The sequence below is a fragment of the Paramesorhizobium salinisoli genome (assembly GCF_003335045.1).
Taxonomy (GTDB): Bacteria; Pseudomonadota; Alphaproteobacteria; order Rhizobiales; family Rhizobiaceae; genus Paramesorhizobium; species Paramesorhizobium salinisoli.
This window is the reverse complement of sequence record NZ_QOZG01000002.1, coordinates 454624-567280: the sequence shown is the minus strand read 5'-3', so window position 1 is coordinate 567280 and position 112657 is coordinate 454624. Positions and strand designations below refer to the sequence as shown.

The following is a 112657-nucleotide window of genomic DNA, read 5'->3' as shown; positions in this document are numbered from 1 at the left end:
CGGACCTGCCGAAATCGCGTTGACGCGGATCCCCTGCGGCCCGTAATCGGCGGCGAGATAGCGCACCATCGCCTCCAGCGCCGCCTTGGCCACGCCCATGACATTGTAATTGGGGATGACGCGGGTTGAGCCGCCATAGGTCAGCGTCAGGATCGAGCCGCCGTTTTTCATCAGCTTCTCGGCGCGCTGCGCCACTTCCGTGAAGGAGAAGGCCGAGATGACCATCGTGCGGCTGTAATTCTCGCGGGTCGTCACGTCGGCATAGCGGCCCTTGAGCTGCGACTTGTCGGAGAAGCCTATGGCGTGGACCACGAAATCGAGCGAGCCCCATTCCTTTTCCAGTGTTTCGAAAACACTGTCTACCGTCGCGATATCCTCGACATCGCAGGACAGGAGCAGCTTCGAGCCAAGCTGCGCCGCCAGCGGCGCAACGCGCTTGCCGAAGGCGTCGCCCTGATAGGTGAAGGCGAGCTCCGCCCCTTGCTCCGCAAGCTGCTTGGCGATCCCCCAGGCAATCGAGTGGTTGTTCGCGACGCCCATGATGAGGCCGCGTTTGCCCTTCATCAGATTTTCCATGATATTCCCTCTCCGTCAGCCCTGATAGCGCTGGAACACCAGCGTCGCATTCGTTCCCCCGAATCCGAAGGAATTCGACAGGACTGTGTTCAGACGAGCATTGTCGATGCGCTTGCGGACTATCGGCATGTCGGCAAAGGCCGGGTCCAGTTCTTCGATATGGGCGCTCTCGCAGATGAAGTCGTTCTGCATCATGAGGAGCGAATAGATCGCTTCCTGTACGCCCGTCGCGCCGAGCGAATGGCCGGTCAGCGACTTCGTCGCCGAAATCGGCGGGCAGGAATCGCCCGAGCCGAACACGCGGCGGATCGCCTCGATCTCCGGTGCGTCGCCCGCGGGCGTAGAGGTCGCGTGCGGGTTGATGTAGTCGATCTTTTCCTTGACGGTGGAAAGCGCCATCTTCATGCAGCGTTCAGCGCCTTCGCCCGACGGGGCAACCATGTCGTAGCCATCGGATGTGGCGCCATAGCCGACGATCTCGCCATAGATCTTGGCGCCGCGCGCCTTGGCGACCTCCAGTTCCTCCAGCACCAGCACGCCTGCGCCGCCGGCGATGACGAAACCGTCACGGTTCTTGTCATACGCGCGGGAAGCGGTCGATGGGCGGTCGTTATATTTCGTCGACATCGCGCCCATGGCGTCGAACAGAGCCGACAGCGTCCAGTCGAGATCCTCGCAGCCGCCGGCGAACATGCGGTCCTGCTTGCCATACTGGATCATCTCATAGGCATTGCCGATGCAATGGTTGGATGTCGCGCAGGCAGACGAGATGGAATAGTTGATGCCTTTGATCTTGAAGAAGGTGGCAAGCGTCGCCGATGCAGTCGAACTCATCGCTTTCGGCACCGCGAACGGGCCGATCCGCTTGGGACCTTTTTCACGCGTGATGTCGGCGGCTTCGACGATGGTGCGGGTCGAGGGTCCGCCCGACCCCATGATGATACCGGTGCGTTCGTTGGAAATCTCGCTTTCGTCGAGTCCCGCATCGAGGATCGCCTGATCCATGGCGATGTGGTTCCATGCCGTCCCGCGCCCGTGAAAGCGCATTGCGCGGCGATCGACGAGGGCCTCGGCATCAATCTCGGGTGCGCCATGCACCTGGCAACGGAAACCGAGCGCGGCGTAATCTTCCGCCCGCCCAATGCCGGACTTGGCTTCATGCAGCGAGGCGAGCACCTCCTGCGTGTTGTTTCCAATTGAGGATACGATCCCCATTCCGGTGACGACCACACGCCGCATCACTCTCTCCTTTGTACCGGTCTTTTCCAGGTTTTCCCTGGAAACGAAGATAGGTACGTCTCGCACGAGTTTTGAGCAGAGCCTTCAAAAATTCCCCGCCTCAGGGGTGCCATGCTCATCGAACCATAGGGAAGGCCTCTTGATCAGGCCAGACCCTTGTCAGGTTTGCATCCGGTCTTCAGGCTGCCTTTTCCTTGGAAAGGCCGACCCGCAGGTCTGTCGCCCAATAGATAGTCTCGCCATCGGCCTTCAGCCAGCCATCGGCGGTGCCGAGCACCAGACGTCCACGCATCACGCGTTTGAAATCGATGCCATATTCGACGAGCTTGGTCTTCGGCGTGACCATTCCCTTGAATTTCACTTCACCGGTGGAGAGCGCCATGCCTCTGCCCGGTTCCCCGAGCCAGCCGAGGAAGAACCCGGTCAACTGCCACATGGCGTCGAGACCGAGGCAACCGGGCATGATCGGATTGCCGATGAAGTGGCACGGGAAGAACCACAAATCGGGCTTTATATCGAACTCTGCCCGTATATAGCCTTTGCCATGTTCACCGCCGGTTTCCGAAATATCGGTAATCCGATCGAACATCAGCATCGGCGGCGCCGGCAATTGCGCATTGCCCGGACCGAACATTTCGCCGCGCGCACAGGAAAGGAGTTCCTCAAACCCGTAGCTCGATTTCTGCTCTGCCATCATGTCTCCCATCGATATGTCCAGGTCGCTGACCAGCGCCCCGGTGTCTGCACATCCCTAACACGGAGTGTTTCCAACAGTAAAACCGTGCCAATAGCTTTTTCCCGGCATTTATGGCATAGGAAACGCCTATTGATCGTTGTCTTGCGACGGCATATATCAATGGAGATGCATCATGGGCAACTGCCTGCGACGCTTTTGAGCAAATTTGACACCAAGCTGACGGAACGACAGTGCACATACATTCTTCGCATGTAGCCGATATTGAGGACCGTTTGCGTCTTGCCGGACTGCGTCCGACACGGCAGCGCATTGCGCTCGCGAGCCTTATCTTTGCCCAGGGCGACCGCCATCTTTCCGCCGAGGAACTGCACGAGGAAGCGGTGGTTGCCGACGTGCCGGTCTCGCTTGCGACCGTCTATAACACGCTGCACCAGTTCACCGAGGCCGGAATGCTGCGCATTCTCGCGATCGAGGGTGCGAAGACCTATTTCGACACCAACATATCCGATCACCAGCATTTCTTCGTCGAAGGCGACAATACGGTCATCGACATCCCCAACGGACCGAAGGGGCAGCCGGTCGTCGGCAACCTGCCCGAACCGCCCGAAGGGATGGAGATCGTCAATGTCGATATCATAGTGCGCCTGCGCCGCAAGGACCACTAATCCGGGTTCTCATTGGTAGGCAATGAACAGGCGGCCCTTGGGCCGCTTTTATTTTGTCCGCTTTTGGGATGCGCAAGCGGTTCGTTTGGGTGAACCTGGAACCATGCTGTTGCTTTAATCGAATTTCTCGCCGGGATATGCGCCCCAGAGTTCAGACTGTTTCATCCAGCCGCGGACCTTGTTGATGTCGAAGCGGCACCATTCGCCGGTGCATTCCTCCACCGTCCCGATGACGCCGGGCTGTACGCGTGCGACGATGCCTGCCGTTTCGCCGGGGCTTCCATAGAGCTCCAGGAGCGCTTTGGGATCGTCTTTCTTCCACGGCGCGGCAATCGCGGTGCGCTTGCCGGAAAGCAGCGACTGGTAGACCCAGCCCTCTGTGCCGTCGGCATCGCGGATGCGGCGCCAATTGTCATATTCCTGGATGATCTCGACCGGCAGCCCGGACTTCTGGAACATCCATGAAACGGCATATTGCCGACCCGGCCCGATCCGCAGATTGACGCGGCTGGGTTTCAGGCTGACGAAGCGCGGTAGAGGCAATCCACTCGGGCCAAGCACAGTTCCGGCGGGTTCTGCGGCGGTAGCATGTTGCTGAGGAGGGACGCCAAGTGGTGCACCCATGAGAAAAAGGGAAACAACCCCGACCAGGAGAATGGGGAAACGCAGTCGAAAATCCTTGTACAAAATGCCCTCGCCGGTTCTGCCGTCACGTCTTTTGGGTGATAACCCCTGACACAATGCCAGCCCGTGTTTTTCTTTGTCTTTGGCGCGCTGCCTTGATAGACAGTCAACAGGTCCAGACAGGATTGCAGTCTGCACCCTCTTGGTTAAAGAGGTCTCAACGCGAGGCGCAAAGGGGTGGATATGTCGAGCAGAAAGAAGCCTTTGGTCTTCATTACACGGAAGCTTCCGGACCCGGTCGAAACGCGCATGCGCGAGCTTTTCGACGCCAGGCTCAATATCGACGACCGTCCAATGACCCAGCCTGAGATCGTCGCGGCCATGAAGCAAGCCGACGTTCTCGTCCCCACCATCAGCGATATCATCGACGCGGCGGTCATAGAGCAGGCTGGGCCCAACATGAAGCTCATCGCCAATTTCGGCAATGGCGTCGACAACATCGATGTCACGGCCGCCGCCAGGCGCGGCATCACCGTCACCAACACGCCGAACGTCCTGACGGAGGACACCGCGGACATGACCATGGCGCTGATCCTGTCCGCGCCTCGCCGCTTGGTGGAAGGCGCCAACGTGCTCGGCGATTCCGGCAAATGGCCGGGCTGGTCTCCGACATGGATGCTGGGCCGCCGAATCTGGGGCAAGCGTCTCGGCATCGTCGGCATGGGCCGCATCGGCACTGCCGTCGCGCGCCGCGCCAAGGCTTTTGGCCTGTCGATCCATTATCATAACCGGCATCATGTCAGTCCCCGCATCGAGGAGGAACTGGAAGCCACCTATTGGGACAGCCTCGACCAGATGCTGGCGCGCATGGACATCATCTCGGTCAACTGCCCATCGACACCGGCAACCTTCCACCTGCTTTCGGCGCGCCGGATCGCGCTGATGCAGCCGACCGCCTATCTCGTCAACACGGCGCGCGGTCAGATCATCGACGAAAGCGCGCTGATCGAGCAGATCGAACAGGGCAAGCTTGCCGGTGCAGGACTCGATGTCTTCGAGCACGAGCCCGCCGTCAACCCCAGGCTCGTCAGGCTCGCCGCGGAGGGCAAGGTGGTCATCCTGCCCCATATGGGCTCCGCCACCATCGAGGGGCGGACCGACATGGGCGATCGGGTCATCATCAATATCCGCGCCTTCGTCGATGGCCACCGTCCACCGGATCGGGTATTGCCGGATAAGATTTAGGCGGCCCCTGAATTACGGTCGTCTGATAACCGTCGGATACCCATACAGATAGGCAATGCGCTCGATGGCATCGCGCAGCGGCTCGAATGTGGTGCTCATCGTGTGGCCATTGGAATGGATCAACGTCTTTGCATCGTCCATGATCGCAACATGGCCCTTCCAGAAGACGAGATCGCCGCGCTTCAGATTGCCGTAATCGCCATCCGGTTCGACGACTGTGCCGATCGTCGCCGCCTGCATGTCGGTGTCGCGCAGCACATTTCGTCCCGCCATCAGCATGGACAGTTGCACCAATCCCGAGCAGTCGATACCGAAGCCAGACGACCCGCCCCACAGATAAGGCGTATGGAGCAATGTCTCGGCCACCGCGACGAAATCATCGCCATGCTCGCCGATCGGCCGCATGTGTCCGGCGATAACAGCCTCGCCGCTTTCGAGCGTGAGATATCGCGTGCCGCGGGTTTCCGCCTCGCCGGTGATGGCTATGCGCGAACCGAGCGATAGCGCGCGCGTGTGCGGGAAGCGCAGATCCGCCCCGGGATAGACGAAGGTGCGGGGAACGCAGACCACATGGGTCGGCTCGCCGCGCGGCCGCTCCAGCGAGAAATCGCTGACATAGCCGACATAGCCGTCGCGCAACGACCGAATCCAGCACCAGCCATCGGCCTCCTCGAAAACCTCTACGTCATCGCCGAGCAGAAGCTGTGTCTGCGGTCCGCTATCGGGGCGCGGTTCGCTGCGCACATCAACCACCGGCAGGGCGACCCGCATCGGCGTTCCCTCGGTGAAGCGTCCGGCGTCCACCTTGCCGCGCAACCGTATGTCGGCAAGATCGGGCCGGAAGGCATGAAGGCGACGGTCTAGAGCAGGATTTTGCTCTGGCATGGTCATAGCGGCAGTTCCCTCGATTTTGCGATCACCAGATCACCCAGCCTTTCGACATAAAGCGCCCCGCTTACGGTTCTCTTTATGAGTACATTGCGGCGGTCTTTCTCATCACGATGCCGTGAGACAAGCTCCATGGCGCCCATAGTGTCAAGCGCGCGGGTGATCACGGGCTTGGTCACGTCGAGCTTGGCAGCGAGCCCCCGCACCGTATGCGGCGGCGGCTCCAGATAAATGGTCAGCAGGATCGCCATCTGACGCCAGGTCAGATCGGGCATCTCATCGCGGACTTCAGCGAGAGCCACGGTCTTCAAGAGCGTCAGCGCCTGCAGCGGTTTCAGTTCGATTGGCATACGGATCCATATCGTTTCGGCTCCGTATCATTCAATCGGCTTTGACCCGCTTGCGCAAGCGGGATCAGGCGACTGGGAAGCGCTGCTTCATGAGATGGTAAAGGGCGCGTATCGCCTGCGCCTCGCCGCCCACAGGGGCTGCCGGCTTTTCCACCGGCGTCCAGCCGAAGATATCGAAATGGCTCCAGATGCGCGCCTTCTCGACAAAGCGCTTCAGGAAGAGCGCCGCCGTCACCGATCCGGCGAAGCCGTCGGACGTGACATTGTTGATGTCGGCGATGCGCGAGGAAAGCTTCGTGTCGTATGGCGCCCAGAGAGGCATGCGCCAGATCGGGTCTGCCACGGTGTGGGAAGCTTTCGCCATTTCGTCGGCAAAACCGTCGTCATCGGTATAGAAGGGCGGCAGGTCGGGGCCGAGCGCCACGCGCGCCGCGCCCGTCAGTGTCGCCATGTCGATCAAAAGGTCTGGCGCCTCCTCGTCGGCCAGCGCCAGCGCATCGGCCAGCACCAGCCGGCCCTCGGCGTCCGTATTGCCGATTTCCACACTGATGCCCTTGCGGCTCACCAGTATATCGCCGGGGCGGAAGGCATTGCCCGCGATGGCGTTCTCAACCGCCGGGATCAGCACCCTGAGCCGCACCGGCAGTTTGGCATCCATGACCATGTGGGCGAGGCCCAGCACATTGGCCGCGCCGCCCATATCCTTCTTCATCAGGAGCATGCCGCTCGACGGCTTGATGTCGAGGCCGCCGGTGTCGAAGCACACACCCTTGCCGACCAGCGTGACCTTCGGATGGCTCTGGTCCCCCCATGAGATGTCGATGAGGCGCGGCGCTTGCGAACCGGCGCGGCCGACCGCATGGATCATCGGAAAGTTCCCTTCCAGGAGTTCGGACCCTGTTATCACTGCGATTTCAGCATCATGCGTTTTTGCCAGAAGCCGCGCCTGTTCCTCCAGCGCATCCGGCCCCATATCGTTGGCGGGTGTATTGATGAGATCGCGGGCGAACCTCACACCGGCGAAAACGCGCCTTGTCTCGGCTTCATCGACGCCGACGGGCAGGACAAGAACCGCCCTCTTAGCGTCCTCTGCCTTGCGGTACCGGTCGAAACTGTAGCCTCCCATGAGAAAGGCCAGCGCCAGAAGCTCCGCATCCCCGGCATCGCCTTCGATGTGCCAGGCTCCCTCAGGCAGACCACGCGCCAGCTTTCCCGCGAGAAGCCGCGATTGACCGTCCTTGCCGGGCCTTTCCGTTCCAAACAGCGCACCCGCTATGCCGCCTGCGCCGTCGGGCACGATAACAATGCGTCCCGACTGTCCGGTGAAGCCATTCGCCTGCGCCCAGGCGGCGGCATTTTCTGGCAGCGGCAGTTTACCAAAGTCATCCTTCGTCACCAGCCAGACCGGCCGGCTTTCGGGTGTCTTGCGGGCGATAATATCGACGGGCATGCGGCGGACCTTCTTCGGCAATTGACGGGTGGAAGCACTCAAACATGGCAATTCTTAACCATCCGTTAGGGTTAACAGAATATTTCTTTCGGTAGAAATCATGTGGGGCAGCGGCTGTGGGGCCGGTTTCCGGAGGGGCGAAATATGGCGGCGATGCGGGGCGTCGGCAAACGAGGCCGTTTCATTTTGTCGGCGGCAATGATTGTGCTTGCGGCAGGCGCGGCAGGTTGCACCACGACGGACCGGACCACGACGGGATCCGTCTCCCGCGCCTCTGCTCGTCCCATCGAGCAGATGAACAGTCTGGAATTGGCGCAGGCCGTGCAGACCTATGGCTTGAGATATCAGAAGAACCCGAAAGATAAGCCTTTGGCGCTCGCCTACGCCAACGTACTCGGAATGACAGGGCGCAACGATCAGGCGCTTGCCGTGATGCGCGCGCTCGCCATCAGCTATCCGCAGGACCGCCAGGTGCTCGCCGCCTACGGAAAGTCGCTCGCCAGCGCCGGACAGTTCGAAGCAGCGCTTGATGCCGTGCGCCGTGCGCAGACGCCGGCCTATCCCGACTGGCGGCTGGTCTCGGCGGAAGGGGCCATCCTCGACCAGATGGGCGACCAGACGACAGCGCGCACGCTTTATCGCCGTGCACTCGACATCCAGCCCAACGAGCCATCGATCCTGTCCAACCTCGGCATGTCCTATATGCTCTCCGGCGATCTGAAAACCGCCGAAACCTATATGCGCAATGCTGTCGCGGCACCGGGCGCCGACAGCCGCGTCCGCCAGAACCTGGCTCTGGCCATCGGCTTGCAGGGCCGTTTCCAGGAGGCGGAAACGATCGCCCGCCGCGAGCTCTCGCCTCAGCAGGCAGAGGCTAATATCCAGTATCTTCGAGCCATGCTCGCCCAGCAGAACTCCTGGAACATGCTTAAGGACAAGCCGAAGAGCTGATCGATCGCCCGGCTCTCGCCCGAGCGGCAGGAGCCTTCACTGTCCGAAGAGGCCGCCCTGCGCGCTGATCTGGATGAAGGCGGGGCCGAGGATCACCATGAAAAGCACCGGCAGGAAGAACAGGATCATCGGCACAGTCAGCTTCGGCGGCAGCGCGGCCGCCTTCTTCTCCGCCTCCATCAGCCGCATGTCGCGGCTTTCCTGCGAAAGCGTCCTGAGCGCCTGAGCGACCGGCGTACCGTAGCGTTCGGCCTGGATCAGCGCCTGCATCACCGACTTCACCGAATCGAGGCCCGTGCGGTTGGCGAGATTCTCATAGGCCTGCCGGCGTTCCGGCAGGAACGACAATTCCGCATTGGTCAGCACAAACTCCTCGGCCAGTTCGACGGACTGTGCGCCGATCTCCTCCGCCACCTTTCGGAAAGCCGCTTCCGTCGACATGCCGGATTCCACGCAGATCAGCATCAGGTCGAGGGCGTCCGGCCAGGCGAGCTGGATGGACTGCTTGCGCTTGGAGGCACGGTTGGAAACGTAGAGATTGGGCGCATAGAATCCGGCATAGCCGCCGAAGATGCAGGCAATGATGCGGATGAACAGCGGCTGGTCGGGAAGCAGCCCGAACCCGAAGATGTAGAACGCCGTTAAAATCAGGCTGACAAAGGGAAGGACGAAGCGCAGGAACAGGAAGATGTTGAGCGGATTCTGCCCGCGAAGACCAGCATTGCGCAGCGCCGCGATGGTCTTCTCGTCGGCGAGCGCCCGCTTGAGATCGAGCCTTTCGACGAAATCGCGGATGCCCGGCTTCTGCATATGACGCAGGCCGCGCCGCCGATCGCCTTCGGCTGAGAGCCGCGCGCGCTCGCGAATGCGGATGGCGTCGCGCTCCAGCGCCACGGTCTTCATGCGCGACTTGAGCTCGCTGCCGCTGAAAAACGGCATCAACAGGGTCAGGAGCGTAGCGAAAACGGCGACGCCGACGAGCGTGGCGATCAGGAATTGCGGATTGGTCAGTTGCGTGATGAGCGAGGCCATGTCGCTATTCCCGTCTACATGGTGAAATTGATCATTTTTCTCATGATCAGGATGCCGATCGTCATGAGCACGGCGGAGATGCCGAGAAGCAAATGGCCCGTCTGGCTGGTGAAAAGCACGAGGATGTATTGGGGGCTCGAAAGATAGACGAGTAGCGTGACGATGAATGGCAAAGCGCCGATGATGGCTGCGGAAGCTTTGGCTTCCATCGACAGGGCATTGACCTTCGCCTTCATCTTCTTGCGGTCGCGCAACACACGGGAGAGATTGCTAAGCGCTTCTGACAGATTGCCGCCGGCTTGTGATTGAATCTGGATGACGATGGCAAAGAAATTAGCCTCGGGGCAAGGCATGGAGTCAGGCATCTTTGCCGTGGCCTCCGGAATGGAGAGACCCATCTGCTGCGATTCGACGATGCGGCGGAATTCAGCTCGCACCGGCTCGCGCGCTTCGCTGGCGATCAACCGGAGCCCGTCATTGAGCGGCAGGCCCGAGCGCACCGAGCGGACGATCACGTCGAGCGCGTTGGGGAACTCGTTCAGGAATGCCTTGATGCGGCGGCTGCGCATATAACCGACAAACCACCGGGGCAAGCCGAACGCGCCCGCAAGGAATATGCCTGGCGCAAGGAGCATCGGCACGCCGAGAAAGATTGCGATGACGGTAAACGTCACCGCGGCGATCACGGAATAGATATAGAACTGCCGCACGGTGATATTCAGCCCAGCCTGCGCTAGGAACATGCGCAAAGGCGGTGATTTCTGGCTCTTTTCCCGCTGCTTTTGCCTGCTTTCCATATCGTTCAGATTGTCCTGAAGGGTTTTGCGTCGGCGCTGCACCTCGGCGACGCGGTCGCGGTCGGCCTTTTTCCGGGAGACGGTGGTTGCCGATTGCTTGACACTGTGGAGCCGGCGGTCCCTGGCTTTGTCTTCGGCGATCCTGTCGTAAAGTATGACATAGACGAGCGCCGCCGCAGCGATGGCCGCAAGAAGCGCGAAGGCAACCGCCGATCCACTGAAACCGAACATCAGCGCCTCTCGTTTTTCATGATGCCTGCTTTTCCATGGCATCGAGAGCAGCGGCAAGGCGCTGCTCTTCGTTGTAATAACGGGCGCGGTCCCAGAAGGCGGGCCTGCCGATGCCGGTCGAGACGTGCTCGCCGATGATCTTCCCCTGAGCGTCCTCGCCCTTGATGTCGTAGAGAAGCAGATCCTGCGTGATGATCACGTCGCCTTCCATGCCGACCACTTCGGTTATGTGCGTGATCCGCCGCGAGCCGTCGCGCAGGCGGGCCGCCTGGATGATAATGTCGACCGAACCGACGATGATCTCGCGCACGGTCTTCGGCGGCAGGGTGAAGCCGCCCATGGCGATCATTGCCTCGATGCGGTTCAGGCACTCGCGCGGGCTATTGGAGTGGATGGTGCCCATCGAGCCGTCATGGCCTGTATTCATCGCCTGCAACAGATCAAACACCTCCGGTCCGCGCACTTCGCCGACGATGATGCGCTCGGGCCGCATGCGCAGGCAGTTCTTGACCAGATCGCGCATGGTCACCTCACCCTCGCCTTCCAGATTGGGCGGGCGGGTTTCGAGCCGCACCACATGCGGCTGCTGCAATTGCAGCTCCGCCGAATCTTCACAGGTGATGATGCGCTCGTTCGCGTCGATATAGCGGGTCAGGCAGTTGAGAAGCGTCGTCTTGCCCGAACCGGTGCCGCCTGAGATGACCACATTGCAGCGCACCCGCCCGATGATCTGCAGGATCTCCGCGCCATGCGGCGAGATCGCGCCGAAACGCACGAGCTGGTCGAGCGTCAGCTTGTCCTTCTTGAACTTGCGGATGGTCAGCACCGCGCCGTCGATGGCGAGCGGCGGAGCGATGACGTTGACGCGCGATCCGTCGGGCAGGCGCGCATCGCAGATCGGGCTCGATTCGTCGACGCGGCGGCCCACCTGACTGACGATGCGCTGGCAGATATTCAAAAGCTGCTGATTGTCGCGGAAGCGAATGCCGGTTTCCTGCACCTTGCCATCCACTTCGATATAGGTCTTGCGCGCACCATTGACCATGATATCGGCGATGTCATCGCGCGCCAGCAGCGGCTCCAGCGGACCGTAACCCAGAACGTCGTTACAGATGTCGTCGAGCAGTTCCTCCTGCTCGGAAATCGACATGGCGAAATTCTTGATGGCAATGATGTCATTGACGATATCGCGGATTTCCTCGCGCGCAGCGTCGGCCTCCATCCTGGAAAGCTGCGAGAGGTCGATTGTGTCGATCAGCGCCGAAAAAACCTGGCTTTTCGTCGTGTAATAGCTGTCGCTCTTTTCGCGCATCTGTGCGCCCGACGCCGGCGGATGAACCAGACGGGGTGCTGCAGCCATGCCGCCCGGCTCGACCACAATTGCCGCGCTGGCGAGGCTCGGCATCATGCCCTGTACCGCCCCTGGCATGGCCGCCGGTGCTGGTGCAGGTGCGCCAAGCGGGCGGAAATTTGCTTCCACGCGCTTTCCGCCGTCATTGCCTCTCTTGCCAAACATCGTTTATTCCACCGTCCTATTCGTCATTTCTTGCGCGAAAGCCTGTCGAAAAGGCTCGTCAGCCCGCTTTTCCTGCGGCTTTTCACCTCGCTGCGCCCGGTCAGGATATGGGCGATCTCGGAGATGCTCTGCACGGCGACGTTTGCGGAATCGGTTTCGCCCAGCATGCGGCCATTGTTGGCGGCATTGCCGAAAAGCTGCGGATCGAAGCCGATCAGCGCAATGGGTTCGATGCCCAGCGGCTCGGCAAAGTCCTCAGGTGAAATCTCGGGCCGCTTCGGCACACCGATCTGGTTGAGGACGAGACGCGGCGGCGCGTCGTTGGGCCGTAACTGGTTCAGCGTGTCGATCAGGTTCTTGGCATTGCGCAGGCTGGCGAGCTCCGGCGCAGCCACGATCACCACCTCGTCGGCACGGGCAAGAGTCATGCGCGTCCAGCCGTTCCAGCCATGCGGCACGTCGAGGATGACATGCGGAGCCGAACGCTGCGCCACGTCGATCAGATTGGCGAAGGCGTCTTCGCCGAAATCGAATGTCCGGTCCAGCATGGAGGGTGCGGCGAGCAGCGACAGATGATCCGTGCACTGCGCCAGCAGGCGGTCGAGATAGACCTCGTCGATCCGCTCCGGGGAAAACACCGCATCCGCGATACCCTGTGCCGGGTCCTGGTCGAAATTGATGTTGGCGGTGCCGTAGGGGAGATCCATGTCAGCGATGACGACATCGTTTTCGAACTGGGTGGAGATCGCCCATCCGACATTGTGGGCGATGGTCGATGATCCGACACCGCCCTTGGCGCCGATGAAGGCCAGTGACCGGCCGAGCGGAGCCGCTTCCGGAGCGATGAAGATGCCTGAGATGATGGCGATGATGTCGGCGAGCGAGACAGGCGCCACGATATATTCGGAAATCCCGCGGCGGATCAGTTCGCGATAAAGCCAGACATCGTTGGAATGGCCGATGACCAGTACCTTCGAGCCTGGATCGCACACTTCCGAAAGCCGCGCCAACTGGTCGAGCAGCGCGCGCGGTGCGGCGGAGGATTCGATGATCATCAGGTTGGGCGTTGGCGCAGTCTGGTAGAATTCCACCGCTGTCTGGACGCCGCCCATGTGGACCTTCAGATGGGTCTTGGCCATGCGGCGGTCATCGCCCGCCCTTTCGATCGGCTTGGCGACACCGTCCGTCTCGCAGAATGCCTGGATGGAAATGCGGGGAACCGGCCGCAGCGACTGCATGATTTCGATATTTTCCTGCCGGAGAGGATCCGGTGTTTCGTCGTTTTCATGGGCCAGGCTGTTCATCGTTCGATTCCGTCGCTTGATCAGTACTCGGCTTGCCGGCTGCGCGGTTCCCGCCAGACGTCGCTTACGCTCTGTGAATTGTCCTGATAGTCGCCGATCACATGGCCGCGTCGCGTGGCGTCGATCTCGCCGGGCGCGCGTGGTCCGAGCAGGTCCGCCGGATTGGCGATCTGGGCCGCCAGATTGTTCTGGTTGGCGCAGCCGAAATTGGCATAGTGCCTATTCTCGGCCGTGTTGAGCAGATCGTCCGGCCATCTGCCGCAAGGGCCGGTCGCGGCGGTCATAGCGTAATAGCTGAGGCGTATGGGAGCGGCCGCATCGGGCGGCTGCACCGCATAGGTCTCCGTCGCGATATTGCCTGGGCGCACTCCGCCTCTGCGCAGCACTGCGGCGATATCCGTGCTCAGCCGGTATGCCGCCGCCTCGTTGGGCGATCCTGACGGCAGCATGATGTAGATCATGCCGGAGCCGTTAGCGCGGTAGTTGACGAGCGCGTTCTGCACGATGCTGCGCTGGCTGCCCTTAAGGCGTCGGTCGGCCTGGCTCACCGGAATATCCACCGCTTGCTCGCGCTCGGCGATGGTGATCGGGTGATTGGTGCGATAGTCATCCGGGATCGAGCCGACGGTCATCTCCTGGCGGCTTGCGCAGCCGGAAACAAGCGCGGCAGCGAGCAGGAGCACGGCGGTAGGAGAAGATAGGGGTTTGGGCATCACCGCATTCCTCGCTTATTTGTAGATGTAACCGACGGCGCCGTGGTAGCGGCCGGGCGGCAGTTGAGCCTGGGTTGTGCCGTAGACACGATTGACGCGGCCGAGGATGTAGCCGGCCGCATCGCTCGCCGCCGCCAGATTGTCGTCGGGGCGGGCAAGCTGCGTGCGTGCCACGGGGCGCACCAGATAGGGCGTGATCAGGATGACCAGTTCGGTCTCGTTGCGCACGAAATCGCGGCTGCGGAAAAGCGCGCCGAGAACCGGGATTTTTGAGAGCCCGGGATATCCCGAGATCGCCTGCCGGGTTTCGTCGCGAATGAGCCCGGCGATCATCATCGAGCCGCCCGACGGCAACTCGACGGTCGTGTCGGCCAGCCGCTTGCGCAGCGAAAGGATATTGCCGGATGGGCCCGATATGCCGCCGCTCATGGCGATGGACGATTCGAGGACGGGCTCGGAAACGGAGGTGCGCACTTTCAGGCTGATGCGGCCGGGAGAGAGCACCACCGGCATGAATTCGAGGCCGATGCCGTACTCGATCTTCTCATGCGTGATGACGGGCCTTTCCTTGCCCGTAACGTCGTTGACCTCGACGTCCTGGCCACTGATAATATTGTATTCGCCGCCGACCTTGAAGACCGCCTTTTCACCGGAGATGGCCGTCAGCGTGGGCTCGGCCAACGTCTTCATCACCCCCGCCAGTTCCATGGCGTTAAGATAGGCGCTGAGGGTTCCGCTGCCGAACTGGCCTGTGACAGCAGCGCCGGAATTGCTGATTGCCTTGCCGACGAAGCCGGCGATATTTTCCGAAATGCCGCCATAGCTGATGCCGTTGGCACTTCCCGATCCGATCATGTTGACGCCGAGCTGTTTCATCACCGAGCGGTTGACCTCGGCCACCGTCACCTTCAGCGTCACCTGGTCCTCGCCGGTGATCTTGATCATGTTGACGATCTTGCTGGCGCGACGTTCCGAATCAGGATTGTTGATATCGACGCCGCCGCCGTCGGTCGGCGCAGAGGCCGTGGTCGCGTACTGACCGGTCGTAGCCTCGCCACCCGATACGAACAGCCCTGCCAGCTTGGCGGCCTGCGCCGCGTCCTGGGGCGTCTGCACCGTTCCGGTCAAAACCACGTTGTCGTTGATCAGCTCGACGGTGATCTCCGATCCGGGAATATATTTTTTCAGATAGTGGTTGAGGCCGGTGACATCGCGCTCGATCTCCAGATCGAGGCTGGCGATCTGCTCGCCATTCGGCCCGAAGACGAATATGTTGGTCTGGCCGACCTGTTTACCGAAGAGATAGATGCGCCGCGCCGTGCGCGTTACCGCATCCGCGACGTCAGGATTGGCGACCAATATGTCATAGGCGTCGCGCGGCAGGTCGATGACGATGGATTTGTTCAGGCCGAGCTTGACGCGTTTGGACCCGCCATTCTGGCCCGCGAGTTGCACGACATTGCTTTCGGCACGGGTCTGCGGCACTAGCAGGCCGGTCGCCGCCGTTGCGAACAGCGCCGTGCCGGCGGCCAAAAGCCGGGCGAAGCGCGTTGCGGAAATTCCGTGATTGCCGCCCCGGATAGACAAAATGCCCCCCATGGTGATCATCGTGCTCCCACTTCCGTCACGGTTCCCGATTTGATGAGTTTCACGGTTCCGCGCCGCCCGGGCGCCGAAACGAGATAGTCGGCCTCTTCGCCCGCCGGCTCCTGGGCGTCATGCGTCGAGCGCAGCGCGAGGCTCAGCCGGTCCGCCATCTGTTGGGCGACGATGATGATTTCCGCCTGCTGCGGGGTCAGTTCCAGCGTAGCCGTCTGGCCGACGATGACCTTGTTGCCTTTTTCGTCTTCCTGGATGGCCTGGTCGATGGCCAGAACCCGAATATTCTGCAGGATGGTTTCCGTCAGGAAGGCCGGACCTGAATTGCCGGTCTCCTGTCTGCGCCGTGTCATGATGACATCGACGAAATCATTGGGGAGGATGAAACCGCCCGCCGACGTATCGGCCGAAATCTGCGTCGCCACGGCGCGCATGCCCGGCGGCAGCATCGAAGACATGAAGCTCTGGCCCGGACCGATCAGCTTGGCCTTGCGGATAGGCTCGCCGGCCATGAGCTGCAGCCGCACGGTCGATCCCTTGAGATCGCCAATGGCCTGCGGCTCGGCGTCGCGCGTGATATAGCCGTCGCTGATCGCCTCGGCCGGCCAGGGCTGCCAGCGCAATTGGTCACGCACCTCGGCGCCGACGCCGAGATTTTCGGTGGCGACGAGAACATCCTGCAACTGGATCTGCGGTACAGGCGCGACGGTTTCCACGACATCAGGCGGTGCCGCCGTCATGTTCATCGCTATAATGCCCGCGCCCGCGGCAGCCATGGCCGCTACGGCCAAAATGACCAGTCGTGCTGATTTCATTGGTCCCACCCCGCACAAACGTGCCCCAAACACGTAGGCACGACCATGCAGCGGGAATCGTGTAATTATGGTTAATTTAATCTTATGACGGGGCCGAAAAGATCAGCGGTTCAAAGCGACGAAAGCCGCCCGAGAACCCATATGCCCAATACCGATTGCGGAAAGGTGAGAAGACCGGCCGCGCCCAGCGCGATGCCATAGGGAATGCCGATATCGTGCTGCGCCAGACGGCGCATGAATTCGAAACGTCCTGCGACGACCGCCATCGGCGATCCACGATAGGCGAGGATTGCCAGCGTCAGCATGCCGCCGAGCACGGATGCGGTGAAGAGATAGCTTACCAGGCTGGTGTTCAGGCCGAACCACAGTGCGGTCGCCGCCATCAGCTTGGCATCGCCCCCGCCTAGGGCGCGCATGGCGAAAAGGCCGAACGTTAGTGCCAATACGACAAATCCGGCGGCGAAATGCATGACGTAGACATCCCAACCCATGCCGGTCAGCGGCGCGAGAACGGCGAATGCGCCGACCAGGATCAGCGAAACCCGGTTCTGGATGGTCATCGACAGAAGATCGGAGATCGCGGCGAAGACCATCGCGAACGGAAATATGACGAGAATGGCCGCTTCGATCATTGCTTCCCCCAAAGCCAGTTGCAAAGCCTATTGCATTACGTCTGACACACGTGTCACGACGTAGTCGAACTGTCCTTCCAAGCTGGCTGAAAGCTGCAGTAGCCCGGCAAGAATGGCGACCGATACGAGCGCGCCGATCAATCCGTACTCTATTGCGGCTGAAGCAGTCCGGTCACAGAGGAAGCGTTTGAGAACAAGCATCGGATGCGATTTCCTTTAAACGCAACGACTTTCATGGATTAACCGCCCAAGGGATCGGGCGGTTAATCTGATTAGGCTGAATTAATCGGCGGCCGGGACTGCGACTGCGCCATCAAGCGTTTCAGAGATGCCTTGCAACTTCGAGTCGATGCTTGTGCCGAGGGTCGTTGCGCCGCCGATGATGGCGACAGAAATAAGCGCAGCGATCAGGCCGTATTCGATGGCGGTTGCGCCGGATTCATCCTTGGCGAAACGTGCGAAAAGGTTCTTCATGATTTTGGCTCCTAAGATCTTTGTTGGTACAGCACTCCGTCAACCGTTTTTGATCTCGTTGATCGGATGACCGGAACCTAGGGGCGCAGGATTGCAATCGCCTTAAAGAACACGATTAGGAAAAGGTAAATCCGCGACTTGCTGGGGTTTGGTTAATTCAACGGAAATATTTTCCAGTCGTTTTTAAGTAATGCCGCGGCGCTGTTTCATTCCACGATTTGCCCGCGAGGAAATGCGCTCGAATATTGATCCGGCCACCGGATAAGCGCCGATCTGGCCTGTCGCCGCTTAATCGTTCCTTCACCAATCTCCTTCATTTTCAGGCAGGGATTTGCCGGGGCGGGAGTATCCAAGTGTCATATAGAGGCCGATACGATCTGGGGCGCGCGATATGGGCGGCGTCGGCCCTTCTCATGGCGCTGTTCGCAAGTTCCGGCGGCGCTGCGGCCGATGAGGACATCAAGCTCGTCACCAATCAGGCCCGAATTCTTCGCCTGGCGCGTCCTGCCGATACGGTGGTCATCGGCAATCCGGCGATCGCCGACGCGGTCGTGCAGGATTCAAAAACGGTGGTTCTGACCGGCAAGGGCTTCGGCGTCACCAATATCGTCATCATGGATGCGGACGGCGCCGCCATCATCGACGACCAGATCGTCGTCAGCCGCGACGATTCCAGAACCACGCGGGTTTATCGCCGCGCGGACCTGCAGATGCTGTCCTGCACGCCATATTGCGAAAACGCCTATCAGGGCGACGGCGCGGTCAACTGAAACGTTCCGCCTCATCATGGTTAATGGACCTTAAAGTCTTTCCCTCGAATTTGCTTTCGCTCCCAAACGGGAAAGCAAGATATCCGTGCCTATGATCCCGGCCATATAAGGGGCCCATATAAGGGGCAGTGGGATAGTGGGACATGTGGGACGCAAATTTTGCGGCGGAGCCGGAAAATAAGCCATCAATTCGGCTGAAGACGTTGCTGCACGCCTTCCGGCGCGACCGGAGCGGCACGACGGCGATCGAATTCGCGGTGCTGATCTTTCCCTTCTTGCTTCTGATCTTCTCGGTCATCGAGATATGCGTCAGCTTCATGGGACAGCAGCTTCTCTCCGACGCGACCGACAGGATAGCCAGGCAGTTGCGCACCGGCGAATTGAAGGCGACTGATGTGGCGGGCGGCAATCTGCACGATTTGATCTGCGATCGGCTCGCAATTTTCGTTCCGTCAGGCTGCCCCGAGCTCACAGCCAATCTGCAAACCTATCCGAGCTATTCCATCGTGCCGAAGAGCGACATCATCGATGCCGCGGGCAGGCTGAGAGGTGGCGATATCGTCGATCCTGGCGGGCCGGGGTCTATCAACCAGCTCAACGTGCTTTATCGCTGGCCTCTGCTCACCGACATCATGCGCCGGCAAATGAATAGCACGGGCGACGGAAAACTGCCGCTGTTCGCAACGAATACCTGGCAGAACGAACCTTTTCCTGGCGAATGAAAAGCATCTGCGGATCGAGGGGGAAATCAAAATGCTGATTGGACAGGGGCAGGGGAGTGCGCTTGCCGATATTGTTAGCCGGTTCAGGAAAGATAGATCCGGTGCCGCAGCGGTGGAATTCGTCCTGGTCGCACCGCTCATCATCCTGGTCTATCTCGGCGCCGTCGATCTCTCCGAGGCCATCGAGACCAACAAGAATGTCAGCCGGGCTGCTGGCATCATCGCCAATATCGTCGCTGCCCAGCAATATGATGTAACCAGAGACCGGCTCGACGATATCGTCCAGATCGGTGAAGCGACGCTTTTCCCCTATGATCGCGACAAGCCCGGCATCAAGATTACCGCCATCAAAGTTGACCCGGCCCAGCAGAACAATCCGCCCGCCACGATTGACTGGTCTTACGCCAGCGGCAAGCTGTCGAAGGATGAGGCGGGTGCTATGATCGATATCCCGGATTCCTTCCGGACCGCTGGCAGGTTTCTGATCAAGGTCGAAGTCGCCTTGGCCTACGTGCCCATCACGACCTGGGGGATGGGCAACATCGTGTCAGTGAATGGCGGTCTTCCCATGGCGGAAACCTATTATTTCGAGCCGATCAACTCGACCGTCATCGCTTGTACGAATTGTTGAAAACAGCCCGCATATTCTAAAGCTCTTTTGCCTGACCCGTTATGGCCGAAAGCATCTTGAGCGGCAGGCGGTAATCATCCGTGCCGACAGCAACGAACCCGCCGCCATGGACGCGGTCGAGAAGATCATAAGTCTCTGGATCGCGCGTGGAGAGGGAAACGAGGAATCGGCGCAGGATGAGCTTTGCCTCCGGTGCGAGATTGGCACGCACCGCATGCGGCCCGTAGCGCAGAAGCGAGGATTCCCAGGCGATCCGATAGCCGTCCTTAGCGAGTCCTTGCCTGGTCAGCCTTGATAGCGTTCCGCCCCGAGGCTGCCTCTCGTTCCCGCTGGCCGGCACCCAGCCGAAAAAGCCGTCGATCTTGCCCGAAGCGAATAGTTTTTCGGCATTCTCGGTGGAGCCTGCGTTGATGAAATTATCGCGGACGACGGGTGTATCATTGCCTGCGAGCATATAGGTCGAGATCGGGATGAATCCCGATGCCTTGGCCGCATCGCCCGGCAGCGCGATATGCGCGCTCTTCAGATCCTTTTCATCGACGCCCTTTCGTAACAACAGGATCGACCGGATGCCGAGTGAACCGTCGACGCCGACGGGAGCAACCAGAGGCTCGACGCATTCGCAGGCGGCGTATGCGGCCGCATAAGCGGCGGCGGTCTCCATCGCATAATCGATGCGTTCGGTTGCCTGGGCGTCGATCAGAGCTGGAATATCCCGCAGGATCACCAGTTCGACGGGCATGCCCAGCGCTGTGGCGTAGGCAGACTTCAGCCGGGCGATTTCAGCGGGATTGAGCTCGGTGATGCGCGGTGCCGCAACGCCGATGCGAAAGCGTCCCATATCCTTGCGCCAGTTGGTCTGGGAACTGGCCAGACGGTCCCCCAAGGGATCGGAATGAGCAGAACCGCTGAGACCCATGACGGCGAGAACGCCGAGCAATATCGTTCTGGAAAGAACACGGGCTGAAAGCATAAAAAAACCCCCGTTGGTTGCCCACTGGTTGTGTGTTGCCCACTTGGAGTTTTTTAATGCGTTGTTTGTCCCTGGCGCGATTGTGCCCGTGCAGACCCTAACAAAGCGTTAATTTGGATCGAGTGGCGTTTACCATGCGCGATATCTCGGCAGGTGGTTTGTCTTCGGGCAGGTTTTCTCCTATCTGTATGCCCAACAATGGAAGAAAATTGCGCATGGCTCGGGTCTTTCTTTTCGTACTTGATTCTTTCGGCATTGGCGGTGCGCCGGATGCCGCAGAGTTCGGAGATGTGGGGGCCGATACGCTGGGCCATATCGCCGCCGCCTGCGCGACCGGCGCTGGTGATCGGGACGGATTGCGCAGTGGCCCGCTCACCCTTCCCAACATGAATGCGCTCGGTCTTGCCCGGGCGGCGGAACTGGCAACGGGCAAAATTCCCGCAGGGCTTGACGGCTCTGTGATGCCTGATGGGCTGTGGGGTGCTGCGCAGGAGATTTCGCGCGGCAAGGATACGCCCTCCGGTCATTGGGAGATCGCCGGCGTCCCAGTATCCTTCGACTGGGGATATTTTCCCCAAACCTTGCCGGCCTTTTCCGCCGATCTGCTTGAAGAGATTGCCCGCCGCGCGGAAATCCCCGGCACGCTAGGCAATTGCCACGCCTCCGGCACCGATATCATCGAGCGCTTCGGCGAGGAGCATATCCGCACCGGCAAGCCGATCTTCTACACATCGACCGATTCCGTTCTCCAGATCGCCGCCCACGAGGCGCATTTCGGCCTGGAGCGCCTTTATGCGCTGTGTGCCATCGCGCGCGAACTGGTCGATCCGCTCAACATCGGACGCGTCATTGCCCGGCCTTTCATCGGAGAAACAGCCTCGACATTCGAACGCACCGGCAATCGCCGCGACTATTCGGTGCCGCCACCGGAGCCGACCGTCCTCGATCGGCTGACGCAAGCCGGGCGCAATGTCATCGGTGTCGGCAAGATCGGTGACATTTTCGCCCACAGGGGCGTGCCCGATATGCGCAAGGCCAACGGAAATATGGCGCTGTTCGATGCGACGCTTGAAGCGATAAGCCAAGCCCGCGATGGCGATCTCGTCTTTACCAATTTCGTCGATTTCGACATGCTCTACGGCCATCGCCGCGACGTGCCGGGCTACGCCGCCGCCCTTGAGGCCTTCGACCGCAGGCTACCGGAGGTGCTGGCGCTGATGAAACCCGGCGACCTTCTGATCCTGACGGCTGATCATGGCTGCGATCCGACCTGGAAAGGCACCGACCATACACGTGAGCGCGTGCCCGTGCTGGTGGCGGGGGCTGGTCCCATAAAAGCGGGAGCAGGCTCGCTCGGCATCCTGCCGACCTTTGCCGATATAGGCGAGACCGTCGCGGCTCATCTCGGGCTGCCCGCCGGCAAGCACGGCACGAGCTTCCTCAAAGGTGTGGCGCAAGATGCCTGAACTGCCTGAGGTGGAGACGGTCCGGCGGGGGTTGCAGCCGGTCATGGAGGACGCGCTGCTTGTATCTGTCGAGCAGAACCGCGCCGATCTGCGCTTTCCCTTTCCCGAGCGCTTCGCCGAAAGATTGGCCGGCCGGCGCATTGAGGCGCTGGGCCGACGCGCGAAATATCTGACGATCCATCTCCAGGGCGATCTCTCCATCATAAGCCATCTCGGCATGTCGGGTTCCTACCGCATCGAACTGGACCACGAGAGGGACGCCCCCGGACAGTTTCGTCACGATCGCTCGAAGAACATGCTGCATGACCATCTGATCATGAACCTCGAGCGCAAGGACGGCGGCACGGCGCGCATCATTTATAATGATCCCAGGCGTTTTGGCTTCATGCTTTTGGCGGAGCCCGGAATGCTGGACAGCCACCCGATGCTGAGCGGGCTCGGGATCGAGCCGACAGGAAACGCGCTGAGCGGCGAATTGCTCGCAGGTCTATTTTCAGGCAGGAACACGCCACTCAAGGCGGCTCTGCTCGATCAAAGGCTGATCGCCGGCCTCGGCAATATCTATGTATGCGAGGCGCTGTGGCGCGCCGGCCTTTCGCCCGTTCGCAAGGCCGCCACCATCACCACTTCAGGGGCGCGCAAGACCGCCCGGGCCGATGCGCTTGCCTTCGCGATCCGTGACGTCATCGCCGATGCGATCGCAGCTGGAGGATCGAGCCTGCGCGACTATGTCCAGGCGGATGGCTCGCTCGGATATTTCCAGCACAGTTTTTCCGTCTACGGCCGCGAAGGCGCGTCTTGTCCGCGACCGGGCTGCGGCGGCACGGTGGAGCGCATCGTGCAAAGCGGACGCTCGACGTTTTTCTGCGCCCGCTGCCAGAGTTGATATCATTGCCCTACCAGGAGTGAACTGCCATGGCCTATGAAAACATCATCGTCGAAACCCGTGGGCCGGTCGGCCTGATCAGGCTCAATCGCCCGCAGGCGCTCAATGCCCTCAACTCTGCCCTTCTTGGCGAACTGAATGACGCGCTTGGCGTATTCGATCTGGATGGCAGGATCGGCGCGATTGTCATCACAGGTTCGGAAAAAGCCTTTGCCGCCGGCGCGGATATCAAGGAGATGCAGTCGCTCGATTTCGTCGATGCCTATATGAAGGATTTCATCGGCGATTGGGAAAAGGTGCCCCGCATCCGCAAGCCGATCATCGCGGCGGTGGCCGGATACGCGCTGGGCGGTGGATGCGAGCTGGCCATGATGTGCGACTTCATCATTGCGGCGAAAACTGCCAAGTTCGGCCAGCCGGAAATCACGCTCGGCGTCATGCCGGGCATGGGTGGAACGCAGCGTCTCGCCCGCTTCATTGGCAAGGCCAAGGCGATGGATCTCTGCCTTACCGGGCGAATGATGGATGCCGACGAGGCGGAACGTTGCGGGCTGGTGGCGCGCGTGGTGCCGAGCCAGGAACTCATCGAGGAGGCGATCAACGCCGCTGCAAAGATTGCATCCTTCTCGCAGCCCGTCGTCATGATGACGAAGGAAACGGTCAACCGCGCCTATGAGACGACGCTGACGGAGGGGCTGCGTTTCGAGCGGCGGCTTTTCCATTCCATGTTTGCGCTGGAGGACCAGAAGGAAGGCATGGCGGCCTTCTCGGACAAACGGACGCCGTCTTTCAAGAACCGTTGAGGACGTCTTTTTCCACCTCGGGAGCCGGTGTGTGGGTGCGGTCGAGAATCCCTCAGGAATCGATTGACGCGGGGGAAAAGCTGATCTATAAGCCCCGCACGGTTTGGCGGCCCTCCGGGCTGCCCTGATAAATTTGTGCCCGGCGGCATAGGCCGGATAGCTGACAGAAAAAGAGAGGCATTCATGGCCAACACTCCTTCGGCCAAGAAAGCGGTGCGCAAGATTGCCGCCCGCACTGAAGTCAACAAGGCTCGTCGTTCGCGCGTGCGCACCTTTCTGCGCAAGTTCGAGGATGCGGTTGCCAGCGGCGATAAGACAGCGGCCCAGGCTGCTTTCAAGGTGGCGGAACCTGAAATGATGCGCGCCGCCAGCAAGGGCGTTGTTCACAAGAACACCGCTTCGCGCAAGATCTCCCGCCTTGCAAAGCGCCTCAAGACCCTGACCGCCTGATCGTTTTTCAGCGTGGATTTATCAAACCCGGCTTATCATTAGCCGGGTTTTTTGTTTTGGGGCCAAAGGCTTGCCCGATTTTAGCTTGATGCGAGCATTTATGGGTATCCATATAAAAGCAACAATTGTGCAAAAAAGCTTTTGCAGCGCGAAATACGACTTCGAAAATAATATAATATTTTCAACGGCTTGCGCATCTTTATCCACAGATATCCACAGGGCTGCGGGGAATCCGCGGAGCCTTCAAATGTCAAGCAAATTTTTAAAATTTTTTTCCAGCCCGCACCATCCGCCTAACGGCAAAACAGATCGTCCAAAAACGTATTGAATCCGAACACCTTATCTCATTTACCATTTTTGCTCGCAGGCCGGCGCTGTCCCTCGACAGGAGCAAACACTTAAAAAAGGGTTACGTTCGCACTTGCCCTCAACGCCTCGGGTTTTGTAATGTGCCTTATCGAGAGGGATGGGCCCACAGGTCCAGGATCAACCACAAAACAGCCATTCAGTTCGAACGCGGGTAAACCCTGCGAATGGGATTCTGTTGTCAAATGCGATGGTGTGAGGCGGGACGTACAGTCGTAAGTTGTGGCCATTTACCAATGATTAACCGGAACAAACGTTTACCCGGCAAACGAAAATTGAATGGTTGTTGAACGGCGGCGTAAAGGCAATCAGCAGTGAGCGGAAGGAGACTGAGTCGTTGGACTAGCCAGTCGGCTGGATGATGCGGATACCCAGGGCCAAGACCCAAAGGGCCAGGAAATGAGAAAGCGCTGAAAGCGGCGCGCCGGAAGTAGAGGCGAGGCAATAATGATATTGAGCAGCAAGGCGAACAAAGAGATGCGCGACGAGGCGTACAAGACCGCTATTCCGGCTATTCCGATTTCAGCTTCCGAGAGGGATATAATGGATTCGACCGCTAATTCCGGCGAAGCGGCATTTGAACGATTGACGAGCAAATTGAAGGCTCGCGTCGGCAGCGAGATCTATTCCAGCTGGTTCGGTCGCCTGAAGCTGGACGAGATATCCAAAAGCGTCGTTCGCCTGTCTGTTCCCACCGCCTTCCTGCGGTCTTGGATCACCAATCATTATTCCGAGCTCCTGACGCAGCTCTGGCAGGAAGAAAACGCCCAAATCCTGAAAGTGGAAGTCGTCGTGCGCAGCGTCAGCCGCGCTGTCCGCGCGCCGCTCATCGCGGTATCGGGCGAAGCCGTGGAAGCGCGTGCGCCGGTTCGTGAAAAGATCGCCTTCCCCGTCGGCCAGTCGAACGGCGAGAGGCGCATGCCGCTGGCGATGGCCGAGGGCAACGTGCAGAGCGCGGTGTTCGGTTCGCCGCTCGACCCGCGCTACACATTCGAAAGCTTCGTCGATGGAGCGTCCAATCGCGTCGTTCTCGCCGCGGCCCGTACAATTGCCGAGGCAGGTTCCAGCGCCGTCCGGTTCAACCCGCTGTTCATCCACGCTTCGGTAGGTCTGGGAAAGACCCATCTCCTGCAGGCGATCGCCGCAGCCGCGCTGAAGCGCCAGGAAAAGGCGCGCGTCGTCTATCTCACGGCGGAATATTTCATGTGGCGCTTCGCCACCGCTATCCGCGACAACAATGCGCTCTCCTTCAAGGAGCAATTGCGCGATATCGACCTGCTGATCATTGACGACATGCAGTTCCTGCAGGGCAAGTCGATCCAGCACGAATTCTGCCATCTCCTCAACACGCTCCTCGACAGCGCCAAGCAGGTCGTCGTCGCCGCGGACCGCGCCCCGTCCGAGCTGGAATCGCTCGATGTTCGGGTGCGCTCGCGGCTCCAGGGTGGCGTCGCGCTGGAAATTGCCCCGCCCGATTATGAAATGCGCCTCGAAATCCTCAAGCGCCGCCTTCTCGCAGCGCAGGTCGAGGATCATAGCCTCAGCATTCCCGATGAAATCCTCGCCCATGTGGCGCAGACTGTCACCGGCTCGGGCCGCGAACTGGAAGGCGCGTTCAACCAGTTGCTCTTCCGCCAGTCCTTCGAACCCAATATTTCCATAGACCGGGTCGACGAATTGCTCGGCCACCTCATGCGCGCCGGCGAGCCGAAGCGCATTCGCATCGAGGAAATCCAGCGCATCGTCGCGCGCCACTACAATGTCTCCAAGCAGGACCTTCTGTCCAACCGCCGCACGCGCACCATTGTGAAGCCCCGCCAGGTGGCGATGTATCTCGCCAAGATGCTGACGCCACGCTCCCTGCCGGAGATCGGCCGCCGTTTTGGCGGGCGCGATCACACCACGGTCCTGCACGCGGTCCGCAAGATCGAGGATCTGGTCGGCGCCGACCAGAAGCTGGCGCAGGAGCTGGAGCTCCTGAAGCGGCTCATCAACGACCAGGCGGCCTAGGGCAGCTCGAGGCTCCACGTCTTCCCGGGAATGGGTTATCAACAGAAAGCGAGTCTGGCTGAGAAGTGAGCATCTTAGCGGGCTTGCTTTTCAGCCTCCATATCTGCCACTTTACATCCCCTTGGGGCGAGTTCTCGCCCCGTCTCCGGCCCAGGCGGAGCCGATGTGCCCGTCTTGTCCGGTTCGAAGTCAGCGAGTCCGGTTTATCATGCGTGTCACTCTCGAACGTTCCAATCTCTTGAAGTCGCTCAATCACGTTCATCGCGTCGTCGAGCGGCGCAACACCATACCCATCTTGTCGAACGTGCTGCTCCAGGCCGATGGCGCGAGCCTTGAGCTGAAGGCGACCGATCTCGATCTGGAGATAACGGAAGCGACTGCGGCGATGATCGAGCAGGCCGGCGCCACCACCGTGCCCGCGCATCTGCTCTATGACATCGTGCGCAAGCTGCCCGATGGCGCCGAAGTGCTGCTCGCCACCAATCCGGATGGCAATTCGCTTGCCGTCGCGTCCGGCCGCTCGAATTTCCGGCTGCAATGCCTGCCGCAATCGGACTTCCCTGAGTTGACCGCCGGCTCCTTCACGCACACATTCCGGCTGGAGGCGAGCGCGCTGAAGCGGCTGATCGACCGCACGCAGTTCGCCATTTCCACCGAAGAGACCCGCTATTACCTGAACGGCATCTATCTGCATGCCATCGAGAACAATGGCACGCTGAAGCTGCGCGCCGTGGCAACCGACGGCCACCGCCTGGCGCGCGCCGAACTCGATGCTCCTGCCGGCTGCGAAGGCATGCCGGGTATTATCATCCCGCGCAAGACGGTTGCCGAGTTGCAGAAGCTGGTCGACAATCCCGATGTCGTCGTCACGGTCGAACTCTCTGAGGCCAAGATCCGCTTCACCATAGGTTCGGTAATCCTGACTTCAAAGCTGATCGACGGCACCTTCCCGGATTACCAGCGAGTTATTCCATCAGGTAATGACAAGAAGCTCACCATCGACAGGCAGAGCTTCGCCTCTGCCGTAGATCGCGTCTCGACCATTTCGAGTGAGCGCGGTCGGGCGGTCAAGCTTGCCATCGCCGATGGCCAACTGACGCTCACCGTCAACAATCCGGATTCCGGCAGCGCCACCGACGAATTGCCGGCCGATTATGATGCCGATCCGATCGAGATCGGCTTCAATTCGAAATATCTCCTCGATATTACCGGGCAGCTCTCCGGCAGCGATGCCATCTTCATGCTGGCCGATGCCGGATCGCCGACGCTGGTGCGCGATACCGGCGATGAGAATGCGCTGTACGTTCTGATGCCGATGCGCGTTTGACGGCGCGCGATATCGCGGTGACCGACACATCAGACGCGGATAGGAGACGCCCGGACCGAGTGGCAGTCCGGCGGCTGCGGCTTGCACATTTCCGCAACTATCCAAGCCTTTCGCTGGGGCTTTCGCATGGTCATGTGGTTTTGACCGGCGAAAACGGTTCGGGCAAGACCAATCTTCTCGAAGCCGTCTCCTTCCTTTCTCCCGGCCGGGGCCTGCGCCGCGCCACCTATCCCGACGTGACGATGAATGGTGCGCCGGACGGCTTTGCAATTCATGCGACGGTGGAAAGCGCCGGCTATGGCGAAGTCGAAATCGGCACGGGGCTTGCCGGCAATGCGTTCGGCGAGACGGCGCGCAAGGTCCGCGTCAATGGCGTTCAGGCGATTTCAAGCGACGCGCTTCTCGATTATTCCCGGATTATCTGGGTGGTGCCGGCCATGGATGGGCTGTTCACCGGGACGGCTGGCGACCGGCGACGTTTCCTCGACCGCATGGTGCTCGCCATCGACACCTCCCACGGCAAGCGCGTGCTCGATTACGAAAAGGCGATGCGCAGCCGCAATCGGCTCCTCTCCGAAGAACGCAACGATGCGAAATGGCTCGATGCGATCGAGGCGCAGATGGCGGAACTCGGCACGGCGATAGCCGCCGCGCGCGCCGAGATGATGCAATTGATCACAGCGATGATCGAACGCCTGCCGCAGGAGGGGCCATTTCCAAAATCGGAATGCTTCCTGGAAGGGGCGCTGGAGAAGCGCATCGCGATAGAGGCGGCCGTCGATCTCGAAGAGGATTTCCGCCGCGCCTTGCGTGACGGGCGGCCGCGCGACCGCGCCGCGGGCCGAACGCTCGACGGACCGCACAGGACCGACCTCATCGTCCATCACCGGCCGAAGGCCATGCCGGCGGCACTTTGTTCGACGGGCGAGCAGAAGGCGCTACTGATCGGGCTGATCCTCGCCCATGCGAGGCTGACTGGTGAATTGTCGGGCATGGCGCCGATCCTGCTCCTGGATGAGATCGCCGCCCATCTCGACGAGGGTCGCCGCGCCGCGCTTTTCGGCATCATCGACGATCTCGGTGGCCAGTCCTTCATGACCGGCACCGACCGGTCGCTGTTCGATGCGCTGGGCGACCGCGCGCAGTTCTTCAATGTCTCGGGCGGCATGCTTTCGCAAACGACGTGAAATCCGGCTGACTTTCGCGAGGCGGCGTCTTATTGTCCGGTCCCATGAGCCATTCCGCAAGTCATCATGATGAACCCATATTGTCCGGCCCCGAGCTGGAGCGCTATGCACGCCATATCGTGCTGCCGGAGATTGGCGGGCCGGGTCAGCAGAAGCTGAAGCGCGCCCGCGTGCTCGTCGTCGGAGCCGGCGGCCTTGGCGCACCTGTCCTGCATTATCTGGCGGCTGCCGGCGTCGGCACGCTAGGGATCGCCGACGACGACCAGGTTTCCCTTTCCAATCTGCAGCGCCAGGTGATCCACGATACCGCCAGTGTCGGCGAGCCGAAAACGCAGAGTGCTGCGCGCAGCCTCGAGCGCATCAATCCGCATGTGAGGGTCGAGACCCATGCCGTGCGGCTCGATGTAGCGAATGCCGAAGCGCTGATCGCCGGCTATGACGTGATCGCCGACGGCTCGGACAATTTCGAGACGCGCTATGCCGTGGCCGATGCGGCAGCGCGGGCCCGCCGGCCATTGGTGACCGCCGCGATCGGGCGCTTCGATGGATCGCTGACAGTGCTCAAGCCATTCGAGGCGGACGCCGACGGCAGGCCCAATCCCACCTATCGCGATCTCTTTCCCAGCCCCCCACCTCCCGGCATGGTGCCGTCCTGCGCCGAAGCAGGCGTGCTCGGTGTGCTGCCCGGCGTCCTCGGCACCTTGCAGGCGATGGAGATCATCAAGCTCATCACCGGCATCGGAAAGCCGCTCATTGGCCGGCTTCTGCTCTACGATGCGCTCGCCGCCCGTTTCGAGACCATCAGCTACCGCGCGCGCCCGAAGCCGTGAAGGAAAATCGTCCATGGCACTGGTGCTGACTGAGGAAGAGCGGGCCATCGCCTCCGGCAACTCCGGCGAAGGCGCGGCGATGGCGATGCGCATCGTTGCCGAGACCGCGCGGCTGATGGGTGCGCCGCGGCTCCTGCCCATTGCCTCGGCCCACATCGACGGCGCTCTCTATCATGGCGACAGCGGCACGCTCTTTGCCGAAAGGCTGGTGGACGGCGGCGCGAGGGTTCAGGTCCGCGCGACGCTCAATGTAGGCTCCCTCGACCTGACCGGCTGTTCGAAGAACCGCCTGGGCAAGCATGAGCGCGCCATGGCGCGGCGCATGATGGATGCCTATCGCAAGCTCGGATGCGAGCCGACCTGGACCTGCGCGCCCTATCAGGCGGGCCACCGCCCGGCCTTTGCCAGCGATGTGGCATGGGGCGAATCGAATGCCGTGGTATTCTGCAATTCAGTCCTTGGCGCGCGCACCAACCGCTATGGCGATTTTCTCGATATCGCCTGCGCCATCGCGGGCAGGGCGCCCGATTACGGCCTCCACCGGCCAGAAAACCGCCGCGCCCGGATCGTCTTCGACATTTCCGCCATCGATTCCGCCTTTCTCGCCTCCGAGGTGGCATGGCCCATCCTCGGCAACCTCTTTGGTCGCTCGGCCGGTGATGCCGTGGGTGTGGTTGCCGGCGCGGCGGTCCATCCGGACGAGGACGCGCTGAAGGCTTTCGGCGCAGCCTCCGCTTCTTCGGGTGCAGTCGGCCTTTTCCATGTGGCTGGCGTGACGCCGGAGGCGCCGGACCTTGCCGCCGCACTTCACGGGTGCGACCCCGAGGAGATCATCCATGTCACATCGGATATGCTGGCGGAGACGCGGCGTAGGCTCTCGACGGTGGCGGATGTTACCGCGATCGATGCCGTCGCCATCGGCAGCCCGCATCTCTCCATCGCCGAATTCGATAGGCTGGAGGCACTGATCGCCGGGCGCCAGCTCGCCGTGCCGCTCTATGCCTGCACCGGTCGTCACGCATTGAATGTCCTGGACGAGGCCGGGCGGAGGCGCAAGCTTGAGGATTGCGGTGTGGTCATCGTCGCCGATACCTGCGTCGTGGTTACGCCGATCCTGCCGGAAAAGCCCGATGCCGTGCTGATGACCAATTCGGGAAAATTTGCCCATTATGCGCCCGGCAATACCGGATATGGCGTCATCTACGGTTCGCTCGCCGAATGCGTGGAAAGCGCCGTCGCCGGGCGCCCTGTGTTCATGAAGGCCGTGGCATGACGACGCCGGTGACTGCGGCCGAGACAACCCTGCAAGCCGGCATTCTGGTGCCGGGGGAGGCGGTACGCGCCGATGCACTGGTGCTGACGGCGCCGATCAGCTTCTGGGGCGGGGTCAATCCGCAGACCGGATTGATCGCCGATGTGCGACATCCGCAGCACGGCGTTTCGATCAGCGGGCGGGTCCTTTGCCTGCCGGGTACGATCGGCTCCTCATCGGCCGCCGCCGTGCTCCTCGAACTGGTCTATGCCGGGCTGGCACCTGCGGCGCTCATCCTTCACGAGCCGGATGCCATCCTGCTGCTCGGCCTGATCGTGGCGCGTGAGCTGGGCCACACGGTCCCCCTCGCGCTGCAACTGGACAGGGTGGAGTTTCCCCGCTTTGCAGGACGAATGCTTTTCATCGACGCGGACGGGCATATCGCGGTTGAGGGCGATCCGGCCTAGAACCGCAACCGCTGTTCAATATTGCGTGGCGCGGTCCACGACATTGGTCAGCGGTTCGCCGCGTTCATAAGCCTCGATATGCTGAACGATGAGCGGCACGATTGCGCCGGGCGCGGAACTGGCCGCCGCATGTGGCGTCACCGTCACCTTCGGATGCGTCCAGAGCGGGCTGTCGGCCGGCAGCGGCTCCTTTTGGAAGACATCGAGCACCGCCGCTGACAGGAGCCCCCGGTCGAGAGCCGCCAGAATATCCGCCTCGTTTTGCAGGCCGCCGCGTCCGGCATTGATCAGCACCGGCGCGCCGAGTGGTCCCTCCTGCTTCAGCCGGGCGAACATAGACATGGAGAGAATGCCCTTCGTCTCCGGCGTCAGCGGCAGGAGGCAGACGATGATATCCGCGCCGGCAAGGAAATCGCCGAACCCCTCCTTGCCATGGAAGGTTTCGACGCCCTCCGTCTCGTGCGGCCGCCGGCTCCAGCCGGTAACGCGGAAGCCGAGCGCCAGAAGCTTCGCCGCCGCGTCGCGGCCGAGAACGCCGAGCCCCAGAATGCCAACCGTGACCTCGTTGGCTGCCGGCTGGCGGCGATCCTCATGCCAGATGCGGTTCTGCTGCTGCCGGCGGTAGCGAGGCCCAAGCCGATGGTGGTCGAGCACCTGCCAGACGACATATTCGCTCATCCGCATCGAAAGATCGTCCGAGACGATGCGGACGATCGGCACATCGGGGATATGCGGATCGTGGAAGATATGATCGACACCTGCGCCGAGCGAGAAGATCGCCTTGAGATTGGGCAGATTGGCAAGCGAACCCGGCTTCTGCTTCCAGACGAGCGCGTAGTGGATCGTTTCGTCACCGGGATGGTCGGGTTGAAGCACGATGGGACGCCCGGGCGCAGCCTTGGCGAACTCCGCGCGCCACATGTCCGGGTCCCAGTCGGTGATCGACAGCAGAATGCGTCCCTTGTCGTCGCCCTTGTTGCCCATATCCCTTCCCCCATCTCTCATTGGCCGACCACTCCTCCCTCCGCTGCTTCCATGCGGAAGGCCGCTGCCATCAGCGCCTTCGTATAATCCTCTTTCGGCCGGGCGAAGATTTCCGCCGCCGGACCGTATTCCACTGCCTTGCCGTTGCGCATGACGAGCACGTCATTGGCGAGCGCCCGAACGACCTTCAGATCATGGCTGATGAAGAGATAGGCGAGATCGTGCTTCTTCTGCAAGGCACGCAGGAGATCGACCACCTGCGCCTGCACGCTCATGTCGAGCGCCGAGGTCGGCTCGTCGAGCATCACGAAGCGCGGATTGAGCACCATCGCCCGGGCGATGGCAATGCGCTGGCGCTGACCGCCCGAAAACTCGTGCGGATAGCGGAAGCGTGTCTCCGGATCGAGATTGACCTCATTCAGCGCCGCTACCACGCGTGCATCGCGTTCATCCGCCGAGAGGCCGGGCTCGTGCACCTGCAATCCTTCGGCGATGATGTCTGCAATCGACATGCGCGGGCTGAGCGAGCCGAACGGATCCTGGAAGACGATCTGCAATTCGCGCCGGAGCGGCCGCATCTCCTTGAAACTGAACCGGTCGATCTCGCGTCCGGCAAAACGGATATCGCCTTTTGACGAGATCATGCGCGAAAGCGCCAGCCCGAGCGTCGTCTTGCCGGAGCCGGATTCGCCGACGACGCCGAGCGTCTGGCCGGCACGGATCGTGACATCTATGCCGTCTACTGCCTTCACATTATCGACGGTACGCCGCAGGAAACCCTTCTTGATCGGAAACCAGACCTTCACATCCCGGCCTTCCATGACGGACGGCGCGGCAAGATTGGCCGCCGGTGGCTCGCCCTTCGGCTCGGCCGCCAGCAGATGGCGGGTATATTCATGCTGCGGATTGTCGAAGATTTCCTTGGTCGGCCCGGTTTCGACGATCCGGCCCTTGGTCATCACGCAGACCCGGTCGGCGATCTTGCGCACGATGCCGAGGTCATGGGTGATGAACAGCATCGACATGTCCTGCGCCGTCTTCAAATCGGCGAGGAGTTGCAGGATCTGCGCCTGCACGGTGACGTCGAGGGCTGTCGTCGGCTCGTCGGCAATGAGCAGCGCCGGCTTGTTGGCGAGCGCCATGGCGATCATCACGCGCTGGCGCTGGCCGCCCGACAATTGATGCGGATAGGCGTTGAGCCGCTTCTCCGGCTCTCGGATGCCGACCTCGTTGAGAAGTTCCAGCGTGCGGGCCCGCGCTGCCTTGTCCCCCATCCCCTGATGGATTTTCAGGATCTCGCTGACCTGCCGCTCGATCGTGTGCAGCGGATTGAGCGAGGTCATCGGCTCCTGGAAGATCATGGCGATATCATTGCCGCGCACACGGCGCAGATCGCGGTCGTCATGGCCGAGCAGATTGTCGCCATTGAACAGGATCTCACCCGAGGGATGGGCCGCCGACGGGTAGGGCAGGAGCTTCAGGATCGAAAGTGCGGAAACCGATTTTCCGGAACCGGATTCGCCGACGAGCGCCACCGTCTCCCCCTTGGCGATATCGAAGGAGATATGGTCGACGGCAAGCGTCTCCCTTCCGCTCTGGGTGAAGATGACGGACAGATCGCGCACGGAAAGCAATGGCACGCCGCTCGTTTGCCCGCTCATTTGCCCACTCATTTGAAAGCCTTTCGCGGATCGAAGGCGTCGCGCGTCGCTTCGCCGATGAAGATCAGCAGCGACAGCATCAGCGAAATGACGATGAAACCAGTAAGGCCGAGCCATGGCGCCTGCAGATTATTCTTGCCCTGCGCCAGCAATTCGCCGAGCGAGGGAGAACCGGGCGGCAGGCCGAAGCCCAGGAAATCGAGCGAGGTCAGCGTCGTGATCGACCCATTGAGGATGAACGGCAAAAAGGTCAGGGTCGCCACCATGGCGTTCGGCAGAAGATGGCGCAGCATGATCGTTCCGTTCGGAACGCCGAGCGCCCGCGCGGCATTCACATATTCGAAATTGCGGGCGCGCAGGAACTCGGCCCGTACGACGCCGACGAAGGCGACCCAGGAGAAGAGCAGCATGATGCCGAGCAGGATCCAGAACCCCGGCGGCAGCACGGCGGCGACGATGAGGAGGAGATAGAGGACGGGGATCGCCGACCAGATCTCGATGAAGCGCTGGAACAGAAGATCGACCCAGCCGCCGAAATAGCCCTGCACCGCACCCGCTGTCACGCCGATGACCGCAGACGCCGCCGTCAGGATCAGGCCGAACAGGACGGAGATGCGGAAGCCGTAGAGCGCGCGGGCGAAGACGTCACGCGCCTGGTCGTCGGTTCCGAGCAGGTTCCAGTTGCCGAAGGTGCAGTTCTCGTCGTTCACCCCTTGCGGATAGCGCTGGCAGCGCTCTTCCTTGCTGTAGAGCCAAAATGGTTTCGAGGGGGCTGCCTCGGGGATTTCATTGTTCACCGTGCGGTAGGAATAGCGGATCGGCGGCCAGATCATCCAGCCATGGGCCTTGATCTCGTCGGAGATGACGGGATCGCGATAATCCGTGACAGCGTAGAACCCGCCGAATTTCTCCTCGGGGTAATCGACCAGCACCGGCATCAGAAGCTCGCCCTTGTAGGAGACGAGGATCGGCTTGTCATTGGCGATGAACTCGGCGAAGAGCGAGGCGATGAACAGGAAGAGGAACAGCCAAAGCGACCACCAGCCGCGCCGGTTCGTCCTGAAATTATACCAGCGCCGCTGATTGAGTGGTGAAAAACCCCATCGGCTGGTTGGACGACGCACGGGTGTGGCCAGAGTTTCGGCTTCGGCCTTTGCTGCGATTTCTCCCATCACACATCTCTCCGCTCGAAATCGATGCGCGGATCGATCCACGTATACAGGAGGTCCGAGAGAAGCCCGACGAACAAGCCGAGAAGCGAGAAAATGTAGAGATTGGCGAAGACCACGGGATAATCGCGATTGAGCACCGACTGATAGCCAAGGAGCCCGAGTCCGTCGAGGGAGAAGATGGTCTCGATGAGCAGCGAACCGGTGAAGAAGGCGGAGATAAAGGCGCCGGGAAAGCCGGCAACAACGATGAGCATGGCGTTGCGGAACACGTGGCGATAGAGCACCTGCCGCTCGGTCAGCCCCTTGGCCCGTGCCGTCGTCACATATTGCTTGCGGATTTCCTCAAGAAACGAGTTCTTGGTCAGGAGCGTCGTCGTGGCGAAGGCGGAGAGCACCAATGCGGCAACCGGCAGCGTAATGTGCCAGAGATAGTCGACGATCTTGCCCCAGAGCGAAAGCTGGTCGAAATCGGGTGAGGTCAGTCCGCGCAGGGGAAACCAGTCGAAGAAGGAACCGCCGGCGAACAATACGATCAGCAAGATGGCGAAGAGGAAGCTCGGGATGGCATAGCCGACTATGATGACGGCGCTGGTCCACACGTCGAATGGTGACCCGTCCTTGATCGCCTTGCGGATGCCGAGCGGGATCGAGATGGCGTAGGACAGGAGTGTCAGCCACAGGCCGAGCGAGATCGAGACCGGCATTTTTTCGAGGATGAGGTCCAGCACGCCGATATCGCGGAAATAGCTGCGGCCGAAATCGAAGCGCATATAGTTCCAAAGCATCAGGCCGAAGCGCTCCAGCGGCGGCTTGTCGAAGCCGAACTGCTTTTCGAGGCTGGCGATGAATTGCGGGTCGAGCCCCTGCGCGCCGCGATACCTCGAACTGGCGCCGCCTGTGTCTAGGCCTGTCCCCTGGCCCATGTCGCTGCTGCTGCCTGAGAGGCGGTCGAGCGCGTCGCCCCCTTGCCCGGAAAGTTGCGCGATCACCCGTTCGACAGGGCCGCCGGGCGCGAACTGGACCACGGCGAAGGAAATGGCCATGATGCCGAACATCGTCGGGATCATGAGGAGAAGGCGGCGCAGGATATAGGCGCCCATCAGGAACCCATTCCACGGTTATTGTCGTCTTGTTTATGCCTTGCCAAGTGCCCGTGCCTTTTCTTCATCCACCCACCAGAGCGTCTCTATCGGAAATCCATAATCGGGTTTCGGTTCCTTGAAACCGAACCTGTCCCAATAGGCGACCAGGTGATTCGCCGAGGTCCAATTTGGAATCCAGTCGCGCCTGAGACGCAAGAGGCGATCGAGCACTTGCAGGACGGGCACGAGTTCGGCGCGTGACCGGGCCTTGCCCACCTCCTCGACCAGCGCGTCGATCACCGGATCGGCGGTTCCCGGATAATTGCGCGTGCCCGGTATGCCTGCCGATCTGGAGGAAAACATGGTGCTGAGCGAATCCTGCGTCGGTGTCGCTACCATCATGACCGCCATGCCCATCATGTCGAAATCGAAATTCAGGGTGCGGGCCTGGTATTGAACCGGGTCGACCAGCCGTACCGAGGCATTGAAGCCGATGGAGCGCAGATTCTGCACGAAAGGATTGTAAATGCGAATAAATCCTTCCGAATCGGTCAGGAGTTCCAGATCGAAAGGCCGCCCGTCCTTGTCGGAAAAACGCCCGTTCTCGCGTTTGAACCCGGCTTCTGTCATCAGTTCGATGGCGCGGCGGAAAAGCTTGCGGTCGCGGCCCGAGCCATCGGAAACCGGCATGGTGACGACCTCGCCGAAAATCGCCTCCGGCACACGGCCGCGATAGCGCTCCAGAATCGCGAGTTCGTCCGCAGAAGGCTTTCCCCTGGCCTCGAAATCGGAACCGCCGAAGCAGGACTGCGAGCGCTTGTATATGTCATAGAAGAGGTTCTTGTTGGTCCACTCGAAATCGAAGCAGAGCGCAATCGCCTCGCGCACCCGCGGATCACGGAAACGCTCGCGCCGCTGGTTGACCGCCCATGACTGCATGCTTGGCCGCTTTTCGCGCGGGAAGGTGCGCTTCACCACCTTCTTTTCCTGGATTGCCGGGAAATTATATTCCGTCGCCCAGAATTTCGACGAGCTTTCCCAGCGCCAGTCGAGTTCGCCTTTCTTGAAGGCCTCGAATTCGGGTTGCCGGTCGCGGTAGAATTCGATGCGGATGCGGTCGAAATGATTGAGGCCACGATTAACGGCGAGGTCGCGCGCCCAATAATCCGCGTTTCGCTCATATTCGATGAATTGCGCCGGCGAAAACCGCCCGACCTTGTATGGCCCCGAGCCGGGCGGCGGCTCCAGCGTGGAGGCGGAGAAATCGTGGTCCGCATACCAGGCTTTCGAAAGGATCGGCATGGTGGCGGCATCGAGAATGGCCCGGGCGGAATGCTTGCCGGAAAAGGTCAACCGTAACGTCTGCGCGTCTTCGGCGACAGCGTCCTTGAGCTCGTTCAGCCCCAGCAGCAAATCCGGGTGCCCCTTCTCCTTGAATGTCAGATAGGTGAAGGCGACGTCGTCAGCCGTGAGCGGTGTGCCGTCCGAAAACCGCGCTTCGGGCCGCAGTTTGAAGGTAAAGGAATTGCGGTCGTGCGAGATCGTCACGCTTTCGGCCACGAGGCCGTAGATGGCGTCCGGCTCGTCCAGCGCTGAAGTCATCAGGGAATCGAAGCACAACTCCATGCGCGGCGGCGCGTCACCCTTGTTGGAGAAGCTGTTCAGCGTGTTGAAAGTACGCGGGCTCTGGTTGAACAACCAGTTCGGCGGACCGAACGTGAAGGTGCCACCTTTCGGCGCATCGGGACTGGCATATTCGAAATGCGTGAAATCGACCGGATATTTCAACTCGCCGAAAGCCGAAAGGCCACGAAGCGGTGTATCCGTGCGCGCATCGGCAAAGGCTTGTCCCGGCAGGAAGGCGGCAATCGCCGCGCTGCCCGAAAGCGAGAGAAATGAGCGCCTGTCGATCATCGGTGTCGTCATGACAAAGTGGTTCGCCGCAGGTCGCGCCTCATTCGCCGCGCACCTGTAGCGCCCGCTCCTTGGCCGGATCGATCCACCAGGAGAACGGATCGATCCCGGAATAATCCGGCTGCTTCTCAGGAATGCCGAACTTGTTCCAGTAGGCGACGTGAATCTCATCGTCGTACCATTGCGGCACGACATAATAATTCCACAACAGTACCCGGTCTAGCGCATGGGTTGCGGCGACGAGATCGTCACGGTCCTTGGCATAGACCACGCGCTCTATGAGCTTGTCGATCGCCGGGTTCCTGATGCCGGAATAGTTCCGGCTGCCAGGGATGTCGGCCGCTGCGGAACTCCAGAGTTCACGCTGCTCATTCCCGGGCGACTCGGTCTGCCCGATGACCGCAGTTATCGAATCATAGTCGAAATTGCTCACCCGCGCCTGATATTGCGCGCTATCGACGATGCGCACCGTGGCCCGGATGCCGACGCGACGCAGATTGGCGACAAAGGGATTGAAGACGCGTTCATCGGTCGGGTCATTGCCGAGAAATTCGATGGTCAAGGGCGTTCCGTTCTTGTCGACGAGGGCGCCGTCCTTGAGGGTATATCCCGCTTGTTCGAAGAGTTGCATCGCGTGCCGGAGATTCTCCCGCGTTGCTTGCGGCGTGTCGAAGACGGGCTCCTTGAATTCCTTGGTGAAGACCTCAGGCGGCACCTCGTTGCGCACGGTTTCGAGGATTTCCAGTTCCTTGCCCGTCGGCAGCCCGTCGCCCAAGGCGAGGTCGTTGCCGGCGAAATAGCTTTCGATCCGCTTGTACTGGTTGAAGAAGAGCAGGCGGTTCATCGACTGGAAATCATAGACCCAGTTCAGGGCCTCGCGCACCTTGGGGTCCTTGAACTTGTCGCGCCGCGTATTCAGGAAATAGGCCTGCATGCGCCCCACCGCGTGATAGGGGAAGGCGCGCTTGATCACATCGCCGCGCTCCACGGCGGGGAAATTATACTCCTGCATCCAGCGCTGCATGCGGTTTTCCGCCCTGTAGTCATAGAGCCCTCCCTTCTTGAAGGCCTCCCATGTGGCATTGGCGTCGAGATAATAATCGTACTTGATACGATCGAAATTGTTGCGCCCGACATTGACCGGCAAATCCTTGCCCCAATAATCCGCTACACGCGCCCAGATAATCGAGCGGCCGGGCACGGCCTCTTCCACGCGGTAGGCGCCGGAGCCGAGCGGAATTTCCAGCGTCGGGCGCGAAATGTCGCGCTTCTTGCCCTGGGCATCGGTTCCTTCCCACCAATGTTTCGGCAGTACGGGAAGCTGGCCCATGATCATCGGCAGTTCCCGGTTACCCTTCTCGGAAAATGTGAAGGTGACCTCGCGTTCCCCTGTCTTTTCCGCCTTGATCACATCGGCATAATATTTGTTGTAGGTCGGTGTGTACTTCTTCACGGTCTCGAACGACCAGATCACGTCTTCCACGGTGATCGGCTTGCCGTCATGCCAGCGCGCGGCGGGATTGAGGCGGAATTTCACCCAGGAGAAATCATCGGGATATTGCACTGCTTCAGCGATCAGCCCGTAACTGGTCGAGCCTTCATCGGTCGAATCCGCCATCAGCGTATCGTAAAGCATTCCGCCGCCGATATTTGCGAACCCTGCTGCGGGCACGCCCTGAACGACATAAGGGTTGAGGCTGTCGAAGGTCCCCTCCGCCACCTGGTTAAGCGTTCCGCCCTTAGGGGCATCAGGATTCACATAATCATAGTGTTTGAAATCGGACGGATATTTTGGTTCACCGATAAGGCTGGAGGCATGGCGCCATTGCGGGTCGGTTTGCGCGAACGCGATGGTCGCAGATCCCGCTATCATGGCCAGGGCCATTGTGACCGCCAGGATTGCCTTCATGCCTTTGTCTCCGCCAGTTGAAATCAATTCGAAAAGACTATGGCATTTTGCGGAGGAAGAAAGGCATTATCCCGCGAAAAACAAAAAAGCCGGGCTGAAAACCCGGCTTTTCGGCAAATAGTCCACCAGATGATTAATTGTTGGTGGCAGGCATCTCGCCCTGTGGCGCAGGTTGCGCGGGGGCGGGCTGTGCCGGTGCGGCTGGCTGTTCGCCCTGCGGCGCCGGATTTTCTGCAGGCTTCTCAGCCTCTCCAGCGGGCTTTTCAGCCTCGCCTTCGGCAGGCTTCGCACCCTCGGCTGGTGCAGCGGCAGGAGCGGCAGCCGGTGCTTCAGGCAGCGGCTTCGGATTATCGGAAAGCGTTCTGAGATAGGCGATGAGATTGGCGCGCTCGGCGTCGTTCTTGTCGCCGGCGAAGCCCATCGCCGTGCCCTTGACGTAGTTCTTGGGCGAGGTAAGGAATCCGTTGAGATGGTCATAGGTCCAGAGCTTGGCGGTCTGGGCGAATTCCTTCATTCCGGCCGAATAGCTGAAACCCGGATGAGATGCGATCGGACGGTCGACGATGTCCCACAGGTCCGGACCTACCTTGTTCGGGCCGCCCTTCGCGCCGGTATGGCACGCCTGGCAACGCTTGAACACATCCGCGCCCTTAACGGGATCAGCGGTCTGCAGGAGCGTGGCGATCGGCACGGCCGCAGGTGCTGCCTTCTCTTCACCGCCGGCGGAAGCTTCCAGCGGCTTGATGAAATAGCCTTCCTTCTCCGGCTTGGGGCTATCGAAGATGACATCGGAGAAAAGGCTGACAGACATGACGACGAAGACCGCCGCGAGAAAGGCCATGATAAATTTATTGGATTGAGACGATTCCATCGGCAGTCAGCGCTCCCCCTTTTGAGAGGTCCTCATTTTCGGGAAACACGAACCCATGACCGGGTGGTCTCCTCCTTGTCCAAGATGGCGCGGAAACTAGGTCTTTTGCTCCGCACTTGCAACACCTATAAGGGCGCTCCGGCCCGTGACTTTTTGACACTTTTGGAAAACCGATGCCTATGGAAATCCAGCACTCATGCTCCAGACCATGAAAACCCTCACGATCATTCCGTCGCGCCTGGCAGCGACGCGCCTGCCCAACAAACCGCTGGCCGACATCGCCGGCAAGCCGATGATCGTCCATGTCGCCGAGCGCGCCGCCGCCGCTCGCCTGGGCCGTACGGTCGTGGCTACCGATAGCGAGGACATCGCCAGCGCGGTCCGCGCCCACGGTTTCGAGGCGGTGATGACCCGCTCCGACCACGAATCGGGCTCCGATCGCATCTACGAGGCGCTGTTGGCGCTCGATCCCGACGCGGAGGTGGACGCGATCATCAACGTGCAGGGCGATCTGCCGACCATAGAGCCCGAAATCATCGCCAAGGCCCTGCGGCCGCTTGAGGACGGCCCGGCCGATATTGCGACGCTCGGTGTCGAGATCACCGAGGAGAGCGAGAAGACAAATCCCAGCGTGGTCAAGATCGTCGGCTCGCCGCTGGGCGACGGCAAACGCCTGCGCGCGCTTTATTTCACCCGCGCCACCGCGCCGTGGGGCGATGGGCCGCTCTATCATCACATCGGCCTTTACGCCTATCGCCGCGCCGCGCTGGAGCGCTTCGTCCGGCTCGGACCGTCGCCACTGGAGCGGCGTGAAAAGCTGGAACAACTCCGCGCGCTGGAGGCCGGCATGCGCATCGATGTCGAGATCGTCAAATCCGTGCCGCTCGGCGTCGATACGCCTTTCGACCTCGAACGGGCGCGTATTCTCATTTCGCAAGGCATCTAGGAAAGACTCCAATGGCAGCCAAGACCAACAAGATTTCCTTCCAGGGCGAACCGGGGGCAAACTCCGACACGGCCTGCCGCAACATGTTCCCTGATATGGAGCCGCTGCCCTGCCCGACATTCGAGGATGCGTTCAACGCGGTGGAAACCGGCGCCGCCGACCTGGCGATGATCCCGATCGAGAACACCATCGCGGGCCGCGTCGCCGACATCCATTATCTTCTGCCCGAATCGCGGCTGCATATCATCGGCGAATATTTCCTGCCGATCCATTTTCAGCTGATGACCCTGCCGGGCGTGAAGCTTGACGAGATCCGGACGGTCCATAGCCATATCCATGCGCTCGGCCAATGCCGCAAAGTCATCCGCAAGCATGGCTGGAAGCCCGTCGTGGCGGGCGATACCGCAGGCGCCGCCCGTATCGTGTCCGAAGCCGGCGACAGGACAATGGCTGCCCTTGCACCACGCCTCGCCGCCGATCTCTACGGTCTCGACATACTGGCGGAAAATGTCGAGGACATGGAGAACAACATCACCCGTTTCGTCGTCCTGTCCAAGACGAAGAAATGGGCGCCGCGCCCGGCCGATGGAAGCCGCATCGTGACGACATTCGTCTTCCGGGTGCGCAACGTGCCGGCGGCGCTCTACAAGGCCATGGGCGGCTTCGCCACCAACGGCATCAACATGACCAAGCTTGAAAGCTACCAGATCGGCGGCACCTTTACCGCGACGCAGTTCTATGCCGATATCGAGGGCCACCCCGAAGATCGCTCCGTGCGTCTCGCGCTGGAGGAATTGGAATTCTTCTCCAAGGAAATGCGCATTGTCGGCGTCTATCCCGGCAATCCCTTCCGCGATACGCAGGATGAGCCGGCGGAGTAGCTGACTGAACTCTGCAAACTGCGAGGCGGATCAGCCCTCCGCCCAGCATCTTATCAGATGGGCGGCGATCGCGCCCGGCGGCGGCGTCATCAGTCCGTGCGGATGCGACCGGTCGAGCATGGCGAGCACTTCGCCGCGCGTAAACCAGCGGCCGTCCTCCAGTTCCGAGCGGTCGATGACAAGGTCGTCCGACAGCGCCTCGGCGTGGCAGCCGATCATCAGCGAATAGGGGAACGGCCAGGGCTGGCTGGCATGATAGGCGACACGGCCGACGGGCACACCCATCTCCTCCAGCGTCTCGCGCCGCACTGCCGCCTCGATGGTCTCGCCGGGCTCGATGAAGCCGGCGAGGCATGAATACATGCCGGGCGCAAAATGCGGGCTTCTCGCCAGAAGGCAGCGTTCGCCGCGAACCGCCAGCATGATCGCCACCGGATCGGTGCGCGGGAAATGCTGGGCCTCGCAATGCGGGCACACGCGCTTGTAACCGCCGGCGCGCATCTCGGTCAGCGTTCCGCAGCGCCCGCAATAACGATGGTTTTCATGCCAGGCGATCAAAGCCGCCGCCTGCGCCAGCGCGCCGATCTCATCACTGGGTATAAGCCCCTGCATGTAGACCGAGCGGTAGTCGATGGCTTTGAAAGGCTCGGAAAGCTGTTCCGGATCGGCCAGGGTGACGGCGGCAAGCAGCGGCCGCTGATTGTGCCGGCCAAGCAGGACCGCCTCATGCAGGCGGGGCTCAAACCGGGCGATTTCGTGCAACGCAAAGAAGGCTTTCGCCTTAGGCCCGTCTTCCTGGGCCCCGTCTTCCTGGGCCTCGTCTCCCAAGGAAAGAAGCACGCGCCCTTTGCCGAGAAGCATGATGCGCGCATCCGGTTCGCCCAAAGCCCGCTCGCTTGCGTCGTCCGACCGTTTTTCGGACAGGCGATCGATGATGTTGCCGGCAAAGCCGACAGCCTGGCTCGGCTCGATCTCCGGCAGGTCGAACAGGCGCAATATCATGGAAGCTCCGGGGAGACGGCTAAAGGGCGTTACTGATGGCGAGGGCGAGCTTCCGCGCATCCTCCGGCTGGTAGGGCTCGGCAGTGCCGTAGCCCCAGACCGGGCCGGGCCAGCCGGCATCGCCGGTGTTGCGGGCAATGATGTGGACATGAAGCTGCCGCACGATGTTGCCGAGCGCTGCGATGTTGATCTTTTCGCAGCCTGTCACGGCTTTCAGCGCCTGCGCGGCGATGCCCATTTCGAAGGTGAGCATGGTTTGGTCGAGCGGCGTCAGATCGTGCAACTCGACCTTATCGGGGCGCTGTGGTACGAGGATGAGCCAGGGCCAACGGCGGTCGTTCATCAGCCGGAGGTCGCAGAGCCCCAGCGTGGCGACCGCGAACGTGTCCGCGGCGAGCTTTCCGTCAAGAACGAATGTCGTCATGCATCTCAAATAGCAGTTTTTTTCAGCCTTGGCTTGCTTTTTGCGCGGCGATTGTCGATATGAAGCTCGGGAGGTTGGTGGTGGACGAGCCACTCGCCAACCGGGTCAGGTCCGGAAGGAAGCAGCCCTAACGAGCCCGGCACGGGTCACCGTGCCAGCCTCCCACCTTCTCCCCTTTTGCGGGTATGATTTGCAATCGCCGGATCGTGGCCGAGTGTTCGCCTTGATATGGCCGGGTTTACCAAGGTTTACCCAGGTTTACCCAGGTTAACATTGACGGTGCCGGGCCTGCGGTCCACACTCCCGGGTGCGCAACAAGGATTAGGACACGGTCGGCATGGAGACGAAAACGGCAGACGGCGCCTACCGCGTTCTCGCCCGCAAGTACCGTCCGCAGGATTTCGGCGATCTCATCGGCCAGGAGCCGATGGTCCGCACGCTCACAAACGCTTTCCACACCGGCCGGATCGCCCAAGCCTGGATGCTGACCGGCGTCCGCGGGGTAGGCAAGACGACCACGGCGCGCATACTCGCGCGGGCATTGAACTACAAGACCGATGCCATCGATCAGCCGACAATCGATCTTTCGACGCCGGGCGATCATTGTCAGGCGATCATGGAGGGCCGCCATGTCGATGTCATCGAGATGGACGCCGCCTCCCATACCGGCATCGACGACATCCGCGAGATCATCGAGCAGGTGCGCTACCGTCCTGTCTCAGCGCGCTACAAGGTCTATATCATCGACGAGGTTCACATGCTGTCGAACCAGGCTTTCAACGGCCTGCTGAAGACGCTTGAGGAGCCGCCGCCGCATGTGAAATTCATCTTCGCCACGACAGAAATCCGCAAGGTTCCCATTACGGTCCTGTCGCGCTGCCAGCGCTTCGATCTCAGGCGCATCGATTCGGGTCTTCTCGCCGCGCATCTGAAGAACATCGCCGGACAGGAGGGGATAGCCATCGACGATACCTCGCTCGCGATGATCGCGCGGGCCGGCGAAGGTTCGGCGCGTGATTCGCTGTCCATTCTCGACCAGGCCATCGCTCATGGCAGCGGCAAGGTCGAGGCGGATGCCGTGCGCTCCATGCTGGGCCTTGCCGACCGCGCCCGGATCATCGACCTTTTCGAGATGCTGATGCGTGGCGACGTGGCAGCCGCATTGAAGGAGTTCCGCGCGCAATATGATGTGGGCGCCGACCCGGCAGTGGTACTGACCGATCTTGCCGAGTTCAACCATCTGGTGACCCGGTTACGTTTCATGCCGGATGTGGCAAATGACATGTCACTGTCTGAAGACGAGCGCGTGCGCGGCCGCGATTTTGCGGAGAAGTTATCGATCCGCACCCTGTCGCGCACCTGGCAGATGCTCCTGAAGGGCATCACGGAGGTCGAGACCGCCTCACGTCCGATCCAGGCGGCCGAGATGCTGTTGATCCGCCTGGCGCATGCCGCCGATCTGCCGACGCTGGATGAAGCGCTGAAGGCGCTGGAAAGCGGTGTGGTTTCCGCACCGCGCGCCGGTGGCGATGCCCCCCGGCCGAATGGCGGAGCGATGATGTCGGGCACGGCCGCTCCCACTCCAGCGGCAGACGCCGTAGCGGCGTCCTCCATGGGGATAGCCGGCGGCAACGGCTCGACGGCGATGCGTCTCGTCCAGCCCGCACAGCAGGCGAACCCCGCCCCCGAGCCTCGACCGCAGCCGGAACCTGCTGCGGATGCGCCGGTACCGGCAGTCCCGCTGAAAAGCCTCGCCGATATCGTGGCGCTGGCCGACAGCCATCGCGACATGCAGTTCAAGATCATGGTCAAGAATTGCGTACGCCTGGTCTCCATCGCACCAGCACGTCTTGAGATCGCCTTGACCGACGGCGCGCCGAAGACGCTTCCGAGCGACATCGCGCAGAAGCTTCTCTCCTGGACCGGCATCCGCTGGATGGTGTCTGTATCGCGCGAGGCAGGCGGCCAGACCATCGCCGAGGCCGAGGCCGCGCACCGCGACATGCTGGTCACCGACGCTCGTGCAGATCCTGACGTAGCAGCAATCCTCGCCCAGTTTCCGGGCGCCAGGATCACCGACGTCCGCATCGCCACTGGCGGGGCCGAAAGTGCTGATATCGATCTTGATGCCGAATTACCGGATGTCTCGCTGACGCCGGATGATGACGACTAGGAGCATGATCCCGAAAAGTTGCAGACTTTTTGGATAAGATCATGCAGCAAAAAAGGGCATGGTCCCGAACCGAAGGGCAGCGCCCGCAAAAAGTTGCCAACTTTTCGGACAAGATCATGCGGGCAAAAAGAAAATAGGAGTTCAACCTCATGCGCGACATGATGGGAATGCTGAAACAGGCAAAGGAAATGCAGGCCAAGATGGAGGCCATGCAGGAAGAGATCGCCAATCTCGAAGCAACGGGAAGCTCTGGCGCTGGCCTGGTCAGCGTGACATTGAGCGGCAAGGGCGTGATGAGCGCGCTGAAGATCGATCCTTCGCTTCTCAAGGAAGACGAGACCGAGATCCTCGAGGATCTGATCGTTGCCGCCTATAACGAGGCGAAAACCAGGATCGATGCGGTGATGGCCGAAAAGACGCAGGCACTCACTGCCGGCCTGCCCCTGCCTCCGGGCTTCAAGCTGCCTTTTTAAGGCAATAGGGGGTCGTGAGATATGAATAGTGGGTTTGCGCGGGCGGAGATAAGGCAGCGCATCCCTGCTCACTATTCCCTACTCACTGCTCATTTATTTGCGTAAAACGCCCCTATGTCGAAACGAATCGCCGGTCCTGAAATTGAACGCCTGATCCAACTCCTCGCCCGTGTGCCGGGGCTTGGTCCGCGTTCGGCCAGGCGCGCGGCGCTCCATCTCATCAAGAAGAAGGAAGCACTGCTGATCCCGCTTGGCAATGCCATGCAGGAGGCGGCCGAGAAGGTGCGTGTCTGTTCGGCTTGCGGCAACGCCGATACCAGCGATCCCTGCACCATCTGCACCGATCCGCGCCGCGATGCGACAATGATCATTGTCGTCGAGGACGTGTCCGATCTCTGGGCGCTGGAACGCGCAGGCACGATGAACGTCCGCTACCACGTACTCGGAGGACGATTGTCACCGCTTGATGGCATCGGGCCGGACGACCTCAACATCCGTGGCCTGGTCGAACGGGTCGGGACGGGCGAGGTGAAGGAAGTGATCCTCGCCGTGAACGCGACCGTGGAAGGCCAGACGACGGCCCATTACATCACCGATCAACTGTCCGGCTTCGACCTGCGCGTGACGCGGCTTGCCCATGGCGTGCCTGTCGGCGGCGAATTGGATTATCTGGACGAGGGAACGCTTGCAGCGGCATTGCGGGCGCGCACTGCTCTATAGGGGGATAGATGCCAGAACGTGTCTCAGTCTTGAAATGCCTGGCAGTCATGGCTGTCTTCTATTTGGCAGGCCCTGGGGGCGCGGCCCCGTTGAAAGCCGAGACGTCGAAAGCTGAGACTGAGACGCAATTCAGGACGTGGCTCGACAAAGATTTGTGGCCGGACGCAAAGGCCAAGGGAATTTCCCGCGCCACCTTCGATAAGGCTTTCTCGGGCGTCAAGCTCAACTGGAAGCTGCCCGATCTCGTTCCGCCGGGCACCAGGCCGACGACGCCGAAGGAGCAGGTCCAGGCGGAATTCGGCTCGCCCGGCAAATATTTCAATGAAAAGACTATCGGCCATGTCGTGGCCGGCGGCAGGACGAGGGCTGCGCAGCATGCCCGCACGCTTGCGGCAATCGAGAAGCAATACGGCGTGCCGGGCGCCATAGTCCTTGCCATATGGGGACGCGAATCCGGCTTTGGCGCCGTCAAGATTCCCTATAATGCCTTTGAGGTGCTGGGCACGAAGGCCTTCATGGCGACGCGCAAGGAGATGTTCCGCAAGGAGCTTCTGGCCGCTCTTCAGATCGTCCAGAAGAACTATATCGATGTCGGTTCGATGAAAAGCTCATGGGCGGGCGCATTGGGCCAACCGCAATTCATGCCGACCTCCTTTCTCGATCATGCCGTCGATTTCGATGGCGACGGCAAGCGCGATATCTGGAACTCCGTGCCCGACACGCTCGCCTCCATCGCCAATTATCTGCATCTTTATGGCTGGCAGCGCGGTCGCGACTGGGGCTTCGAAGTCAAGGTGCCGGCAGGGCTGACCTGCGCGCTGGAGGGCCCGGATCAGGGCCTGAAAGTCGCCGATTGGGCGAAAATGGGCATTACCCGCGTCAATGGAAAGCCTTTCCCGGCAAGCGAGCTTGCGGGCGAGGGATATCTGCTGATGCCGGCCGGGCGGCATGGGCCGGCCTTCATCGCCACACCCAATTTCTATGTCCTGAAAAGCTACAATATGAGCGATCTCTATGCGCTGTTCATCGGCCACGCCGCCGACCGCATCGGGAATAATGCGCGCGGCTTTTCGCAGGAATGGGGGAATGTCGGCGGCATGTACCGCTCCGACATCGCGGCCATGCAGAAGGCGCTGCAGGCGAAGGGCTATGATGTCGGCAAGGCCGACGGGCTGCCCGGCTTCAAGACCCGCCGCTCCATCGGCGACTGGCAGGCCAAGCACGGGCAGGCCGCCACCTGCTTTCCTGAGAAGTCGCTGATCGGCGCGATCAAATGATCTGAGGCAACGGCTTCACGCAACCGGATGCGTTGTTTCGGAGTTCCGATTTGGAGGGCGAAGAGGAACGAAGCAAACATGGCGACGCAATCCGGATCGAGGAAAGTCATTTATGCCGCATTGATCGGCAATCTGTTGATCGCGGTGACGAAATTTATCGCGGCGTTCTTCACCGGCAGTTCCGCGATGCTGTCGGAGGGCGTTCACTCCCTCGTCGATACCGGCAACGAGCTTCTGCTGCTCTACGGCTTGCGGCGCGCCGCGCGTCCGCCGGATCTGAGCCATCCCTTCGGCCATGGTCGCGAGCTTTATTTCTGGAGTTTTGTCGTCGCCGTTCTCGTGTTCGCGCTCGGCGCGGGCATATCCTTCTATGAAGGTGTCGTGCATATCCTCGACCCGGTACCCGTGCGCAATCCGTTGGTCAACTATGTGGTCTTGGCACTATCGGCGCTATTCGAAGGCGTGACGTGGTTCATCGCGCTCAAGGAGTTCGGTCGCAAAAAGGGCCGGCACGGTTATCTCGCTGCGGCCCGGCGCAGCAAGGATCCGAGCGTGTTCACCGTCCTGTTCGAGGATAGCGCAGCGCTCCTCGGGCTGGCAGTGGCCTTTGCCGGCATCTGGGCCGCGCAAATGCTCGATATGCCTATCCTGGATGGCGTGGCGTCGATCGGCATCTCTTTCATTCTCGCTGCCACGGCTGCCTTCCTGGCGCGCGAAAGCAAGGGCCTCCTGATGGGGGAACCCGCATTTCCGGAGGTTCAGGCAGCGGTTCTCGCCATCGTCGAGGCCGATCGGGCGGTGCAGCGGGCCAATGGCGTCATCACGGTCCATCTCGGCCCCGACCAGATAGTCGCCATGATCAGTGTCGAGTTCGAGGACCGGCTGACCGCCCCCGAGATTGAAGCATGTGTTGAACGCATCGAGTCGCGCCTGAAAGCGGAGCGGACCGATATCGTGGCGCTTTTCGTGAAGCCGCAGACGACAGGCACGTGGCGCAGGCAGCGACAGGCGATCGAAATGGCCGGTGGCCAACTTGAAAAATGATGCTTGCCCATCCAGTTGAGGATTGGAGATTTGGATCTATAAAATGGATCCTCATGATCCCGTCCCACCCCAACGAAAGATGAAACGATATGGCTTGGGTTTACTTGTTTTTCGCGGGCCTTCTTGAAATCGGCTGGGCCATCGGCCTCAAATACACCGAAGGTTTCACCCGCCTCACACCCACCATTCTGACCGTCGCCAGCATGATCGCCAGCCTCGCGCTGCTGGGGCTTGCGCTGAAAACCCTCCCGGTCGGCACGGCTTATGCCGTCTGGACCGGGATCGGCACTGTCGGAACAGCCTTGCTGGGCATCTATCTTCTCGGCGAGCCTGCAGCAACGATCCGGCTTGTCTGTATCGGCCTGATCGTCGGCGGCATCGTCGGTCTTAAGCTGGTCGCATAAGAAGTTTACAAGTATTTCTATGAGTTTTTAACGTTTATGGTCTTGAATGCTTCCTCTAGGTCGAGGGGAAGTATATGGAAATCCATTCCGCCATTCATGGAACGGTATCGGAAATCTTCGTCCATATCCGGATCATCATAGGTATTATTCTTGGCTTGTGCATTTCGCGGCTGCTGACTGGCCTTGCCCGGTTCGTTCAGCATCCCGCCTATGAAATTATCTATTCCGTGCATCTGGCCTGGGTCGCATTCATGCTTCTGGCGATTGTACATTTCTGGTGGTTTGAATTCTACTTGCAGTGGATCAGCGTCTGGCATTTCGGAATTTATTTGTATGTCATCTTCTATGCGAGCCTTTATTTTTTCGCCAGCACGCTGCTTTTCCCCGATCATATGCAGGAATATAGCGGCTATCGCGATTATTTCATGTCGCGGCGCAACTGGTTTTTCTCCATCATGATCCTGATTTATATTGCCGATATTGGCGATACGCTGCTGAAGGGGCAAGATCACTTCGACGCCCACGGCATCGAATATCCGATCCGAGCCGCCGTTTTCATCCTCGCATGCCTTGTCGCCATGCTTACGACCAGCCAGCGTTTTCACGTCATCTTCGTGGCCCTTGCGATTATTGATGAGATCGTCTTCATCGTGCGGGATTACTCGACGCTCGGTTGAGACGACTACAGCGGGTCCGCTCCCGGCAACATCCCGACCAGCGAATGAAAAGCCTTGGTGCGATACCGCTCCTTGTGCGAGAGCAGCAGGAAGCGCCTTCGTGGCAGGGTGAGGTTGGCCTTGACCAGCCGCCCGGTCTCAAGATGAGGTGCCGCTGCAAGTTCCGACAGGACGGCCGCATAGTCCCCCGATTGTACGGCCGAAAGCACCGCTTCGTTGGACGGCAATTCCAGCGCGATCCGCAATGTCATGGGATCGAGGCCCTGAGAGCGTATCGCGCTTTCGAATACCGAACGCGTTCCGGATCCTTCTTCGCGCATGATCCAATCGGCCTGCGTGATATCCCCTAATACCAGCGGATGGCCGTCGGCCCACGGATGCAAGGCGGAAACCACAGCCACCAGGTGATCTTCCGCCACCGATTGGATCATGAGTGCCGGTTCGTCCACCTCGCCTTCGACGAAACCGATATCGGCGCTGCCCTCCACCGTCGCGCGGGCAACGCTCTGCGTGTTACCGACTGTCAGGCGCACCGCGACAGCTGGATAGGCGGCATGAAACTGTGCCAGGAAGGGCGGTAGCCAGTAGCTGGCGATCGTCTGGCTCGCATGGATGCGAAGGCTCCCCCGTTTCAGCCCGCCGAGTTCCGCCAGAGCGAGTTCGGCGGCCTGCGCCCGCGCCAGCGTCGCCCGCGCTTCTTCCAGAAAAATCCGCCCGGCATCTGTCGTCTCTATGCGCCTCCCGATCCGGTTGAACAGCGTCGTTCCGTAGCGATCCTCCAGCGCGCGTATGGCGGAACTAACTGCTGAGGGTGTCAGCCTGAGTGCCTCCGCGGCGCGGGTGAGATGTTCGCGCTCGGCGACGGCGATGAAGATTCGGAGCTGTTCGAGCGTCATCAATCCAATCCAATCATTCGATTTTATCGAACGGAATATGCCATATTATTAAATAGATTGAACATGCGATTTTCTAGATAATAGAGAAAAGATATTCTGGATAATGGCAATGAACAGCGAAAAACATCTAAAAATTAGCCTCCTGGCGCCCGGAATATTCCTGAGTGGCGCAGTTGCGGGACTGGCGATGCTGTTACAGATGGTGGAAGTCCATCTCGCCGGCCGTGCTTGGCTCGAAGGGCTGGTTCTGGCCATTCTCCTCGGCGCGGCGATCCGCACCTTCTGCCGTCCCAGTGTCCGCTTTGACGCAGGCGTCCGCTTCTCCGCCAAGACGCTGCTCGAGATCGCCATCGTCCTTCTCGGCGCTTCGGTCAGCACGGCGGCTGTCGTCGCCGCCGGTCCGGGATTGATCTTCGGCATTATCGGTGTCGTGATCGTTGCCATTGTCATGAGCTATGGCATCGGCCGGCTTTTGCGTTTGCCACATCGCATGGCCGTGCTGGTTGCCTGTGGTAACTCAATCTGCGGCAACTCGGCCATTGCCGCCACCGCGCCCGTCATCGGCGCGCATAGCGACGATGTCGCCGCCTCGATCGCATTCACGGCGGTTCTGGGCGTCGTGGTGGTTCTCTGTCTGCCGCTGCTGGTGCCGCTCCTCGGCCTCTCCTTTGCGCAATATGGGGTCTTTGCCGGTCTTACGGTCTATGCTGTACCACAGGTGCTGGCCGCGACCGCACCCGTTGCCCATTTGAGCGTCCAGCTCGGCACGCTGGTGAAGCTGGTGCGCGTACTGATGCTTGGCCCCGTCATTCTGGCGCTCGCACTGATGGGCGAGGGGCAGGGCGAGGAAGGCCAGCGCGTGCGCCCGCCGCTCCGCCATCTCGTCCCATGGTTCATCATCGGCTTTCTCACGATGATGGCGCTGCGCTCCCTCGGCTTTATCCCTGCCGCACTGCACATGCCCATTGAGGAAACCTCGACATTCCTGACGATTATATCGATGGCGGCCCTCGGCCTCGGCGTCGATGCCCGCACTGTCGCCCGCGCCGGCGGCAGGGTGACGCTTGCCGCCATCCTGTCGCTGCTGGCGCTGGGGCTGGTCAGTTATGGCCTCATTCTCCTGCTTGGAGTTTGATGAAGCACCACGCCTACCCATCAGCCGACACTATCCAAAAGAAAAACCCGCCGGCTTGCACCGGCGGGTTTGATTTTTAGCCTTCAGAGGCGGGGAAAGATCAGTTCTTTTCCTGCTTCTTCAGCGCGGCGCCGAGGATGTCGCCGAGCGAAGCGCCGGAGTCGGTCGAGCCGTACTGGGCAACCGCTTCCTTCTCTTCGGCGATTTCCAGCGCCTTGATGGAGACCTGCAGCTTGCGGGTCTTCTTGTCGAAGGCGATGACGCGGGCGTCGACCTTCTGACCGACCGAGAAACGCTCGGGGCGCTGCTCGTCGCGGTCGCGGGACAGGTCCGCGCGGCGGATGAACGAGTCAACGTCATGATCGATCAGACGCACTTCAATGCCGCCATCGGTGATGGCAGTCACTTCGCAGGTAACAACGGCGTTCTTGCGCAGTTCGCCTGAGGTAGCCGCTTCGCCGACCTTGTCGCCGGTAAGCTGCTTGATGCCGAGCGAGATGCGTTCCTTGTCGATATCGACATCGAGAACGACCGCCTTGACGACATCACCCTTGTTGTACTCCTCGATGACCTGTTCGCCCGGACGATTCCAGTCGAGGTCGGAGAGGTGGACCATGCCGTCGACATCGCCATCAAGGCCAATGAACAGGCCGAATTCGGTCTTGTTCTTAACTTCGCCTTCGACGATGGTGCCCGTCGGGTACTTCTGGGCGAAGGTCGTCCAGGGATTGTCGAGGGTCTGCTTGAGGCCGAGCGAAATGCGGCGCTTGACCGGATCGACTTCCAGAACCACCACTTCGACTTCCTGCGTTGTCGAGAGGATCTTGCCCGGATGCACGTTCTTCTTGGTCCAGGACATTTCCGAGACGTGGATCAGGCCTTCGATGCCGGGCTCGATCTCGACGAATGCACCGTAGTCGGTGATGTTCGTGACCGTGCCGGTGATCTTGTGGCCGACCGGATACTTCGCGCCGATGCCATCCCACGGATCGCTCTCGAGCTGCTTCATGCCGAGCGAGATACGATGGGTTTCCTGGTTGATGCGGATGATCTGCACCTTGACCGTCTGGCCGATATTGAGGATCTCGGACGGATGGTTGACGCGGCGCCATGCCATGTCGGTGACGTGCAGCAGGCCGTCGATGCCGCCAAGGTCCACGAACGCACCGTAATCGGTGATGTTCTTGACCATGCCTTCGACAACCTGGCCCTCTTCGAGGTTCTGCACGATTTCCGAACGCTGTTCGGCACGGCTTTCCTCAAGGACGGTACGGCGCGAGACGACGATATTGCCGCGGCGCTTGTCCATCTTGAGGATTTCGAAGGGCTGCGGGTTGTGCATCAGCGGGGTGACGTCGCGGATCGGACGGATATCGACCTGGCTGCGCGGCAGGAAGGCCACGGCGCCGTCGAGATCGACCGTGAAGCCGCCCTTGACCTGGTTGAAGATGACGCCTTCGACGCGTTCGCCGGCGTTGAACTTCTGCTCGAGCTTGACCCAGCTCTCTTCGCGGCGGGCCTTCTCGCGCGAGAGAACTGCTTCGCCGACGGCGTTTTCGATGCGCTCGACATAGACTTCGACGATGTCGCCCGGCTTCATCGAGCCGTCTTTGCCCTTGGCGCCGAATTCCTTCAGCGGCACACGACCTTCGACCTTGAGGCCGGCGTCGATGATCGCCATGTCTTTTTCGATGGCGACGATACGGCCCTTGACGACATAACCTTCTGCAAGGTCATTGTTGAGAAAGGACTCGGCGAGGAGGGCTTCGAAATCCTCCCGCGTGGGGTTTGCTTGTGACATATAGACTCCTGGTGTACCCGGAATTATCTTCGGATACGGCGCCGGTGGTTCGTGTTTCGGTTCGCCTTGCTTCCAGTCCGCCCTTGTCGGGCTATCCGGCGCGTGGACCGGAGGCAGGCAGTTTGTCATGCATGTATGGTTCAAGCCTGGCGTTTGGCCAATGCCTCATCGACCAGCCGTTTGGCGGCCAGGAATGCCGCCTCTATATCCATTTCGGTCGTATCTAGCAAGTGCGCATCGTCAGCCGGTTTGAGCGGCGAATCGGTGCGTCCCATGTCGCGCGCGTCCCTCCGGGTGAGGTCGGCGAGAATTTCGGCGAAATCGGCCTTGCCGCTGCCAGCCTCGATCTCCGCATGGCGGCGTCTGGCGCGGGCTTCCGGCGAGGCTATAACATAAAGCTTCACCGGAGCATCGGGGCAGACGACCGTGCCGATGTCGCGCCCGTCGAGCACCGTTCCGGGCAACGTTTGCGCAAAGCTACGCTGTGCCGCCACCAGCGCCCGGCGCACCGCCGGCATCACCGCCACCTTCGATGCCGCCTCGCCCACATGGTGGGCCGCGAGCACCGTGCGATCGAGATGTCTGAGATCGAGATTTCTCGCCACGCCTGCTGCTATTTCTTCATCGTCGAGCGGCAGGCCCCGATCGAGAAGCGCCTTCGCCACCGCACGATAGGTCAGTCCCGTATCGAGATGATGAAAGCCGTAATGGACGGCCAGCCGCCGCGCCAATGTCCCCTTGCCGGAAGCCGCCGGCCCGTCGATGGCAATCGTGAAGGTGTCCGGCACCCTCATGCCACTTTCTCCACCGTCTCGATCCTCGCTCCCAGCCCCGCCATCAAATCCATGAACTCTGGAAAACTGGTCGCGATCATCGCTGAATCATCGATTGTCACCGGCTTTTCCGTGACGAACCCCATGACGAGGAAGCTCATGGCGATGCGGTGGTCGAGATGGGTCTCGACCGTTCCGCCGCCTAGCCCCAGGCCGCCGGGTTTGCCGCGCACGACCAGTGATGCCTCGCCTTCGGTACAATCGACGCCATTGGCCTTGAGGCCGCTGGCGACGGCCGAGAGGCGGTCGGATTCCTTGACGCGCAGTTCATCGAGCCCTTCCATGACGGTGTCGCCCTCGGCAAAGGCGGCGGCGACGGCCAGAACGGGATATTCGTCGATCATCGACGGCGCCCGTTCCGGCGGAACGCTCACGCCCTTCAGTTCCGATGCGCGCACGCGCAAATCGGCGACATCCTCCCCGCCGGCGAGCCTTGCGTTGAGAATGTCGATATTGGCGCCCATCTCCTGCAGCGTAAGAATAAGCCCGGTGCGGGTCGGGTTCATCAGCACATTGCGGATCGTCACGTCGGATCCCGGCACGAGCAGCGCCGCCACCAGCGGGAAGGCCGTAGAGGAGGGGTCGCCCGGCACGTCGATCGTCTGGCCCTTGAGTTCGCCCTGGCCGACGATGCGGATGTGGCGCACGCCTTCGCGGTCGGTCTCGACAGTCAGATCGGCGCCGAAGCCCTGCAACATCTTTTCCGTATGATCGCGGGTCATCACGGGTTCGATGACGGTGGTGATCCCCGGCGTGTTCAGTCCCGCCAGCAGCACTGCCGATTTCACCTGTGCCGAGGCCATTGGCACCCGGTAAATGACAGGCGCTGCCACCTTGGGACCGTGCAGAGTGAGCGGCAGGCGGTCTCCCTCGGCGGCTTTCACCTGCACGCCCATTTCGCGCAGCGGATTGAGCACACGGCCCATCGGGCGCTTGGAGAGCGAGGCGTCACCGATAAAGGTTGTTTCCATGTCATAGGTGCCGACCAGCCCCATGGTAAGGCGCGCGCCGGTGCCGGCATTGCCGAAATCGAGCGGCGCTTCCGGCTGGAGCAGGCAGCCATTGCCGGTGCCCTGGATGATCCAGGTCGCGCCGTCCTTGCGGATATTGGCGCCCATGGCCTGCATGGCGCGGCCGGTATTGATCACATCCTCGCCTTCCAGAAGCCCGGTGATCCGTGTCTCGCCCGAAGCTAGCCCGCCGAACATGAACGAGCGATGCGAGATCGACTTGTCGCCCGGAATGCGGATGTCGCCGGCCAGGTCGCGCGAGCGATGGGCGGTGGCGGGTTTTGGTAAAGCGGAATGAGACATGGTCGATCGCTCGTTACGGCGTTTTCGAGGACAGGAAAATAGCCCTCCTTGAAGGATGCGCCGGTTCCCTAGCATAGCTCTGCGTTCCGGTCATCTGGCAATGTGATGCCACCAGGCGGAGCGAAAGCCTCCCTGTTTGGCCGGACGCGCGATCTCCAGATGGACAAACAGCATTGTTAGGCTTTGACAAAGGCTGCGAATTGCGCTTAAGGACCGAAAACACTGTAAAAGGGCATATCCTCTTTCACGCCGAAGGGATGGATAGGATATGCTGCAGCCAGTCATCAACGAGGCTCCACGTGGTAAAACCCGAACTTGGCACAAAACGCATCTGCCCTGAAACGGGCCGCAAATTTTACGATCTGAACCGGGATCCGATCGTTTCCCCCTATACCGGCCAGTCCTATCCTCGATCCTATTTCGAATCAGGCGTTGATTCCCGCGTGCGCGAAGACGAGGTAGAAGAGGAGGAGGTCGATACCGTCCTCGAAAAGCCTGAATTCGTATCGCTCGAAGAGGCTGACGACGAAACCAAGGGCGGCGACGATTTGCCTGACCTCGGCGACGATGATGTGGATATCGAAGACGATGCCGACGATCCGTTCCTTGAAGAGGAAGAAGACGAGGATGATGACGACGTCAGCGGCATCCTCGGTGGCGGCGTAGGCGCCGACGACGAGGAAATCTGATCCTGCCGATCGGTTTCATTGATTCCGGCATGTCCGGAATCGCACGCCATATCCAATGAATGGCTGTGCTGCGGAAATAAATCGCATCTCATGAAAGAGATGCGATTTAGCTCTTGATCTTCACGGCGGCGCCCTTTAATAAGCCGCCTCGTCAGGCAACGTCCTGACGGCACTCTGCCCGGACGCGGTTCCAGCCGCTTATTAAATCCCGGGGCAAAGGATGGGGCCATAGCTCAGCTGGGAGAGCGCCTGCATGGCATGCAGGAGGTCAGCGGTTCGATCCCGCTTGGCTCCACCAAATAAATTCGAACTTATACTTCCAGTTTTCTGTGTTTGTTGTTAGGTTGGCATACGTTAACCTTTTGTTAACCATATTTGTGTTACCTCTATCCCCGTTCCGCAAAGAATGGGCCTCTGGGGGCAGATGCTATGCTACGATACAGGTTTGATCAGAGGACCATACTTCTTGAGGCAATTGCCGAGCTGCTCAATCGGGGCGTAGGTCCGGATGAGATTGATATCTACCTCAGCCGCATCGGGCCGGTTGATCTGGATCTCTTCCAGCAATGCCTCAGCGATATCCTGGGCTTTGGCGAGGCGCCGGACTATTCGGAAAGCAGGGTTGCTGCCTGAGCCAGACACGAACAACCGTCATATGGTTGAAATATGCCGATGCTAGGCATATATAAGGTTTTAGAAATTCATCTCCGCCGTTGACCACGGATGTACTGGCACTGGTGTCGAGATGGATGGGAAAAGGTCGGGTTCGCCCCGGCCTTTTTTATTGCGAAACTTCCAGCTCTCTTTTCATTGCCGTGTCGCTTTGGAAAAGATTTCAGAGCCGGGATGCGGGGCCTGACCAGGGATTGACGTGCCGAATGCGTAGCCCGAAAGTGACGGCGCGAAGGCGCGCAGATCGCTCGAAGTGATGAGGTGCATATATTTTGGATCGTCGGCCTGTTTTTAGACGCAGGGCCCCTGTGCTGGTCATCGGGTTGGCGCTTGCCGGCTCTGCCTTTTATTTCCTGACCCGCAATGCCGCGCTGGAGCCGCCTGCCGATCTTCCGCCGGACACTCCAGCCATAGGCGCTCCCCCATCGCCGGGGTCCGCCCCGGCGCCGGTCGATGATGTCGCTGCATTGCAAAAGGCCGGGTGCAGCCAGAGCGTTAGGGATCTCGGTCTCTATCGCAGAGGAACCGTGCCCGATGATATTCGCCCGCGCGATATTTTGAGCGCCGAAGTGCGCTACTGCCTTGAAGCGGGAATCCTCACGAAAGAAGAAACCGCCGGCCTCGACATTTCACAATGATCGTTTCGCATCTCCGCGAAAGGAAAACGCATGATTCGCCACATCGCCATCATCCGTTTCCGCGAAGGGCTACATGCCGCCGAGATCGAAAGCCTGCTGAAGAGCGTTCACGCGCTTCAGGATCAGATCGAGGGAATTCTTGCGGTGTCCAGCGGCGCTAGCAGCAGTCCTGAAAATCTGGAGAAGGGCTTCACCCATGGTTTCGTCGTCGATTTTGTCGATGCGGCCGCGCGCGATGCCTATTTACCTCATCCTGCCCATGTGAAGGTCGGGCAAAGTCTCGTCGCCGCAGCTCACGGCGGCATAGAGGGTATTCTCGTCTTCAATCTCGCGATGTAGCTGCAACTACTCTTAAGTAATATCCAAGTCGTATTATTCTATTGTAAACGCTGTAGATGGAATATCCTTGCGAACTCAATCGCTTCATCTATTGTTTTATGAGAATTATATCGTTCGCAGGGGATTTCATATGAATTTGCGCGGCGGCTTCTTTTCGACTGTTCTTGTGTCTACGGTTTTGTTCTCGCCATCCTCGGCCCAGGCGGAGCCCGCCTTTGCTAATGCGACGGTGAATGTCAGGACCGGTCCTGGAGCTGGGTATCCTCGTGTGGCGACTCTGCCCGTTGGCACTGAGGTCGATATGGGCCCATGTAGCGGCGGTTGGTGCCGTGTCAGCCTCCCGAGAGCCGGCGGCTGGGCTTCTGCCCGCTATTTCAGCGTCGGTTCTGCTCCCGGCTATTCCAGCAACACCGTCGTGATCCTTGGTCCCGACCTCGATCCCGATCCCTTCTGGGGTCCACCGCCCTTCTGGCGGCATCGCCACCGTCCGTGGGGACCGGGTCCCGCCCTTCCACCGCCCCATTGGGGCGCGCCGAGCTGGACCGGCCCCGGCCCTGTTCTCCCGCCGCCCTATTGGCACGGCCCACGTGGCGGTCCGCATTTCGGCCCCGGTCCTGTTGTTCCGCACATTCGCCCCTGGGGCATCGGCCGATAAAAAACCAGCAAGTTCAGGAACAAAAATCCCGCCGGCAATGGCGGGATTTTGCGTTGGAGCGTCCTTTGCGCGTCCAATCGGACGCGCGCGGGGGCGCTCACCGGCAGCTTCCATAATTAACAGTTCATTGACATAAACATTAAGATTTTAGATGTCTCTTTTGCTGTCCGCCAACAGCTGTGCTATTGGCTATAGTTCCTGTTGGGGGAGGGCTCCATGCCGCATGAAGCGGGTCTTTTTTGGTGAGCCGGATTTTTCATCCAGAGTGCTTTTGATGAGTGGACCATTTCGCAGAATCGGCGCCGTGATGCTGCTTCTCGCTGCACAAGTGTCTCCACTCGCTCTCTCTCCAGCCGCCGCCTTCGAGATATTCGGGATCAGGCTCTGGGGCAAGGAAAAGCAGGATGACACAGATGCGGTGATCGCCGATCCCAAGCGCTACAAGGTCGATGTCGTTGTGACCGGCAATACCAGGAATCATGATGGTACCGAAAGCGATATCAAGGAGACGGTGGAAGGCGGGTCCAGCCTGTTCGCGGACGAGGACAAGCCCGCCTCCGGGGCCGCGGGGCTGCTCGCCAAGGCAAGGGGCGACTACAGACGCATTCTCGCGGCACTTTACGGCGAGGGCCGCTATGGCGGGACGGTTAGCATCAAGGTCAATGGCCGCGAGGCGGCTGACATCCCTCCCGATGCGCAATTGCCCGACAATGTGCCGGTGCAGATCTCCGTCGATCCCGGTCCGCAATTCCTCTTCGCGCGCACCAGTATCAGCCAGATGCCGCCGCCGCCCGTGGATCGCAGGGACTTGGTCAAACTGCCGAGCGAAGAAGGGTTCGCGCCTGGGAAAATTGCCCGTTCGGCGACAATCCTGAAAGCTGAGCTTCTGGCCGTTGACGCCTGGCGCCATCAGGGTTTCGCCAAGGCAAAGACCACGAACCGGAGCATCACCGCCGATCATAGCGATGATACGGTCGATGTTGATATCGCGGTCGATCCGGGCCGCCGAGCCTATTATGGGCCTGTCCAGGTCAAGGGCACCGAGCGCATGAATCCGGAATTCGTCGCAAGGCAGACGGATCTGAAGCCCGGCCAGGAATATGACCCGGACGATATCGAGCGGGCCAAGAAGCGACTGAACCGGCTCGAGGTCTTCCGGGCCGCCACGATCACCGAGGCGGAAAATATCGAACCGGACGGCACCTTGCCCATGACGCTGACCGTGCAGGAGCGGCCACTGCGCCGCTTTGGCGTCGGCGGCAGTTATTCCACGCTGGATGGAGCAGGGCTCGAAGCCTATTGGATGCACCGCAACCTGTTCGGCAAGGCCGAGCGGCTTCGCTTCGATGCCAAGATGAGCGGCGTCGGCTCCACGCAGGAGAAATCCTATGATCCCAAGAACTACAATTATCTTGCGGGCGTCACCTTCACCAAGCCGGGCACCTTCACTCCGGATACCGATTTCGTCACCTCGCTCACGGCTGAGCGTGAGGTGCTCGATGCCTACACCAGGACATCGCTCACCGGCCAGGCCGGCTTTACCCATGTCTTCAACAATGAACTGACCGGGCGGATTTTCGCCAGTGCTTCGCGAGCCCAGTTCGAGGATGATTTCTTCGGGAAGCGCGATTTCCTCACCGTCGGCATGCTGGGCGGCCTCGTCTATGACAGCCGTAACAATGCCGCTGACGCCACATCGGGCTATTATCTCGAAGGCGTGGTCGAGCCGTTCTACGAGATCGAATACGGCAACTTCGCCGGCAAGTTTACCGCCGAGGGCCGGACTTATTATGGTTTCGGCGAAGACGATCGGATCGTTCTGGCGGGGCGGTTGAAGCTCGGCGCTATTGCCGGAGCGCCGATCGCCGAATTGCCGCCCGACAAATTGTTCTTCGCCGGCGGCGGCGGCTCGATACGCGGCTACGGCTACCGCAATATAGGTGTTGTCACCGCGACCGGCGAAGTCATAGGCGGCCGCTCGCTGGTTGAGACATCGGGCGAGGTTCGGGTCCGTGCAACCGAATCCATCGGTGTCGTCGGCTTTGTCGATGCCGGTTATGTCGGAGAGGATACGTTCCCCGACTTCTCGCAGGAGATGCGCGTCGGCGTCGGCGGCGGTCTGCGCTACCAGACCGGTCTTGGACCGATCCGCCTTGATGTCGCCGTTCCGATGAACCGTCGCTCCGGCGACCCGAGTGTGGCATTCTATGTCGGCATAGGACAGGCGTTTTGATCCGGTTTCTCGCTATCATAGCCTTTTTGCTTTTCGCTTTTCCGGCCTTCGCGCAGGACAATGCGGAGGAGGAGAAGTCGTATTTCCTTTCCTTCGTGGAAGAGAAGCTTTCCACGCCGAACCGCCAGATCCACATTTCCAACATCCAGGGCGTCCTGTCATCGGAAGCCAGCATCGGCACGATCACCATCGCCGATCGCCAGGGCATCTGGCTGCGCGTCACCAATGCCCGCATCGTCTGGAGCCGGGCCGCACTTCTACTGGGGCGGTTGAACATCCAGACGCTTGCTGCCGAGCGCATTGATGTGATCCGCCGGCCTCTGCCCGACGACACCTTGCCGACGCCGGAAGCCAGCAGCTTCAGCCTGCCGGAACTGCCGCTGGCCATCAATCTCGACCAGCTCGATATCGCGCATCTGGCGTTCGGCCAGGATGTGTTCGGCCTCGCATCGGAAGTGTCGGCAACGGGGAGGCTGCGGCTCGAGGACGGCTCGCTCGATACGGCTTTTCAAGTTCGCCGGCTTGATGGGCCGGGCGGTCAGTTCCAGTTGACCGCCGTTTATACCAAGGACACGCAGAACCTCGATCTCGATCTGAAGCTCGCCGAACCGGCAAATGGCATCGTCGCCAATCTTCTCGACATCGAGGGGCGCCCGCCCGTCGACCTGACGGTCGCCGGCTCCGGCCCGTTGAGCAATCTCGATCTCAACCTGGCGCTCGATGCCGCGGGAAATCGTGTGCTGACAGGCCTCTTGAGCCTCGACAGGCAGAGCGACGGTCTCCGTTTTCAGACGGATTTCCGCGGTCCCATCGCGGTTCTCGTGCCGTCGGTTTTCCGGAGCTTCTTCGGCGCCGAGACAACGCTGGCCGCCCATGGTCTCGTCAAGGATGCGGGCGGCATCCGGATCGACAACATCGATTTGAACAGCGCGGCCTTGAATCTGGCAGCCTCGGCCGAGACCGGTGCAGATGGCTTCCTCCACCGGCTGCGTGTCAATGCGCGCGTCGCCGATCCCGCGGGCAAAAAGGTGATCCTGCCGGTTCCGGGTGGCAGGACGACGGTCGATAATGCAGCCCTTCAGGTCGCGTTCGGCGACCGCCCGACCAATGACTGGACCGGTTCGCTCGATATCGCTGATCTCGCCACCAGTAATTTTGCTTCGAAGGCTGTAGCGCTCAAGATGGGGGGGCTTGCGGAAAATCTCGACCTCCCCACGGGGCGGCATGTCACGTTCAAGGTCGACGGCGATGTTTCGGGCATCACCTCGCAATATGCCGACATAGCCGAGGCGTTGGGCGACCGCATCACGCTCGCCCTCGACGGATTATGGCGGGCCGGAACGCCGGTGCATCTCGAACGGGCGGAACTCGCTGGAAACGGCCTCAGCGTCGGCCTGAAAGGCGATGTTGCCGACTATGCCTTCACCGGCAATATCGGCGTCAAGGCGGAGAGCATCGCGCCCTTCTCGTCGCTCGCCGGCCGCGATCTCGCCGGTCGCCTCGATCTCAAGGCGAACGGCACCGTCCACCCGCTCTCTGGTGCATTCGATCTGGCTCTCGACGGCAATGCGACAGGCATGCGCACGGGCACGGATATCGTCGATCGCATCATCGCCGGTGAAACGCGCATCAGCGGCGGTCTTGCGCGCGGCGAAGCCGGACTCACCGCCCGCAATTTCCGCATCGGCAATCCGCAGAGCGAAATCACCGCCAACGGGATATTCTCCAGCAAATCGGCGGATTTCAATTTTGGCGTCAACCTCGCCGACCTGGCGCTGCTTTCCGAGAAGGCTTCGGGCGGGCTGACGGTGAAAGGCAGCGCCAAGGGGCAGAATGATCTGATCGCGCTTGCGCTGAAGGCAGACGTGCCGAAGGGAACCCTTGTCGGGCGCAGGCTCTCCGATGCCGCCGTCAATTTCAACGGATCGCTCGACAAGGGCGATCTGAGCGGCAGGCTTCAGGGTCTGGGCTTCCTGAATGGCGAGCGTGTCGATCTCTCCACACTCCTGGCCGCCGTCGGCGGCGAAAAACGCCTCACGGATCTTTCGTTCCATGCCGGGGGCACGCGCATTTCCGGCGGCGTGACGCAGACGGTGCACGGCCTCTATCAGGGCAAGCTTGCGCTCGACGCCACCGACATCTCCACCGCCGCAGCCCTGCTTCTCATGGAAGCGACAGGCACGGCGAAGGCCGATATCAATCTCGAACAGGACGGCGGGCGGCAGAATGCCGACATCCAGGCGTCTATCCGCAATCTGAAAGCCGACGGAAACAGCGTAGAAGCGGCGGATATCGCGGCAAATCTGCGCGATATTTTCAATGTTCCGGCAGGAAACGGCACGATAAGCGGCCGCAATATCGCGATCGCCGGGCAGACGCTGGACAGCCTCGATGCAAAGGCCACGCAGGCCGGCTCGAAAACCGATTTCACCGCGAACGCGAAGCTGAGGAACGGAACGACTGCCGCCGTACAGGGCGCGCTGGAACCGCAGGATGGCGGTTATCTGCTTTCACTCGCCTCGGCCGATCTGCGCCAGGGACAGCTTGCCGCGCGGCTGGCTCAGCCGGCGACGGTGAAGGTGCAGGGTCGCAATTTTTCGCTCAGCGATATCCTTCTCGATGTCGGCGGCGGCCGGATCAGCCTGCGCGGTGAGGTAGCGGATGCCTTGAACCTTTCCGTGGCCATCCGGGATCTGCCGCTTGCGATCGCCAATACGGTGCGCCCGGATCTCGGGCTGGGGGGAACCGTCAACGGCACAGCCAATATCACGGGAACGCGGGCGAAGCCTGATGTGGCCTTCGATATCAATGCCCGCTCAGTCACCGCGGCTCAGCTCAGAGAGGCTGGCGTCGATGCGCTGCATCTCGAAGCCAGGGGAAGCTCGACCGCCGACCGGTTGAATGTCGATGGCCAAGTGACCGGTTCGAATGGCCTTAATGCGCGGGTGGCGGGCGGGGTACCGCTCGGACAGGGCGGCGATCTGGCCCTTGATGTCAATCTCGCCAGTCTGCCGCTCGCAGCTTTCAACGGCGTTGCCAAGGGGCAGGATCTTACGGGAACGGTTTCCGGCACCGCACGCGTCACTGGTCCGCTGCGGAACCCGGCCGCGGAATTCAATTTGAACGGTACAGGGCTTGCCGCAAAGCCGTTGCGCGACAACGGTCTTGCGCCTTTCAGCCTGCGGGCGGCGGGGCGCTATGCCGACAAGGCGGTCAATCTTTCCTCCGTCCACGTCGATGGTCCGCAAGGCCTGACCGTATCGGGAAGCGGACGCGTGCCGTTCTCCGGCTCCGGATTGAGTGTTGATATCACCGGCAGCGCGCCGCTGGCGCTCGCCAACCGCTTCCTCGCCGATCGCGGCGGCCAGGTATCGGGAACGCTGTCGCTGACGGCAAACATCTCAGGCAGCTTCGACAGGCCGGCGATCCGGGGCATGTTCTCGACCAACGGGGCGCGGCTGGTTGATCCGGAGACCAATGTCCAGTTGCAGAACATCAACATCATGGGCAGCATGGACGGGCAGACGGTAACCATACGCACGGCCAATGCAGGGCTCTCGACCGGCGGCTCGCTCAGCGCAAACGGCACCATCTCCATTGATGCGGCGGCCAATTTTCCGGCGGATATCCGCATCAATTTCAATCGCGCCCGCTACGCCGACGGTCATCTTATCGTGGCGACCGTCAATGGCGGCCTCTCCGTCACCGGCCCGCTCCTGCGCGATCCCCTGATATCTGGCCGGATCGATGTCGAGCGGGCGGAAATTTCCGTGCCTGAGAGTCTCGGCGGTGCAGCCAATATCGATGTGAAGCATATCCACACGCCTCCGGCCGTGGAACGCACGCTCGAGCGCGCCAAGATCGACAGCCGCGGCGTTCCCAAGCCCACCGCGCGCCCGAGTGTCGTGCGTCTCGATGTGGAGGTTAATGCGCCCAACAAGATTTTCGTGCGTGGCCGTGGTCTTGACGTCGAGCTCGGCGGCTCGGTTCGACTGACCGGACCGGTTACCAATATTCGTCCGGTCGGCGCTTTCCAGTTGCGCCGTGGGCGGCTCGGCATTTTAGGCCAGCGCATCACCTTCGACGAGGGTGAGGTGACGCTGGTCGGCGATCTCAATCCCCAGCTCAATTTCGTCGCGCGCTCGGAAAGAAGCGACATCGTCGTTCTCATCAACGTGTCTGGTACGGTGGACGATCTGGACATCACCTTCTCCTCGCAGCCGGAATTGCCGCAGGACGAGGTTCTGGCGCGGCTGATCTTCGATCGCTCGATCAACGATCTGTCGGCCTTCCAGATCGCGCAGCTTGCCGCCGCAGCCGCCGAACTGGCCGGTGGCAAGAACACCTCGCTCCTCAGCAATCTTCGGCGCGGCACCGGCCTCGACGATCTCGATATCGTCACCGACAGCAAGGGCAACGCCGGTGTGCGCGCCGGGCGCTACATTCGCGACAATGTCTATCTCGGCGTGGAAGCCGGCGCGGGTGGCAATACCAAAGGCACGATCAATCTCGACATCACCAAGAATCTGAAAGCCAAGGGCGCTCTCGGTACCACGGATTCGAGCGTCGGCCTGTTCTATGAAAAGGACTATTGATCCGCAGGCTCCCGAAAGCACACCAATTGGACTCGCGGCGCTAATGAAAATCGCGCGACTTAGGCAGGATGCGCACATTGCGCGGATGCCGGGCGACGGATTTTCCGGACGGTTGGATGGAACCGGCATGCGGTGGCTCCAGGTGTGAGCGGTCGGCGAGGCCGGTGAGTTCGCCGGAGCGGTCGAAAAGCCGTTTCGCCACGACATGCACCACATCTTCCTTGCTGCGCTGCACATGGCCTTCGACCATCAGCAGGCGGGCGCCCATGACCTCCTTGCGCTGAATCTTCATCAGCTTCGACCAGACGACGATATTGGCGATGCCGGTCTCATCCTCGATGGTGATGAAGACGACGCCCTTGGCGCTGCCCGGCCGCTGCCGGATGGTGACGACGCCGGCGATCTTCACCCTCTGGCCGTTTCTTGCCTCCCGGGCTTCGCGGCAGCTGATCGCGCCCTCGCGCGCGAGGGCCTCGCGCAGGAACTCAAGAGGATGGCCCTTCAGCGACAGGCGCGTCGTTTCGTAATCGACGATGACATGTTCCGGCATCTGCATCGCCGGCAGCCGGACCTCCGTCTCTTCTGCCAGTTCCGCCGCCTGCGCCGCTTCGAAAAGCGGCATCGTCTCGTCATTCGGCAGGCGGCGCACGGTCCAGAGCGCCTGCCGACGGTCGATATCGAGCGAGCCGAACGCATCGGCGTCGGCGAGAGCCATGAAGGCGCGCCGTTCGATGTGGGTGCGACGGTGCAGTTCCTCGATGCTTGGATAAGGAACATTGCGTCTTTCACATAGTTTCTTCGCCCAATTCTCCGAAAATCCATCGATCTGGCGGAAGCCGAGCCGCAGGGCCAGCCTGCCATCCCCGGCGCGTTCGAGCGTGTTGTCCCAGGTGCTGAAATTGATATCGGCCGGGCGTACCTCGACACCATGTTCGCGCGCATCGCGGACGATCTGGGCAGGTGCATAGAAGCCCATGGGCTGGGAATTGAGGAGGGCTGCGGCGAAGACCGCCGGATGGTGGCACTTGATCCAGGCCGAGACGTAGACCAGCACGGCGAAGCTCGCCGCATGGCTTTCCGGGAAGCCATATTCGCCAAAACCCTTGATCTGGTTGAAGCAGTTCACCGCAAAGGTCTCATTGTAGCCGCGCGCGATCATTTTCCCGACCATCTTTTCCTGCAATTCATGGATCGTCCCCATATGCCGGAAGGTCGCCATGGCGCGGCGCAACTGGTTGGCCTCTTCAGGCGTGAACCGCGCCGCGTCGATGGCGATACGCATCGCCTGCTCTTGGAACAGCGGTACGCCCAGCGTTCTTCCCAGGATGTTGCGGAGTTCGTCCGGGGGGCCATGCTCGGGAGAGGGGGCCGGGTAGACCACCTTCTCCTCATCGTTGCGGCGGCGGAGATAGGGATGCACCATATCGCCCTGGATGGGGCCAGGGCGGACGATCGCCACCTCGATCACCAGATCGTAGAATTCGCGGGGGCGGAGGCGCGGCAGCATGCTCATCTGCGCCCGGCTCTCCACCTGGAAGACGCCGATCGAATCGGCCTTGCACAGCATGTCGTAGACGGCCGGGTCCGCCTGCGGCACCGTGGCAAGCTCCCATCGCGGGCCGCCATGGAGATGAATGAGGTCGAATGCCTTGCGGATGCAGGTCAGCATGCCGAGCGCCAGCACATCGACCTTCATGAGGCCCACCGCATCGATATCGTCCTTGTCCCATTCGATGAAGCTGCGGTCCTTCATCGCCGCCGGCCCGATGGGCACGGTCTCGTCCAGCCGCTCCTGCGTCAGCACGAAACCGCCGACATGCTGCGAGAGATGGCGCGGGAAGCCGATTAGCTCGGTGGCAAGCTTGACTGCGCGCCGTATCACCAGGTTTTGCGGATCAAGCCCGGCCTGGCGCACCTCGCGCGTTTCCAGCCCGCCGCCGGAAATGCCCCAGACCGTGCCGGCGAGCGCCGCCGTCACATCCTCGGTCAGACCCAGCGCCTTGCCGACATCGCGGATGGCGCTGCGCGAACGATAGCTGATGACGGTGGCGACGATTGCCGCGCGCGTCCTGCCGTAACGCTCATAGACATATTGCATCACCTCCTCGCGGCGCTGATGCTCAAAATCGACATCGATATCAGGCGGCTCCCGTCGCTCTGCGGAAATGAAGCGCTCAAAAAGAAGGTCACTCTGCGCCGGATCGACTGCCGTGATACCAAGGCAATAGCAGACGGCGGAATTGGCCGCCGAGCCGCGCCCCTGGCACAGGATATTCTTCTCGCGAGCAAAGTGAACGATATCGTGAACGGTCAGGAAATAGGGCGCATATTTCAATTTCCCGATCAGTTTCAGCTCTTTTTCGAGAAGATCACGGACTTTCTGCGGGATTTCGCCTGCGCCATAATGCTTTTCCGCACCCTCCCAGGCAAGGTCTTCCAGGTGCTGCTGCGGGGTTTTGCCCGGCGGCACGGGCTCGTCGGGATAGGCTTCGCTGATATCCTTAAGCGAAAAGGTAATGGGCGAGGTGAAGGCTTGCGTGGCGGCGATTGCTTCGGGATAGGCGCGGAACAGGCGCGCCATCTCGGCCGGCGGTTTCATATGCCGTTCGGCGTTCTTTTCGAGCTTCCGCCCGGCTACGTCTATCGTCACATGCTCGCGGATGCAGGTCAGGACATCCTGCAAGGGACGCCGCTCCGGCGCATGGTAGAGAACGTCATTGACAGCCAGAAGCGGCAGGCCGGCATCGCGCGCATGCTCAGCCAAGGCTTCCGCCCGCCGCGCATCGGCTCCCTGACGCGGCATGGACAGCGCAAGCCAGACTGTATCGGGCGCGGCGAGGCTTATTTCCTGCAGGAAAGCGGGAAACCTTGCATCCGGCTCCTCGGGGGGCAGGACGGCGATCTGGAAGGCCTTCGCCCGGAACAGGACGTTCTCCCAACGCAGATGGCATTCGCCTTTCACGCCCGCCAATTCTTTTCCCTCGCTCAGGATACGGCAGAGCTGGCCGTAACCGGCCCTATCGCGGGGATAGACGAGGAGATCCGGCGTGCCGTCGATGAAGACTAGGCGGCAGCCGATGAAAAGCCTGACCGGGAAGCCTTTCTCCTTAAGGTCCCGTTGCGCGATATGCGCCCGAACGACACCTGCGAGCGTATTGCGGTCGGCGATGCCGATGCCGGCGAGGCCGAGTTCTACCGCCGCCTTCACCAGTTCATGCGGGTGGGAGGCCCCGCGCAGGAAGGAGAAATTGCTGGTGACGGCGAGCTCGCAATAATCCTGCATGGTCTTTACTCACGCAAAAAGCCCATGGAGAAACCACTGTGGCGCGTGATCGCGGCCATAGAGGCCCTCCCGGAAGATCCAGAAACGACGCCCGGCATTGTCCTCGATGCGGTAATAATCGCGCGTGCAAGCCTCGGGTCCGGTTCCGGACCCGCTGGCAAGGTTCCCGCGCCACCATTCCGGCGCGATCCGCTCCGGTCCTTCGGCAAGCGTGACCTGATGCAGGACGCGCCGCCAGCGGAACTGCATCGGCGGCCCATCCGGCACTTCCGCCACGGCCTCGATGCGCTGCGGTGGCTGGAACAGGCGAAGGGGACGCGCCGGGGGATCGCCCAGATGGCGCGGCCCCGTGCGATACTCATCAGGCGTGAAACGGGTGCGCGCCAGTGCCTCATCCGCCGTCTGGTGGATCGCCGGCATCATCGAGAAAGCCCGCTCGGGAATGTGCGTATCGACGGCGAGAGGGCGTAGAACACGGGCCGGGCCCATGCGGGCCGAAAGACGATCGACCAGCGCATCGATGCCGGATGCTGTTTCGCGCCGGCTGTCGAGGCTCGTCTGCCGGTGGACGACGCGCTCCACGCGGAGCGCCGACAGTTGCACCGCATCGAAACCATAGCCGGCGTCGAGCGGATCGGCGAGCGCGGAAAGCCGCTCCCGGATGAGGCGGAAGAATGGCGCGGTCTCGACAAGCGGACGACCGGCCTGGACGCTGATGCGGCGCACCAGGCCATCGACGCGGAAGAAGGCCGCTTCTATCTCGCGCGCGCCTTCCCCGCGCTTTTCGAGCGCAATGAACAATTCGTCGCCTAATTGCCGGAGCAGCGTTTCGACTGCCTCCATGACGATAAGCGGCTCCGCCATCCGCCGCTCCGCGATGCAAACCGGAATGATGCGCAGTGGCGAAACAGGTCTGGCGGCCCGCCCGAAAAGCGCGTCGAGATGCTCAACCACGGCCTCGCCGAAGCGCGCCGTCAGTGCCGCGCGCGGGAGGGCTGCGACGTCGCCGATGCTGCGCAAACCCGCCCGCTTCAGCTCGACAAGGCTCGCCTCCTCGACCTCCAGGGCGATCAGCGGCAGGCTGCGCAATATGCTGTCATTGCCATCGTCGGAAAGAACACCGCCCCGCGAAAACCGGGCGTAGGCACGGGCGGCGGCGGCATTGCCTGATATGGCCGCCTTGACCGCGAAGCCATTCTTGCGCAAACGCGTCACCACATCGCGCAGCATCGCCTCCAGCCCGCCGAAGAGATGGTCGCAGCCCGTGATATCCAGCACGATGCCATGCGGCAGATCGAAGGCGACAAGCGGCGAATAACGATGGCACCAGTCGGCCAGCCGGTCGAGTAGCCGCGCATCCTCGGCGGGCGTGGCCGTGGCCACCTCCAGGTTCTGGAACAGGGCGCGCGCATCCGTCAGCGCCATACCGATCTGGAGACCGGCAGCCGCAGCGCTTCGGTCGACCGCCGTCAGCCGTAGCGCATTGGCGATCCGGTCGACAACGATCAGCGGGGCGTCAACGGCCCTGCGCCACGGATTTTCGCGCCGCAGCCGATCCGTGGAAAGGTGCGGGAACCAGAGCGCCAGAAAATGCCTCGGCGGGCCTGAAGACGGGCCCAAAGACGGGCCCAAAGACGGGATTGAAGATATTTTCATCATTATTCCATTCCATCATCCAATGTCCTGTCGCGCCGTGGCGGTTGCGCAGCAGGGTGACGTCGAAAGCCGGCCTGCCCGGCGCCCGCGCACCACTTGATTGCGAGGGCGCGGCGGCGATACGCCAGCGCGCCAGGGCGGCGCTGCCCCCGGGCGAATTGCCTTGCATCAGGAGAAAGGCTGGCACATCCGCCTCCCGCGCAGCCAGTTGCAGACGCCGCGAAACCGTCAGATCGAGGCATCTCGGCGTGCCCCATGGCGCGATCACCACGGCGCCGATGCCTGCGACTTCCAGCGCATCGGAAGCGCCGCGCAGCACGTGCTTGGCCGACGGACAGCGCACGACCAGAAGCCGCTTGGGATCAAAGCCCAAGGCAGCCAGGCCCGGCGGATAGATGCCGCCGCCTTCGCGCGCCGCGATATCCTCCTCCAGCCAGACAACCGGCCGGTCGCCATCCGAAGCACGCAATGCAAGGGCGAAGGCGAATCCCATCGCCGCGCTCGCATCGCCAGCCTCCGCCGCGAATATCTCGTGCAGCGCGCCTCGGGGCAGCCCTGCGGCGAATACCCGATCCGCCTCGGCAAAGCCCATTGCGAAGACGGAGCGGTGTGAACCATCCCGATCGCAATCCTTGCCATCAATGGCCGCAACAGCGCGCCGCAACGCCGAAAGATCGACGGTGCTCACTATGTTCATCCTGCAAATGTTCTCTATATGTTCCAGTATTGAATCGAGTCGCGGAAGAGTCAAGCGAGAAGCGCTTGAGAGCGGACACCTTGAAGAAATATACGAATCATATACATTCCATATAGTTCTATGAAATGGTGAGGTGTCATGGGCATCGTGAAGATCAGCGACGAACTGCATGAAGAGCTGCGCAAGGCCAGTGATGTCATGTGCAGGTCGATCAACGCGCAAGCCGAATATTGGATGAAGATCGGCATGCTGGCGCAGGCCAATCCGGAGATGTCTTTCAACGAGATCGTCCAGATGCAATTGCGCGCCGCCAATGTCGAGCTTCCGTTCATGCCGATACGGCCGTCATGATCAAGTCGACAGCGGATATGGAGAAAATGGCGGTGGCCGGCTCGCTTCTGGCTTCCGTCTTTGCGCGTCTGGATCAGACAGACCTTGCCGGCATGACGACGATGCAGGTCAATGATCTGGTCGAGGACCATATTACCCGCGAATTGCAGGCGCGGCCCGCCAGCAAGGGGCAATATGATTATCCCTATGTGCTGAACTGCTCGAAGAACAAAATCGTCTGCCATGGCATGCCTTCCAATGAAGACACCATCGTGGAAGGCGACATCATCAATTTCGATATCACGCTGGAGAAAGACGGCTTCATCGCCGATTCGAGCAAGACCTACACGGTCGGCAATGTCGCGCCCTTCGCTTCACGGCTGGTGCGTGTGACTTATGAAGCCCTGTGGAAAGGCATCGCCACTGTCCGGCCGGGCGCTTTTCTCGGCGATATCGGCCATGCCATCGAGCGCCACGCAAAGCGCCATGACTACAGCGTGGTCCGCGAATATTGCGGTCATGGCATCGGCAGGCAGATGCATGAGGAGCCGCAGATCCTGCATTTCGGCAAGCCGGGCACGGGCGTTCGTCTGCGCGAAGGCATGGTTTTCACCATCGAGCCGATGCTCAATCAGGGTTCAGCCAGGGTAAAGACCGAAAAAGACGGCTGGACGGTGGTGACCCGCGACGGAAAACTCTCCGCGCAATTCGAGCATACGGTGGCTATAACATCCGATGGCGTTCGCGTGCTGACCTTGCGGCCTGGCGAGGAGAAGATGCTGGCGGGGCTGAAGCGCGCGGCGTGATAGGATAAAACGCTGGCGGGAACAGCGCCCCATCTGGCTTGCCAGCCATCTCCTCCGCGAGGGGGAGATCACGCTTTCATCAGCGCCGGCATCAGTCACCGGTATTGCAGAATGCGCGGCGCAATCCGTATCAGCCAATCTCCCCCTCGTGGGGGGAGATGTCCGGCAGGACAGAGGGGGGCGCTGTCCTGCCGACGTTTATCACGATGGCACTACCGCCGGTCTCGCGCAGCCAGCGTGCGTAGGCGCAATGCGTTCAATTTGATGAAGCCGGCGGCGTCCTTCTGGTCGTAGGCGCCCTGGTCGTCCTCGAAAGTGACGAGCTTGTCGGAATAGAGCGACTTCGGCGATTCGCGGCCAATCACCATGACATTGCCCTTGTAGAGCTTCAGCGTCACTTCGCCCTCGACGCTCTCCTGGCTCCTGTCGATGGCCGCCTGCAGCATCTCGCGCTCCGGCGAGAACCAGAAGCCGTAATAGATGAGCTCGGCGTAGCGCGGCATCAGCTCGTCCTTCAGATGCGCCGCGCCGCGGTCCAGCGTGATCGATTCGATGGCGCGGTGGGCGGCGAGCAGGATGGTGCCGCCCGGCGTCTCGTAGACGCCGCGCGACTTCATGCCGACGAAGCGGTTCTCGACCAGATCGAGACGACCGATGCCATTGTCGCGGCCATAGTCATTGAGCTTGGCCAGAAGGTTCGCAGGCGAAAGCCGCTCGCCATTGATGGAAACCGCATCGCCCTTTTCAAAGCCGACCTTGATAATGGTCGCCTTGTCGGGCGCGGCCTCGGGCGAAATCGTGCGCATATGCACATATTCCGGCGCCTCCATTGCCGGGTCTTCCAGCACCTTGCCCTCGGAAGAGGAGTGCAACAGATTGGCGTCCACGGAGAACGGAGCCTCGCCCTTCTTGTCCTTGGCGACCGGGATCTGGTGCTTCTCGGCGAATTCGAGCAGATCGGTGCGGCTCTTGAAGTTCCAGTCGCGCCAGGGCGCGATGATCTTGATATCGGGGTTCAGCGCATAGGCGGAAAGCTCGAAGCGCACCTGGTCGTTGCCCTTGCCGGTCGCGCCATGGGCGATGGCATCCGCGCCGGTCTTCCTGGCGATCTCGATCAGATGCTTGGAGATCAGCGGACGGGCAATCGACGTGCCCAGCAGATAGACGCCTTCATAGACGGCATTGGCGCGGAACATCGGGAAGACGAAATCGCGCACGAATTCCTCGCGCACGTCCTCGACGAAGATTTCCTTGATGCCCAGCATCTCGGCCTTCTTGCGCGCCGGCTCCAGTTCCTCGCCTTGGCCTAGGTCGGCGGTGAAGGTGACGACTTCCGCACCTAATTCGGTCTGAAGCCATTTGAGGATGATCGAGGTGTCCAGGCCGCCCGAATAGGCGAGCACGACCTTCTTGACGTCTTTCCACTTGTTCATGTTCTTGTCCGGTGAATGGGCGATGGGTGATGTGACGGTCTTTTATCAGTTGGGTGCCCGCGCGCAAGCCGATAGCGTCAAAGGCACGAAACAGGCGCAGGAAACCGATGGCGAAAAGGCAAAAAGCGCGTTAGGTTCCACCGCTGATTACCGGAGCTCCACGATGTCCTTCATTCCTGATTGGCCTGTCCTCGTCCAGTTCGCCATCGCCACCTTCATCCTGTCGATCACGCCGGGGCCTGACATGACGCTTTTCGTCGGGCGGGCGCTTGCCCAGGGCCGCGCGGCGGGCCTTGCCTGCCTTGCCGGCGCCTGCACGGGAATCGCCATTCACACCTCGATGGTTGCCCTCGGCCTTTCCGCGCTGATCGTCGCGTCACCGCAGGCATTCTTCGCGCTCAAGATCGTCGGCGCCGGTTATCTCGTCTGGCTCGCCATCCAGGCGATCCGCAGCGGCTCCGCCTTCTCGCCGGAAAGACAAGGTGGCGGACAGCAGAGCCTGTTCAGGAACTGGGCGACCGGGCTCGGCATCAATTTGCTCAACCCGAAGATCATCCTGTTCTTCATGACCTTCCTGCCACAGTTCGTCTCGGCCAGCGACCCACATGCGCCGGGCAAGCTTTTCTTCCTTGGGCTTTCATTCATTCCGCTGTCGCTGCCCTTCGTCGTGCCGATGATCCTCGCAGCCGACAGGTTTGCCGGCCTCCTGAAGAAGAATCCGACCGTGACGCGTGCCGTCGACTGGCTGTTCGCCGGTGTCTTTTCGGCATTTGCGATGAAGATCTTGATGACCCAGACGAAGTAGATCAGGAGCGGCGTCGGCCGGCAAAACGGCCGGCGACCAGCCAATAGACAAAGCCGCCGATGACGCCCGCACCTGCCGCAGAGGCGACTAGTACTGGATCCTGCGCCTCGGGAATGCCGGCGTTGAAGCCATAGGCGGCAAGCACGACGGCAATGACCAGTCCAGCCAGGGCATAAAAAAGCCAATCACGTTTGGCGGCGAACTCGCCCCATGCAATAGCGGCGAGCGAAGGGAAGAAGGCGAAATAGCCGATCAGGATTCCCATGAAGGGCGAGGAGAACAAAAGGCTCGGAAAGAAGCCCTGACCGGGATCGTGCGGCAGGACGCCAAGTGTCGCCAGAATAAGCGCATTCAGGAAAAAGCCCGCTCCGAGAACTGCGAAGCAATAGCCCATCACAATCAGGGCAAAGCGGGCGATATAATAGAAAAAATCGCTCACTCTTCGCCGTGTCCAGCGATCATCATGGCTTCGAGCGCGAGGCGGTCCACCTTGCGCATACGCTCGGATTCCGATTTCAGCTGGCCGCAGGCGGCGAGGATATCGCGGCCGCGCGGCGTGCGGATCGGCGAGGCATAGCCGGCATTGTTGACATAATCGGCGAAACGCTCGATCTGCTCCCAGTCCGAGCACTGGTAATTCGTACCCGGCCATGGATTGAACGGGATCAGATTGATCTTGGCCGGAATGCCCCTGAGCAGGCGCACCAGTTCCTTGGCGTCGTCCAGGCTGTCGTTAACATCCTTCAGCATCACATATTCGAAGGTGATGCGCTTGGCGTTGGAGAGGCCTGGATAGGCGCGGCAGGCCTTGATCAGTTCCGCGAGCGGATATTTCTTGTTGATCGGCACCAGCATGTCGCGCAGATCGTCGCGCACCGCGTGCAGCGAGATGGCCAGCATGACGCCGATCTCCTCGCCGGTGCGGTAGATCTCCGGCACGACGCCCGAGGTGGAGAGTGTGATGCGGCGTTTCGAGAGCGAAAGCCCGTCGCCATCGGAAGCAATCAGCAGCGCCTTCTTCACTTCCTCGAAATTATAGAGCGGCTCGCCCATGCCCATCATGACGATATTCGTCACCTTGCGGCCTTCGGCGGGCACCATCATGCCGTCCGGCGTGTTCTTGTCGGGAAAATCGCCGAGACGGTCGCGCGCAGCCATCAACTGCCCCAGGATTTCCTCCGCCGTCAGATTGCGCACCAGCTTCTGTGTGCCGGTATGGCAGAAGGAGCATGTCAGCGTGCAGCCGACCTGGCTGGAAATGCACAGCGTTCCGCGCCCTTCCTCAGGGATATAGACGGTTTCGATCTCGACGGGGCGGCCTGCGCCACGCGCTGGAAACCGGAACAGCCATTTGCGCGTGCCGTCATTGGAAATCTGTTCATCGACGACTTCCGGACGCCCGATCGAGAAATGCTGGACCAGAAGCGCCCGCATGTCCTTGGAGATGTTGAGCATGTCGGCGAAATCCGACACGCCGCGCACATAGAGCCAATGCCATAGCTGCGCGACGCGCATCTTGACCTGCCGCTCCGCCACGCCGATGCCGGCCAAAGCTTCGCCCATCTCGGCGCGCGTCAAGCCGATCAGCGATGGCTTCGGCGCGAGGCTGGCGCGGGCGGCTTGGCCAAGCGCGTCACGCGCCGCAGGGATGGTCAGGTCAAACGAAATGGACATCGGTCTCAAACTTCAGGAATTTCGGGATATCACGGGCTTGCCCGTTCATTGCGCTATCCAAAGCAGCATCTCAAGCACCGGGCTCATATCATGGAAAGACGCTTTCGTCATCCCGCATATGGCGTGGGCGGGACAGCCATGCAAGACATGCCCTTGGAGCGGTTCCGCTTTTGACGATATCGCTGGATGTTTGAGTCGTTCCGCACCGCCGAGGCGGTGCCACGGGCGCTACGGTAGAATGTTCTCACTTCCGCCTGCAGAGAAAAGGCCTTACGCCAGGGCAACAAAAAAGGCCGGAACTGCGTCCGGCCTTTCCTGCTTCAGCCAAAAAGGCTCATTTGCACTTCTGAATAGCCGCCAACGCAGCCGAGATGCCCTTGAGCGAATAGGTATAGCCGGTGTTGGTGCCACGCTTGGAGACGGCCTTCACGCTCATATCGGAACCGCCGCGCATGGCCGCGATCAATTGCGGCTCCTCGGCGGCATTCTCCATCCAGCCCGACTTGCCGTTGGTAAACATGGTGAAGTTGCGATTGCCGATCGTCACCGTCACCTTGGAATTGGCCTGCAACTCGTAACCCGCCATGAACTGCGGTTCGAATGAGACATTCTGCCCGGGCTTCTGGCTCACCAGAAAGAAATTGTCGCCATGATCGACGCTGGCCGGCGTCTTCTGCGTCGGCACAGACAGGACGTAGCAAACCTTGCCATTGCCCGACTGATAGCTGTACGCGCCCCACGCGTTGAACTGGCTGATCTGGCTCGGAGTCTGCGCGAGTGCTGCACCCGCCGTCCCCATCATGAACACAGAAGCCGCGACGATCGATTTTCCAAGCATGTTTCCTACCGGTTCTCTTTCGTTTGCTTCAATTCGGGCCCGAAACCCAAGCCCAAACCCCGGGGTAGCCGTCGCTTCCGCGCCGCACCCGCTCAATTCCCCTTAATTTGACTTAATCTGGGTTACCAAACGGTGAAGTTTTGCGGAAAGCGCCGTGCTTTTCTCGATGAAAAAACCCCAGCCTTGGAGCGTTGCCCTTGGGAACGACTTCATCCAAAAGAAAACGGCGAGAATGTGATGTCTGGAACGGCCGTCAGCAACCGTCAATCTGATTCTTCGAGCGCCTTGCGGGCTGCTTCGCGATGCGCGGGCGTGATATGCGAGCGGATGGAGGCAAGTGCGGTCATCAAAACCGCCATATCGTCCGTGAAGCCGAATCCCAGAAGAAAGTCCGGGATAAAATCGAAAGGCAGCACGAAATAGGCAAGCGCGGCCAGAAGCGTGCCACGCACCCGGAACGGCGTCTGGGGATCGAGTGCGCAATAATAGGCCGCAACCACCTCGTCCATGAAGGGTATGAAGCGGCCCGCCTTGCGAGCTGTCTTCCAGAAACCGGCGCGCACTCGCTCAGCCCGCTTTCGCTGCTGTTCTGCAGTACCGGGTTCGAGAATTTCGCCTATTTTAACATCGTCCATCATTGTCATCTCCGGGTGGAAACATGGGATGTGCGGGCTTCGGGCGCAAGAGCGGCCGCAAAATGGCGGTCGCCGCTCCCTTCCCGCCGGTTGCGTGCCATGATCTTTTGCGGCAAAGACCTGCTCCCGCTCCTGTTCCCGAAAGTGTTGCTGTCATCATGTCCGAGACGCGTCCCTCATCGGTACTCTTCATCTGCCTCGGCAATATCTGCCGTTCGCCCTTGGCCGAGGGCGTCATGACGGAGATCCTCAGGGAGAACGGCCGCGATAACGGCATCGTGATCGATTCGGCCGGGACCAATGGCTATCACACGGGCGAACCGCCCGACCGGCGATCGATTGCGGTCGCGGCGAAGTACGGCATTGATATTTCGGCCCAGCGCTGCCGCCAGTTGGTGGCGGCAGACTTCACCAAATTCGACCTGATCCTCGGCATGGATCGCCGCAATCTCGACGCGATCACACAGCGCAGGCCCAGTGACAGCAAGGCTCGCATCGGCATGTTCTCGTTGATCTCGCTCGGCAGGGAAATCGAAATCCCGGACCCTTATTATGGCGGCCCAGAGGATTTCGAGCACGTCTACCGAATGATCCTCGCGGCCTCAAAAGCATTTGCCGAGAGGTTCTGACGGCTGTGCCGCGCGTGAAGCGGCCAGGCTTCCTCGACGATATAGGGCCCGCCGCCAACCGAATCCCTTGACGACATCAGCACGAAACGTCCGACACGAAATGGCACCGTGGCGAAATTGCCGCGTGAGGAGAGATAGTGGGCCACATCCTCGGCGCGGATATTCCGAAGCCTCGCCAGCGTCACGTGCGGCGTGAACTTGCGGGGATCGGCAGGCAAACCCAGCCGCTGGCATATGCGCTCGATCTCCGCCTGAAGTGCGAAGAGGTCGGGGGACGGCGAGACGCCGGCAAAGATGCTGTGCGGCTTTTTCGAGCCGAAAGCGCCAACGCCGGAAAGGTTCAGCATGAATTCCGGACGGCTGACACGGTCGAGCGAATTGGCGATCTCATCGGCCACATGGCCTTCGATATCACCGAAAAAGCGAAGCGTGATGTGGTAGTTCTCGACATCAATCCAGCGCGCGCCGATAAGTCCGCCTCGTAAAAGCGAGAGCGAAAGCGCGGCGTCGCGCGGAATTTCGAGGGCAGTGAAAAGACGCGGCATGGGCACCTCCTCCTCGAATCGTTCTACCCCTCTAGCGAATCATCGAACGGGGCCGAGAGCAAGCTGTTTGTTCCCCTGCATCTGAACAGGGTGAACAGAATACGCTATGTCGGCTCCTTGCCGATCTGTTGCAAAACCGCTTCGACGGTCGGCAGTATGCCTTCGACCATGCGCGCCACGCCATCGGGATTGGGGTGCATGCCGTCTTCCAGAAGCAGGGCCTTCTGCGCCGTGACGCCGTCGAGGAAGAACGGATAAAGCACCACGCCATATTTCTTCGCGAGCCGGGGATAGATGGCGTTGAACCGGTCGCCAAAATCTTTCCCCATGTTCGGAGGAGCCAGCATGCCAGCCAGAATGACGGTGATGCCGCGCTGCTTCAGCCGCGCAAGCATGTCATCCAGGTTTTTCTCCGTGATATCGGGTGAAACGCCGCGCAGTGCATCGTTCGCGCCGAGTTCCAGAATGACGATCTGGGTTCCGTCGGGTACCGACCAGTCGAGCCGCGCCAGCCCGCCGGCTGTCGTATCGCCGGAAACGCCGGCATTCTCGAACGCGACATTGTACCCCGCCTTCTTCAGCGCCTGCTCGAGCCGGGCGGGAAAGGCATCCTGAGGCGGGAGCTGATATCCGGCCATGAGACTGTCGCCGAAGCCGACGATACGCACCGGCGCTCCGTCCGTATTGATCTGGTCGGCCTGCGCCATCGGCGCGACAATAAGACCCAGGATGAAAACAAATGATGCAGCCAGTTTGAATCTCATAGTCGGCAACCCATATCAGAAAATCCTGTGCTCAGGAAACGCATGCAATATCCGCATGATCCCATAACATATAGGAAGCATTGCCCGTGACAGAACCCGTGATCGCTCTCGATAACGTACATCTGACCCTCGGGAGCGGTGCTTCGACGGTTCACGTCCTCAAGGGCATGTCGCTCGAAATCGAGCCGGGGCAATCGGTCGGAATTGTCGGCCCCTCCGGTTCGGGCAAATCGACGCTGCTCATGGTGCTCGCGGGCCTGGAGCGCATCGACAGCGGCACGGTTTCGGTCGCAGGCGCCAAACTCGATACGATGAGCGAGGACCAGGCCGCGGCCTTTAGGGGCCGCAATATAGGCATCGTCTTCCAGTCCTTCCACCTCATTCCGAACATGACGGCGCTTGAAAACGCTGCGATTCCGCTCGAACTCGCCGGCAATCCCGATGCTTTCGAGATCGCCGCGCGGGAATTGAAGGCTGTCGGGCTCGAACACCGCATGACGCATTATCCAGGGGAATTGTCCGGCGGCGAGCAGCAGCGCGTGGCGATCGCCCGCGCGCTGGCGCCTTCGCCGAAAATCCTCATAGCCGACGAGCCTACTGGAAATCTCGACACCGCCACGGGCAAGCAGATTGCCGATCTCCTGTTCCAGACGCAGCGCGAATACGGCCTGACGCTGGTGCTCGTCACCCATGACACAGCGCTGGCCGCGCGCTGCGAGCGCGAGATCCGCGTGCGCTCGGGCCGCATCGAATCAGACGGCACAAGTCGGCCGGAAGCCGCGCGCATTGCCGCGGTCCATTCATGAGCGGCGCGGCTTCGTTGCGTCTCGCCCTGCGCTTCGCCTTGCGCGAAATGCGCGGCGGGCTTTCCGGCTTTTACATCTTCCTCGCCTGCATTGCGCTTGGCGTCGCGGCCATCGGCGGCGTGAACTCGGTGGCGCAGTCGATCGGCGAGGGCATCGCCACGCAGGGGCAATCGATCCTCGGCGGCGACATGCGTTTCGAATTGAACCAGCGCGAGGCATCTCCAGAAGAACACACCTTCCTTGCGGCCCAGGGACGGTTGGCGGAAAGCGCGTCGATGCGTTCGATGGCCCGCCTTACCGACGGCTCCGATCAGTCGCTGGTCGAGGTGAAGGCCGTCGATGGCGCCTATCCGCTATTCGGTGAGCTGAAGGTCGAGCCTGTGATGTCGCATGATGCGCTGTTCGGCGAAAAGAACGGCGCCTATGGCGCCGCCGTGCCCGAGATATTTCTCGACCGGCTCAATCTCAAGCTCGGCGACCGGGTGGCTCTCGGGCAGGCGACATTCGAGCTCCGCAGCATCATCCTCAGCGAACCCGACATGCTATCCGACGGCTTCGGCTTCGCGCCGCGTTTCATGGTCTCGCTCGACGGCCTCAAGGCATCGGGCCTGATCCAGCCGGGGAGCCTGGTGGAGCATGTCTATAAGCTCGCTTTGCCTGCGGGCACAACCGAGGCCCGCATCAGGGGCATCCAGGTGGAGGCGGAACAGAAATTCCCGGAAGCAGGGTGGAGTATCCGCACACGCGGCAATGCAGCCCCCGCCCTTGCGGCCAATATCGAGCGTTTTTCGCAGTTCCTGACGCTTGTCGGCCTGACGGCCCTGATCGTCGGCGGGGTTGGCGTTGCCAATGCCGTGCGCGCCTATCTCGATGGCAAGCGCGGCGTCATCGCCACGTTCAAGTCGCTCGGCGCACCTGCCAATTTCGTGCTCATGGTCTATCTCGCACAGATCCTGATTATCGCTCTGCTCGGCATCGCCATTGGGCTGGTCCTGGCCGTCGCGGCGCCTTACGCGGCGGCGGCGGCACTTGCCTCCTTCCTGCCGATAGCCAGTGCCGGCGGCATCTTTCCTGGCGCGCTGGCGATGGCTGCCATCTTCGGCGTGGTGACGACGCTTGCCTTTGCCATTCTGCCGCTCGGCCGCGCCCGCGACATTCCCGCCACCGCACTTTTCCGCGAGCAGGGCTTCGACCAGCGCGGATGGCCCCGCGCCATCTATACGGCCATTGCCGCAGGGCTGATCCTGCTGCTTGCCGCCCTTGCCGTCTATACCGCCTTCGACCGGCGGCTCGCCACGATCTTCATCGTATCAACGGCTTGCGCCTTCCTGATTCTGCGGGCTGTGGCCACGGGTGTGCAGTGGCTGGCTCGGCGCTCCCCCCGGGTGCGCTCGCCGGCGCTCCGGCTCGCCATCGGCAATATCCATCGCCCCGGCGCACTGACGTCCTCCGTCATCCTGTCGCTCGGCCTGGGATTGACGCTCCTGGTAGCGCTCTCCCTCATCGACGGCAATCTGCGCCAGCAGATCGCACAAAGCATCCCGGCACGCGCGCCGAATTTCTTCTTTGTCGATATCCAGAGCACGGAGGTCGATCATTTCAAGCAGGTTCTCCAGGAGGCGGCTCCCGGTGGCAAGATCGTCAGCGCGCCGATGCTGCGCGGCCGCATCGTGCAGTTCAACGGCACCGATATCTCCAAGCTCACCATCCCGCCGCAGGGCGCATGGGTGCTGCGCGGCGACCGGGGCATCACCTATGCGCAGAACCTGCCTGAGAACTCGACACTCAGCGAAGGGCAATGGTGGCCTAAGGATTATTCCGGCGAGCCGCTCGTATCCTTCTCCGCGCAGGAAGCGCAGGAACTCGGCCTGAAGCTGGGCGACACCGTGACGGTCAATGTGCTCGGCCGCAATGTCACGGCGAAGATCGCCAGCTTCCGGCAGGTTCAGTGGGAATCCTTGGCCATCAATTTTGTCATGGTCTTTTCGCCGAATACCTTCGCCGGAGCGCCGCATGCATGGCTGGCGACGCTGACCGAGTCCGACGCCACGCCCGAGCGGGACGCACAGATATTGCGAAAGGTGACGCAGGCTTTCCCCGCTGTCACCTCCGTTCGCGTCAAGGACGCCATCGATGTCGCCAATGGTCTGGTCAGCCAGCTAGCAACCGCCATCCGGGCGGCCGCGGCTGTTGCTCTCGCCGCTTCGGTGCTGGTGCTGGGTGGGGCGCTTGCCGCGGGAAACCGGGCGCGCATCCATGATGCGGTGGTCCTGAAGACGCTGGGCGCCACGCGGCGCACCCTGATCAAGGCATTCACCCTGGAATATATGATGCTGGGGCTCGCCACGGCGCTGTTCGCGCTCCTGGCCGGCGGTGTTGCCGGCTGGTACGTGGTGGCGCGCGTCATGCGGCTGCAGGCCCACTTTCTGCCCGATGTGGCGATCTCCACAATAGCCGTCGCCCTGGTGCTGACCGTCGGTTTCGGCCTTGCCGGAACATGGCGCGTGCTCGGTCACAAGGCGGCGCCCGTCCTGCGTAATCTATGACGAAGATGTAACAATCCGGACCGTCAATGGTTAACCCATTGCGTATAAAGGGAAAAGCTGGAATATTTGAAGTATGCGCCAATACGGTTTTTCGTGACGGGTACTTGTGTAAAGACCAATGAATCCCCATAATCTTGCGTAGGCATGCTGGGGTCCCGCCAGCGGCGCCTGGGGAGTGCCCCCGACACCGGACGGGACAACGCAAGAGGAAACAAATGGTTGACTATCGAAATATGCAAGCCCGAAGCCCGGCTGGCGTCAACGTAGGCACAGGCGTCGACCAGGGCCTTCGCAGCTATATGCTGGGTGTCTACAACATGATGGCCATCGGTCTCGCCGTAACCGGCATCGCGGCTCTTGGCACATCGGTTCTCGCCCAGTCGAACCCGGCATTCGCCCAGCTTCTTTACCAAAGCCCACTTCGCTGGGTGATCATGCTGGCTCCGCTCGCTGCCGTGTTCTTCCTGAGCTTTCGCATCCAGAGCTTGAGTGTCGCGGCTGCGCAGGCGATTTTCTGGGCGTACGCGGCTCTCGTCGGTCTGTCGCTGTCGTCGATCTTCCTGGTCTTCACGGGCCAGAGCATCGTGCGCACATTCTTCGTGACCGCCGCCTCGTTCGGCGCGCTGTCGCTCTACGGCTACACGACCAAGCGCGATCTGTCGGCAATGGGCTCGTTCCTGTTCATGGGCCTGATCGGCCTGATCATCGCCTCTGTCGTCAATATGTTCCTTGGCTCGACTGCGCTGCAGTTCGCCATCTCGGTCATCGGCGTGCTGATCTTCGCCGGACTGACAGCGTTCGATACGCAGCAGATCAAGGAAATGTATTACGAAGGCGATGAGTCCGATACGGCTGGCCGAAAGGTCGTCATGGGCGCGCTGCGGCTCTATCTCGACTTCATCAACATGTTCATGTTCCTGCTGCAGTTCCTGGGCAACCGGAATTAAGCATCGACATCGGACAGAAAAAAGGGCAGCGGAAACGCTGCCCTTTTTGTTTGCGCGCATTCAGGAATTCAGGCCTGAACCAGCCGCAGGCTCTTGTCGAATACGCGCAGCACGCGTTCCAGTTCATGGCCGCGTTTGAGGATGAGCCCGCTCGTCGCGATAACGGAATAGGCGCCCTGCCGCTGGGCCAGCTTCGGGTTCTTCTCGATGCGGAACAGGGGGACTTCGCTGGTCCGGCGAAAAATCGAGAAGACGGCGCGGTCGCTCAAATGGTCGATGGCGTAGTCCCGCCATTCTCCCGATGAAACCATTCGGCCGTAGATGCGCAGGATCTTGTTGAGTTCATGCCTGTCGAATGTCACGGACGAGTTTTGGCGGCGCGTTCTCGCCGCATCCATCGAGAGAGCTGAAGCTTCGACTTCGGATGAACCTTTATTTCCGCCGCTTCCGCCGTCCATCATGTCCTCTTTGTCAAAGCGTCCGGACCGACCATCCGATTAACGGCGATAGTCACCCTCAAGAAGCCGCGTGACAGTTCGATGACTTCAAGGTGAAGCCTTGGCCTCCGCATTTCAAGTCCCTAACGGGAACGACTGGTTAAAAAACCGTTCAGCAACGTGGTGAATCCCTTCTCACGAATCACTACATCTTGTTTCCATTGGTGACGCTCTGCCACATTTTCGCCTTTTCCAATTCGCATTCCAGCCTGATTATGCCAGCAAGATTCATATGTTGCCTGAGACGGTTCGGTCTGGACAGCCTAACCCCAAGCCCCCCGCCCAATGGGCTGCCTGGGCCGAACCAGCAGGGCGTCCTGCCCTGTCGCAAAATGGATGTTGGAAACCACTCAGCTTTCCGCATCCGGAATGGCAGCAGCTAAACCACTCCAGGCTGGCAAGTTCCGGCCTGTTTTTTTGTCCCGACTCATCTCAGGTGGTTTTAGGCTAGCTGCGAACGCTCATTCCGCGGCCGGAACATCGCTCGGCCTGAGCATCGACGCGCCCAGGATAGGTCCGAGGCGAGTGCCGTCGCTCACTTCCTGCAAAAAGACTGCACAGCCCGAGGCATTCTTTTTCGCAAGCTCCGAGGCAGGGATTTCCACGCGGAGTGGTTTGCCGTCCCACATGCCAATCGTCTCCATATCGCGGACGGCATTGCGGTAGACGATGGAACGCCCGCGGTTCTCGCCCTTGCCGATCGGAACGAACGCCTTGTCGTCGAAATAGGCGACGATAAGATGCACGGGCGCCGAGGGCTTCTTGCCCGCACCGGCCTCGATGACGATGCGCTCACCGTTCGCCCTGGTGATGGTAACGGGCACGCTGAGCCCGCCCGGGCCGCCCGCCATTCGGGTGAGACCGGATTTTATCCCTGCTGCATCATTGCCGTTGATCTGTACCCGGCCGTTGAGGATCACCTGTGGGGTATAGATCATGCTGCCTTTCATCGCGTTGCGATAGGCCGTCTGGCGCGCCGTATTCTGCGGCGAAGCCAGCGTGTCGCGCCAGCCGAGATAATCCCAGTAATCGACGTGGAAGGCCAGCGCGACGATATCCGACCGCTTGGCAAGATCGCTCAACACCGCATCCGCTGGCGGGCAGGAAACGCACCCCTGACTTGTGAAAAGCTCGACGACGCCGCGGCTGACGATCGGCCCATGCTTGGCGTGCGCCTCGTGGATCTCCTGCGCATCGGCAGGGGTGAACTGCGCCAACAGGACGAAGAGGCTGGCGAACAGCGGAAGATTCCATTTCCGTAGGTACGAGGCCCGCATATGCACGGTCCGGATATGCGACACTCGCTCGAAAGCGGCCCGCAGGCATCTGCTTGCGATCGGTTCGAACCCTGCTGCTCTTCCGGCTCTCGCTGTCATCTGGTGCCTTATCAGGCGCTTCCCTGCCATTATTGTCGTTGACATCTACTTTTAGAAAGCCGGCCCATCAATAGGAAGTCACGTTGCGGTGAGGCTTACGCCGATAACCTCAGTAGAAGAACGAAAAAAGCCGCCGGATCGTTCCGGCGGCTTGTTTTCAGCAACAATGGATATTTGTTATCCGCGTGGTCTCATCCGAAAAGTCTGCAACTCTCCGGGATCATGTTCTGTCAGGCTGCCAGATCGCGCAGGACGTACTGCAGGATGCCGCCATTCTTCATGTAATCGAGCTCATCGAGCGTATCGATGCGGCACCATATCGGCACCTCCTTCACCGTGCCGTCGCCATAGGTCACCTTGGCAACCGTCTTCTGGCGCGGCTTGATGTCGTTGAGCCCGTCGATCTCCACCATCTCATCGCCCTTCAGACCCAGCGACTGCCAGCTCACGCCTTCGTCGAGGACAAAGGGGATGACGCCCATGCCGACCAGGTTCGAACGGTGAATGCGCTCGAAGGATTGGGCGATCACCGCGCGGACGCCCAGCAGGTTGGTGCCCTTGGCCGCCCAGTCGCGTGAGGAACCATTGCCATATTCGATGCCGGCGAAGATCACCAGCGGCACGCCCTCGGCACGATATTCCATGGCGGCGTCGTAGATCGACATCTCCTCCTTGGAGGGATAGTGGATCGTGTAGCCGCCCTCGCGTCCGTTCTCGCCCAGCATCCAGTTGCGGATGCGGATATTGGCGAAAGTGCCGCGCATCATCACTTCATGATTGCCGCGCCGCGTGCCGTACTGGTTGAAATCGGCAACGCCGACGCCATGCTCCATGAGATAGCTGCCGGCCGGCGAAGCTGCCTTGATGGAGCCGGCCGGTGAGATGTGGTCCGTGGTGATCTTGTCGCCGAAGAGCCCGAGGACCCGCGCGCCCTTGATGTCCTCGATCTTGCCGGGAACCTTGCCCATGCCGACGAAATAGGGCGGGTTCTGCACATAGGTCGAGTTGTCGTCCCACGTATAGGTCTGGCCCGCGGGAATCTGCACCGCCTGCCAGTTTTCGTCGCCCTTGAAGACGTCGGCATATTTTTCCGCGAAGAGCTTGCGGGTGACGTTCTTGGCGATGAATTCCTGGATCTCATGCGAAGATGGCCAGATGTCCTTCAGGAACACCGGATTGCCGTTCTGGTCCTCGCCGAGCGGCTCCTTGGTCAGATCCTTCGTCACCGTACCGGCAAGCGCGTGGGCGACGACCAGCGGCGGTGATGCGAGGTAGTTGGCCTGCACATCCGGCGAGACGCGGCCCTCGAAGTTGCGGTTGCCGGAGAGAACGGCGGCCGCGATCAGGCCCTTGTCATTGATGGACTTGGAGACCGGAGCGGGCAGGGGGCCGGAATTGCCGATGCAGGTTGTGCAGCCGAAGCCGACCAGGTTGAAGCCGAGTGCGTCCAGATCCTTCTGTAGTCCGGCGCTTTCGAGATAGGCGGCGACGACCTGGGAACCGGGCGCAAGCGAGGTCTTCACCCAGGGCTTGGTCTTCAATCCCTTCGCGACGGCGTTGCGGGCGAGAAGACCGGCTGCGATCAGCACGCTTGGGTTCGACGTGTTGGTGCAGGAGGTGATGGCGGCGATGACGACGTCGCCATGGCCGAGATCGAAATCCTCGCCTTCAACCGCGTAGCGGGTCGTCTGGCCGGTGGTCTTCTTGTATTCGGTCTCCAGCGACTTGGCGAACCCCGTGCCGATCTCTTCGAGCGGAATGCGGCCCTCCGGACGCTTCGGACCAGCCATGGAAGGCACGACTTCGCCCATGTCGAGTTCGAGAATATCGGTGAAGACAGGATCGAAGGAATTGCCGTCGCGCCACATGCCCTGCGCCTGGGTATAGGCTTTGACAAGCGCGATGCGCTCTTCGTCACGGCCCGACATGTGCATATAGTTCAGCGTCTCCTCATCGACGGGGAAGAAGCCGCAGGTCGCGCCATATTCCGGCGCCATATTGCCGATGGTGGCGCGGTCGGCCAGCGTCATATTGCCAAGGCCGGAGCCGAAGAATTCGACGAACTTGCCGACGACGCCCTTCTTGCGCAGCATCTGCGTGACGGTGAGCACGAGATCGGTCGCGGTGACGCCTTCCCTTAGCTTGCCCGTCAGGCGGAAGCCGATGACCTCGGGCAGCAGCATCGAAACGGGCTGCCCGAGCATCGCGGCTTCCGCCTCAATGCCGCCGACGCCCCAGCCCAGAACGCCAAGGCCATTGACCATGGTGGTGTGGGAATCGGTACCGACGCAGGTATCGGGATAGGCTGTCGTGACGCCGTCCTCGTCCTTGGTCCAGACGGTCTGCGCCAGATATTCCAGATTGACCTGATGGCAGATGCCCGTGCCGGGCGGCACGACGCGGAAATTGCGGAACGCCTGCTGGCCCCATTTCAGGAAGCGGTAGCGTTCGCCATTGCGCTGATATTCGAGATCCACATTGCGCTTGAAGGCCTGCGCATTGCCGAACTCATCGACGATGACCGAATGGTCGATGACGAGATCGACGGGAACGAGCGGGTTGATCTTCTCGGGATCGCCACCGAGCGACACCATGGCGTCACGCATGGCGGCGAGATCGACGACGGCGGGAACGCCGGTGAAATCCTGCATCAGCACGCGCGCCGGGCGATAAGCGATCTCCGCGCCAGCCTTGCCGCGGTCGGAAAGCCATTTGGCAATGCTCTCGATGTCGGCCTTCTTGACGGAGCGGTCGTCCTCGAAGCGGAGCAGGTTCTCCAGGAGAACCTTCATCGAAAATGGAAGCCGGGAAATGCCCTCCAGACCGTTCTTCTCGGCCTCGGTCAGGCTGTAATAGACATATTCCTTGTCCCCCACGGTGAGGGTCTTACGGCATTTGAAGCTGTCGATATGAGACACGAACGTTCGTCCTTATGCTACTGGCCGGAAAACCAGGACGAACGCCTAGGCTGCGTTTCAAGGACGCGACTCAAGGTGCGGGTGCAGTCATTTCCGCTGTCCGTCCCGTGGCCTGTCATACAGAGCAGGCATTTGAGATCGGCCAAAAATGGTTTCCACGCCGACCGCTGGCATGGTAGCTGCTATATAAAGGGTTTCCTATAACTGTTCCAGACTGTTGTTGCGCAAAAATGCCCGTTGCGGCGAATTGATGCGGCATCGATTTTCTGGCCGGTATGCTGGCCAGTTTCGGAGGAAAAATGCGGCTTGTGGCCGACAAACTGAGCGGAGAACGCGGCGGCGAGCTCATTTTTTCCGACCTCGATTTCGTGATTGCCGCAGGTGCTGCGCTCCTCGTCACAGGGCCGAACGGCGCAGGAAAATCGACGCTCCTGCGAATCATCGCCGGACTGCTGGCGCCCCTTTCGGGCAATGTGCGACTGGAGGGCGGCGACGGCTTCCCCGACGTGCAATCCGCTTGTCATTATCTCGGCCACACCAATGCGATGAAGCCCGCGCTGAGCGTGCGCGAAAATCTCGCTTTCTGGCAGGCTTTCAACGGCGAAGCGCGACAGGACATAGATGAAGCGCTGGAAACCGTCGGCCTCGGCGGTACCGACCATCTGCCTTTCGGTTATCTCTCGACCGGCCAGAAGCGGCGGATATCGATTGCCAAACTCCTGGTGAGCTACCGCCCTGTCTGGCTGCTCGACGAGCCGACAGCCGGGCTCGACAAGATTTCGGAGTCCCGGTTCGCTGGGCTGATGCAAGGCCACCTCGGCGAAGGCGGCATCATCGTCGCCGCAACGCACCTGCCGCTCGGACTGGACAACGCGCAGGAGTTGGCGATGGAGGGGCGGGGATGAGCGTAGCATTCACCCCCCTTCGGCACGTTAGTACCCCCCTCTGCCCTGCCGGGCATCTCCCCCTCAAGGGGGGTGATGACACCTTCATCGACGTTCGACACCAATCGCAGACGTTGAAGGATAAGGACCGCAGCTCGTGTCAGCCAATCTCCCCCCTCGAGGGGGAGATGCCCGGCAGGGCAGAGGGGGGTATTCCAGCGCACTCCTCGGACCGAGGAACCAACCAATGACCGCCCTCTTCATCCGCGATTTCCGCCTGGCGTTGCGCGCCGGCGGTGGAGCGCTGGTCGGCATCCTTTTCTTCCTCGCCGTCATCGCCGTGGTGCCCTTCGGCGTCGGGCCGGACCTGGCCCTTCTCTCCCGCATCGGCCCCGCCATGCTGTGGATCGGCGCGCTGCTCGCCGCACTGCTCGGGCTCGACCGGCTGTTCCAGGCCGACCGCGACGACGGCTCGCTCGACCTTCTCGTCATGGCCGCCGACCGGCACATGCTTGGTGTCACAGTGCTCGTCAAATGCTTCGCGCACTGGACCGCCACAGTGCTGCCGCTGGTCCTTGCCGCCCCAATGCTCGGCCTCTTCATGAACATGACACCGCTCGCCATTGGCGCGACAGCGCTCACCCTTCTCGTCGGAACCCCCGCCATCACGCTGATCGGCGCGGTGGGTGCCGCGCTGGCGGTTTCGCTGCCGCGCGGCGGGCTGCTCGTCTCGGTGATCGTGCTGCCGCTGACGATCCCGGTGCTGATCTTCGGGGTATCGGCGGCTTACGGCGCTACGACGGAAAGTGCGCCGTTTCTTGCCCCTTTTCTCATCCTCGCCGCGATTACCCTGTTCTTTGCGGTAATCGGCCCCCTCGCTGCCTCGGCGGCGCTGAAATTCTCAACCGACTGACATACTGCCGATTGATGTACTGATTGACGCATTTTGACAAAGGTGAATTGCCGGATTTGCTCCGTAACGCTATGTAAACAGGGATGACTGATACAGCCGCACAGCCCACCAGATTGCTCGATCTCGCCAACCCGACACGTTTCCTGTCGCTGGCGGGAACGCTTCTGCCGTGGCTTGCCGGGCTGTCTGCGCTGGTACTGGCGGCGGGCCTCTATATGTCGGTCAACGCCCCCGACGACTACCAGCAGGGCATGACCGTCAAGATCATGTTCATCCATGTGCCGTTCGCCTGGCTTTCCATGATGTGCTACACGCTGATGGCGGCCTCTAGCGTCGGCACGCTGGTCTGGCGTCATCCGCTCGCCGATGTATCCGCCAAGGCGGCTGCGCCCATCGGCGCTGCCTTCACGGCGCTTGCGCTGATCACCGGCTCGCTCTGGGGCAAGCCGATGTGGGGCACGTGGTGGGTGTGGGATGCGCGGCTGACCTCCGTCTTCGTGCTTTTCCTGATGTATCTTGGCATCATCGCCTTGTCGCGCGCGCTGGACGACCCGGCGAAATCGGCCAGGGCTGCCGCCGTGCTGACGCTGGTCGGCTTCATCAACATTCCGATCATCAAGTTTTCGGTCGACTGGTGGAACACGCTGCACCAGCCGGCATCGGTGCTGCGCGCCGGCGGCTCGGCCATCGACCCGACGCTGCTCCGGCCGCTTCTGGTGATGGCGCTCGGCTTCACGCTCCTGTTCTTCACGCTGCACATGATGGCGATGCGCAACGAGATCTGGCGCAGGCGCGTCATCGCCATGCGGCGCATGGCGGCGCGGAGAGCGGACGAGAAAGGGGAAGAGGCATGAACCACCTCGCCTTTGTGCTTTCCTCCTATGGAGTCTCGCTCGTCGTTCTCCTTGGTCTTGTTGCGTGGCTGCTGATCGATCAGCGGGCGCAACGGACGGAACTGCAGCGGCTCGAGGCGCAGGGCATTCGCCGACGTTCGCAGAAGGCACAAAAGCCGTGAGCAACAGCGACACGACGCCCGTTGCAGGCCCACGCCGCCGTCTCCTGCTGGCGCTGCTGCCATTGGTGATTTTCATCGCACTGGCGGCGATCTTCACCATTCAGCTCCTGTCGGGACGCGACGAGACCGTCATACCCTCCGCGCTGATCGGCAAGCCCGCGCCCGCCATCACGCTGCCGCCGCTGGAAGGCCTTGTAAGCGATGGCAAGCCGGTGCCGGGCTTCGATCCCGTGTCGTTTTCCGGTCAGGTCACGCTCGTCAATGTCTGGGCGTCATGGTGCGTACCGTGCCGCGCCGAGCATCCGCTCTTGATGCAGCTTGCCGGGGACCAGCGTTTCCGCCTGGTCGGCCTCAACTACAAGGACAGCCCGGAAAACGCCCGCCGCTTCCTCGGCGATCTCGGCAATCCGTTCTCAGCCGTCGGGGCGGATGCGACGGGACGCGCGGCCATCGAATGGGGCGTCTACGGCGTGCCGGAGACTTTCCTCGTCGGGCGTGATGGGAAGATCCTCTACAAGCATGTGGGGCCGTTTGATCCGGTTTCGATTCGCGATGAGTTGATGCCAGCGGTGGAGAAGGCGGTAGCGGAATAGAGCCGGTTCGCTCTTAATGCCATTCATGAAAATGCTGGCGGGACAGTACCCCCTCTGTCCTGCCGGACATCTCCCCCACAAAGGGGGAGATTGGCTGACACGACCCTCCGCCCTCGTCCTGCACCGTCTGCGATTGGTACCAACGCAGATGACGGCTAATCTCCCCCCTTGTGGGGGAGATGCCCGGCAGGGCAGAGGGTGTGTGTTTGCGATTTCATCAAAGCGTAGCCGCTTTAAGGCACCAGCCGCACTGCCCCCCTGGCGGCACTCGTGGCCATGGCCGCATAGGCGCGCAATGCGGTGGTCACCTTGCGCTTGCGTTCTTCCGTCGGCTTCCAGGCAGCCGCGCCCTTCGCCTCCATCGCCTCACGGCGGCGGGCAAGTTCGGCATCGTCCACCGCCAGATGGATTCCGCGGTTGGGGATGTCGATCTCGATGATATCGCCTTCCTCGACCAGGCCGATCGCGCCGCCTTCGGCTGCTTCCGGCGAGACATGGCCGATGGAAAGGCCGGATGAGCCGCCGGAAAAGCGGCCATCGGTGATGAGCGCGCAGGCCTTGCCCAGCCCCTTCGATTTCAGATAGCTGGTGGGATAAAGCATCTCCTGCATGCCGGGTCCGCCGCGCGGCCCTTCATAGCGGATCAGCACGATATCGCCCGGCACAATCTTGCCGTTGAGGATGCCCAGCACCGCCGAATCCTGGCTTTCGAAAATCCGCGCCGGACCGGAGAATTTCAGGATCGAATCATCGACGCCTGCGGTCTTCACGATGCAGCCATCCTCGGCCAGATTGCCGTAGAGCACGGCAAGGCCGCCATCGCGGGAATAGGCGTGCTCGACATCGCGGATGACGCCCGTCTCGCGATCGGTATCGACGGCGTCGAAGCGGCGCTCCTGGCTGAAGGCGACCTGCGTCGGCACGCCGCCCGGTGCGGCACGGAAGAAATCATGCACGGATTGGCTCTGCGTCCGCTTCACGTCCCAGCGATCGAGCGCATGCGCAAGCGACTCCGCGTGGATCGAACCGACCGATGTATCGAGAAGCCCGGCACGGTCGAGTTCGCCCAGGATGCCCATCACGCCGCCTGCATGGTGGACGTCTTCCATGTGCACATTGGCAATGGCCGGAGCGACCTTACAGAGCACGGGAACGCGACGCGACAGGCGGTCGATATCCGACATGGTGAAATCGATCTCGCCCTCATGCGCGGCGGCGAGCAGGTGCAGGACCGTGTTGGTCGAGCCGCCCATGGCGATGTCGAGCGTCATGGCGTTCTCGAACGCGGCGAAATTGGCGATCGAGCGCGGCAATGCGCTTTCGTCATCCTGCTCGTAATAGCGCTTCGCCAGATCGACGATCAGATGGCCCGCCTCGACGAAAAGCCGCTTGCGGTCCGCATGGGTGGCCAGCGTCGAGCCATTGCCCGGCAGCGACAGGCCGAGCGCCTCGGTCAGGCAGTTCATCGAATTGGCGGTGAACATGCCGGAGCAGGAGCCGCAGGTCGGGCAGGCCGAACGCTCGATGGCCTTGACCTCTTCGTCCGAGATACGGTCGTCGGCCGCGGCGACCATGGCGTCGACGAGATCGAGCTTCTTTTCCTTGTCGTCCCAGACGACCTTGCCGGCCTCCATCGGGCCGCCCGAGACGAACACCACGGGGATATTGAGCCTGAGCGCGGCCATCAGCATGCCGGGCGTGATCTTGTCGCAATTGGAGATGCAGACCATGGCGTCGGCGCAGTGCGCATTGACCATGTATTCGACCGAGTCGGCGATGATCTCGCGCGAAGGCAGCGAATAGAGCATGCCGTCATGGCCCATGGCGATGCCGTCATCGACGGCAATCGTATTGAATTCCTTGGCAACGCCGCCGGCGCTCTCGATCTCTCGGGCGACGAGCTGGCCCAGATCCTTCAGATGCACATGACCCGGCACGAACTGGGTGAACGAGTTGACCACCGCGATGATGGGCTTGCCGAAATCCGCATCCTTCATGCCTGTGGCGCGCCATAGGCCGCGCGCTCCGGCCATGTTGCGGCCGTGGGTGGTGGTACGTGAACGATAAGCGGGCATCGTGCAAATCCTTGCCGGAAATAGGTCTCGTTTATGTGTGGCGGCCGGTCTTACCGGAGCAGGCCGGAACGCGCAAAGCGCAAATTGCCCCACAGGCAGCCCTTTTCAAGGGCATGCTCTATCATAATAGCAAGATAAAGCAAAAGGAGGGGCTGTTCGGCGAAATTAAATTTCGAGTGATGACGCGTCGGCCAAAGCCCGATCGATCAGCATATTGGCAATTTTCATGCGCTCGCTGGCGCAGTCGCGCAGAGGTTCCGCCACCCGGTCGGGATGATTGCGCGCAGCAAACCGGCGTCGAACCCGCGCCAGTTCGATAGGCGACATGTCCGGCGACAGCTGCAATTCGCGGGCGATCTCATCCGGGTCAGTGCTCAAAAGTGGCAATTCGCGTTCATTTTCGGGCTCGAAAACAATGAAATCGGAGCGCCGATCGGCCGCATGTGCGCTTGCGAGATGCGCTAGGCCGTCCAGGAAATCGAACGAAAGCGGTCGCAAATTTTCGGGAGCGGCGGCTGGCTGGCGCGTAATTTCGTCAAGAACCGACGCGAAATCCACATGACGATCCTGTGCGGTCTGCCTGCGCGCGTACATCTGCCCCGTTCATCCTCTCCTGATGGAAGATCGAACCTATAGCCGAATTTCTTTCATTTTGGTTCCCTTGGTTCCTGCCATTGCTCCTCAAAAATCAGATCGTCCAGCGGCAGGCGGCTGCGCCAGCCCTTCACCTCGAGCTCCGGCTTCAGGTAGTGCTGGTCGATATAGCCCAGGCAGAGATAGGCAACAATTGCGACATGCGAGGGGATGGAAAGCGCCTGCTGCAGGGCATCGTCATGGACGATGCTGACCCAGCCGACGCCAATACCCTCGGCGCGGGCGGCGAGCAATAGATTCTGCACGGCGCAGACGGTGCTGTAGAGGTCCATCTGCGGATTATGGGTGCGCCCGAGCACCACCTTGCCGCCGCGCGTGCGGTCGCATGTGATGCAGAGATTGACCGGCGCCTTGCGGATGCCCTCGAGCTTGAGCGAGCGGTAAAGCGCCTGCCGGTCGGGCGCAAACATCGCCGCTGCTTCCTCATTCGCCTTGGTGAAAAGCGAATGGATATGCGCGCGGCGGCTTTCATCGCGGATGACGATGAAATTCCACGGCTGCATGAAACCGACGGAAGGCGCGTGATGCGCCGCGTCGAGCAGCCGTTTCAGCACATCGTCTGGAACCGGGCGTGGCAGGAATTCATCGCGCACATCGCGGCGCGTGTAGATCGCCTTGTAAAGCGCGGCGCGCTCTTCGGCGGAGAAGGCCTCGGCTTCGCCGAATGCTTCTGAATTCGATTGATTAAGCATTGTTCAATCCCCAACAATGGCTTCGCCGACCCAATGGGCCGAGCGTTCGGCGCTCCCGCCGCTGTCCACGCGGCACGAGCCATCCTGTCTGGCCGGTCTTCTGACTGAGGATCATCTGGTTCGCGCGCCTTCCCGGGAGGACCCAGTGGCTTCATGCGCGGCCATCACCATTCACAGCGTTGGGCACGTTCCGGTCTCGCACCGGATTTCCGATTCTCCCGCCTTTCGGCGGACACCAGACGATGAGAAGAAGCGCATATTCCTCCGCTACTTGCAAGAGCCGATGCTTGGGCCGAGATTATACGGTGTGATGCATCAGCGCGGTGGCGACGGTGTGGGTGAGCACCGAGGGCGGCGTCGGCTTATGGAAGACAGTCAGTTCCGGATAGCGCTTTGCGAGTTCATCCGGCAGGCCCCCGCCGGTATAGATCACCATGAAGACGTGCCTGTCGGAAAGAGCAGCCACCACAGGCTCGATATCGCCGTCGGGCAGGTTGACATCGAGAATCGCCGCATCGACCTCATTGTCCCTAAGAAGGCTCAAAGCCTGGCGGATGGTGGAGACGGGCCCGACAACTGTTCCGTTCGCATCCTCGATCGTGGCCGCCATATCGAGCGCGACGAAAACCTCGTCCTCGACGACGAGCACCCGTTTGCTCTCCAGATTGTCCATTATACTTACCTAGCCGGCGAAACGACATTCGCCATTTAGTTCGTCCCAACCGATGCGACGCTAATTTTCAGGCGCGCTCGCACAAACAATGCGTACCACGAGCCGAGGTTCCGCAATTGCTCTAATATGAGGTAGTTGTGGTAAATCAATCGTTAAAAAGGATTAATCAAGCAATGAAAGAGGATTGTCAGAAAGCAGTAAAGGTAAGTGTTGTCAACGAGCGAACAATTCCTGATATATTGAGAATGTTTTCATTGATGAACTTTCCGATGTCCTTGTCTTCTTCTATATAGATCTTCATCAGGAGATCGAATTCCCCGCTCGTGGAATAAAGTTCCGAGACGATCTCGCGCTCGAACAGCGCGTCAGCAACCTCATAGGTCTTGCCTGGAGCGCACTGCAACTGCAGAAAAACCGGCTTCATCTCATTCTCCATTTCCGGAACCTGTCGAACAGGCGAACCAAAACACCGTTGCGGCCTTGAAATCAAGGCTCGGGCTTGGCGCGTTTACCACAGCGCGTGATATGTGTCGCAATTAGCAATCAAATTGTCGTCCCGGCGTCAAAGGAGTTGTACCGCCTTCGCGACTGCGATATGATTGGAGCGTTCGCTAGACCATCTGGGAGAGACCGGTAAAATCCGGCGCCGACGGAGCAACCGCCCCGGAAACTCTCAGGCAAAAGGACCAGAATGGTTTTGAACATCTGGAGAGTGGCGTTCTGCATCCTATCCGATGTGGCGCCCACCGAAGGAGAAAAGCCCATCCGTTGACGCCTTCCTGGAGGAGGCTGATCGGAATATAGCGGTTGGAACATAGGTGACGAACACCTGGCCTTCCGCTCCGGGCTAAGCTCTCAGGTTCCGTGACAGATGGGGTTTCGTGTTGCCCGGATGGGCAGCAATGCAGAAACCCGCTGTCGCAAGGAACTGAAGAATGACCCGCATTGCCGTTATCGGAGCTGGTATTACCGGCATTACAACCGCTTATTCGCTCTCCCGCCAGGGCTATGACGTGACCGTCTTCGACCGCAACCGCTATGCGGCGATGGAAACCTCGTTCGCCAATGGCGGACAGCTATCCGTTTCCAATGCCGAGGTCTGGAATAGCTGGTCGACCGTGCTCAAGGGCATCAAGTGGATGTTCCGCAAGGATGCGCCGCTGCTGATGAACCCCATGCCGTCCTGGCATAAATATTCGTGGATGGCCGAGTTCGTGATGAACATCCCCGGCTATGAAAAGAACACCATCGCAACCACAAGGCTGGCAATCGAAGCACGCAAACACCTTTTTGCCATCGCCGAAGAGGAAAAGATCGATTTCGATCTGGAGCGCCGCGGCATCCTCCACATCTATCGCACCAGACAGGGCTACGACCATGCGGCGCGCGTCAACAAATTGCTGGCGGCGGGTGGATTGGAGCGCAATCCCGTTGCTGCCTCCGATATCCGCAAAATCGAACCGGCGCTGACCGGACAGCTCTACGGCGGCTTCTTCACCCCCTCGGATTCCACCGGCGACATTCATAAATTCACCCGCGGCCTGGCGGATGCCTGCCAGCGCCGGGGCGTCACCATCATCACCGACGCCGATGTGCGGCATCTGACGCATGCCGAGGACGGCGTTGCCGTCGAGTGGGCTGAGGTCACACCCGAGGGTGAGGGCGCGAAAACCGAAAAGACGCGTTTTGACGGCATTGTCGTGTGCGCCGGTGTGGGAAGCCGCAAATTCGCCGCGCAACTCGGCGACCGGGTCAACATATATCCGGTGAAGGGCTATTCGATCACCATCAACCTGAACGACCGCCAGAGCCAGGAGGCTGCCCCCTGGGTGAGCCTGCTCGACGACGACGCCAAGATCGTCACGAGCCGCCTCGGCGCGGGCCGCATGCGCGTTGCCGGCACGGCGGAATTCAATGGCGAAAATCGCGATATCCGCTACGACCGCATCAAGCCGCTCGTCGACTGGAGCACCAACCTGTTTCCCGGCATGAACACATCGAGCATCGTTCCCTGGGCCGGCCTGCGCCCGATGATGCCTGATATGCTGCCCCGCGTCGGACCGGGCAAGCGCTCCCGCGTCTTCTACAATACCGGCCACGGCCATCTCGGCTGGACCCTTTCAGCGGCGACGGCGGAAATCGTCGCGGGCCATGTCGCCTCCGCCCTGCCTGTGGAAGGCCGGGCCCGACCGGTTTTCCAGATCGCAGCGGAATAATCGGTGCGCCCTAAGCGGCTTTCCTCAGTAAAAACACTAAAGGCCGGGAATTATTTCCCGGCCTTTTTGCATATGCGTGTCCGAATTGGACAAGGGCGCGTGCAACTATTGAACTTACGGGGTACGGATTCATATATTATGCTTTGCGGTGGCATGTTTTAATTTCCCATGGATATGTCGTCGATTGTCAGGAATGAATATCGTCACGCAATATTGATTGAGAAATGTCTTATTCAGTAAATATCCACATAGGGGGAAGGCACAGTGCCGCACAATTAATGCAAAGTGCAATTATAAGCGATATCTGTGATCCTGTGCCTCATTTCCTACGGCAGTCCACGATGTGTAGTTCCCATTTTACCGGGTATGGAATATCCAGGCCACAGGCTATCTGTGCAGGTTCCCGTGCCGCGGCTCATGGTATTTTCGCGTGTACGAAACGATGACATTCGTCCCATCCGCATTGCTGGCGCTCTTTGCCCTCGTGTTCGGCGGCATCTGGAGCACCTGCAGGATGTCCATGTTCGACCGGAAAGGCGATTTCCTGCTGTTCTACGCGGCGTCGTTCCTGGTTTTCGGCATGGCACTGCTTTCGCAGATCGCGCATCTGCCACCCGATGCGGGATTGAATGCCGTCATTTCAGGCTCGCTATACATCGCTGGTTGCCTGCTTCTGGTGAAGGGCATTCTGGCGAGATCAGGCGAAAGCCTCTCCGTATCGTTTTACGCCAGCGCATTTTTAGCCATCCTCATTCCGCTGTCCTATTTCCAGTATGTCGACAACAATCTGGTCGTTCGGATTTATCTCCTGAATTTCGGGATGGGCGCCATATTCCTGGCCCTCGCTGTGCGAGCCCGTTTCCTCAGGCACGGGACCGTCCCGGACCGCATCCTTTTCTGGCTAGTGATCGCCTTGGCGCTGCATTTCTTCCTGCGCACGCTTTTGACTGTCGGTTCGGTCGAAAATTTGCCCCACGTTGACCCGCTCGACAGTTTCGCCGCGAGCAGCTTCTGGGTTTGGAGCAAGGTCTCCGTTGCCGTCCTCGGCGCTGTCGTCGGCCTTGGGCTGCTTACCGTTTCCGGCGCCGATATCATCATCGCATTACGCGGCGAACGCGATACGGATCCCCTTACCGGCACTTTGAACCGCAGGGGACTGGATACCTATATTTCGCGGCTCCTGGCGAAGGGCAGCCAGACGGCGGTGAGCGTCATCGTCTGCGATCTGGATTATTTCAAGAGCATCAACGACACCTATGGCCATGCCGTGGGGGATGCGGTGCTGGTGGATTGTGCCCGGATACTCATGAAATCAGTCCGTTCCACCGATCTCGTTGCACGTATCGGAGGCGAGGAATTCGTTGTCGTGCTGCCGGGCATGACGGTGGAGAACGCCTATGTCTTCGCCGAGCGCATCCGGAAGGCGATCCAGAACCGGCATTTCGACCAGATGGATCCGAACCAGATCGTTACCTGCAGTCTGGGCGTCACCAAATTTCGCAAGAACGAGGATCTATGGACCGCGGCCAAGCGCGCCGACGAGATACTCTATGCGGCCAAGAAAGCCGGGCGGAACCGCACCTATGCCGAAGGCATCGCCGCCTGATCGCAGGAGACTTTGGCCACCGGGAATTTTCCCCTGATATCTCCTCGCCGATTCTTATTCTGGTCCCATTCGTCGCTGATATAAGCACGGCAATCTTCCGACAAACAGATGTGAAAAATTGAGATGAAGGCTTTGCTCGCCGCACCGTTCGTTCTCGTGTGGATGGTCCTGCCCGGATTGGCAATGGGAAGCTCGGTCACCGCGCAGCTTATGAAACTCGATCCGGCAACACGTCTCGAACAGCGTTGCGATGTGGAGGCAATGGAGCGTATTCGGGCCAATCCCTCCCGGTTTTCGCCCGATAAGGTGCTCGCCTATGCCTTTGCCGAGCCCGTCGTCGGCCCCGATTCCATCCGCGCATCAGGGGCGGCATTTCGCAGTGCCGGCAAATGGTTTCACCTTTCCTTCAACTGCAAGACCTCTCCCGACCATATAAAGGTGCTGTCATTCCAGTTCGCGATCGGCAGCGTCATTCCGGAAAGGGAATGGCCGCAACATTATCTGGTGCCGTGAGTTGAGCAACGACATCGGGCACTCATATTCCAACATGTTGCAACTGCCTTTCCGGACGTCATCATGAAAATCGCGCTTTTTCTCATTCCGATCGCCGTGCCGGTTGTCGCCGCGCTTGCCGGATGCGCGGGGATCAACTACGTCTCGCAAAAATATGCTGGCCAGCCTTCTGTGGAATATCGGGCGAAGGACGGGACCACTTATCGTATCGTAGACAATCGCCGGGAAGAGCGCCTGATGATCGGGCCCAGTATCAGTTCATCGGCGACCGATGGCTTCATCAAGGGACTGTCGCTCGGCTCCGGGATCGGTGCAACGCCGCCGGTCGTCTCCCGCGACGCGGCCGAGGAATATCTGGCGAGCACGGGGCGAAAATGCGAGAGCCGCGACATCACGCTCGTGGTGGATCCGTATTACGAGGTCCGCTATTCATGCAGCAGCACCTTATACAGGCGCGGCCGGACGGAGCCGCTGGCTCAGCCCACCACAACAGGCGCCTTGCCGGGGACCCTGTTATAGAGATCGATGATGTCCTGGTTGATCAGGCGCACGCAGCCTGACGACATCGACTGGCCGATAGACCACCATTCCGGCGAACCATGGATGCGATAGCCGGTATCCACGCCGTCCCTGAAGATATAGAGCGCGCGCGCGCCGAGCGGATTATCCACCCCGCCTTCCATGCCCGTGCGGTACTTGACCAGTTCGGGCTTGCGCTGGATCATTTCCGGCGGCGGCGTCCAGCGCGGCCACATCTTCTTGTACTGGATGTTGGCGCGGCCGGTCCACAGGAAGCCGTCCTTGCCGATGCCGACGCCATAGCGGATCGCATCGCCGCCGGGCTGCACCAGATAGAGGTAGCGGTCCTTGAGGCTGACGACGAGGGTGCCGGGCGCCTCGCCCGTGGGATCGGGAACGATCTGGCGACGAAACTGCTTGGGCACCTTTTGATAGGGGACCGCCGGAAGTGAGAAGGGTCCCTCCTGCACCGCAGCATACATCACGTCGGGTGTCGTCACCGCCTTGTCGACGCTGATCTGCGGGCGAATCGCCCCCGTCGATATGGGGTCGATATTCATCTGGAAGGCAGACATATCCATGGTCTGCGAGCACCCTGTCGCACCAGAAAGCGCTACAGCGCCGGCCCCGAGAAGAAGCGTGCGGCGGTTCAAATGATCTGATTGATTCGACATGGATGTCCCAACGGCCCCAGGAGAAAGCGATGGGGGCGACATTGCGGCATTTATGGTTGATGAAGCGTTAAGCTGCGAACGGCCCGCTATGACATAGAAATCGAATAAAACACCGCGCAATAATGCAGGGCTGCGCCGGTAACGACAAAGCCATGCCAGATCGCGTTCTGGAATCGCAGGCGCTCCCAGACATGGAAAATCACGCCGAGCGAATAGACGATCCCGCCGGCTGCGATGAGCCGAACGACAGTCGGGGAGAGCGATGTGGTCATCGCGTCATAGACCAGGACGCCGCTCCATCCGAGCGCGAGATAGAGAAGGATCGAGAGGCGGTCGAAACGCCCGGGCAGGAACAGCTTCAACAAGATGCCGATGATGGCGATCGTCCAGATCGCCGCCAGCAACGGCCATGATTGCGGGCCCATCTTGATCGTGAAGGGCGTGTAGGTCCCGGCGATCAGCAGATAGATCATCGCATGGTCGAAGCGGCGCAGGAACCATTTCGTCGGCGTCACCGGCCAGATATTATAGATCGCCGAGACGCTGATTGCCGCGACGAGACTTGAGGCATAGACGATCGCCGCAACCGACAGGACAGGCGGATCCGCATTGATGGAAAAAGCAATCAGGATGACGGCGCCGATGACGGCGAAGATCACACCGACGACATGGACGACGCCGTCGGCCCACAATTCGGCGATATCGTAATTCCAGCGAAACTGCCGCGGCAATCTGTCGGCCATCCTAAACTCTCGTCTTTCTCATCATCCATCGCGGATCACGCCCCGGCAATGATAAATCCTATTCCATGAGGAAAGGATAAACGGGAAATTTGTCAATTGGATGTACGGCCCAGCGGTGGCGAAATTGCTGAGTCAGGTGTTTGCGGATTCCGGGCGGATGCGCGCCGTTCCCGCATTCTTCAGATTGAGCATGTTTCCGGCGAGGATGAGTGCGGCGCCGAGCACGGTGATCGTATCGACGCGTTCGGAATAGATAAGCCATCCGGCCAATGCGGTAAGTGGCACGCGCAGGAAATCCATCGGCACTACCACGGTCGCATCGGCGTAAAGCATCGCCCGCGCCATGCAATAATGCGAGAACGTGCCGGCGAAAGCGATGACGAATATCCAGGGCCAGACCTGCGCCGAAGGCCATTGCCAGACCGGAATCGCAGGTATGAGCCCTATCAGCGATTGCACGACCAGCATCCAGAAGATGATCTTGACGACGCTTTCCGTCCGGGTGAGTGATTTGACCATTACCACGGAGATGGCGAAGCCGACTGAGGAGGCAAGCGCATAGAGTTGGCCCGGGTTGATCTCGCCCGCACCTGGCCGCACGATGATGGCGACGCCGATGAGGCCGAGAACAATCGAGGCGTTCTTCCAGATGTTCATTCGCTCGCCGAGAAAGAGAACGGCGAGGATCGCCGTCCAGATCGGCATGGTGAATTCGATGGCGATGAGCTGCGCGAGCGGGATCAGCGTCAGCGCACAGAGCCACAGATATTGCCCGGTATAGTGCACGACGTTTCGGCCGATATGGGCGATGGGCCGCGCGGTCTTCATCGCGGCCAGCCCGCCGCTGGCATGGACCAGCGGGTAGAGCATGACAAAGCCGATGACGGAGCGCATCAGCATCACCTGGAAAACGTCGAGCTCCCGCGTCGTCTCGCGCCCGGCAACCGCCGTGACCAGCATCAGGGAAAGCCAGCCGGCCATCCACAGGGCAGCTTTGAAGATCGAGGGTTGCGGTTTCATGTCCCTCCAATTGCCAAAGCGACAATTGCCCGACAAGTGAAATTCATTGATTGGTCGCAGCCGGAACGCTGATGTTTTCCCGCGGAGCCTGCATCGGCAACGGAATCGCGGCGGACATCGGTGGCTCTGCCGTAAATGCCTGCGGCTTCAGCCCGGTTTCCTCGAGCAGCCCTTTGCGCTTGGCGTCGTAATAATAGCCGCGCGAATAAAGCCGTACGGCCTGCGCCTCATTGCCGCCTGCAACGAGATAAGCGCCCGCCAGATATTTTACGCCGTATTTGAGATTGGTTTCCGCATCGAGCAGACCGCGCGCCGGGCCCGAATATCCCATGACCCGCGCGGTATCATGCCTTATCTGCATCAGGCCCCAAAGTGCGCCGTTGCGCGCCGAGGGGTTGAACCTGCTTTCACGCGCCACGACGCGCCGGACCAGCGCTTCCGGCACCTTGTAGGACGCCGCGTACCCGGCGATCAACGCATCGACGCCGCTCTTGGTTTCGGGCGCGGAAGCCTCTGCTTTCTGGGTCGCGCCGGACTGTGTCAGCTTGTTTTCCGTTGTGGTGCACGCCGACAGGCCAAGCGAGCAGAGTGCGATCGCTGTCAAAAGATTGCGGAGGGAAGACAATGGCGTCTCCTCACACATAAAACAGAACGAAAGACGGATGTAACCGCATCAGGAATCGAAATCGGCTTCGATCTGCTTTTCGAGCGCCACCAGATCGTCCGGCAAGGGCATGCCGTTGGCTTTCAGCTCGTTCAGCTTCCCGCGCAAGGCTTCGCGGATTTCATGCGCATCCTTGGGCTGGTTGACCATTTCCTGGAAAAGAAGCGCGATCTCCGCCTTGATATCTTCGAATGCCATGGAGCTTTCCTCTCATTCTTGGGTTGGTCCTAGCATGTTTGATGGTCCGCGCGAAAGTCGGGATTTTTATGATGCTGCGCGTTCACGGGTGCGGATCGGGAAAACCATGGCGTTCGGAAAGCACGGCAAGAATCGCGTCCTTGTCCGAAACGAAGGCGCGCCCGGCATGGATGCCGGTCTGGTGCACCGATGTCTGTCCATCGGCCAATACCAGCAGGGGAAGCGACTGGTTATCCTCGCCGACCAGGGAAACAACCTCCAGTCTTGGCCGCGGCCATGGAATACGCTCCACATCGAGCCGTTGCGCCAATTGCGGAAAAGATGCCAGCACGCCCTCCATGAGAGCGCAGTGCCAGCAATAGAAGCGCTTGCCGGGATAGGCCGGGTCTTCGAAGCCTGGTTGAAGCAGAAACAGCCGGTCTCGGTTCATATGAGCTCGCAAGGATGTTGAGTTGGAGATCGAGACGCCTGAATATCAGAATATGCTAAAGCAGGCGGGGCAGGAGGATACTGATCTGTTCCACATTGGTTGCGGTGAATGTCAGCGGGTCGATGGCAAGGCCTCCTGTCGGGTCGAGGAGCGCGATGGTCATCCATGCGAGGAGCAGAAGCAGGGCGAACGCCAGCGCCAGCAGGATCGCAAGCCGCTTGCCGAGCGCCGAGGCAGGCAGGAGCTCCGGCGGCCTGTTGTTCAGATCGCCCGCCATATCAATCGTCATTGGTGGCGTTGAGGTCTTCGGGCGGCATGCCTTCTTCCGGCTTGGTTGGGAGATAGCCTTGCTTCAGCAGCCAGTCCCGCAGGATCATGGCGATGGCCTCAGACTTGTTGACGGCACCGTGTTTGCTGGCAATGAAGCGTTCGAGCGCGTCCTGCAGATCTTGGGGAAGATAAGTACTCATCCGCAGCTTTTCCTCCAGAATCGCCCTTCAATGCAATGGAATCATGGCAACAATTATCTGTTACCGCGATTGTTCCATAAAATACCCCATTCCGGCAATCGGGCCAATGTTGATGAGACAGGGCGCGACGCCGTTCTCAGGCGGCCGCTCCAAGCCCACCGGCCGCCTCGATGAAGGCCACGACCTTATCGAGCCCGTCGCGGCGCAGCATGTCGGTGAAGACATAGGGCTTCGCGCCGCGCTGGTGTTTCGTGTCGCTGTCCATCACGTCGAGGTCCGCGCCGACATAAGGCGCGAGGTCCTTCTTGTTGATGATGAGCAGATCGGAACGCGTGATTCCAGGCCCCCCCTTGCGCGGGATCTTCTCGCCCTGGCACACTGAAATCACATAGATCGTCAGGTCGGCCAGATCGGGCGAAAAGGTCGCGGCCAGATTGTCGCCGCCCGATTCGATGAAAACGATATCGAGATCGGGATGGCGCTTGTTCATCTGGGCTATGGCCTGGAGGTTGATCGTCGCATCCTCGCGAATAGCCGTGTGAGGGCAACCGCCGGTCTCGACGCCGACGATCCTGTCCTCGGGCAGGGCCTGCAGCCGGCTGAGGATCAGCGCGTCCTCCTTGGTGTAGATGTCGTTCGTAACCACAGCGATCGAATAGCGCTCGCGCAGCGCCTTGCACAGCATTTCGGTGACCGTCGTTTTGCCTGAGCCGACAGGGCCGCCGATACCGACGCGGAGCGGACCGTTGGATGATTTCATGATCGGAAAACCCTTGAATATTGCGTCTCGTGTTGCATGGCCATGATATCGGACAGGATCGCGGCGGAACCGAGATCGTCGAGCGTCGACCCGGCCGCATGCGCGGCCAGTTCAAGAATCGTGGGTTCGAGCGTGGCGAGCGTCGCCACGCCGTCGCTCTGGCCGAGTGGCACGAGCCTGACGGCGCCCTGGATGAGATTGGAGGCGAAGGCGTGCAGATAGGCGGCGAGTGCCGCCTCGAGCCCGACGCCATGGGCGCCTGCAACCGCCCCGACCGCAACGGGATAGGCGACATCGCCCGTGAGTTGCTGCAGGATCGGGTTCGGCCATGCGGCGGCAGCTTTCAGGAAGGCGCTGCCCTGCAGCATGGTTTCCATGTGTCGCTCACACGATCCGGCCAGCGCTTCGGCAAGCCCCGCGACCTCGTCCGGCGCGCCATCATCGGCCAGCGCCTGCCTGAAGCTTTCGGCAAAAAGCACCGCGTCGTTCCAGCCCGAACCATGGCGGAGAAGATCGGTCAGCCATTCGGCCAGTGTCTCCCGGTTGCAGATCAGCCCGTCATGGATCGCCCGTTCGAGCCCGTGGCTGTAGGAAAAGGCGCCAACGGGAAAGGCGGGCGAGAGCCATGTCAGGAGACGAATCAGCGCCTGGCCGGACGTTGCCTCAGTCATGGTGGTGATGGGCGTGATCGTGGTGGTGTCCATGGCCATGCCCGACATGCTCGTGACCATGGTCATGCGAATGGCCGTGATAAGCCCCGCGCACCGGGTGGAAAGGCTCGGCGATCTCGTTCACCGCCGCGCCAAGTCCCTCCAGCATCGCCTTGATGACGTGGTCGCGCAGGATGACGATACGGCCTTCCTCGATCTGCGCGGCGAGATGCCGGTTACCGAGATGCCAGGCGAGTTCGGTGAGATGCAGCCGGTCGCGCGGGACGATCTCGTAAAGCGCTTCTTCCGCCGCGATGATCTCGACCAGCCGTCCGTCCTCCAGCACCAGCACGTCGCCATGGCGAAACGCGACCGGCTCGGGGAAATCGACGAGCACCTTGTCGCCCTGCGCAAGCGTCAGCACCTTGCGGCGCAGGTGCCGTTCGTCATGCGCAAGTGTGACCGTATCGAAGGGCGTGCCCTGGTAGTGGCCGGCATGGTCGTGGGAAAGGGCGCGGATCATGTTGGTTCACCTTGGGCTGGAGCGATGACCCCGACCGCGCGGACGCGATCGGGGAACTATACCATTCAGGCGGCGACCGCCTCGCCTGCCTTCAGATTGGCAAGGATGTTCTGCGGCGAGGAAACGCCGTAGGGATCGGTTTCGCAATTGTCGGAGAAGCCTTCCTCCTCGAACCATTGTTCCACGATGCCATTGTTGATGACGGCCGCATAGCGCCACGAGCGCATGCCGAAGCCGAGATTGTCCTTGGCCACGAGCATACCGATCTTGCGGGTGAACTCGCCCGATCCATCCGGGATGAGCTTGACGTTCTTCAGGCCCTGCGCCTTGCCCCATGCATTCATGACGAAGGCGTCGTTGACGGAGATGCAGTAGATCTCGTCGATGCCTTCCGCCTTGAACTCCTCGTAGAGCTTCTCGAAATCGGGAAGCTGGAAGGTCGAGCAAGTGGGAGTGAAGGCGCCCGGGAGGGAGAACAGGACGACCCGCTTGCCGCCGAAATAATCGGCCGTCGTCTTGTCTTCCCAACGATAGGGATTCGGGCCCTCGATGCTCTCGTCGCGCACGCGGGTGCGGAAGGTGACATCGGGCACTTTTCTCACGGTCATGGTAGTTCCTTCGTAATCGATAATCGGCCATGCCCGGGGAGGGCGGGCAAGCCTCACTGCTGATACTTGGTTCGGCGTTCGGAGGACGGCGCCGAGGCGCGGCGAATAAACCATGCTGCAACTGCGAAGGAAAGGCTTGGATTGCAAAATCCTCACAGCTTCTAGCCGTGGCGGCTAGAACAGGAAATACCGCTGCGCCATCGGCAGGACAGTCGCCGGCTCACAGGTGAGCAGTTCCCCATCGGCCCGCACCTCGTAGGTCTCGGGGTCGACCTCGATATGCGGCGTAGCTGAATTATGCACCATCGATGCCTTGGAGATGCCGCTGCGCGTATTCTCGACGGCGACCATTTCCTTGTCGACGCCGAGCTTTGCCTTGAGCCCAGCATCGAGCGAGGCGCGGCTGACGAAGGTCACCGAGGATTGGCTCACATTCTTGCCATAGGCGCCGAACATGTAGCGGTAATGCACCGGCTGCGGCGTCGGGATCGAGGCATTGGGATCGCCCATGGGTGCCGCGACGATGGAGCCGCCGAGCAGCACCATGTCGGGCTTGACGCCGAAGAAGGCCGGGTTCCACAACACCAGATCGGCGCGCTTGCCCACTTCGATCGAACCGATATGGGCGGAAATCCCCTGCGCGATGGCGGGATTGATCGTATATTTGGCGATATAGCGCTTCACGCGGAAATTGTCGTTGCCGCTGCCCCTGTCCTCCGGCAACGCGCCGCGCTGCCGCTTCATCTTGTCGGCCGTCTGCCAGGTGCGGATCAGCACTTCGCCGACGCGGCCCATCGCTTGGCTGTCCGAGGAGATGATCGAGAACGCGCCGATATCGTGCAAGATGTCTTCCGCCGCGATCGTTTCCTTGCGGATGCGGCTTTCGGCGAATGCGACATCTTCCGGGATCGACGGCGAGAGATGATGGCAGACCATCAGCATGTCGAGATGCTCGGCGATGGTGTTGCGCGTATAGGGCCGTGTCGGATTGGTCGAGGAGGGGATGACGTTCGGCAGGCCGCATACCTTGATGATATCGGGCGCATGGCCGCCGCCTGCGCCCTCGGTGTGGAAGGCATGGATGGTGCGGCCCTTGAAGGCGGCGACAGTATCCTCGACGAACCCGCTTTCGTTCAGCGTGTCGGTGTGGATCATCACCTGGATGTCATAGGCATCGGCGACCGAAAGGCAGTTGTCTATCGCGGCGGGTGTCGTGCCCCAATCCTCATGCAGCTTCAGCGCGCAGGCGCCGCCCAGCACCATTTCCTCCAGCGCCTTCGGCAGCGAGGCATTGCCCTTGCCGGAAAGGCCGATATTCATAGGGATAGTGTCGAAGGACTGGATCATGCGGCCCAGATGCCATGGGCCGGGGGTGCAGGTAGTCGCCAGCGTGCCGTGCGCCGGGCCCGTCCCGCCGCCGAGCATGGTGGTGACGCCGGACATCAGCGCCTCCTCGATCTGCTGCGGGCAGATGAAGTGGATATGCGCGTCGAAGCCGCCGGCGGTAAGGATCTTGCCTTCGCCGGCGATGGCCTCCGTGCCGGGGCCGACGATGATGGTGACGCCGGGCTGGGTATCGGGGTTGCCGGCCTTGCCGATCGCGGCGATCCGCCCGTCCTTCAGGCCGATATCGGCCTTGTAGATGCCTGATACATCGACAACCAGCGCATTGGTGATGACCGTATCGACAGCGCCGTCGGCCCGCGCCACCTGGCTCTGGCCCATGCCGTCGCGGATCACCTTGCCGCCGCCGAACTTCACCTCCTCGCCATAGACGGTGAAATCCTTCTCCACCTCGATGAAGAGTTCGGTATCGGCGAGCCGCACCTTGTCGCCCGTCGTCGGACCGAACATTTGGGCATAGGCTGATCGTGTAATCCTGGCGGGCATCAACGGCTCCTTGCGTATTGCGGCTCACATCTAGCGGAACCCGCCGGCCTTCTTCCTGCCATGGTATGGCCACGGAAAAACCCGAGGAGTGACCGTCTCAGAACGAATTCATCGTGTGGGGTATGGACGTTACCGAAAGACCGCCGGTCGCTGCGATTTCTCGAGGAAGCGACCGATCCAAATGTCAACGGAAAGGAAACAGCATGCGCAGGATGACGATCAAGATGACTGCCCTGGCGGCGTTCGCTGCACTGCCTCTCGCGACCGCCGCGCAGGCCCAGCAGACACCTCCGGCCGCGCAGGCTCCGGCTGCCACGCCCGCCCCAAGCGAGACCCAGCCCGCAAGCCCCGGCATCAAGCGCGTTGCCATCGTCGATATCAGCGAACTGCCGGCCCCCACACAGGAACAGGTCAATGCCGCGGTCGCCAAGACCGGCGACGAAGACCTCAAGGCCTTGCGCAGTTCCATCGACGCCACGCCACAGATCACCGCCGCGCTGAAGGAAAAGGGCGTGACCTCGGCCCAGGTCATTGCCGCCAATGTGGACAATGACGGAACGCTGACGCTGGTGACCAAGAAGGCGAGCTGACGCCTTCGGTGCAGGTGGCCATCTCCCGCGACCATCGGCCCCGGCGGGGAAATCGCCGCCGCGGCTCAAGATGAAGTCGCTATGGGATATGGTCGATGCAGTCACAGCTTGCCCATGACCTGCTGGCGGAAGCCGTAGACGCTGCGTCCGCCTGAAAGCGGCACCAGCGTCACATCGCGCTCCTGTCCCGGCTCAAAGCGGACGGCAGTGCCGGCCGCGATGTCGAGCCGCATGCCGCGCGCCTTTTCGCGGTCGAAGACGAGGCCTTCATTGGTTTCGAAGAAATGATAGTGCGATCCGACCTGCACGGGCCGGTCGCCCGTATTGGCGACCTTGAGCGTGACGGTCGGCGCACCGGCGTTGAGTTCGATCTCGCCGTTGGCGGTGATGATTTCGCCCGGGATCATGCCTTGTCTCCTGCCGCGCTCATCAGCCAGCTACCGCAAGCCAGAGGCCGGCGAGCGCCGTTGCGCCACCTGCCAGGCGCGCGACGACCCGGCCCATATCGTTGCCAAACAGGCGCGGCAGCCCGAGCCCGATGCCGATGC

At 60.9% G+C, this 112657-nt stretch carries 112 protein-coding genes, 1 tRNA gene, 1 other RNA gene, 2 pseudogenes and 2 riboswitches (2 of these 118 running past the window's edge); of the genes and pseudogenes, 52 read left to right on the top strand and 64 right to left on the bottom strand.

Annotation, left to right across the window (positions count from 1 at the left end; translation table 11 throughout):
• The 3 genes from fabI to fabA form a co-directional block, all read right to left on the bottom strand.
• On the bottom strand, positions 1–576 hold the 5' portion of the coding sequence (fabI, locus tag DUT91_RS06250; protein ID WP_114439480.1) for an enoyl-ACP reductase FabI. 243 nt of this gene lie to the left of the window's left edge; 576 of the gene's 819 nt are visible here — the first part of the coding sequence; its start codon is at positions 574–576; its stop codon lies off the left edge, out of view.
• Between the two features lie 15 nt (positions 577–591).
• The gene (gene fabB / locus DUT91_RS06245) at positions 592–1815 is read right to left on the bottom strand and encodes a beta-ketoacyl-ACP synthase I (RefSeq protein ID WP_114439479.1); all 1224 of its coding nucleotides are present in this window, start codon (positions 1813–1815) and stop codon (positions 592–594) included.
• Between the two features lie 178 nt (positions 1816–1993).
• Positions 1994–2509 carry a 3-hydroxyacyl-[acyl-carrier-protein] dehydratase FabA gene (fabA, locus tag DUT91_RS06240; protein WP_114439478.1) on the bottom strand — a complete coding sequence of 172 codons (516 nt, stop codon included), beginning with the start codon at positions 2507–2509 and terminating at the stop codon, positions 1994–1996.
• A gap of 233 nt (positions 2510–2742) precedes the next feature.
• On the opposite strand from fabA, the gene irrA reads away from it, so the two are divergent.
• Complete coding sequence (gene irrA, locus DUT91_RS06235; RefSeq protein ID WP_114439477.1) at positions 2743–3177, top strand: iron response transcriptional regulator IrrA; 435 nt, start codon at positions 2743–2745, stop codon at positions 3175–3177.
• 114 nt (positions 3178–3291) lie between these two features.
• Here the strand turns inward: irrA and DUT91_RS06230 are convergent, their stop codons facing one another.
• Complete coding sequence (locus tag DUT91_RS06230; protein ID WP_425373752.1) at positions 3292–3864, bottom strand: SH3 domain-containing protein; 573 nt, start codon at positions 3862–3864, stop codon at positions 3292–3294.
• A gap of 180 nt (positions 3865–4044) precedes the next feature.
• Here DUT91_RS06230 and DUT91_RS06225 point away from each other — a divergent pair, with 180 nt between their 5' ends.
• The gene (locus DUT91_RS06225; RefSeq protein ID WP_114439476.1) at positions 4045–5046 is read left to right on the top strand and encodes a 2-hydroxyacid dehydrogenase; all 1002 of its coding nucleotides are present in this window, start codon (positions 4045–4047) and stop codon (positions 5044–5046) included.
• 12 nt (positions 5047–5058) lie between these two features.
• Here DUT91_RS06225 and DUT91_RS06220 read toward each other — a convergent pair whose 3' ends face one another.
• The 3 genes from DUT91_RS06220 to DUT91_RS06210 all read right to left on the bottom strand — a co-directional run bounded on the left by DUT91_RS06220 (position 5059) and on the right by DUT91_RS06210 (position 7734).
• A complete protein-coding gene (locus DUT91_RS06220; RefSeq protein WP_114439676.1) occupies positions 5059–5931 on the bottom strand; it encodes a C40 family peptidase in 873 nt (290 codons plus the stop codon).
• 2 nt (positions 5932–5933) lie between these two features.
• Entirely contained in the window at positions 5934–6284 is a 351-nt protein-coding gene (locus DUT91_RS06215) for a MarR family transcriptional regulator (RefSeq protein WP_114439475.1), read from the bottom strand.
• A gap of 64 nt (positions 6285–6348) precedes the next feature.
• Positions 6349–7734 (bottom strand): leucyl aminopeptidase family protein, encoded by a 1386-nt coding sequence (locus DUT91_RS06210; protein ID WP_114439675.1) that lies wholly within the window; start codon positions 7732–7734, stop codon positions 6349–6351.
• A gap of 144 nt (positions 7735–7878) precedes the next feature.
• Between DUT91_RS06210 and DUT91_RS06205 the strand changes: the two genes are divergently transcribed.
• Positions 7879–8685 carry a tetratricopeptide repeat protein gene (locus DUT91_RS06205; protein ID WP_425373751.1) on the top strand — a complete coding sequence of 269 codons (807 nt, stop codon included), beginning with the start codon at positions 7879–7881 and terminating at the stop codon, positions 8683–8685.
• Positions 8686–8721: 36 nt separating this feature from the next.
• Here the strand turns inward: DUT91_RS06205 and DUT91_RS06200 are convergent, their stop codons facing one another.
• The 10 genes from DUT91_RS06200 to DUT91_RS06155 form a co-directional block, all read right to left on the bottom strand.
• A complete protein-coding gene (locus DUT91_RS06200) occupies positions 8722–9717 on the bottom strand; it encodes a type II secretion system F family protein (RefSeq protein WP_114439474.1) in 996 nt (331 codons plus the stop codon).
• A 14-nt stretch (positions 9718–9731) separates the two neighbouring features.
• The gene (locus tag DUT91_RS06195; protein ID WP_114439473.1) at positions 9732–10745 is read right to left on the bottom strand and encodes a type II secretion system F family protein; all 1014 of its coding nucleotides are present in this window, start codon (positions 10743–10745) and stop codon (positions 9732–9734) included.
• A 16-nt stretch (positions 10746–10761) separates the two neighbouring features.
• Positions 10762–12261 carry a TadA family conjugal transfer-associated ATPase gene (locus tag DUT91_RS06190; RefSeq protein ID WP_114439472.1) on the bottom strand — a complete coding sequence of 500 codons (1500 nt, stop codon included), beginning with the start codon at positions 12259–12261 and terminating at the stop codon, positions 10762–10764.
• Between the two features lie 23 nt (positions 12262–12284).
• Positions 12285–13565: a CpaE/TadZ family protein gene (locus DUT91_RS06185; RefSeq protein ID WP_114439471.1), complete on the bottom strand. Its 1281-nt coding sequence runs from the start codon at positions 13563–13565 to the stop codon at positions 12285–12287.
• Between the two features lie 20 nt (positions 13566–13585).
• Complete coding sequence (locus tag DUT91_RS06180; protein WP_114439470.1) at positions 13586–14278, bottom strand: CpaD family pilus assembly protein; 693 nt, start codon at positions 14276–14278, stop codon at positions 13586–13588.
• 15 nt (positions 14279–14293) lie between these two features.
• Positions 14294–15877 (bottom strand): type II and III secretion system protein family protein, encoded by a 1584-nt coding sequence (locus tag DUT91_RS06175; protein WP_114439673.1) that lies wholly within the window; start codon positions 15875–15877, stop codon positions 14294–14296.
• A 5-nt stretch (positions 15878–15882) separates the two neighbouring features.
• Positions 15883–16692 (bottom strand): Flp pilus assembly protein CpaB, encoded by an 810-nt coding sequence (gene cpaB, locus DUT91_RS06170; RefSeq protein ID WP_114439469.1) that lies wholly within the window; start codon positions 16690–16692, stop codon positions 15883–15885.
• Between the two features lie 110 nt (positions 16693–16802).
• Positions 16803–17324 (bottom strand): A24 family peptidase, encoded by a 522-nt coding sequence (locus DUT91_RS06165; protein WP_114439468.1) that lies wholly within the window; start codon positions 17322–17324, stop codon positions 16803–16805.
• A gap of 27 nt (positions 17325–17351) precedes the next feature.
• Entirely contained in the window at positions 17352–17525 is a 174-nt protein-coding gene (locus tag DUT91_RS06160; protein WP_114439467.1) for a Flp family type IVb pilin, read from the bottom strand.
• Between the two features lie 81 nt (positions 17526–17606).
• Positions 17607–17798: a Flp family type IVb pilin gene (locus DUT91_RS06155; RefSeq protein ID WP_114439466.1), complete on the bottom strand. Its 192-nt coding sequence runs from the start codon at positions 17796–17798 to the stop codon at positions 17607–17609.
• A gap of 413 nt (positions 17799–18211) precedes the next feature.
• Between DUT91_RS06155 and DUT91_RS06150 the strand changes: the two genes are divergently transcribed.
• The 3 genes from DUT91_RS06150 (at position 18212) to DUT91_RS06140 (ending at position 19921) form a co-directional block, all read left to right on the top strand.
• Positions 18212–18568: a pilus assembly protein N-terminal domain-containing protein gene (locus tag DUT91_RS06150; RefSeq protein WP_114439672.1), complete on the top strand. Its 357-nt coding sequence runs from the start codon at positions 18212–18214 to the stop codon at positions 18566–18568.
• 143 nt (positions 18569–18711) lie between these two features.
• Positions 18712–19290, top strand: coding sequence for a TadE/TadG family type IV pilus assembly protein (locus DUT91_RS06145; RefSeq protein WP_114439465.1), 579 nt, complete (start codon positions 18712–18714; stop codon positions 19288–19290).
• A 31-nt stretch (positions 19291–19321) separates the two neighbouring features.
• Positions 19322–19921, top strand: a complete 600-nt coding sequence (locus tag DUT91_RS06140; RefSeq protein WP_114439464.1) for a TadE/TadG family type IV pilus assembly protein — start codon at positions 19322–19324, stop codon at positions 19919–19921.
• 16 nt (positions 19922–19937) lie between these two features.
• Here the strand turns inward: DUT91_RS06140 and DUT91_RS06135 are convergent, their stop codons facing one another.
• Positions 19938–20894 carry a PhnD/SsuA/transferrin family substrate-binding protein gene (locus DUT91_RS06135; protein WP_114439463.1) on the bottom strand — a complete coding sequence of 319 codons (957 nt, stop codon included), beginning with the start codon at positions 20892–20894 and terminating at the stop codon, positions 19938–19940.
• Positions 20895–21109: 215 nt separating this feature from the next.
• On the opposite strand from DUT91_RS06135, the gene DUT91_RS06130 reads away from it, so the two are divergent.
• The 10 genes and pseudogenes from DUT91_RS06130 (at position 21110) to DUT91_RS06085 (ending at position 31938) form a co-directional block, all read left to right on the top strand.
• The gene (locus DUT91_RS06130; RefSeq protein ID WP_114439462.1) at positions 21110–22360 is read left to right on the top strand and encodes a phosphopentomutase; all 1251 of its coding nucleotides are present in this window, start codon (positions 21110–21112) and stop codon (positions 22358–22360) included.
• A complete protein-coding gene (gene mutM / locus DUT91_RS06125; RefSeq protein ID WP_114439461.1) occupies positions 22353–23246 on the top strand; it encodes a bifunctional DNA-formamidopyrimidine glycosylase/DNA-(apurinic or apyrimidinic site) lyase in 894 nt (297 codons plus the stop codon). The genes DUT91_RS06130 and mutM overlap by 8 nt, the downstream gene beginning before the upstream one ends.
• Before the next feature lie 29 nt (positions 23247–23275).
• Positions 23276–24049, top strand: coding sequence for an enoyl-CoA hydratase (locus DUT91_RS06120; protein ID WP_114439460.1), 774 nt, complete (start codon positions 23276–23278; stop codon positions 24047–24049).
• A 183-nt stretch (positions 24050–24232) separates the two neighbouring features.
• Complete coding sequence (gene rpsT / locus DUT91_RS06115; RefSeq protein WP_114439459.1) at positions 24233–24499, top strand: 30S ribosomal protein S20; 267 nt, start codon at positions 24233–24235, stop codon at positions 24497–24499.
• Positions 24500–25432: 933 nt separating this feature from the next.
• Positions 25433–26875: pseudogene (gene dnaA / locus DUT91_RS06110) on the top strand (chromosomal replication initiator protein DnaA); the annotation flags it as partial.
• Between the two features lie 208 nt (positions 26876–27083).
• Positions 27084–28202 (top strand): DNA polymerase III subunit beta, encoded by a 1119-nt coding sequence (gene dnaN / locus DUT91_RS06105; protein ID WP_114439457.1) that lies wholly within the window; start codon positions 27084–27086, stop codon positions 28200–28202.
• A 17-nt stretch (positions 28203–28219) separates the two neighbouring features.
• Positions 28220–29389, top strand: coding sequence for a DNA replication/repair protein RecF (gene recF / locus DUT91_RS06100; RefSeq protein ID WP_114439671.1), 1170 nt, complete (start codon positions 28220–28222; stop codon positions 29387–29389).
• Positions 29390–29433: 44 nt separating this feature from the next.
• Complete coding sequence (gene moeB / locus DUT91_RS06095) at positions 29434–30219, top strand: molybdopterin-synthase adenylyltransferase MoeB (RefSeq protein ID WP_114439670.1); 786 nt, start codon at positions 29434–29436, stop codon at positions 30217–30219.
• Positions 30220–30232: 13 nt separating this feature from the next.
• On the top strand, positions 30233–31492 hold the full coding sequence (locus tag DUT91_RS06090) for an aconitase X (protein WP_114439456.1): 1260 nt from the start codon (positions 30233–30235) through the stop codon (positions 31490–31492).
• A complete protein-coding gene (locus tag DUT91_RS06085) occupies positions 31489–31938 on the top strand; it encodes an aconitase X swivel domain-containing protein (protein ID WP_114439455.1) in 450 nt (149 codons plus the stop codon). The genes DUT91_RS06090 and DUT91_RS06085 overlap by 4 nt, the downstream gene beginning before the upstream one ends.
• Before the next feature lie 15 nt (positions 31939–31953).
• Here the strand turns inward: DUT91_RS06085 and DUT91_RS06080 are convergent, their stop codons facing one another.
• The 7 genes from DUT91_RS06080 to DUT91_RS06050 all read right to left on the bottom strand — a co-directional run bounded on the left by DUT91_RS06080 (position 31954) and on the right by DUT91_RS06050 (position 41531).
• Positions 31954–32922: a 2-hydroxyacid dehydrogenase gene (locus DUT91_RS06080; protein ID WP_114439454.1), complete on the bottom strand. Its 969-nt coding sequence runs from the start codon at positions 32920–32922 to the stop codon at positions 31954–31956.
• Positions 32923–32939: 17 nt separating this feature from the next.
• Complete coding sequence (locus DUT91_RS06075) at positions 32940–34595, bottom strand: ABC transporter ATP-binding protein (RefSeq protein ID WP_114439453.1); 1656 nt, start codon at positions 34593–34595, stop codon at positions 32940–32942.
• Positions 34592–35755 carry an ABC transporter permease gene (locus tag DUT91_RS06070; protein WP_114439452.1) on the bottom strand — a complete coding sequence of 388 codons (1164 nt, stop codon included), beginning with the start codon at positions 35753–35755 and terminating at the stop codon, positions 34592–34594. Before DUT91_RS06070 ends, DUT91_RS06075 begins: the two co-directional genes overlap by 4 nt.
• A complete protein-coding gene (locus tag DUT91_RS06065) occupies positions 35755–36855 on the bottom strand; it encodes a microcin C ABC transporter permease YejB (protein ID WP_114439451.1) in 1101 nt (366 codons plus the stop codon). The genes DUT91_RS06070 and DUT91_RS06065 overlap by 1 nt, the downstream gene beginning before the upstream one ends.
• 33 nt (positions 36856–36888) lie before the next feature.
• A complete protein-coding gene (locus DUT91_RS06060; protein ID WP_114439450.1) occupies positions 36889–38763 on the bottom strand; it encodes an extracellular solute-binding protein in 1875 nt (624 codons plus the stop codon).
• 28 nt (positions 38764–38791) lie between these two features.
• Positions 38792–40636 carry an extracellular solute-binding protein gene (locus DUT91_RS06055; RefSeq protein WP_245419604.1) on the bottom strand — a complete coding sequence of 615 codons (1845 nt, stop codon included), beginning with the start codon at positions 40634–40636 and terminating at the stop codon, positions 38792–38794.
• Between the two features lie 157 nt (positions 40637–40793).
• Entirely contained in the window at positions 40794–41531 is a 738-nt protein-coding gene (locus tag DUT91_RS06050; RefSeq protein ID WP_114439448.1) for a c-type cytochrome, read from the bottom strand.
• A gap of 196 nt (positions 41532–41727) precedes the next feature.
• Between DUT91_RS06050 and DUT91_RS06045 the strand changes: the two genes are divergently transcribed.
• Together DUT91_RS06045 and DUT91_RS06040 are read left to right on the top strand one after the other, a co-directional pair.
• Positions 41728–42477, top strand: coding sequence for a 3-deoxy-manno-octulosonate cytidylyltransferase (locus DUT91_RS06045; RefSeq protein WP_114439447.1), 750 nt, complete (start codon positions 41728–41730; stop codon positions 42475–42477).
• Between the two features lie 11 nt (positions 42478–42488).
• Positions 42489–43358: a prephenate dehydratase gene (locus DUT91_RS06040; protein ID WP_114439446.1), complete on the top strand. Its 870-nt coding sequence runs from the start codon at positions 42489–42491 to the stop codon at positions 43356–43358.
• 30 nt (positions 43359–43388) lie between these two features.
• Here the strand turns inward: DUT91_RS06040 and nudC are convergent, their stop codons facing one another.
• Positions 43389–44360: an NAD(+) diphosphatase gene (gene nudC / locus DUT91_RS06035; RefSeq protein WP_114439445.1), complete on the bottom strand. Its 972-nt coding sequence runs from the start codon at positions 44358–44360 to the stop codon at positions 43389–43391.
• 19 nt (positions 44361–44379) lie between these two features.
• On the bottom strand, positions 44380–44784 hold the full coding sequence (locus DUT91_RS06030) for an HIT domain-containing protein (protein ID WP_114439444.1): 405 nt from the start codon (positions 44782–44784) through the stop codon (positions 44380–44382).
• Between the two features lie 69 nt (positions 44785–44853).
• Between DUT91_RS06030 and ffs the strand changes: the two genes are divergently transcribed.
• The 8 genes from ffs to DUT91_RS05990 all read left to right on the top strand — a co-directional run bounded on the left by ffs (position 44854) and on the right by DUT91_RS05990 (position 51552).
• Positions 44854–44950: signal recognition particle sRNA small type (ffs, locus tag DUT91_RS06025), an RNA gene on the top strand.
• Positions 44951–45121: 171 nt separating this feature from the next.
• Positions 45122–46957: a DNA polymerase III subunit gamma/tau gene (locus DUT91_RS06020; RefSeq protein ID WP_114439443.1), complete on the top strand. Its 1836-nt coding sequence runs from the start codon at positions 45122–45124 to the stop codon at positions 46955–46957.
• A gap of 149 nt (positions 46958–47106) precedes the next feature.
• Positions 47107–47430, top strand: coding sequence for a YbaB/EbfC family nucleoid-associated protein (locus DUT91_RS06015; RefSeq protein WP_114439442.1), 324 nt, complete (start codon positions 47107–47109; stop codon positions 47428–47430).
• A 114-nt stretch (positions 47431–47544) separates the two neighbouring features.
• The gene (gene recR / locus DUT91_RS06010) at positions 47545–48150 is read left to right on the top strand and encodes a recombination mediator RecR (protein WP_114439441.1); all 606 of its coding nucleotides are present in this window, start codon (positions 47545–47547) and stop codon (positions 48148–48150) included.
• A gap of 8 nt (positions 48151–48158) precedes the next feature.
• On the top strand, positions 48159–49427 hold the full coding sequence (locus tag DUT91_RS06005; protein ID WP_114439440.1) for a lytic murein transglycosylase: 1269 nt from the start codon (positions 48159–48161) through the stop codon (positions 49425–49427).
• A 78-nt stretch (positions 49428–49505) separates the two neighbouring features.
• A complete protein-coding gene (locus tag DUT91_RS06000; protein ID WP_114439439.1) occupies positions 49506–50471 on the top strand; it encodes a cation diffusion facilitator family transporter in 966 nt (321 codons plus the stop codon).
• 89 nt (positions 50472–50560) lie between these two features.
• Positions 50561–50875: a quaternary ammonium compound efflux SMR transporter SugE gene (gene sugE, locus DUT91_RS05995; protein WP_114439438.1), complete on the top strand. Its 315-nt coding sequence runs from the start codon at positions 50561–50563 to the stop codon at positions 50873–50875.
• 74 nt (positions 50876–50949) lie between these two features.
• Positions 50950–51552 carry a hypothetical protein gene (locus tag DUT91_RS05990; protein WP_114439437.1) on the top strand — a complete coding sequence of 201 codons (603 nt, stop codon included), beginning with the start codon at positions 50950–50952 and terminating at the stop codon, positions 51550–51552.
• 5 nt (positions 51553–51557) lie between these two features.
• On the opposite strand, the gene DUT91_RS05985 is transcribed toward DUT91_RS05990, so the two are convergent.
• Complete coding sequence (locus DUT91_RS05985; RefSeq protein ID WP_114439436.1) at positions 51558–52448, bottom strand: LysR family transcriptional regulator; 891 nt, start codon at positions 52446–52448, stop codon at positions 51558–51560.
• Positions 52449–52557: 109 nt separating this feature from the next.
• On the opposite strand from DUT91_RS05985, the gene DUT91_RS05980 reads away from it, so the two are divergent.
• Entirely contained in the window at positions 52558–53583 is a 1026-nt protein-coding gene (locus tag DUT91_RS05980; RefSeq protein ID WP_114439435.1) for a YeiH family protein, read from the top strand.
• A 100-nt stretch (positions 53584–53683) separates the two neighbouring features.
• Here DUT91_RS05980 and rpsA read toward each other — a convergent pair whose 3' ends face one another.
• The 3 genes from rpsA to aroA all read right to left on the bottom strand — a co-directional run bounded on the left by rpsA (position 53684) and on the right by aroA (position 57530).
• On the bottom strand, positions 53684–55384 hold the full coding sequence (rpsA, locus tag DUT91_RS05975; RefSeq protein WP_114439434.1) for a 30S ribosomal protein S1: 1701 nt from the start codon (positions 55382–55384) through the stop codon (positions 53684–53686).
• 140 nt (positions 55385–55524) lie between these two features.
• Positions 55525–56178, bottom strand: coding sequence for a (d)CMP kinase (gene cmk, locus DUT91_RS05970; RefSeq protein WP_114439433.1), 654 nt, complete (start codon positions 56176–56178; stop codon positions 55525–55527).
• Positions 56175–57530: a 3-phosphoshikimate 1-carboxyvinyltransferase gene (gene aroA / locus DUT91_RS05965; RefSeq protein WP_114439432.1), complete on the bottom strand. Its 1356-nt coding sequence runs from the start codon at positions 57528–57530 to the stop codon at positions 56175–56177. Before aroA ends, cmk begins: the two co-directional genes overlap by 4 nt.
• 299 nt (positions 57531–57829) lie before the next feature.
• Here aroA and DUT91_RS05960 point away from each other — a divergent pair, with 299 nt between their 5' ends.
• From DUT91_RS05960 to DUT91_RS05925, 8 genes are all read left to right on the top strand, one after another.
• Positions 57830–58219, top strand: coding sequence for a TIGR02300 family protein (locus DUT91_RS05960; RefSeq protein ID WP_114439431.1), 390 nt, complete (start codon positions 57830–57832; stop codon positions 58217–58219).
• Between the two features lie 222 nt (positions 58220–58441).
• Positions 58442–58517: transfer RNA gene (locus DUT91_RS05955), tRNA-Ala, on the top strand.
• 131 nt (positions 58518–58648) lie between these two features.
• The gene (locus DUT91_RS27260; protein ID WP_114439430.1) at positions 58649–58852 is read left to right on the top strand and encodes a hypothetical protein; all 204 of its coding nucleotides are present in this window, start codon (positions 58649–58651) and stop codon (positions 58850–58852) included.
• Positions 58853–59199: 347 nt separating this feature from the next.
• Entirely contained in the window at positions 59200–59529 is a 330-nt protein-coding gene (locus DUT91_RS05945) for a hypothetical protein (protein ID WP_114439429.1), read from the top strand.
• A 30-nt stretch (positions 59530–59559) separates the two neighbouring features.
• A complete protein-coding gene (locus DUT91_RS05940) occupies positions 59560–59868 on the top strand; it encodes a Dabb family protein (RefSeq protein WP_114439428.1) in 309 nt (102 codons plus the stop codon).
• Positions 59869–59998: 130 nt separating this feature from the next.
• Positions 59999–60523 (top strand): SH3 domain-containing protein, encoded by a 525-nt coding sequence (locus DUT91_RS27375; RefSeq protein WP_114439427.1) that lies wholly within the window; start codon positions 59999–60001, stop codon positions 60521–60523.
• A gap of 274 nt (positions 60524–60797) precedes the next feature.
• Entirely contained in the window at positions 60798–62756 is a 1959-nt protein-coding gene (locus DUT91_RS05930; RefSeq protein WP_425373750.1) for an autotransporter assembly complex protein TamA, read from the top strand.
• Positions 62753–67351 (top strand): translocation/assembly module TamB domain-containing protein, encoded by a 4599-nt coding sequence (locus DUT91_RS05925; protein WP_114439426.1) that lies wholly within the window; start codon positions 62753–62755, stop codon positions 67349–67351. Before DUT91_RS05930 ends, DUT91_RS05925 begins: the two co-directional genes overlap by 4 nt.
• A 40-nt stretch (positions 67352–67391) precedes the next feature.
• On the opposite strand, the gene DUT91_RS05920 is transcribed toward DUT91_RS05925, so the two are convergent.
• The 3 genes from DUT91_RS05920 to DUT91_RS26510 are packed head-to-tail and all read right to left on the bottom strand — an operon-like array spanning position 67392 to position 72978.
• Positions 67392–70634, bottom strand: a complete 3243-nt coding sequence (locus tag DUT91_RS05920; protein WP_114439425.1) for an error-prone DNA polymerase — start codon at positions 70632–70634, stop codon at positions 67392–67394.
• 9 nt (positions 70635–70643) lie between these two features.
• Entirely contained in the window at positions 70644–72254 is a 1611-nt protein-coding gene (locus tag DUT91_RS05915; RefSeq protein WP_245419570.1) for a Y-family DNA polymerase, read from the bottom strand.
• Positions 72151–72978, bottom strand: a complete 828-nt coding sequence (locus tag DUT91_RS26510) for an ImuA family protein (RefSeq protein WP_245419568.1) — start codon at positions 72976–72978, stop codon at positions 72151–72153. The genes DUT91_RS05915 and DUT91_RS26510 overlap by 104 nt, the downstream gene beginning before the upstream one ends.
• Positions 72979–73125: 147 nt before the next feature.
• On the opposite strand from DUT91_RS26510, the gene DUT91_RS05910 reads away from it, so the two are divergent.
• Both DUT91_RS05910 and map read left to right on the top strand, forming a co-directional pair.
• Positions 73126–73338 carry a ParD-like family protein gene (locus DUT91_RS05910; protein ID WP_114439423.1) on the top strand — a complete coding sequence of 71 codons (213 nt, stop codon included), beginning with the start codon at positions 73126–73128 and terminating at the stop codon, positions 73336–73338.
• Positions 73335–74123: a type I methionyl aminopeptidase gene (gene map / locus DUT91_RS05905; protein ID WP_114439422.1), complete on the top strand. Its 789-nt coding sequence runs from the start codon at positions 73335–73337 to the stop codon at positions 74121–74123. Before DUT91_RS05910 ends, map begins: the two co-directional genes overlap by 4 nt.
• Before the next feature lie 212 nt (positions 74124–74335).
• On the opposite strand, the gene DUT91_RS05900 is transcribed toward map, so the two are convergent.
• Complete coding sequence (locus DUT91_RS05900) at positions 74336–75556, bottom strand: argininosuccinate synthase (RefSeq protein ID WP_114439421.1); 1221 nt, start codon at positions 75554–75556, stop codon at positions 74336–74338.
• Between the two features lie 163 nt (positions 75557–75719).
• Here DUT91_RS05900 and DUT91_RS05895 point away from each other — a divergent pair, with 163 nt between their 5' ends.
• Positions 75720–76361 (top strand): LysE family translocator, encoded by a 642-nt coding sequence (locus DUT91_RS05895; RefSeq protein ID WP_114439668.1) that lies wholly within the window; start codon positions 75720–75722, stop codon positions 76359–76361.
• 1 nt (position 76362) lies between these two features.
• Here DUT91_RS05895 and DUT91_RS05890 read toward each other — a convergent pair whose 3' ends face one another.
• The 4 genes from DUT91_RS05890 to DUT91_RS05875 all read right to left on the bottom strand — a co-directional run bounded on the left by DUT91_RS05890 (position 76363) and on the right by DUT91_RS05875 (position 79508).
• A complete protein-coding gene (locus tag DUT91_RS05890; RefSeq protein WP_114439420.1) occupies positions 76363–76800 on the bottom strand; it encodes a hypothetical protein in 438 nt (145 codons plus the stop codon).
• A complete protein-coding gene (gene rlmN, locus DUT91_RS05885) occupies positions 76797–78035 on the bottom strand; it encodes a dual-specificity RNA methyltransferase RlmN (protein ID WP_114439419.1) in 1239 nt (412 codons plus the stop codon). The genes DUT91_RS05890 and rlmN overlap by 4 nt, the downstream gene beginning before the upstream one ends.
• 334 nt (positions 78036–78369) lie before the next feature.
• Positions 78370–78873 carry an invasion associated locus B family protein gene (locus DUT91_RS05880; RefSeq protein WP_114439418.1) on the bottom strand — a complete coding sequence of 168 codons (504 nt, stop codon included), beginning with the start codon at positions 78871–78873 and terminating at the stop codon, positions 78370–78372.
• Between the two features lie 263 nt (positions 78874–79136).
• Positions 79137–79508, bottom strand: a complete 372-nt coding sequence (locus DUT91_RS05875; RefSeq protein ID WP_114439667.1) for a YkvA family protein — start codon at positions 79506–79508, stop codon at positions 79137–79139.
• A gap of 158 nt (positions 79509–79666) precedes the next feature.
• On the opposite strand from DUT91_RS05875, the gene DUT91_RS05870 reads away from it, so the two are divergent.
• Positions 79667–80137, top strand: coding sequence for a low molecular weight protein-tyrosine-phosphatase (locus tag DUT91_RS05870; protein WP_114439666.1), 471 nt, complete (start codon positions 79667–79669; stop codon positions 80135–80137).
• On the opposite strand, the gene thpR is transcribed toward DUT91_RS05870, so the two are convergent.
• Together thpR and DUT91_RS05860 are read right to left on the bottom strand one after the other, a co-directional pair.
• Entirely contained in the window at positions 80089–80682 is a 594-nt protein-coding gene (gene thpR, locus DUT91_RS05865) for an RNA 2',3'-cyclic phosphodiesterase (protein ID WP_114439417.1), read from the bottom strand. The genes DUT91_RS05870 and thpR overlap by 49 nt on opposite strands.
• A 104-nt stretch (positions 80683–80786) precedes the next feature.
• Complete coding sequence (locus tag DUT91_RS05860; RefSeq protein ID WP_114439416.1) at positions 80787–81446, bottom strand: arylesterase; 660 nt, start codon at positions 81444–81446, stop codon at positions 80787–80789.
• Between the two features lie 86 nt (positions 81447–81532).
• Between DUT91_RS05860 and DUT91_RS05855 the strand changes: the two genes are divergently transcribed.
• From DUT91_RS05855 to DUT91_RS05845, 3 genes are all read left to right on the top strand, one after another.
• Positions 81533–82252 carry an ABC transporter ATP-binding protein gene (locus tag DUT91_RS05855; protein ID WP_114439415.1) on the top strand — a complete coding sequence of 240 codons (720 nt, stop codon included), beginning with the start codon at positions 81533–81535 and terminating at the stop codon, positions 82250–82252.
• Positions 82249–84798: an ABC transporter permease gene (locus tag DUT91_RS05850; RefSeq protein WP_114439414.1), complete on the top strand. Its 2550-nt coding sequence runs from the start codon at positions 82249–82251 to the stop codon at positions 84796–84798. Before DUT91_RS05855 ends, DUT91_RS05850 begins: the two co-directional genes overlap by 4 nt.
• 215 nt (positions 84799–85013) lie before the next feature.
• Positions 85014–85745: a Bax inhibitor-1/YccA family protein gene (locus DUT91_RS05845; RefSeq protein ID WP_114439413.1), complete on the top strand. Its 732-nt coding sequence runs from the start codon at positions 85014–85016 to the stop codon at positions 85743–85745.
• Between the two features lie 68 nt (positions 85746–85813).
• On the opposite strand, the gene DUT91_RS05840 is transcribed toward DUT91_RS05845, so the two are convergent.
• The 3 genes from DUT91_RS05840 to acnA all read right to left on the bottom strand — a co-directional run bounded on the left by DUT91_RS05840 (position 85814) and on the right by acnA (position 90536).
• Positions 85814–86143 carry a DUF2794 domain-containing protein gene (locus DUT91_RS05840; protein WP_425373756.1) on the bottom strand — a complete coding sequence of 110 codons (330 nt, stop codon included), beginning with the start codon at positions 86141–86143 and terminating at the stop codon, positions 85814–85816.
• Positions 86144–86703: 560 nt separating this feature from the next.
• Positions 86704–87519, bottom strand: coding sequence for a DUF1223 domain-containing protein (locus tag DUT91_RS05835; RefSeq protein ID WP_114439664.1), 816 nt, complete (start codon positions 87517–87519; stop codon positions 86704–86706).
• Positions 87520–87848: 329 nt separating this feature from the next.
• Positions 87849–90536, bottom strand: a complete 2688-nt coding sequence (gene acnA, locus DUT91_RS05830; protein ID WP_114439412.1) for an aconitate hydratase AcnA — start codon at positions 90534–90536, stop codon at positions 87849–87851.
• A 299-nt stretch (positions 90537–90835) separates the two neighbouring features.
• Here acnA and ccmA point away from each other — a divergent pair, with 299 nt between their 5' ends.
• The 5 genes from ccmA (at position 90836) to DUT91_RS05800 (ending at position 93941) form a co-directional block, all read left to right on the top strand.
• The gene (gene ccmA / locus DUT91_RS05825) at positions 90836–91441 is read left to right on the top strand and encodes a heme ABC exporter ATP-binding protein CcmA (protein ID WP_114439411.1); all 606 of its coding nucleotides are present in this window, start codon (positions 90836–90838) and stop codon (positions 91439–91441) included.
• Between the two features lie 226 nt (positions 91442–91667).
• Positions 91668–92333, top strand: a complete 666-nt coding sequence (ccmB, locus tag DUT91_RS05815) for a heme exporter protein CcmB (RefSeq protein ID WP_114439409.1) — start codon at positions 91668–91670, stop codon at positions 92331–92333.
• Between the two features lie 83 nt (positions 92334–92416).
• Entirely contained in the window at positions 92417–93187 is a 771-nt protein-coding gene (locus DUT91_RS05810; protein ID WP_114439408.1) for a heme ABC transporter permease, read from the top strand.
• Positions 93184–93348 (top strand): heme exporter protein CcmD, encoded by a 165-nt coding sequence (ccmD, locus tag DUT91_RS05805; protein WP_114439407.1) that lies wholly within the window; start codon positions 93184–93186, stop codon positions 93346–93348. Before DUT91_RS05810 ends, ccmD begins: the two co-directional genes overlap by 4 nt.
• Positions 93345–93941 carry a DsbE family thiol:disulfide interchange protein gene (locus DUT91_RS05800; protein ID WP_114439406.1) on the top strand — a complete coding sequence of 199 codons (597 nt, stop codon included), beginning with the start codon at positions 93345–93347 and terminating at the stop codon, positions 93939–93941. Before ccmD ends, DUT91_RS05800 begins: the two co-directional genes overlap by 4 nt.
• Before the next feature lie 233 nt (positions 93942–94174).
• Here DUT91_RS05800 and ilvD read toward each other — a convergent pair whose 3' ends face one another.
• The 5 genes from ilvD to DUT91_RS05775 all read right to left on the bottom strand — a co-directional run bounded on the left by ilvD (position 94175) and on the right by DUT91_RS05775 (position 98459).
• Positions 94175–96016: a dihydroxy-acid dehydratase gene (gene ilvD, locus DUT91_RS05795; protein ID WP_114439405.1), complete on the bottom strand. Its 1842-nt coding sequence runs from the start codon at positions 96014–96016 to the stop codon at positions 94175–94177.
• A gap of 165 nt (positions 96017–96181) precedes the next feature.
• Positions 96182–96610 carry a hypothetical protein gene (locus DUT91_RS05790; protein WP_114439404.1) on the bottom strand — a complete coding sequence of 143 codons (429 nt, stop codon included), beginning with the start codon at positions 96608–96610 and terminating at the stop codon, positions 96182–96184.
• Between the two features lie 53 nt (positions 96611–96663).
• Positions 96664–97362, bottom strand: coding sequence for a 5,6-dimethylbenzimidazole synthase (gene bluB / locus DUT91_RS05785; protein WP_114439403.1), 699 nt, complete (start codon positions 97360–97362; stop codon positions 96664–96666).
• Between the two features lie 73 nt (positions 97363–97435).
• Positions 97436–97615, bottom strand: a riboswitch (cobalamin riboswitch).
• Positions 97616–97660: 45 nt separating this feature from the next.
• Positions 97661–98035, bottom strand: a complete 375-nt coding sequence (locus DUT91_RS05780) for a response regulator (protein ID WP_114439402.1) — start codon at positions 98033–98035, stop codon at positions 97661–97663.
• Positions 98036–98222: 187 nt separating this feature from the next.
• On the bottom strand, positions 98223–98459 hold the full coding sequence (locus tag DUT91_RS05775) for an Lrp/AsnC ligand binding domain-containing protein (RefSeq protein ID WP_114439401.1): 237 nt from the start codon (positions 98457–98459) through the stop codon (positions 98223–98225).
• A gap of 187 nt (positions 98460–98646) precedes the next feature.
• Positions 98647–98734: riboswitch (glycine riboswitch) on the top strand.
• Between the two features lie 236 nt (positions 98735–98970).
• Between DUT91_RS05775 and DUT91_RS05770 the strand changes: the two genes are divergently transcribed.
• From DUT91_RS05770 to DUT91_RS05755, 4 genes are all read left to right on the top strand, one after another.
• The gene (locus tag DUT91_RS05770; RefSeq protein ID WP_114439400.1) at positions 98971–100251 is read left to right on the top strand and encodes a D-amino acid dehydrogenase; all 1281 of its coding nucleotides are present in this window, start codon (positions 98971–98973) and stop codon (positions 100249–100251) included.
• A 442-nt stretch (positions 100252–100693) separates the two neighbouring features.
• Positions 100694–101857 (top strand): GGDEF domain-containing protein, encoded by a 1164-nt coding sequence (locus DUT91_RS05765; protein WP_114439399.1) that lies wholly within the window; start codon positions 100694–100696, stop codon positions 101855–101857.
• Between the two features lie 123 nt (positions 101858–101980).
• The gene (locus DUT91_RS05760; RefSeq protein ID WP_114439398.1) at positions 101981–102370 is read left to right on the top strand and encodes a DUF930 domain-containing protein; all 390 of its coding nucleotides are present in this window, start codon (positions 101981–101983) and stop codon (positions 102368–102370) included.
• Between the two features lie 63 nt (positions 102371–102433).
• Positions 102434–102889 carry a hypothetical protein gene (locus tag DUT91_RS05755; protein ID WP_114439397.1) on the top strand — a complete coding sequence of 152 codons (456 nt, stop codon included), beginning with the start codon at positions 102434–102436 and terminating at the stop codon, positions 102887–102889.
• On the opposite strand, the gene DUT91_RS05750 is transcribed toward DUT91_RS05755, so the two are convergent.
• The 13 genes and pseudogenes from DUT91_RS05750 to ureC form a co-directional block, all read right to left on the bottom strand.
• The gene (locus DUT91_RS05750) at positions 102847–103563 is read right to left on the bottom strand and encodes a L,D-transpeptidase (protein ID WP_114439396.1); all 717 of its coding nucleotides are present in this window, start codon (positions 103561–103563) and stop codon (positions 102847–102849) included. The two genes, DUT91_RS05755 and DUT91_RS05750, sit on opposite strands and share 43 nt — an antisense overlap.
• A gap of 86 nt (positions 103564–103649) precedes the next feature.
• Positions 103650–104306: a PAQR family membrane homeostasis protein TrhA gene (trhA, locus tag DUT91_RS05745; protein ID WP_114439395.1), complete on the bottom strand. Its 657-nt coding sequence runs from the start codon at positions 104304–104306 to the stop codon at positions 103650–103652.
• Positions 104307–104438: 132 nt separating this feature from the next.
• Positions 104439–105326 (bottom strand): DMT family transporter, encoded by an 888-nt coding sequence (locus DUT91_RS05740; protein ID WP_114439394.1) that lies wholly within the window; start codon positions 105324–105326, stop codon positions 104439–104441.
• Between the two features lie 43 nt (positions 105327–105369).
• Positions 105370–105813, bottom strand: a pseudogene (locus DUT91_RS05735) (transglycosylase SLT domain-containing protein); the annotation flags it as partial.
• 186 nt (positions 105814–105999) lie between these two features.
• Positions 106000–106188 carry a hypothetical protein gene (locus tag DUT91_RS05730; protein ID WP_114439392.1) on the bottom strand — a complete coding sequence of 63 codons (189 nt, stop codon included), beginning with the start codon at positions 106186–106188 and terminating at the stop codon, positions 106000–106002.
• An 82-nt stretch (positions 106189–106270) separates the two neighbouring features.
• Positions 106271–106618 (bottom strand): DUF3088 domain-containing protein, encoded by a 348-nt coding sequence (locus DUT91_RS05725; RefSeq protein ID WP_114439391.1) that lies wholly within the window; start codon positions 106616–106618, stop codon positions 106271–106273.
• Between the two features lie 55 nt (positions 106619–106673).
• Positions 106674–106895: a hypothetical protein gene (locus DUT91_RS05720; protein WP_147272159.1), complete on the bottom strand. Its 222-nt coding sequence runs from the start codon at positions 106893–106895 to the stop codon at positions 106674–106676.
• A gap of 1 nt (position 106896) precedes the next feature.
• Positions 106897–107088 carry a ribbon-helix-helix domain-containing protein gene (locus tag DUT91_RS05715; protein ID WP_114439389.1) on the bottom strand — a complete coding sequence of 64 codons (192 nt, stop codon included), beginning with the start codon at positions 107086–107088 and terminating at the stop codon, positions 106897–106899.
• Between the two features lie 136 nt (positions 107089–107224).
• Positions 107225–107848, bottom strand: coding sequence for an urease accessory protein UreG (gene ureG, locus DUT91_RS05710; protein ID WP_114439388.1), 624 nt, complete (start codon positions 107846–107848; stop codon positions 107225–107227).
• The gene (locus DUT91_RS05705; RefSeq protein ID WP_114439387.1) at positions 107845–108579 is read right to left on the bottom strand and encodes an urease accessory protein UreF; all 735 of its coding nucleotides are present in this window, start codon (positions 108577–108579) and stop codon (positions 107845–107847) included. The genes ureG and DUT91_RS05705 overlap by 4 nt, the downstream gene beginning before the upstream one ends.
• Positions 108512–109021: an urease accessory protein UreE gene (locus tag DUT91_RS05700; protein ID WP_114439386.1), complete on the bottom strand. Its 510-nt coding sequence runs from the start codon at positions 109019–109021 to the stop codon at positions 108512–108514. Before DUT91_RS05700 ends, DUT91_RS05705 begins: the two co-directional genes overlap by 68 nt.
• Positions 109022–109086: 65 nt before the next feature.
• A complete protein-coding gene (locus DUT91_RS05695; RefSeq protein WP_114439385.1) occupies positions 109087–109629 on the bottom strand; it encodes a peroxiredoxin in 543 nt (180 codons plus the stop codon).
• Between the two features lie 174 nt (positions 109630–109803).
• Entirely contained in the window at positions 109804–111519 is a 1716-nt protein-coding gene (gene ureC, locus DUT91_RS05690) for an urease subunit alpha (RefSeq protein WP_114439384.1), read from the bottom strand.
• Between the two features lie 203 nt (positions 111520–111722).
• Here ureC and DUT91_RS05685 point away from each other — a divergent pair, with 203 nt between their 5' ends.
• The gene (locus DUT91_RS05685; protein ID WP_114439383.1) at positions 111723–112109 is read left to right on the top strand and encodes a hypothetical protein; all 387 of its coding nucleotides are present in this window, start codon (positions 111723–111725) and stop codon (positions 112107–112109) included.
• A gap of 101 nt (positions 112110–112210) precedes the next feature.
• Here DUT91_RS05685 and DUT91_RS05680 read toward each other — a convergent pair whose 3' ends face one another.
• A complete protein-coding gene (locus DUT91_RS05680) occupies positions 112211–112516 on the bottom strand; it encodes an urease subunit beta (RefSeq protein WP_114439382.1) in 306 nt (101 codons plus the stop codon).
• A 22-nt stretch (positions 112517–112538) separates the two neighbouring features.
• A protein-coding gene (locus DUT91_RS05675) for a HupE/UreJ family protein (RefSeq protein WP_114439663.1) crosses the window boundary here: on the bottom strand, positions 112539–112657 show its final stretch. Its footprint extends 574 nt past the window's final position; only the last 119 of its 693 coding nucleotides appear in the window; its start codon lies beyond the right edge, outside the window; its stop codon occupies positions 112539–112541.

Excerpts from the sequence above, each read along its gene's own strand:
- fabB (WP_114439479.1), bottom strand. The coding sequence starts at position 1,815 with ATGCGGCGTGTGGTCGTCACCGGAATGGGGATCGTATCCTCAATTGGA.
- fabA (WP_114439478.1), bottom strand. The coding sequence starts at position 2,509 with ATGGCAGAGCAGAAATCGAGCTACGGGTTTGAGGAACTCCTTTCCTGT.
- DUT91_RS06225 (WP_114439476.1), top strand. The coding sequence starts at position 4,045 with ATGTCGAGCAGAAAGAAGCCTTTGGTCTTCATTACACGGAAGCTTCCG.
- DUT91_RS06220 (WP_114439676.1), bottom strand. The coding sequence starts at position 5,931 with ATGCCAGAGCAAAATCCTGCTCTAGACCGTCGCCTTCATGCCTTCCGG.
- DUT91_RS06215 (WP_114439475.1), bottom strand. The coding sequence starts at position 6,284 with ATGCCAATCGAACTGAAACCGCTGCAGGCGCTGACGCTCTTGAAGACC.
- DUT91_RS06210 (WP_114439675.1), bottom strand. The coding sequence starts at position 7,734 with ATGCCCGTCGATATTATCGCCCGCAAGACACCCGAAAGCCGGCCGGTC.
- DUT91_RS06205 (WP_425373751.1), top strand. The coding sequence starts at position 7,879 with ATGGCGGCGATGCGGGGCGTCGGCAAACGAGGCCGTTTCATTTTGTCG.
- DUT91_RS06200 (WP_114439474.1), bottom strand. The coding sequence starts at position 9,717 with ATGGCCTCGCTCATCACGCAACTGACCAATCCGCAATTCCTGATCGCC.
- DUT91_RS06195 (WP_114439473.1), bottom strand. The coding sequence starts at position 10,745 with ATGTTCGGTTTCAGTGGATCGGCGGTTGCCTTCGCGCTTCTTGCGGCC.
- DUT91_RS06190 (WP_114439472.1), bottom strand. The coding sequence starts at position 12,261 with ATGTTTGGCAAGAGAGGCAATGACGGCGGAAAGCGCGTGGAAGCAAAT.
- DUT91_RS06185 (WP_114439471.1), bottom strand. The coding sequence starts at position 13,565 with ATGAACAGCCTGGCCCATGAAAACGACGAAACACCGGATCCTCTCCGG.
- DUT91_RS06180 (WP_114439470.1), bottom strand. The coding sequence starts at position 14,278 with ATGCCCAAACCCCTATCTTCTCCTACCGCCGTGCTCCTGCTCGCTGCC.
- DUT91_RS06175 (WP_114439673.1), bottom strand. The coding sequence starts at position 15,877 with ATGGGGGGCATTTTGTCTATCCGGGGCGGCAATCACGGAATTTCCGCA.
- cpaB (WP_114439469.1), bottom strand. The coding sequence starts at position 16,692 with ATGAAATCAGCACGACTGGTCATTTTGGCCGTAGCGGCCATGGCTGCC.
- DUT91_RS06165 (WP_114439468.1), bottom strand. The coding sequence starts at position 17,324 with ATGATCGAAGCGGCCATTCTCGTCATATTTCCGTTCGCGATGGTCTTC.
- DUT91_RS06160 (WP_114439467.1), bottom strand. The coding sequence starts at position 17,525 with ATGCTTGTTCTCAAACGCTTCCTCTGTGACCGGACTGCTTCAGCCGCA.
- DUT91_RS06155 (WP_114439466.1), bottom strand. The coding sequence starts at position 17,798 with ATGAAGAACCTTTTCGCACGTTTCGCCAAGGATGAATCCGGCGCAACC.
- DUT91_RS06150 (WP_114439672.1), top strand. The coding sequence starts at position 18,212 with ATGGCGCTGTTCGCAAGTTCCGGCGGCGCTGCGGCCGATGAGGACATC.
- DUT91_RS06145 (WP_114439465.1), top strand. The coding sequence starts at position 18,712 with ATGTGGGACGCAAATTTTGCGGCGGAGCCGGAAAATAAGCCATCAATT.
- DUT91_RS06140 (WP_114439464.1), top strand. The coding sequence starts at position 19,322 with ATGCTGATTGGACAGGGGCAGGGGAGTGCGCTTGCCGATATTGTTAGC.
- DUT91_RS06135 (WP_114439463.1), bottom strand. The coding sequence starts at position 20,894 with ATGCTTTCAGCCCGTGTTCTTTCCAGAACGATATTGCTCGGCGTTCTC.
- DUT91_RS06130 (WP_114439462.1), top strand. The coding sequence starts at position 21,110 with ATGGCTCGGGTCTTTCTTTTCGTACTTGATTCTTTCGGCATTGGCGGT.
- mutM (WP_114439461.1), top strand. The coding sequence starts at position 22,353 with ATGCCTGAACTGCCTGAGGTGGAGACGGTCCGGCGGGGGTTGCAGCCG.
- DUT91_RS06120 (WP_114439460.1), top strand. The coding sequence starts at position 23,276 with ATGGCCTATGAAAACATCATCGTCGAAACCCGTGGGCCGGTCGGCCTG.
- rpsT (WP_114439459.1), top strand. The coding sequence starts at position 24,233 with ATGGCCAACACTCCTTCGGCCAAGAAAGCGGTGCGCAAGATTGCCGCC.
- dnaN (WP_114439457.1), top strand. The coding sequence starts at position 27,084 with ATGCGTGTCACTCTCGAACGTTCCAATCTCTTGAAGTCGCTCAATCAC.
- moeB (WP_114439670.1), top strand. The coding sequence starts at position 29,434 with ATGAGCCATTCCGCAAGTCATCATGATGAACCCATATTGTCCGGCCCC.
- DUT91_RS06090 (WP_114439456.1), top strand. The coding sequence starts at position 30,233 with ATGGCACTGGTGCTGACTGAGGAAGAGCGGGCCATCGCCTCCGGCAAC.
- DUT91_RS06085 (WP_114439455.1), top strand. The coding sequence starts at position 31,489 with ATGACGACGCCGGTGACTGCGGCCGAGACAACCCTGCAAGCCGGCATT.
- DUT91_RS06080 (WP_114439454.1), bottom strand. The coding sequence starts at position 32,922 with ATGGGCAACAAGGGCGACGACAAGGGACGCATTCTGCTGTCGATCACC.
- DUT91_RS06075 (WP_114439453.1), bottom strand. The coding sequence starts at position 34,595 with ATGAGTGGGCAAATGAGCGGGCAAACGAGCGGCGTGCCATTGCTTTCC.
- DUT91_RS06070 (WP_114439452.1), bottom strand. The coding sequence starts at position 35,755 with ATGGGAGAAATCGCAGCAAAGGCCGAAGCCGAAACTCTGGCCACACCC.
- DUT91_RS06065 (WP_114439451.1), bottom strand. The coding sequence starts at position 36,855 with ATGGGCGCCTATATCCTGCGCCGCCTTCTCCTCATGATCCCGACGATG.
- DUT91_RS06060 (WP_114439450.1), bottom strand. The coding sequence starts at position 38,763 with ATGACGACACCGATGATCGACAGGCGCTCATTTCTCTCGCTTTCGGGC.
- DUT91_RS06055 (WP_245419604.1), bottom strand. The coding sequence starts at position 40,636 with ATGGCCCTGGCCATGATAGCGGGATCTGCGACCATCGCGTTCGCGCAA.
- DUT91_RS06050 (WP_114439448.1), bottom strand. The coding sequence starts at position 41,531 with ATGGAATCGTCTCAATCCAATAAATTTATCATGGCCTTTCTCGCGGCG.
- DUT91_RS06045 (WP_114439447.1), top strand. The coding sequence starts at position 41,728 with ATGCTCCAGACCATGAAAACCCTCACGATCATTCCGTCGCGCCTGGCA.
- DUT91_RS06040 (WP_114439446.1), top strand. The coding sequence starts at position 42,489 with ATGGCAGCCAAGACCAACAAGATTTCCTTCCAGGGCGAACCGGGGGCA.
- nudC (WP_114439445.1), bottom strand. The coding sequence starts at position 44,360 with ATGATATTGCGCCTGTTCGACCTGCCGGAGATCGAGCCGAGCCAGGCT.
- DUT91_RS06030 (WP_114439444.1), bottom strand. The coding sequence starts at position 44,784 with ATGACGACATTCGTTCTTGACGGAAAGCTCGCCGCGGACACGTTCGCG.
- DUT91_RS06020 (WP_114439443.1), top strand. The coding sequence starts at position 45,122 with ATGGAGACGAAAACGGCAGACGGCGCCTACCGCGTTCTCGCCCGCAAG.
- DUT91_RS06015 (WP_114439442.1), top strand. The coding sequence starts at position 47,107 with ATGCGCGACATGATGGGAATGCTGAAACAGGCAAAGGAAATGCAGGCC.
- recR (WP_114439441.1), top strand. The coding sequence starts at position 47,545 with ATGTCGAAACGAATCGCCGGTCCTGAAATTGAACGCCTGATCCAACTC.
- DUT91_RS06005 (WP_114439440.1), top strand. The coding sequence starts at position 48,159 with ATGCCAGAACGTGTCTCAGTCTTGAAATGCCTGGCAGTCATGGCTGTC.
- DUT91_RS06000 (WP_114439439.1), top strand. The coding sequence starts at position 49,506 with ATGGCGACGCAATCCGGATCGAGGAAAGTCATTTATGCCGCATTGATC.
- sugE (WP_114439438.1), top strand. The coding sequence starts at position 50,561 with ATGGCTTGGGTTTACTTGTTTTTCGCGGGCCTTCTTGAAATCGGCTGG.
- DUT91_RS05990 (WP_114439437.1), top strand. The coding sequence starts at position 50,950 with ATGGAAATCCATTCCGCCATTCATGGAACGGTATCGGAAATCTTCGTC.
- DUT91_RS05985 (WP_114439436.1), bottom strand. The coding sequence starts at position 52,448 with ATGACGCTCGAACAGCTCCGAATCTTCATCGCCGTCGCCGAGCGCGAA.
- DUT91_RS05980 (WP_114439435.1), top strand. The coding sequence starts at position 52,558 with ATGAACAGCGAAAAACATCTAAAAATTAGCCTCCTGGCGCCCGGAATA.
- rpsA (WP_114439434.1), bottom strand. The coding sequence starts at position 55,384 with ATGTCACAAGCAAACCCCACGCGGGAGGATTTCGAAGCCCTCCTCGCC.
- cmk (WP_114439433.1), bottom strand. The coding sequence starts at position 56,178 with ATGAGGGTGCCGGACACCTTCACGATTGCCATCGACGGGCCGGCGGCT.
- aroA (WP_114439432.1), bottom strand. The coding sequence starts at position 57,530 with ATGTCTCATTCCGCTTTACCAAAACCCGCCACCGCCCATCGCTCGCGC.
- DUT91_RS27260 (WP_114439430.1), top strand. The coding sequence starts at position 58,649 with ATGCTACGATACAGGTTTGATCAGAGGACCATACTTCTTGAGGCAATT.
- DUT91_RS05940 (WP_114439428.1), top strand. The coding sequence starts at position 59,560 with ATGATTCGCCACATCGCCATCATCCGTTTCCGCGAAGGGCTACATGCC.
- DUT91_RS27375 (WP_114439427.1), top strand. The coding sequence starts at position 59,999 with ATGAATTTGCGCGGCGGCTTCTTTTCGACTGTTCTTGTGTCTACGGTT.
- DUT91_RS05930 (WP_425373750.1), top strand. The coding sequence starts at position 60,798 with ATGAGTGGACCATTTCGCAGAATCGGCGCCGTGATGCTGCTTCTCGCT.
- DUT91_RS05920 (WP_114439425.1), bottom strand. The coding sequence starts at position 70,634 with ATGCAGGATTATTGCGAGCTCGCCGTCACCAGCAATTTCTCCTTCCTG.
- DUT91_RS05910 (WP_114439423.1), top strand. The coding sequence starts at position 73,126 with ATGGGCATCGTGAAGATCAGCGACGAACTGCATGAAGAGCTGCGCAAG.
- map (WP_114439422.1), top strand. The coding sequence starts at position 73,335 with ATGATCAAGTCGACAGCGGATATGGAGAAAATGGCGGTGGCCGGCTCG.
- DUT91_RS05900 (WP_114439421.1), bottom strand. The coding sequence starts at position 75,556 with ATGAACAAGTGGAAAGACGTCAAGAAGGTCGTGCTCGCCTATTCGGGC.
- DUT91_RS05895 (WP_114439668.1), top strand. The coding sequence starts at position 75,720 with ATGTCCTTCATTCCTGATTGGCCTGTCCTCGTCCAGTTCGCCATCGCC.
- rlmN (WP_114439419.1), bottom strand. The coding sequence starts at position 78,035 with ATGTCCATTTCGTTTGACCTGACCATCCCTGCGGCGCGTGACGCGCTT.
- DUT91_RS05880 (WP_114439418.1), bottom strand. The coding sequence starts at position 78,873 with ATGCTTGGAAAATCGATCGTCGCGGCTTCTGTGTTCATGATGGGGACG.
- DUT91_RS05875 (WP_114439667.1), bottom strand. The coding sequence starts at position 79,508 with ATGGACGATGTTAAAATAGGCGAAATTCTCGAACCCGGTACTGCAGAA.
- DUT91_RS05870 (WP_114439666.1), top strand. The coding sequence starts at position 79,667 with ATGTCCGAGACGCGTCCCTCATCGGTACTCTTCATCTGCCTCGGCAAT.
- thpR (WP_114439417.1), bottom strand. The coding sequence starts at position 80,682 with ATGCCGCGTCTTTTCACTGCCCTCGAAATTCCGCGCGACGCCGCGCTT.
- DUT91_RS05860 (WP_114439416.1), bottom strand. The coding sequence starts at position 81,446 with ATGAGATTCAAACTGGCTGCATCATTTGTTTTCATCCTGGGTCTTATT.
- DUT91_RS05850 (WP_114439414.1), top strand. The coding sequence starts at position 82,249 with ATGAGCGGCGCGGCTTCGTTGCGTCTCGCCCTGCGCTTCGCCTTGCGC.
- DUT91_RS05845 (WP_114439413.1), top strand. The coding sequence starts at position 85,014 with ATGGTTGACTATCGAAATATGCAAGCCCGAAGCCCGGCTGGCGTCAAC.
- DUT91_RS05840 (WP_425373756.1), bottom strand. The coding sequence starts at position 86,143 with ATGGATGCGGCGAGAACGCGCCGCCAAAACTCGTCCGTGACATTCGAC.
- DUT91_RS05835 (WP_114439664.1), bottom strand. The coding sequence starts at position 87,519 with ATGCGGGCCTCGTACCTACGGAAATGGAATCTTCCGCTGTTCGCCAGC.
- ccmA (WP_114439411.1), top strand. The coding sequence starts at position 90,836 with ATGCGGCTTGTGGCCGACAAACTGAGCGGAGAACGCGGCGGCGAGCTC.
- ccmB (WP_114439409.1), top strand. The coding sequence starts at position 91,668 with ATGACCGCCCTCTTCATCCGCGATTTCCGCCTGGCGTTGCGCGCCGGC.
- DUT91_RS05810 (WP_114439408.1), top strand. The coding sequence starts at position 92,417 with ATGACTGATACAGCCGCACAGCCCACCAGATTGCTCGATCTCGCCAAC.
- ccmD (WP_114439407.1), top strand. The coding sequence starts at position 93,184 with ATGAACCACCTCGCCTTTGTGCTTTCCTCCTATGGAGTCTCGCTCGTC.
- ilvD (WP_114439405.1), bottom strand. The coding sequence starts at position 96,016 with ATGCCCGCTTATCGTTCACGTACCACCACCCACGGCCGCAACATGGCC.
- DUT91_RS05790 (WP_114439404.1), bottom strand. The coding sequence starts at position 96,610 with ATGTACGCGCGCAGGCAGACCGCACAGGATCGTCATGTGGATTTCGCG.
- bluB (WP_114439403.1), bottom strand. The coding sequence starts at position 97,362 with ATGCTTAATCAATCGAATTCAGAAGCATTCGGCGAAGCCGAGGCCTTC.
- DUT91_RS05780 (WP_114439402.1), bottom strand. The coding sequence starts at position 98,035 with ATGGACAATCTGGAGAGCAAACGGGTGCTCGTCGTCGAGGACGAGGTT.
- DUT91_RS05775 (WP_114439401.1), bottom strand. The coding sequence starts at position 98,459 with ATGAAGCCGGTTTTTCTGCAGTTGCAGTGCGCTCCAGGCAAGACCTAT.
- DUT91_RS05770 (WP_114439400.1), top strand. The coding sequence starts at position 98,971 with ATGACCCGCATTGCCGTTATCGGAGCTGGTATTACCGGCATTACAACC.
- DUT91_RS05765 (WP_114439399.1), top strand. The coding sequence starts at position 100,694 with ATGACATTCGTCCCATCCGCATTGCTGGCGCTCTTTGCCCTCGTGTTC.
- DUT91_RS05760 (WP_114439398.1), top strand. The coding sequence starts at position 101,981 with ATGAAGGCTTTGCTCGCCGCACCGTTCGTTCTCGTGTGGATGGTCCTG.
- DUT91_RS05755 (WP_114439397.1), top strand. The coding sequence starts at position 102,434 with ATGAAAATCGCGCTTTTTCTCATTCCGATCGCCGTGCCGGTTGTCGCC.
- DUT91_RS05750 (WP_114439396.1), bottom strand. The coding sequence starts at position 103,563 with ATGTCGAATCAATCAGATCATTTGAACCGCCGCACGCTTCTTCTCGGG.
- trhA (WP_114439395.1), bottom strand. The coding sequence starts at position 104,306 with ATGGCCGACAGATTGCCGCGGCAGTTTCGCTGGAATTACGATATCGCC.
- DUT91_RS05740 (WP_114439394.1), bottom strand. The coding sequence starts at position 105,326 with ATGAAACCGCAACCCTCGATCTTCAAAGCTGCCCTGTGGATGGCCGGC.
- DUT91_RS05730 (WP_114439392.1), bottom strand. The coding sequence starts at position 106,188 with ATGGCATTCGAAGATATCAAGGCGGAGATCGCGCTTCTTTTCCAGGAA.
- DUT91_RS05725 (WP_114439391.1), bottom strand. The coding sequence starts at position 106,618 with ATGAACCGAGACCGGCTGTTTCTGCTTCAACCAGGCTTCGAAGACCCG.
- DUT91_RS05720 (WP_147272159.1), bottom strand. The coding sequence starts at position 106,895 with ATGGCGGGCGATCTGAACAACAGGCCGCCGGAGCTCCTGCCTGCCTCG.
- DUT91_RS05715 (WP_114439389.1), bottom strand. The coding sequence starts at position 107,088 with ATGAGTACTTATCTTCCCCAAGATCTGCAGGACGCGCTCGAACGCTTC.
- ureG (WP_114439388.1), bottom strand. The coding sequence starts at position 107,848 with ATGAAATCATCCAACGGTCCGCTCCGCGTCGGTATCGGCGGCCCTGTC.
- DUT91_RS05705 (WP_114439387.1), bottom strand. The coding sequence starts at position 108,579 with ATGGTCACGAGCATGTCGGGCATGGCCATGGACACCACCACGATCACG.
- DUT91_RS05700 (WP_114439386.1), bottom strand. The coding sequence starts at position 109,021 with ATGATCCGCGCCCTTTCCCACGACCATGCCGGCCACTACCAGGGCACG.
- DUT91_RS05695 (WP_114439385.1), bottom strand. The coding sequence starts at position 109,629 with ATGACCGTGAGAAAAGTGCCCGATGTCACCTTCCGCACCCGCGTGCGC.
- ureC (WP_114439384.1), bottom strand. The coding sequence starts at position 111,519 with ATGCCCGCCAGGATTACACGATCAGCCTATGCCCAAATGTTCGGTCCG.
- DUT91_RS05685 (WP_114439383.1), top strand. The coding sequence starts at position 111,723 with ATGCGCAGGATGACGATCAAGATGACTGCCCTGGCGGCGTTCGCTGCA.
- DUT91_RS05680 (WP_114439382.1), bottom strand. The coding sequence starts at position 112,516 with ATGATCCCGGGCGAAATCATCACCGCCAACGGCGAGATCGAACTCAAC.